The organism is Chryseobacterium sp. GW821-FHT04C04 (assembly GCF_059420365.1).
Genome location: NZ_JBWKTO010000001.1, coordinates 608,577 through 723,919, shown reverse-complemented (window position 1 = coordinate 723,919; position 115,343 = coordinate 608,577). Strand labels below are relative to the sequence as shown.

The following is a 115,343-nucleotide window of genomic DNA, read 5'->3' as shown; positions in this document are numbered from 1 at the left end:
CCATTAAGATCTGTGAAGAAGTGAAGAATAATTAAGATCTATATCTGAAGGGGAAATAAAGAAGATCACTAAAAAATAGCTTTAGCTATTCCCTTAACTATTCTGTATCAGCTTAAAAAATCTTAATGGTTTAAAATATTAGGTTATCAATTTTATCACAGATAAAATCCTTACGCCTTAGCATTTTCAAAAAATCTATTACAAAGAAGAACAGTTCTCATCCTTCGCATAAATACCATTGCTTTTCGCTTCCAGTTTTCCGGTTTTTCTATTGATTTTAACTAAAAAAGATTCTTTCACAGCCGGGCAGCCTTTAGACTGCATAAGATACATCGAAATATGACGGTCTTCAATTTTATAGGCCCCAGTAAAGCGGTTACTGGTATCTACAGAATAACCATATGTTTTTGCCTGTAAAATAGCCTCAGGAAGGTTATCTACCGTTCCGATAAAATCTCTCAACTGTTGTTCATTAGAAAAATAAACAGATCTTTCATTTTTGCACGCCAGAATATATGAGAAACAGCTGTTTCCAATACATTTCTGGAAAAAACCTCTTTCAGGAACAGGTTCATTGATCGTCATAAAGTCGGGAGCCTGACTTTCATAGATCACTGCTTTTTCATAATCAATATCATTGCTGAAAACCCGCCAGTAAGCATAGTCTTTAGCTGGTATCATAAACGGATAGAGATAATCTACGGTATCAAGAATGTCAGGAATTTTTTTATAATCATCAGGAACCTTGATCTGGCTGTAAAGCAGATTGGAGAATATCAGAGAAAATGTGATGATTACTTTCATAGAGAATGTGTTTCCAGTGCAAATTTAAGAAAGAGAATTATTTGAATACAATTTTATAATATCCTTTTTCATCAGTTACATCAATACCTATGCCTGTAAATGTTAATTTATTGATTTGATAGCCATCACAACCTCCTTTAAATTCTGATGATTGTATTGAAAAATCAAAAGATTTAACATTGGAAGAGAAATTATATTTTTTTGTACCATTATAAGCACCTACGTTTTCCAAAATAACCATATTGTCGGATGTTTTGGATAATTGTACACTGGCATTATTTTCTTCCTGAATTGAATAGCTTGTCAATGTCCCGTTGGCAATCAGATTTTCATCATTAGAATCTACAAACTTAAAAAGGATGGGTAATGGTGCATTGTAACAATCTTTTTCACATGAGATGAACAGAAGTGTTATGAGTAAAAAAGTCAATATTTTTTTCATGGATTATGGATGGTGTGAAAAGTAAAATTAGTTATTAATGTTTTGTAATCAAAATTATAAAAACTTCATCGGATATCCCACAGCAATATTCCCACAGACAATTTTTTTAAGCTTAGACTCCATCAATTTTTTTGTAAGAGGTTTCAGGCGGTCGGTATATAAAATTCCCTGCGTGTGATCATATTCATGCTGGATAATTCTGGCTGTTAAACCCGTGAAGACTTTAGTATGCTTTATAAAATCCTGATCCAGGTATTCAATAGTAATTTCCCAGGGTCTCTTTACCTTTTGAGAAAGTCCGGGAATACTCAGACATCCTTCGTAATCTTCCCAGGTTTCTTCGGAAGTGTGGAGAATTTTTGCATTGATAAAAGTTTCTTTTATGCCTTTGTCATTTTTCTCAAAGTACAGGATTCGGTCTTCCGAATCAAAATTTTCAAAAGCCACTTGACTGTCAGCAATGAAAAGCTGTAAAGGTTTTCCGATTTGAGAGGAGGAAAGACCGCAGCCATTGGCGTTTTCCATGGTATCCCACATATCGGCTATCAATGTCTGTAGGTCAGGAGTGTTTTCTTCAATCTGCAGACATTTCTGCTTTAAAATGCGGTTTCCATAGGCGAGAATAGATAAATTCATTGTCGTATTTTTCAGCAAAGTTCAGCAGAAGAGAAAGGATATACAATGAACCTATGTTAATTAATCTGTCTGCGGATTCTGCTTAAAGCCTGCGGTGTAATTCCGATGTAGGAAGCAATATATTTTAAAGGAACCCGCCTCAACATTTCCGGTTGTTCTGTAAATAACTTCAGATAGCGTTCTTTCGCAGTAAGTTTCAGTAAAGAAAGCTCTCTTTTGCTTTTGGCCAGAAACAGTTTTTCAGAAGCAAAACGTCCCAAATGATTCCCTACATTAGTCTGGCTGTAGATCTTCTGCAGATCATCATAGGAAATCTGCCATACCACAGTCTCTGTCAGAGCTTGCATTTCGTACTCAGAAGGAGTTTGGGTAAGAAAAGAATCATAGGCACAGCTGAATTCTTTTTCAAAACTAAAACTGAAGGTATAGCCATAATCATCATCAGGAATATAAAATCTTACCAATCCGGACTCTATAAAAGATAAGTAATTCTCTGTATCACCCTGCTGAGTAAAAATTTCATTCTTAGCAAAAACTTTTCTGTGAAAATGTCCTGCTATAAATGCCCATTCCGATTCCTGCAGCTTGACGATCTGTTCGTAATATTCTCTGATATAGCCCATTGAGTTGAATTATCTTACAAAGTTAACGAAATTAAACCTGCAGAAACAGTCTTTTAGAAGATTAGTTGATCATATGTTCCACAAACGGAACAATTCGGCCATTTTCAATTTTACCTTTGATATAAACCGAATCACCATTTTTAAAAACATATTCTTTCACCAGCAGATTGGTTAAACCATAGGGTTCAAGAAATGAGTTGACCCATGGGTGCTGATTTTTTAAGAGAGAGATCTTGTGATTTTCTGTTGGTCTATAATTTTTTAAATAATAAGATGTTTTGTCATTGGTGGAGTAAGTATCCTGTGTGAAATGTTCTGCACCACTTATATTATCTGCGATACATAGTTTAAAATCAATAGGATATAATTGACCATTGACTGAAAGCTGAGTCCTTTTAGGATACTTTGCAATGACGCTGTAATCAAACTTTTCATAAATTTCCGATGGACGTTTGGTCATTTTATAAGTACTATAATTAACATAACCAACACGAAGAAAATAGAAGGCAGCCTCTTTTCCTGACATAGGGGATATGATTGTTTTATCAGTATAGATTTTACATTTCAGAACCGGTAAAGCAGCAATCGAATCTAATTGTTCATTATAATCATCAACAGCCTGCTGCATGGAATGTAGAGTATTAGAAACGAAAAATAAAAAACCTATTATTGAAGAAATAACAATCAAAAAAAACAAACCAAATACCACTAAGATGACCTTCAGTCCCTTTTTATTGACCTTATTTCCATTTGTTTTGATATTCACATCGGCATTGAAGTTGAATTTGATCATGGTAAGTTTTTAAAAGGAAGCCAAAACTAATCAATTTTCCCGAACAAAAATTAATATAAATTTCATTTACATGACTATATTTTTTGTCATTTGTCAATCTAATTAATTTCAAAATCACTTACATTTGTTACTATGATACACGACCAACGCGCAGAAAAATTCAGGCAGATTGTGGAAAATAAGTTCCAGATCTACAATTCATTATTTATGAGCCTGCCTTATGATAAAATGACGAATATCGGGATGCTGCTTCCATTTCTTTATGAAGAAAGCAGAACCGGCTATGAAGCAGGAAAAACCCCTGAAGATATCGTCGAAGAATTTTTTAAAAACCATACTGATCTTCAGAATGAAGAGCAAAAGCTTGAACTGCTTTTCAAAATCATTCAGTATATAGAAAGACAGGTGGTTTTGTTTGACAGTATTGAAGATGCTGCATTTCCCAACCTTCATTCTGAAAGCGACAGCGGTACGGTGACCAATCTTTTTGAACGTTCTTTTCAGGATCATAAAATTGAAAAAGTACGTGAAAAATTGAAGGATTTTAGTATAAAGGTTGTATTTACGGCACACCCCACTCAGTTTTACCCAAGTTCAGTACAAAGAATTATTCAGGATTTGAGAGGAGCTATTACCAGTGATTCTGTCACTCAGATTGATATGCTTCTGCAGCAGCTGGGGAAAACACCTTTTGTTAATAAAGAAAAACCCACTCCTATAGATGAAGCCCTGAGTATTATTTCATACCTGAGATATGTGTATTATGATACCATTGGGGAGCTGTTTACAAAGATCAAAAAGACGTTTGGCAACGGACATTTCCACCTTCATGAAGATATTATCCAGCTTGGTTTCTGGCCTGGAGGAGATCGGGATGGAAATCCTTTTGTAACTGCCGATGTGACAAAAAGAGTAGCAGAAGAACTTCGTTCAGCCATTCTGAAGTCGTATTACAGCCATTTGAAATTCATCAGAAGAAGATTGAGTTTCAGAGGAGTTTCTGAAGTTTTAACCCAATTAAGTGAAGAGCTGTATGCTGCCATTTTTGATGGAAAAAATATTACAGCAGAAGATATTTTAAAGAAAGCTGATGAAGCAGAAAAAATATTGGTGAATGAACACAACTCTTTGTTTCTGGATCTTTTGGCTAATTTCAGAGATCGTGTGATGATCTTTGGAACTCACTTTGCAACGTTGGATATTCGTCAGGACAGCAGGATTCATCAGAAAGTCATTGATGAAGTTTATGCAAAAGTATATGGAAATGAAGAGGCAGATGATGAACAGAAATTCAATCAGCTGATTCAGGTTTCTGAGAAAATAAATACAGAAGGTTTTGAAGATATTGTAAAAGATACCTTATCAACAGTTTCACAGGTTTCGGAAATTCAGAACCTAAACGGGTTGAGAGGAATGAACCGCTATATTATTTCCAATTCTGATGCGGTGAAAGATGTGATGAACGTCTATGCATTCTTTAAGGTTTGCGGGTATAAAGACGAAGAGATCAATATGGATATTGTTCCGCTTTTTGAAACGATGGAAGGTCTTGCCAATGCTGAACATGTGATGAATGAACTGTATCAGAATCCAGTCTATAAAAAGCATCTTGAAAAAAGAGGAAATCAGCAGACCATTATGCTTGGGTTCTCAGATGGAACAAAGGATGGTGGATATTTAAAAGCTAATTGGGAGATCTATAAAGCAAAAGAGCTGCTGACAAAGCTTTCCGAACAGAATAATATTAAAGTTGTATTCTTCGATGGTAGAGGAGGTCCACCAGCCAGAGGAGGAGGAAAAACCCACGACTTTTATGCTTCCCAAGGGAAAACGATTGCCAATAATAAAATTGAACTGACCATCCAGGGACAGACAATTACCAGTATTTTCGGAAATAAAGAACAGGCAAAATACAATTTTGAGCAGTTGCTGACCGCTGGGGTGGAAAATGATGTATTCAAAAATGCAAAGAAAGACCTTACAGAAAAGGAGAGAGCTTTAATTATAGAATTAGCGGATATCAGTTACCAGAAATATTCTGACTTGAAAGCCCATCCTATGTTTGTTCCCTATCTTCAGGAGATGAGTACATTGGAATATTACGGGAAAACCAATATTGGAAGCCGTCCTTCAAAAAGAGGAAATGGAAGTGAGTTGAAATTTGAAGACTTGAGGGCTATACCATTTGTGGGGTCCTGGTCACAATTAAAGCAGAATGTTCCCGGATTCTTCGGCTTTGGATATGCGATGCAGAAGATGAAAGAACAAGGGAGATTTGAAGAAGTAAGAGAACTGTACAAAGGTTCGGATTTCTTTAAAACTTTAGTTTTGAACTCAATGATGAGTATGAACAAGTCCTATTTTCCTTTGACGTATTATATTAAAAGCAATCCTAAGTTCGGTGCTTTCTGGAATGTTCTTTTCGATGAATACGAGCTTTCAAGAGATATTATGCTGGAGCTGACTGGATTTAAGATGCTTCAGGAAGAAGATCCATTATCCAGAAAATCAGTGAAGATCCGTGAAAAGATTGTACTTCCATTGTTGAGTATCCAGCAGTATGCCTTGATGAAGATTCAGAAAGGAGAAGGCGATTTGGAAGCTTATGGGAAGCTGGTGACGCGTTCTTTATTCGGGAATATTAATGCGAGCAGAAACTCGGCTTAAATTATTTAAAAAAACAGGAATATCAATAGAAACGGGCTTTAGCCCGTTTTTTATTATAAACTATTCAGCAGCTATAGCTCATAATTATTAGAACGATAATATTTCTCGCAGATTAAGCAGATCGCGCAAATGTTATGTTATATAGAATTGAATCTGCTGAATCTGTATAATCTGCGAGAAACAAAATTTTTTATTCCTTTAAGAATTTTTCATACAAAACCTTATCCTTTGTCTGAATTTTCAGGTAATACGTTCCTTTTGCAAAATCCTCTACTTTTATAGATTTCTGGTTGTTACTTTTTCTGATTAATCTTCCCAGGTTATCATAGATTTCCAAAGACATGATGTCTTGTTCTGAAGCGATATTTAGAATGTTTTTAACCGGATTGGGGAATATGGATAATTTTTCCTTTTTTACAAGTTCAGAAGTATTCAGAACGATGTTGTACAAACTTCCGAAATTAAGAATACCATATCCTATCTGATCTGAATGAGCAGGATACAGGGAAGCTGTTTGTCTTAATCTTGTCCTTATTTGCTCCCTGTTCATCGTTGGAAATGCCTGGATAAGACACGCCACACCTCCTGCAGCAATGGGGGTAGCAATAGAAGTTCCGTTGACAATAACAGTCGCATTATCATAAACTGTTGTGGTACCGGTACCCTGAGCACTTCCATCAGGTTTCACCACTCCGAGAGAGTTAGGTCCGAAAGAAGAAAATCCCGATGCATTTCCGGCAGAATCTACCGATCCGATAGAAAATACTTTGGCATTATCGGATGGGGTCATAAGATAATGCCATGGCTGCTGTCCTGAATTTCCGGCAGCCGCAAGTACAAAAATTCCTTTTTCAGCAGCGATTTCTGCTCCGCGGGCAATGAAGGAGGTACTTCCATTCATATCTGCATATGTATAATTGTAACGGGTATCATCAAAAACATTATATCCCAGTGATGAGGTAATGATTTCCACCCCTTTTCTGTCTGCTTCTTCAGCCGCCTCAATCCAATATAATTCTTCTTCCGGAATCTCTACGGCAGCATTTTCACTACGGTAAAGATAGAAATCAGCATCAGGAGCTGCTCCTACAAAAATATTATCCAGGTAGCCGCCGATAGCCCCTAAAACAACAGAACCATGTGGACTGAGAGCTGTATTATAAATATCTCCGGTTTTGGTTACAAAATCATAGGACGCTTTTATATGATTGCCTGTCCATAGCCTTGAAAAAGCCGTTCCTGTATTCACTGTCGGAAATCCTGCATCAATTACTGCTATAGAAATTCCCGTTCCGGTATAGCCTGCCAGATGAAGAGGCCGTATATTGACCTGGTCTATTTGTCCTGCACCGGAACCATAGTTAAAATTGGTCAGCGTTTTATTGAGAATAACATCATCTTTCCATTTTACCGGTGCCGTTTTTATTATGGTAGAACTGTTTCTGGCAAAGCTTTCAACAGATGAAACAAAAGATTGGGACTGAAGTAAAGTTTTTTGTGCCGGTGTAGCATTTACCGCCGCCCCGTTGAGCCATTTGGAATAATCTGTAACCGTAAACCCTAAATTTTGAAGGTTCTGAAGGTAAGATTGTTCAATAGGAGCATCCTGATCATTAAGCGAAACACCCAATGCAGTACGTCTGTTGAGCGATTTCTGACTGAGTTCCGAAAGAGGATTAGCATAAAACGCAGCTTTGTTAGGCTTGTCTGTGAAATAAACAAAAACAAGTTCCGTCTGTGCAGATACGTTGAGGTAACCAGTTAGGAAACAAAAGAGTAAAAGTTTTTTCATAAGATTATTTTGTATAAAGATAAAAACAAAATCAATAAAATTTTTGATAGGATTTTAAATTCCTTATTTTTACACAAATATTTATTATATGAAAAAAATTCAGATGGTTGACTTGCAAAGTCAGTATTATAAAATAAAGAACGATGTAGACAATGCAGTTTTGAATGTAATGGATTCTGCAGCATTTATTAACGGTCCTGAAGTAAAGTCTTTCCAGAATGAATTGGAATCTTATTTAGAAGTAAAACATGTGATTCCATGTGCCAATGGTACAGATGCCTTACAGATTGCTCTAATGGCTTTAGATCTGAAAGAAGGAGACGAAATTATTACAGCTGATTTTACCTTTGCTGCAACAGTAGAAGTAATTCACCTGCTTAAATTAAAATCAGTATTGGTAGATGTGGATTATGATACATTCACAATTTCTACAGAACAGATTAAAAAAGCAATTACACCAAGAACAAAAGCGATTATTCCGGTACATATTTTTGGACAGTGTGCCAATATGGAAGAGATTTTAAAAATTGCTGAGGAGCACAACCTATACGTTATCGAAGATAATGCTCAGGCAATTGGTTCAGAATACACATTCTCTGATGGAAGTGTAAAACAAGCAGGAACAATGTCTACGGTAGGAACAACCTCTTTCTTTCCTTCAAAAAATCTGGGATGCTACGGAGATGGTGGTGCTATTTTCACGAACAATGACGAACTGGCTCACCGTTTAAGAGGTATTGTAAACCACGGTATGTACGAAAGATATTACCATGAAGAAGTAGGGGTGAACTCTCGTTTAGACAGTATTCAGGCGGCCGTTTTAAGAAAGAAACTTCCACACCTTGATTCTTATAATGAAGCAAGAAGAAAAGCTGCAGATTTCTATGATGAAGCTTTTGAAGGAAATCCAAATATTCTGACTCCAAAAAGAGCTGAAAATTCTACTCACGTATTCCACCAGTATACTTTAAGGATTTTGAACGGAAAACGTAACGAACTTCAAAAGTTCCTGACAGAAAAAGAAATTCCTGCGATGATCTACTATCCGGTAGCATTAAGAAAGCAGAAAGCATACTATCAGGAAAGTAATGATGCTGATTTTGTGAATACAGACAAGCTTCTGGATCAGGTAATTTCTTTACCTATGCATACCGAACTGGACGAAGAGCAGCTGAAGTATATTACGGATGCAGTGCTTGAGTTTATGAAATAAATTATGCTCCACGAAGAAAGAATATTGAAGCATAAGTTCGCATATTTTTTTGCAATTATTTTTATCCTTTGCTGGATGATATTTTTTGCATATAACATGTTTAATATCTTTTTAAGAGGCTATGGATTAAAAGAAGAGTATAATACATTTAAAATACTTATTTATGTATTATACTTTTTAATACTTCCATTATTAACTGCTACATTTATTTGTATTTTTAGAGAATCAAGAAAGATGTTTTTTTATTTGAATATTTCTCTATTCTTAATGCTTGTTTTTCATGCAGTAATTTTTAATGGTAAATATCAGAAAATAGAAAATCCTACTAATAAATATTTACTTTCTTATGTATTTTTAAATATAATATTTGTTGTTGGCCCAGTTGTATTAATAAATTATTTTAAACATAATCCAACAGGAGACGAAATAGAAAGTATAGGAAAACACAAAGATTAAAAATAAATGGCAATACTTGTTACCGGGGGACTTGGATATATTGGCTCTCACACTGTAGTAGAACTTATCAATAGCGGCTTTGAAGTGGTTATTGTAGATGATTTGTCCAATTCGGAGAGATTTATTTTAAATAATATAGAGGAAATTACAGGAACAAAACCTGCTTTTTATCCTTTTGACTTGAGAAGAAAAGAACTTCTTACTCAGGTTTTTGATGCCTACCAGATTGATGGATGTATCAATTTTGCGGCTTCTAAGGCGGTAGGAGAGAGTCAGGTAAAGCCTGTAGATTATTATGAGAACAATTTGTTTTCATTGATTAATATTCTTCAGGAATTTAAAGAAAGAGGAATCTCCAATTTTATTTTCAGCTCATCTTGTACCGTATATGGACAGGCTGAGGTGATGCCGATTGATGAAAATACTCCGCTAAAAGTGCCCGAAAGCGTGTATGGGAAAACAAAACAGATGGGAGAGCAGATTATTATCGATTTTGCAAAAGCCTATCACCGTAAAATATCGTTATTAAGATATTTTAACCCTATTGGAGCGCATCCTTCTGCTAAACTTGGAGAACTGCCGATAGGAGTTCCGAATAATTTAGTCCCTTATGTGATGCAGACGGCTGCAGGAATGCGCGAGAAACTGAATATTTGGGGTGATGATTATGCTACAGAGGACGGAACACCTGTACGTGATTATATTTATGTTGTTGACCTTGCCAAAGCACATGTTGCAGCATTGAAGAAGTTGATGGAAGACCCGGCAGCAGATGCTGTGATTGATACTTACAACTTGGGAACAGGAAAAGGTTCATCCGTGTTGGAGGTGGTAAAAGCATTTGAAAAAGCGAATCATGTAGAAGTGCCTTATCAAATCTGTGAGAGAAGAGAAGGGGACATTACTGTTGCTTATGCCAATCCTGAGAAAGCTCAGAAAGAGCTGAACTGGAAGTCTGAAACGTCTTTGGAAGAATCCCTAAGGACGGTTTGGGAATGGCAAAAATATCTAAACACCAGAAATTCATAGACCTGGATATTGAGAAATATTCTGTGTCATATGAAAGAATAATTTAAAAACGATCATAAAAACAAATTATAAAAACACCTTCGCTGAATTTTCTATTTAGAATATTGATTTCAGCGAAGCTTTAATTTAACATTAATATGAAGACACAAAGAATAGGTATTACATTTTCCTCATTTGACTTATTGCATGCCGGGCACATCAAAATGCTTGAAGAAGCTAAAACGGTATGTGACTATTTAATCGTAGGACTTCAAATCGATCCATCCCACGATCGTCCCAACAAAAATAAGCCAAGCCAGACTATCGTTGAACGATATATTCAACTGAAAGCGGTGAATGCTGTAGACGAAATTATTCCTTATTATACGGAAGAAGACTTGTTGGATATCCTGAAATCTTTTGTAATTGATGTAAGAATCATCGGAGACGATTACATGGACAGAGATTTTACAGGGAAACAGTACTGCGAAGAAAAAGGAATTGAAATCTTTTACAATAAAAGAGATCACAGATTTTCTACCAGCGACTTAAGAAGAAGAATTTATGAGGCAGAAAAAGAAAAAGATGCCAGAATAGAAACTGTAAAATAAAATAATAAAAAATCCCGAAAAGTAATTTTTCGGGATTTTTGTTGTATTACATTGGGCCGCCTTGTTCTTCGTCTCCTTTTGTATTGGAGTTAATATCTTTTTTGACTTTTGGTTTAGCATCAACCTTTTCACCCTGTTTGAATTTGTAGGTGAAAGACAAAGCAAATTGTCTAGGCTGCCACTGCATCTCCATTTCTCTGGTAAACTGTGCATTATCAGAGAAATTTTTCATCTTTCTTGTATTAAAGATATCTCGGATATTGAATCCGATAATTCCGTTTCCTTTCCAGATTGTCTGGCTTACCCCTAAATCTATACCATACATCGCTTTACGGTTGTTCATAGAAGTTTTCTCAGCAGCTCTATAGAAGCTCTGGATTTGAAAGCTTAAGTTCTTGGTAGGCTTGAAGGTATTGTTAAAACGAATTCTGTAAGAGAAACCTGAACCAGAAAAATCATTGAAGGTTTTCGGATTATCAGGGAATAAGTTGTAGCTCCCTGTATTTTTATACCCGTAAAGATCAGCAGAAAGCATGATTTTCCACCAGTTGAATGGGTCATAAGTTCCGTTAAGATCCAAACCGTAGTTGGTTTCTGTTCCTACGTTAAAAGGAATTGTATTTACAGCTCCTGTCTGATCTATATACTGATATCTGTTTTGCTCATCTTCAGACTTTCTGAAATATAAAGTCGGGTTGAAGGTGATTTTTTTATTCGAAAGGTTATATCCAAGCTCAAACGAGTTTTCATACGTTGGATTAAGGTTAGGATTTCCTCTGAAATAGTTTCTGTCATCATCAAAAGACATGAAAGGAATCAAAGAAAAAGCTCTCGGACGATTGATTCTTCTTGAATAATTTAACAAAATCTGATTGTTCTTCGCCAGATCATAGCTTAAAAATACAGAAGGGAAAAACTTGGTGTAGTTCTTATTGACTTCCGGAGTATTGGCCGGATTTCCGTTTACATCAAAATTCTGGAAGTTGACATCAATTTTTGAAGTTTCACTTCTTAATCCTAACTGATAAGCAAATTTTTCTCCTATTTTACTTTTAAACTGGGCATAAACTCCCAAAATCTTTTCAGAATATACTGTATTACTTGTAAAATCATACCTTGTATATGCAGGCTGTTCATTATTACTTTGATCTACAAAATAATTATAAGTATTTCTGTTATAATCATAACGTGCTCCAGCTTCTAATTTAGATTTTTCACCTATTGGAAGTTCATAATCTATTTTTCCGATGAATGTATCAGTTTTAGAATCTGTGCTTACATTATTAGTAACGTTGCCGTTAGGCTGTAAAATATTTTGAATAAATGTTCTCTGGACAATTTTATTCGTTCCGTCTGTTTTATTCGTCTGGTAACTTGCAGATGCAGATAATAACTGTCCGTTATCTCCAATTTTCTGATCAAGTCCAAAGTCAAACTGAGTGGCCAGGTTTTTATTGTTTCCGTAGCTGTTTCTTTCTCTTAAAACATTACTTACACCAGAGGTAGGGGTAGAATATAATCTTTCGTTATAAGCATTAAGCCCTGTTTGATCGGTATCAAAGCTTCTGATCATTCCTGAGAAGTTGATAGAAGTTTTATCACTGAAATCATGAGTAAAACCTGCTGTAACGTTGTAAGTGTCACTTTCTCTTGTTGTTTTACCATTTTGTTGAGAATACTGTGTAAAAGGGAATGCATCAGAAGCCAGGCTGTTGACATCATCCTTTCTTGTCGTTGTATTCTTCATGGTGCTTTCGTTTTTCTGATAGCCGCCACCACCATTCAGGAACCATGTCCAGTTGCCTTTTCTCCAGTTAAGGTTGGCATTAAGATTGGTTCTTGGAAGATAACCCAAAGTTCCGGTTACAGTACCATTGAATCCCATTTTCTTATCTTTTTTAAGAATGATATTCAGGATACCGGCAGTTCCGCTTGCTTCAAATTTGGAAGAAGGGTTGGTAATTACCTCAATTCTTTCAATCTGATCAGCGGGGATACTTTGCAGTGCATTAGCTCCATCATCTATTCCAAGAAGGGAAGATGGCTTTCCGTTGATCAAAAATTTTACATTGGAATTCCCTCTCATAGAAACCGTTCCATCCGTATCTACAGAGACTGAAGGAACGTTGGTCAAAACATCCTGAAGATTTCCTCCTTTGCTCACAATATCTTGTGAAGGATCATAGGTTTTTTTATCAAGTTCTACTTTATAAGCTTTGGTTGCGGAGGCGGTGATAACAACACCCTGAATTTCTTTTGTTTTCCCGTCAATGGTTGAGGTTGCTTCAGGCTCAATGGACAATGCTCCGATATTGCCTGCTGCTGTAATGTTTTTGCTGATTACACTTTTTTTGTAATCAATAGCCTCTACTGTAATGTCATAATCTCCCGGCATAAGCTGAAGCTTATACTGTCCCTTTTCATCTGTCAGTACGGCATCGCTTAATGACTTGGTCGCTTTATTGCTGAACGTCACAGAGGCATAAGGAACCGGCTGGTTTTTTTTGTTGACAATAGTCCCCGAAACGCCTGCCTTATCCTGTGCAAATGCCAGTGCTGCCGCTGAAAGTACCAGGGTTAGTCCTAAAGTTTTTTTGGTGAAAATATTGACAATTTCTGTCTTATTCTTCATAGGTTATTTTTTTGTATAAAATCGTGAAATAATAACCCTTAATGTTTTTCATATCCATATCAATTTGATATTTAAAACATTATGGTTGTTTATTGTTTTTCTAACTGTATAAATTTTTAGGTGCTTTCTAAGCTTATTTTATATTTTTTGAGTTCAGCCAGTTTTGATAGGCCTTTGCATTCACAGCATGCTCTTCAGCGCTTGCTGTAAACTTATGGTACCCAAACCTTGCCGGATCAGCACACATAAATATATAATTGTTGTTTTCCGCATTTAAAACAGCATCTATTGAATTCTTATCCACTACACAAATCGGTCCCGGAGGAATACCTGCATTAGCGTAAGTGTTATAAGCTGATGGTGTAGACAAATGCTTATATAAAACTCTTTTAATAGATTCTTTAAAATTAGTCTGCTTATTGATCGCATAGATCACCGTAGGATCAGACTGAAGTTTCATGCCTTTTCTGTAACGGTTTAAATACAATCCTGCAATTGTTTTCATTTCATCTTTCTTTCCTCCGGATTCCTTATACACAATAGAAGCCAGAGCATAGATCTGATCTCTTGTAAGACCGGATTGCTGTTCCTTATTTTTTCTTTCGCTTGTCCAGAAATCATGATACTGATTCTCAAACTTTGCGAAGAATTCTCTCGGACTTACTGTCCAGAAGAATTTATAAGTATCAATGAAAAAATATTTTTTTAAATCTTCAACATTTTTATAGCCTTTCTCCTGTGCCACAGCATCCAGATCATTAACAAAATGTAATGAATCAATTTCTGTTTTTTTGGTCACCTTGCCGATCATTTGGTACATATCTCCAAAATCTCCGATTCTGTAAGAATTTGCTGTTTGATTACCCGCTTTAATCATATTCACAAGGTTTTTGTTTCCTGTTCCGCTTTCGATGTGATAACGCCCGGCTTTAAAATTGGCATCAAGACCTTTCTCTTTAGCCACAGCTTCAAAAGATTCTCTATCTTTAATATAAGGAGCAATAGAGTCGAGGATCTGTTTAAAGCCTGCTCTATGAGGAATCAGAACGTAACCGTCCTTTTCTACGTTGTTCCCTAAATATTTATTATAAAATCTCAAACCAAAAAATCCTGCAGCTACAAAAACCAGCAGAATGATAATGAGAATAGCTTTTTTCATTCTTATTCAATGTTGATTAAAAGTTTTTTGTTTTTAAAGAAGATCTATTTTACCTCTAAAAACTTGCTTTGCAGGACCTTCCAGCCAAATATTCTGGAATGCATCACCGCTTTTTTCAGCATATACTTTAAGATTTCCACCTAAAGTTTTAACTTTTACAGAGGTTAGATTATGTTTTTGTAGAAAAGTTAAAGCAGAAGCTGTAACTCCTGTTCCACAACTGTAAGTTTCGTTCTCAACGCCTCGTTCATAGGTTCTTACAAAAATTTCATGATCAGAAATTTTTTCTACAAAGTTGACATTGATTCCTTTTTCTTTATAATTTTTAGAATTTCTGATGCCATATCCTTCGTCATAAACAGGATAATCCTTCAGGTTGTCTACATATTTTACATAATGGGGAGATCCGGTGTTCAGAACAAAGTCATTTCCATCATGTGAAACAGTATCTACGTTGATCATTTTCAATTTAATGATTCCGTTATGGATTTCCGCTTCATGTTCCCCGTCAGTAGCAATGAATTTACACTTATCTTCAAAAATGTCCAGGAAAAAAGCAAATGCCACAAGACATCTCCCGCCGTTTCCACACATGGTACTTTCTCCTCCGTCAGAATTGTAGTATACCATTTTGAAATCATAGCCAGGATCATTTTCCAACAGAATAAGACCATCAGCTCCTATTCCGAAACGTCTGTCACATAATTTTTCAATACTCTCCTTATCTTTAGTAAATTGCAGATCACGGTTGTCTACCATTACAAAATCATTCCCTGTTCCCTGATATTTATAAAATTCCATATTTTCTTGTTAAATGAAGAAGCAAAATTAATATATTTAAAATGAAAAACGAACAGTGTTAGCTGTTCGTTTCCTTATTTATAATCGTTTTATCTAAAGCCGCCTCCGCTGCTCTGTTGTCTGGTTGAACCACTGCTGCCACTGCTTTGGCTGCCTGAGCTGTTTCTGAATCCGCCACCGGAAGATTCTGATCTGGTGCTGCTTTCAGAATTTCTGAATCCACTGTTATTTTGGCTTCCCTGAGTATTCTGAGTACCGCTGCTTTGATTTCTAAATCCACCACTGTTCTGGTTTCTGAATCCGTTGTTTTGGCTATTCTGATTTCCCTGGTTGTTCTGATAACCGCTGTTTTGGTTTCTGAATCCGCCATTGTTGTTTCTGTTGCTATTATTATTGAAACCTCCGCCATTATTGTATGAACCGTTGCTATTGGTCGTACGTGTATTCTGGAATCCATTCTGAGGTCTTGAAGAAGCAGTAGATCTTCTTTCTACGTAGACTTTTCTTCTGGAGTTATTATAATTATCATAATAATAAGGCATACCGTTATCATAGTAGTAATTAACGTTGTTTCTGTAATAATAGCCATCATTACCGTAATACCCGCCAGTTCCGTAATATCCGGAAGGAGCATAGTAATATCCGTTGTTATAATAGGGATCACCATATCCATAACCACCATTATTGCTTCCGTATCCATCGGTATATGCTAAACAAGATGTTAAACTAGTAATAGCAAAAATACTGAATGCTATTTTTAATAAATTTTTCATGACTTTATTGTACTTTTTTTTCTTTAAAACTTTTTTTCCAATTAAGGTATCCTAAGATAGCCATTATAGTAAATACCAAATATTGAACCGAAGTGATCCCAAGTCCCTTAAAAATCATCATAGGGATGCAAATAAGATCTCCAATAATCCAGAAAATCCAGTTCTCAATGCGCTGTTTGGCCATAAACCACATTCCTACTAAAAATATTGAAGTGGTAAAAACATCCATCCAATTGGCCCAGTCCAGATGATACAATCCTAAACTGGCTCCCTCCATAGAAAACTGATTATCAATATAAGGTTTGTAATAATAAATAAGAGTAACCAGTGCCAGGCTCAGGATAAAAAGAAGAGTGGCATAGATCCATTCCTTTTTAGTGGCCCAGGTAACCTCCACGTGAACATTGTCTTCGGAATTTTTTGCCCATAAAATCCATCCGTAGACACTCATCACAGAATAATATACATTGATCAGGCAGTCTCCCAATAACCCGAAATTAAAAAGAATGTAAACATAGATCAGTGTAGAAATAATTCCGGTGGGATATACCCAGATATTTTTTTTAATCGAAAAATACACACTCAAGGTTCCGAAAATTGCCCCCGCAGCTTCCAGTATAATCTGTAAAGCATCGTAGTTTTCATAGGGCTTTACGAAAAGATCATAGACATTCATGTTATCAAAAATAAAGAAAATTTAAGACTTATTAAAATACTTTGAATGAGGTGCTGGTCAGGTTTTTAAAGTTTTTAATGTAAAATAAATGATGAATTTTTAACGATTAACGTGAGAGTCTCTAAATTTTTTATATTTTCGTAAATCCTTAATAAATAAAAAAACATGTCGAAAATTTGGGTTAAAAAGCCACTAAGTGCCTATGAGGCAGATATGAAGAAAAGTGAGCTGAAGAAAGTCCTTGGAAAATGGAGTTTAACAGCAATTGGAGTGGGTGCTATCATCGGTGGTGGAATCTTTGTTCTTACGGGAACGGGAGCCTATTATCATGCAGGACCTGCACTTGCAATTTCCTTTATCATAGCAGGTATTGCCTGCGTTTTTGCTGCATTATGCTATGCAGAGTTTGCATCCATTATCCCTGTAGAAGGTTCAGCTTATGCATATGCATACGGAACAGTAGGGGAAATTTTTGCATGGGCCATGGGATGGTGTCTCATCCTCGAGTATGCGATGGCGAGTATGGCTGTTTCCGTGAGTTGGTCCGGATATTTCAACAAATTTTTGAAAATTTTTAATATTCATTTACCTGCTTATCTGACGTCAGATCCTGCAAGTTATACAGGAGATGGTTTTTCTATGAACCTGCCTGCCTTTATTCTTGTTCTTTTGATTACCGCATTATTGGTAAAAGGAACTAAAGAAGCTGCGGGAGCTAATAATCTGATCGTTTTGATGAAAACTTCAGCTGTTATCTTTGTAATTATTGCAGGAGTATATATTATTTTCTCTAATACTGATCTTTATAACGCTGTAGATGGTGTTAAAAACTGGAAGCCTTTTATTCCGGATCCGGTAAAGATTAAAAACTCTGAAGGAGATCTGGTCTCTGCTTATGGTGTTAAAGGAATTATTTCCGGAGCTGCAGCTATTTTCTTTGCCTATATTGGTTTTGATGCTGTTTCTACACAGGCAGGAGAGGCTATTAATCCTAAAAAAGATGTTCCTTTTGCGATTATTGCTTCATTATTGGTGTGTACAGCTTTATATATCTGTGTTTCTCTTGTATTGACAGGGATGATGCATTATACAGACTTTAATCCGGAAGGAAAATATCCTGATGCGATAAAAGCCCCTGTAGCGTATGCTTTCGAAATTGCAGGCAAGCACTGGGCGAGTAATGTGGTAACCATCGCTGCTACTGTAGGATTAATTTCAGTAGTAATGGTAATGATGATGGGACAGTCAAGAATCTTCATTGGAATGGCGAAAGACGGATTGATTCCTAAATTCTTTGGTCAGCTTCACCCAAAAACAAAAACACCTTACAAAGGAATTATTTTGTTAGGAATTGTAGTCGCTTTGATCGCTGCATTTACACCGATTTCTACATTGGCAGATATGACAAGTTTTGGAACCCTGTTTGCATTTACACTGGTTTGTATTGCAGTTTGGGTGATGAGAAAAAAAGAACCTAACTTGATCAGACCTTTCAAAGTTCCAGCGTATAAAGTAGTAGTAGCACTGGGAGTATTTATCAATATTTATTTGATTTTTAACTTAAGTGCTCATGCATTGGAACTTTCTGCTGTATGGTTGTTTTTAGGTGGTTTGGTATACTTCCTTTATGGAAAATCAAACAGTAAGCTTAACAATCCTGAAAAATATCAGAACCAAGATTAATAATAATATAAACCGCTTCGGCGGTTTTTTTTGTCTTAAAATAGTATATGAAAAAGATTTTTTCCATTTTATTTCTGTCCGCAGGACTTACAGCATTTTCCCAACAGGTGGAAAGCCTGCAAACAATTCTTACTGAGAAAATCAGTATCAGAGCACTGGAACTGTATGATCATAAAGTCTGGTACAGTGGTACAGACTCCAAATTCGGTTTTGTAGATCTCAAAGATTATAAAAATCAAAAGCAGATAAAACTATCCGAAGACCAGCTTCAGTTCAGAACATTAGCTCAGGACAAAACTTCTTTTTATGCCATCAATATTGAAAGTCCTGCCCGTTTTTTTAAAATTGATAAAAAAGATCTGAAATCACAGGTTGTTTTTAAAGACACTGCAAAAACAGCCTTTTATGATGCTTTGCACTTTGTGAATGATAAGCTTGCTTACACTTTTAGCGATGCAGATAAAGACCATCTGCTGAAAATGGCTGTGTATAAAGAGGGAAAATGGAGCATGTTTACAAACAATGTATCATTGAATGAGGGTGAAGCAGCCTTTGCAGCCAGTAACACCAATATTACGTCAACTAAAAAATATCTGTGGATTGCAACAGGAGGAAAAGCGTCAAGAATCTTAAGAATGAATCTGAAAGATGAAAAAATTGAAGCTTTCAATACACCATTTGTACAGGGAGAATCTTCTCAGGGAATGTATTCTATTGATTTTTATGATGACAATTTCGGGATTGCAGCAGGAGGAGATTATACCAAACAGGATGCTAATGTCAATAATATGGCCACCACCCATGATGGAGGTAAAACCTGGGAGATTCAAGCTTCCGGAGAGAATGCAGGATATACAACCTGTGTGAAAATAAAACCTGGAACGAAAGGGAAAGAGATTATTGCAGTGGGAGACAAACACATCAGCTATTCCTCAGATTTTGGAAAGACCTGGAAGAAAATCTCTGATGAAAAAGGCTTCTTTGTCTGCCAATGGATAGATAGTAACCGTGTGGTTCTTGCAGGAAATGGCAAGATTGCTGTCATGAAATTAAAATTTTAAATATAAGTCATAGAATTTATCACTATTTGTCAAAAGCCTGATCATACGTATTTAGACTCATTATAAAATAGAACCTAATATAATTCATAGGTTAAAATTCATAACTAATAGTTAATTTTGTAAGATGAAATTTTTGTTATGTTAAATTTCATACCCGTATAAAATTTTAATTTTCAAAATGAACTCTTTAATAGATAAGTATAATATTCCCGGACCACGTTACACTTCTTATCCTACTGTTCCTTATTGGGAGGATTCATCATTTTCACCGGAGAAATGGAAGGAAAGCGTAATCAGGTCATTTCATGAGAGTAATGCTGAGGAGGGGATTTCTATTTATATCCATTTACCTTTCTGCGAGGCGTTGTGTACGTTTTGTGCTTGTCATAAGCGTATTACCAAGCAACATAGTGTTGAAATACCTTACCTGGAAAGTGTGTTGAAAGAATGGAAACTGTATCTTGATCTTTTCAGAGAAAGACCTAAACTGAAAGAATTACACCTGGGAGGGGGTACACCTACGTTTTTTTCTCCTGAGAATCTAAGAACATTATTGGAAGGAATCTTTTCAACTGTAGACATTGCAGAGCACCCAGAGTTTTCTTTCGAGGGTCACCCGAACAATACGACGAAGGAACATCTTCACACTTTATATGATCTTGGCTTCAGAAGAGTAAGCTTTGGCGTTCAGGATTACGATCCTAAAGTACAAAAAGCGATCAATAGAATTCAACCCTTTGAAAATGTGAAAAACGTGACAGAATGGGCGAAGGAAATTGGGTACAGAGGAATAAGTCATGATCTTGTTTTCGGATTGCCACACCAGAATTGGGAGGCAATGGAGCATACGATCAGAAAAACAATGGAGCTGAAACCCGACAGGCTGGCTTTCTATTCTTATGCACATGTGCCATGGGTGAAAGGAGTGGGACAGAGAGGTTTTGATGAAAATGACCTGCCAAGCGGGGAAGAAAAGCGCCGTTTGTATGAAGATGGCAAAAAACTGCTTCAGGATCTGGGCTATATTGAGGTAGGAATGGATCACTTCTCTCTTGAGCACGATGATCTGTATCAATCTCTGATCCATAAAAAGCTTCACAGAAACTTTATGGGATATACTTCCAGCAATACCCAGCTGATGGTGGGACTTGGGATGTCTGCTATTTCAGATTCCTGGTATGCGTTTGCTCAAAATGTAAAAACGGTGGAAGAGTATCAGAAAATGGTTGAAGAGGGTGAAATTCCTGTTGTGAAAGGACACGTTTTGAATGAAGAGGACCTGATTGTAAGAAGACATATCCTGAACCTTATGTGTCAGCTTGAAACCACCTTCGATGTTAACAATTCTTTCCCGGAGCTTGATAACGCATTAGAAATGCTGAAAGAGATGGAAAATGACGGATTGGTTGAGATCAACGGAAAAGAAATTAAAATTACAGAAGCAGGAAGAGCCTTTACAAGAAATGTTGCTATGGTTTTTGACCTGAGAATGTTGAGAAATAAACCGGAAACGAGGATTTTCTCGATGACAATATAAAACAAAAGCGGTTCAGATTTGAACCGCTTTTTTATTGGCTTTAAAATTTTAGTTGAAGTACTCATATAATGACATTTATAATGAAATTGTTGTCATGCTGAGCACAATCGAAGCATCTTCTACGAGTAGGTTGCTTTATTTAATAATTAATTTCTGGCTATAGGATTTCAGATTTCCAGATTTTAGATTGATAAAATAAACTCCGGCAGGGATTCCGGAAATATCAATACTTTTGCTATTACTGATCTGATCTTTTTCCAATACGACTCTTCCTTCAGCACTGATGATTTCCAACGTTGCTTTTTTATCTTTAATTCCATCAATGAAAAGTTGTTTTGAAGCAGGATTCGGGTACACTTTGATACTGCCTAAAGTATTTTCCTGAGTGCTTAAAGTACCTGTAGATATTTTAAAAATTTTTCCACTGGTTACTGCTGCTACATATAATTCTTTTTGATAGTCTTCTCCAAAAGTAGAAAAGTTATTTCCGGAAGAAGGAGAGGTCCATGTTATCGCATTATTGGTATCCAGAATTCCGATTTGGGTAGAACAGTAATCTGCGAAGAAATATTTCCCCTGAAGTGATGGATATTGGGTTCCTCTATAAACATAACCACCGGTGATGGAACATTTTCCTCCGGAATGATCATATACGGCAATAGGGAAGGTCATTGTAGACTGTGCGGCACATCCTGTTGTATTGTAGGCGTTATTCCCTTCATAGCAGCGCCAGCCGTAGTTTAATCCAGCCGTAGTAATAGGCATTTTGTTGATTTCTTCTATGGCTCCCTGTCCCACGTCAGCGATCATAGCATTTCCTGTGGTAAGGTCAAAAGAAAATTTCCAGCCGTTTCGTAGACCATACGCCCATATTTCGTCAGCACCGTCCACGCCGGCTCCCGCAAAAGGGTTATCTGGAGGAATGTTGTAGGGACCGGTAGCATCCACATCAATTCTTAGCATTTTCCCCAGTAGTACATTTTTATTCTGGGCATTATTATTCGGGTCTCCGCCACTTCCTCCGTCTCCGGTGATGATCCAGAGTTTTCCGTCAGGGGCAAAATGAATGCTTCCTCCATTGTGATTGTCGAATGGCTTGGGAATGTTCAGCAGGATTTTTTCGGAAGCGGGATCGGCTACGTTTGGATCTGCTGAACTTACACTGTACCTGGCAACGATAATATTTCCCGAAGGATTGTTATAATACACAAAAAAATACCCATTGGCAGAGTATTGCGGGTGAAATGCCAGCCCCAAAAGACCTCTTTCACCACCAAAAATAATTTTTGAAGCGATATTCAGAAAATTAGTTGCGTTAATTGTCCCGTTGGGTTGAATAATTTTAATGATACCATTCTGCTGTACAACAAAAAGCCGGCTGTCATTGGCGTTCGTGATCTCTACAGGACTGGTTAATCCTGTGACAAATTCATCCAAATTAATGCTTTGAGAATTAACGATTAAGGAAGAAAAAATGCTGAGGGTAAAAAGTAGTTTTTTCATAATATTTTGATATTTAGTGTGTTGAAAATATGAATGAAAATTTTATACCAATCGGATTTGAAGACTTCATTAGGATAGTCGAAAAAAATTGTTAAATCTTAAATAGAAATCAGAATACCAATATATCTGAAAATAAACCATTTCTGTTGTTAAAAATTCATAAAATACAAGAAAATCATTATATTTGCCGACTTAATTTAACGTAGTTATAACAAAATGCAAGGAAAAGGACTTATTACAATTGTCGCTATTGTACTAGGGTTGATTTGCTTAAACGAGCTATTACCAACATGGTACGCCAGCAAAATTGAAAAGCAGGCAACTGCTATTGCAGGAGACAATCCGGAAAAGTATCAGAAAGAAATTGCTAAACTTTCTAAGGATACTTTGAATCTAGGATTCACAAAACTTTATTACACTAAAGCCAAAGACAAGGAAATGAAACTTGGTCTTGACCTTAAAGGGGGGATCAACGTTCTTTTGGAAATCAACCAAAGAGATCTTGTGAATGATTTAACCAATTATTCTACAAATCCTGTCCTTATTGAGGCTTTAAACAAAACGGATGAAGTACAGAAGAATTCTACAAGATCTTACATCGATAATTTCTTCGATCAGTTTGATGCTGTTAACAAAGCTAAAGGTACCAACCTTAAGTTGGCGGATCCGGATATTTTCGGAACAACAACCCTTACTGAGGTGAAGTACAACACACCTGATGACCAGGTAAAAAGTATTGTTAAAAGAAAAATCGATGCATCTGTAGGAACAGCTTTTGAGGTAATCAGAACGAGAATTGACAAGCTTGGAGCCATCCAGCCGAACGTTCAGAGAGTACCTGGTACCGCTAGAATTTCTGTAGAGATGCCTGGTATGAAAGACATCGATAAAGTGAAGAAAATGCTTCAGACTTCCGCAAAACTTCAGTTCTGGGAAGTACAGCAAGTTCCTGAAATTGCACCTTATTTCCAGACTTTGACAACTATGGTTGCAGCAAAAGGAGATTCTATGGGAGTTGCAAAGAATGTGAACTTCATGAGCCTTTTACAGCTTGACAAATTAAGAACTAATGGTGTTGCTAACGTAAAGTTATCTGACACTGCAGTTGTAAACAAAATTTTAAATAGCAAAGTAGGTCAGTCTTTACGTCCTTCTAATATTAAATATACACAGTTTATGTGGGGTTACAAACCTGAGGCTACAGACAGCGAAAGCTTAGTATTGTATGCAATCAGAGGTAACATCAATCAAAAAGCTCCTGTAGACGGTGCTGTTGAAACTGCTAACATCAGCTATGATGAGCTGAGCAGAGTAGTGGTAGACATGCAGATGGATTCCAAAGGAGCAAAAGAATGGAAAACTTTAACAGAGAAAAACGTAGGAAAACCGGTTGCGGTAACTCTTGATAACAGAGTATATACAGCTCCGAACGTTGTAAACGCTATTCCTAACGGTAGAACTCAAATTTCTGGTAACTTCTCTCAGGAGGAAGCTAAAGAATTGGTAGACGTTTTAGGTGCGGGTAAATTACCTGCAGGAGCAAAAGTAGTTCAGGCTACAGTTGTAGGACCATCTTTAGGTCAGGAAGCTATTGACTCTGGTTTAATGTCATTCCTGATTGCATTTGGAATTATCATCGTTTATATCATTTTCTACTACGGTGGAGCTGGTGTTTATGCGGTAATTGCAATGGTGATCAACTTATTCTATATTTTCGGTATCATGGATTCTGGAGACTTTACGCTTACGCTTCCAGGTATCGCAGGTATCGTTCTTACGATGGCCGTCGCCGTAGATACGAACGTTATCATTTATGAAAGAACTAAAGAAGAATTATTCGCAGGAAAAAGTATTCTTGAAGCTTACAAAGATGGTTTCAAACATGCATTGAACGCGATTATTGACGGTCACACGACGACATTCTTAACGGCAGTTGTATTGTTCTTCTTCGGAACAGGACCTATCAAAGGTTTCGCATTGACGTTGATGATCGGTATTTTGATGACATTATTTACATCAGTATTGCTTTCAAGAGTGATGATCTTCTCAAGATTAAATAAAGGAAAAGGTCTTTCTGTTTGGACTCCGGCTACGAAGAACTTATTCAGAAATACCTGGATCGATTTCATTGGAAAGAGAAAATATGCATACATCGTTTCTGCTATCCTTACTGTTATTTGTATTGTTTCAATCGCAACTCACGGTTTCAAATACGGTATCGACTTTACTGGTGGTAGAAACTACGTGGTAAGATTTGATAAGGATGTAAAAGCTGAAGATATTGAAGATAAATTAGTAGCTTTATTCAAAACTGAAGATGGTAAAAACTCTTCTGTAGAAGCTAAAACTTTCGGGAACAGCAAACAATTGAAGATTTCTACGGATTATCTTATCGAGGATGAATCTTTAAAAGCTGACCAGATTATTGAACAAAAATTATTTGAAGGATTAAAAGGAAATTTACCGGCAGGAACAACATTGAAAGATTTCAAATCTGCTGATAAAGACCATGCAGGTATTGTTTCTTCTGAGAAAGTAGGTCCTTCTGTTGCTGATGATATCCAGATTCACGGTATCTATGCGGTATTAGCTGCGTTAGCAATGATCTTTGTTTATATCTTGATCAGATTTAGAAAGTGGCAGTTCTCTCTTGGAGCGGTTGCAGCTTTATTCCACGATGCGGTTATTATTTTAGGAACGTATTCATTACTTCACAAATATATGCCGTTCAACATGGAGATCAATCAGGATTTCATTGCTGCAATTCTTACAGTATTGGGGTATTCAATCAACGATACGGTAATTATCTTCGACAGAATTAGAGAATACCTGAGAGAGAAAAAATCTTTAACATTAGCAGGTTTATTTGATGACTCTATTTCAAGTACATTGGGTAGAACATTCAACACCTCATTCACTACAATTTTGGTTATCCTTGCGATTTTCATCTTTGGTGGTGATAACTTGAGAGGATTCATGTTTGCGATGTTAATAGGTATTGGATTCGGTACTTACTCATCCATCTTTATTGCGTCTGCAATTGCTTATGACTTCCTGAAAACAGGAAAAGAAGAAGAGGTACATGGAAGAACCACTTCTGCTAAAGAAGAACTTGCTTCAAAGTAATACATACTACAATAAATTAGTAAAGACCGTTTCGAGAGAAACGGTCTTTTTTTTATCTTCTTATCCACTTTATATTTAGAAGATCACATCTCTTGATTGGCAAATAATGCATTTCTCCACAGCTATTTTGCATGTTTGCATAGGAGATTGGGTATTTTTATTTAATTTCTAATTATTTTATTTGTTTTATGTGTGTAATTATTTATTGATATTTTTAATAATATTTTTAATATTTTTTTTTGTGAATAATTCTTTTTTAAAATTGCATTAAAGTAAAATTATGTATAATAAGTCTAATTTTATAGAGTAATTAATTTGTTTGTAATTATTGAATAATAAAGGATTTTTGTAGGTTTTTAATAAAATATTTGTTTTGATTAGGAAATGTTAGGAAATAAAAGTTTTATGTAATAAATTATTTTATATTTACATAAAACAAAACAAAAATGAAAGCCGAAAAATTATTCATTGCTGTGGCATTAAGTGCCGGCAGCTTCCTTTTTGCACAGGTTGGGATTGGAACTCCTAATCCCGATAAAAGTTCCGCATTGGATATTACCAACGCCAATAAAGGAGTATTGATTCCCAGAATCCTTGATGTGTCAACAATTCCTACTCCAGCTAACGGTTTGTTGGTCTATGATCTCAAAAGACAGGCATTAGCTCAAAATATCGGAACATCAGCCAGTCCGAACTGGATTCCGATCAGTGGTAACATTGTTAAATTCTTTTATATGCCTTCGATTAGTATTGATACTTCTACTACCGGTACAGCAAGAACAAAAGATTTATTCCAGCTTTATAAAGCCCAGTTTTCTACCCCGAAGGTCTCGAGCACCGGAGCACCGGTGGCAATTCCTTTCTTTGCCAATGCAACAGATTTGTATTATTATGTGACAGATTTTGATAATACAGTTCTTAGCAATGTAAGCATTGATGCCAATGGAATACTGCGTTATGATGTAGTGGGAACAGCTACTGCCTGCTCTTTCGTTACTATTGTATTTGTAATCAAATAATTTGAAGTGACATTCCGTCATTATAATCATCCTCACGCTGGGATGAATATCCTTTTGCGAAAATTAACTTTAAAAATTATTAATGATGAAAACAAATTCAATAGTAAGCTATTTGCTTATAGCAGTATGTCTTTTTGCAGTAAACAAAATGATGGCTCAGGAAATGGTAACTCTGCCCAATGGCGGGTGTGGAAGACTACTGGATACCAATACTTCAAGTTCAAACGATGGTGGCTTTCTTTGTTTCAGATTGGGAAAAGAAGCTGCTAATCCTAATAACATGACAGATACTGATGTCAACTCCTTTGCATCCTTGAAACCGGGAACCGGAGCCGGTCTTTTTTGCAGCATGTACATAGGGATAGGAACTACCGGAGCCGATTTTCAGGCTAATAAGCCTGTCTATATCGATTTTGCTTCAGATGGGTTTAATTTTAATCCGAGCTTTAATGGTGGAAACTTTGTTTTCTATAATAATGGGCAGGAAGTGTATCGTACGGGGATCAACGGCCATTTTTTCTTTGATTTCGGAGATAATCAGGAGCGCAGGATTATTAAAGTGATTCCTACTGCAGCCTGGGATGAAGTTCAGCTTGCTTTTGGTGAAGCTATTGGTATTGGTTTCTCATTCAGCCAGATGAGGGTGTATAATATTCTTTCCGAGTATTATCTTGCTCCTATGACCTATTTGTCTCAGCCTACTGATAAGACAGTGGCTGCAGGCGGATCTACAACAATGACTGCCGTTATCAATAATACAACCACAGATGAAACTCCGGATAATATTACGTACCAATGGCAGGTTCTTAGTGGAAGTACATGGACCAATCTCATGAATGATACCAATTACAGTAATGTTACTTCATCAACACTTACTATCAGCAATATTCCTGTAGGGTTTAATAATAATCAGTATAGAGTGGTGGCCAACTCCAGCTTTCACACCTGTTCCTTCCAGGCAATTTCTACTGTTGGGCGGCTTTTTGTAAATTCGGTAAGTAGCCCGGGGACTATTGCTGCAGACCAGACATTATGTATGGATATCAGTAATGATCCTGCTGTATTTACCCAGACTGCAACAGCGCAGATAAGCGGTTCTGCCGAATATCAGTGGCAGAGCTCTCCGGATAACGTAACATTCACGAATATTACTAATGCAACATCTGCTACGTATGATGCTCCGCCAGTTACACAGACAACTTATTACCGTAGGGGAGTAAGGTCCGTACTGAATGGAAATACAACGGCTTATCAATACAGCAATGTGGTTAAAGTAACTTTAAAACAAAGCTGTCTGATCAAATGCATCATTACCAACAGAGTCATTTATGCAAAGCTCAACAGTAATTAATAAAATGGGTTCTAATTAATAATAAAGCCTGTTTCAGCAATAAGTTTGAGGCAGGTTTTTTTTGCTGAACGGTTTAGTTTACTATTTCGTATTATACTTCTTTAATACCATACAATTTAGAATCATTATTTTCCAGATTTGATTAATTTTGCACCATCATGGAAAATTCAAAGAAAAAAGCGGCTATAGGCTTCATATTTATTACTTTACTGATCGATATTACAGGATGGGGAATCATCATTCCTGTGGTTCCTAAATTGATTGAGGAACTCATTCATGCAGATATCAGCGAGGCTGCAAAATATGGGGGCTGGCTGGGATTTGCCTATGCATTTACCCAATTTATATTCTCTCCGCTTGTTGGAAATCTGAGTGACAAATACGGAAGAAGACCTATTATTCTGATTTCTCTTTTTGGATTTGCGGTAGATTATATCTTTCTTGCATTGGCTCCCACCATCTGGTGGTTGTTTTTGGGAAGAGTGATTGCGGGGATTACGGGCGCCAGTGTCACCACGGCCAGTGCCTATATTGCAGATATTTCCACTGATGAAGACCGGGCAAAGAATTTTGGACTGATTGGAGCTGCCTTTGGACTAGGCTTTATTATAGGTCCGGTTCTGGGTGGAGTTCTTGGGCATTATGGAGCAAGAGTTCCTTTCTATGCGGCTGCTGGGCTATGTTTGCTTAATTTTCTTTATGGATATTTCATCCTTCCTGAAAGTTTGGATAAAGATAAAAGAAGAGAATTCAACTGGAAACGTGCCAACCCTATAGGTTCATTTAAATTTTTAGGTAAGCACCCTGAAATTTCCGGATTGATCGCTTCGTTGATCTTAATCTATATTGCAGGTCATGCCGTACAGAGTAACTGGAGCTTCTTTACGATGTATAAGTTCAGCTGGACGGAAAGAATGGTAGGAATTTCATTAGGAGTTGTAGGTTTATTGGTGGGCCTTGTACAGGGAGGTCTTATCAGATATACAACACCAAGGCTGGGAGAACAAAAAAGTATTTATTATGGATTGGCTTTCTATGCTGTAGGAATGCTTTTGTTTGCTTTTGCTTCTGAAGGCTGGATGATGTTCGTGTTTTTGGTACCTTACTGTTTAGGAGGGATTTGTGGTCCGGCTTTGCAGTCTGTCATTACGAAAAGCGTTCCTTCCAATGAACAAGGGGAGCTTCAAGGAGCGCTCACAAGTTTAATGAGTGCTACGTCTATTATCGGGCCTCCGATGATGACAAATCTGTTTTACTATTTCACACATGATGAAGCGCCGTTCAAGTTTTCCGGAGCACCTTTCTTTTTAGCATTTATTTTAATGGCGATCAGTGTTGTGATTACCTATTCTGCTTTTCAGAAACAGAAGAAAATATAATTCTATTTTTAGCTATTAAACAAACAAAATAAAAGGTTAAGGTGAATTTGCATCTTAACCTTATTTTTTGCGGTTCTGTTTCAAAAATTATGTAAATTGTAATTGAACTTATGTTATTATTAACGCTTATATCATGGATGAGTTAAAAATAGAAAAATATTTAGAGCGGATTCATTACTCCGGAGAGGTAGAAACAAACCTTGAAACATTAAGGAAAATTCATCAGCTGCACCCTAAGTATATTCCTTTTGAGAATATTGATTCTTATACAGGAAAGGTTCCTTCTTTAGAGGTAAATGATATTTTCAAAAAACTGGTTATAGATTCCAGAGGAGGATATTGCTATGAGCAAAACCTGCTTTTAAGCGAGGTATTACGATATTTAGGATTCAATGTAAAGCTTCAGCTGGGAAGAGTAGTATGGGGAAGACAGGAAGACAGTATTGCTGCGCAGACCCATCTATTGCTTATTGTTGATTTTGAAGGGGAAAAGTATGTAGCAGATTGCGGATTTGGTACAGCAACCCTTACGACACCTATACTTTTAAATGAAAAGGAACAGCAGCAAACACCCAATGGGATATTTAAAATTTCCCATAAAGAAGAGACCTATACACTTTGGATGTGGAAAGAGCATTGGCTTCCGGTATATCGCTTTATATTGGAACATGTAGAACTTGCTGATCTTGACATTTCCAATTGGTATCTGTCTACCCACCCCGATTCTCACTTTAAGAACAAACTTATCCTTTCAAAAGTAGATGAGAATGTTCGTTATACCTATACAGATCATGTGTTGAATATCCGTTCTGATAATGGCGCGAAAGAATCCATATCAATAGAAAACGAAATGCAATTATATGAAATACTGGTTAATACTTTTGGATTAAAAGAAAATGCAATAGAAGCCCTGAAATCAAAAGCTGATGCTTGATGAAATTCAGAAATATAAATCTGTTATAATAAAAAACGGGAAGCTCACTGAGCTTCCCGTTTCTCTTAAATTCTGATTTTATGAAAATTGTTATGGATAAAGGGATTTTGTCCCGTTACTTACAATATTGCTGCCTAATCCTGAGAATGACACCGAGAAATTGCTGGAATTAAAACTTAAAGAACCTGTAGGTGTACAAAGTCCTAAAGCATAACGGCATTGTCCGTAAGCTCCTGTTTTCTTGGTGATTTTACTCTCACTTTTTGCTTTTCCTAAACTGATATATCCCCAGTCGCTTACATCTGCATTGGAAACCGTAGAACCGGAATAATAAATAGTAATCTGATATCCTGCTTCACCTCTTTTAGAACCCCATAGCCAGTTGGCGGTCCACCACTGTTTATACCATGTAGAAACTACTTTTGCTGCCTGATTATTGTTGGAAGCTTCCGAATTTCCACGGGTATCCATCATGATAAGACCTCCAAAGATATTATCCCAGATAATTCCTGAATCATTGTAAAAACATACGGTGGTAAATTTTCCGTTTTTGCTGTTCCAGGTTACTTCCATCACATTGGTGCCAGATTTTACTTCTTCGGTGATGGCTTCTTTTAATCCCTTCTGTGCTGTTGTAAGGTCGTCACCGCTATAGAGATCACCAATTTTCCCGATTTTTACAGAAGATGGATCCATAATGTTCCCGGATGCAATGTACTGGTCTTTATCGGCAATCAGACTTTTAGAAAGTTCAATACCTTTTGGGGTTGAAATTTTTCCTAATACAGTCACTTTGGCAATCTGTAAATCATTTTTCAGATAAGTTTCAAGATTTTTTCCGGATTCATTTAGCTGAAGTTGTACTGCATCCGGGACCACCTGTGATGGAAGAGGAGTAATTTCCTTTTTCAGATCATCTGCGGTTACCCTAGCCTGAGCCGTTTCCTGCTGATTAATTTCGTTGTCTTCGTTACGGCAGCTTTGGAGTGCCAATACCGATAATACAGCGACAACTTTAAAAGTAGTCAATAGTTTTTTCATAATAAATATTTAATGGATTGTGTATCATAAATATACGGAATTGTTGCATAATTCTCATTGTTTTGAATTAAGTATTTGTTAATTAATAGGTAATGGGTAATAGGTAATAGGTAATAGGTAATAGGTAATAGGGATTAGAAAGAACTGTTTTTTAAGACTAATATTTAATTTTTTAACTTCAAACTCTAAAACTCTAAAACTCTAAAACTCTAAAACTCTAAAACTCTAAAACTCTAAAACGGCAACTCAAAACTCTGAACTTTTATAAAATCTTAAAATTTGTTTAAATTTTTTGTTTACAGTAAATAAATGTAATAATCTTTCGTAATTTTACCGAATGGAATTAAGCATTGGAGAAATGGCACTCATTGCCATTGCAATCGTTGTATTATTCGGACCGGATAAACTTCCTCAGATTGCGCGTGACTTAGGTGCAGGCGTTAGAAAAATGCGTGGAGCAGTAGAAGATATCAAAACTGAAATCATGAAAGAAACAGATAACCCTGTTTCTGAAATCAAGCGTGAAATTGAAAAAGTAAAAGATGCTGCAAAAGATTTCAACCCTATGAATGATATCAAGAAAGATATCCTTACAGAACCTGGTTCTCTTGCTTCTAATGAACCTCCGAAACCAAAGCCTGCAGATGATGATACCTACGAAGGACCTGTAAGCAGATAAGGTATGGAGGAGATTATTCAGGAAGATAAGAAGGTATTTCTTTACCTTAATAATTTGGGCGATTCATCTTTCGACCAATTTTGGATGCTGATTTCAAGTACCTGGATCTGGGTACCTCTTTATATTATATTTCTCTATTTTTTATACAAAAATCATAAACTAAGATCATTAGTTTTTATCCTTATATTTTTGGCCATTGGCGCAACGGTTTCTGACCAGTTGGCAAGTGTTTTCAAATATGGTGTGGCAAGGCTGAGACCCTGTCATGATCCCACTTTGGAACATCACATGAGAATTGTGAAATGCGGTGGACAGTTTGGGTTTTATTCTGCCCATGCTTCCAATACCTTCTTTTTGGCTGCCTTTTTAAGTATTTTATTAAAAAATAAACTTAAATGGTTTCCATATGCTATATTTGTATGGGCTATAGTGGTTTCCTACAGCCGTATATATTTAGGAGTGCATTTCCCGATAGATATTTTGGTGGGGGCGTTTGTTGGATCTTTATTGGGAGTGATATTTGGTGCACTCGCCAAAAAAGTCATCAACAAACAAACTATATCCACATGAAAAAAACTTTATTACTAGTAACTTCCCTCTGTTTATCTCTCAATTTTTATGCCCAGAATAAAAAACTGGCTGAAGAATGTTTTGCAAAGGCTGATTATAAATGTGCCGAAGAGCAGTATCTAAAACTGGCAGAGAAAGAGCAGATCCAGAAATTTCAGTCAGAATATTACGATTATCTAGGGACCGTTCAGAGAAGACTTGGAAAGACTACTCAGGCTTTTAAATCCTATGATTCTGCTTTAAAAGCAAATCCCATGTCGGTTTCTGTGTATGTAAACCTGTCATCACTTTACAGCCAGAAAGGGAATAAGGTAAAGGCATTGGAATATATAGAAAAAGGTCTTAAGGTGAATGCCGAAACGCCTGATCTATATCTTACCCGTTCCAAGATTTACGACAGTCAGGGGAAAAAGGATCTTGCCATCAAAGACCTGAATCAGATTCTCACTTTTGCTCCCGATAATATTTTTGCAAAAACAGGACTGGCCAATCTGAAAAAAAATAATGGCGACCTTGACGGAGCTTTGAAAGATTACAATACACTTCTTGCAGAGAAACCGGAATCTTTACTTTACAATGGACGTGCAGATGTATATTTTAAAATGAAAAAATATAAGGAAGCTCTTACCGATGCCAATAAAGCCATTTCGATAGACCCGAAATTTGCACAATCTTATGTGAGCAAGGCCATGATTTTGTTAGACACTTCCAAACTTAAAGAAGCCTGCGAAAATTTGAATAAAGCAGTAGCCTTGGGGTATGAAAAAGCGGTGTTGACAGATTCTTATGCTAAATGTGCAAAGAAATAAGCTGCAATTTTTCCATTCCAAATCATTTAATAATTCATACTAAGATATCAAGACCTGGTTTAACTTAAAAAAACGAATAAAGAGATAAAGATGTTGAATATTGTCCTTGTAGAGCCCGAAATACCCAATAATACGGGAAATATCGGAAGATTATGTGTAGGAACAGAAAGTAAATTACATTTGATTCACCCCTTTGGATTTATAATTAATGATAAAAACCTAAAGCGTTCCGGATTGGATTATTGGGTACATCTTGATGTTTCTGAATATGCAGATGTTGAAGAATGGATTAAAAATATTCCTGATCTGTCACGCGTTTTTTTAATGAGTTCACATGCTGAAAAATCATATTTGGAAACCGATTTTCAGGATGGAGACTGGTTGGTTTTCGGAAAAGAAAGTGTAGGGCTGAGTAAAGACGTTTTAGAGCGTTTTGAGAATCATTTGACTATTCCTATGTCAAAACTGATCCGAAGCTTTAATATTGCCAATTCTGTTGCTTTTGTCGTTGGCGAAGCAAAAAGGCAGATCAATCTGAAATAAAAGATGATCCTGTATTTTTAAATAAAAAATAGGCTGTAAAGCCCAAAGAAATAAAAACTCTTCTGAAAAAGAAGGGTTTAATCGTTATGATAAGGCTTGCCTTGCAGGATCTGATCTGCACGGTAAAGCTGTTCTACAATAAACAGGCGGATCATCTGATGGGTAAAAGTCATTTTGGATAAAGACATTTTTTCATTGGCTCTGCTGTAAACTTCTTCCGAAAAGCCATAAGCTCCTCCTATCAGGATGTGTACTTTTTTCACCGAAGAATTCATCCAGGTATCAATTTTCTGTGAAAACTCACGGCTGGTAAATTGTTTCCCCTTTTCATCAAGAATGACTACGAGATCGTTTTTATCGATATGGTTTAAAAATAATTTGGCTTCTTCTTTTTTAAGAAGGTCGGGAGATAGGTTTTTGACATTTTTAACGTCCGGAATTTCATTAATTTCAAAATTCCAGTGCTTGGGTAATCGGTTGAGATAATAATTAATTAAAGACGTGATTTCCTTATCGTCTGTTTTACCGATACAAAGTAAACTGATTCGCATTGTAAGAAGTTTCAGACGGCAAAGATAGGTCTTCAGGGTGCAAAGTTCAAAGTTTTGGGGTAAGGATGGTGATTTTTTATTGCTAGTTTATAGCCGGACAACTATTACCAGGGTATCTTAATTTAGAAGTTGAATATAAGTCATCATGACAAATATTACCTATTACCTAATCCCTGCCACCTAATATCTCCCGCCTAACCTCCCTCATCTTTTCCCTGTTTCATTTAATTCCCCTACATTTGTATTAAACAAACAAATAGATGGGTGTAAAGGTTCCTAATTTTATTTTGAAGATTCAAGAGTTTTTTGACGGCATTCATATTCCTGTTTTAGGAATATCGCTTTGGCAGATGTTTCAGATTTATATCTCCGGGATTTTCAAAGGAAAAATAGGAAGAAAAGCGGCTGCTATTTCGTGGAGCTTTACCATCAGTTTATTTCCGTTTCTTCTGTTCCTGCTTTCGGTTCTTCCTTATATGCCGCTTTATAACGAGTTGCAGTTCTATATTTTTGATGTGCTGCTGCATAATGTTTTCCCTTCAAACATGGAAGGAGACGTAAAAGGATATATCGTAAACAATATTATTCCGAACATGAAGGGAATCAGTAATCTGACCATTTTACTGGCGCTTGTTTTTGCTACGAACGGTACATTTTCCCTGATTAATGGTTTTAATGAAAATACGGATGAAAAATTAAGTGATGTAAAAGAGTTTATTCTTTCATTCTTTATTACAATAGGTTTTATTACTATCGTTTTTTTAACCCTTTTCGGAGTGTATTACGCAGAGGTTGTGATGAAGCTTTTTACACCTGCTTATGATGTTACATGGCTTGTAGATAACCTTTCCAAGATTATTGGATTCGTTTCTTTCCCACTTTTTTACTTTATACTTTTGACCTTGTTTTATTGGCTGGGAACTGTAAAAATTACAAGATTCAGACAGGCTGTCCCGGGGGCTATTCTGACAACAGTACTGTTTGTGGTTACTACTTATATTTTTGCGATTTATGTAAAGGATATAGCACGATATAATGTTCTTTACGGATCTATTGGGAGTATGATTCTGTTGATGGTTTGGGTGAACGTCAATGTATATCTGCTTCTATTCGGAAACGAATTGAATATGGCCATCAGAAAACTCAGAATTGAAAAATTGCTGTCTGATGAGATTCAGAAAGAAACCATGCACTATCACACGCAAATTACAGAACCCCGTTTTGACAGCGATGAGGAACATAAAAGAAAGCTTGAAAACCGGAAGAAAGATTAATTTTCTTCCAGTTCGGGATTTTCTTTTGAACTGATACTTAATATGATAAATCCTGCAATCGCAGCTATAAATGAAGCGATCAGAATAGCAAACTTCGCTTCGTCCTGAATTTCAATTTCACCTTTAAATGAAAGTAATGCGATGAAAATGGACATGGTAAATCCAATTCCGGCAAGCAGACCTACACCAATCATCTGAAGCCAGTTGCTGTTTTGAGGCAGGGAACTAAGCTTTAATTTGATCGCGATCAGAGAGAATAAATTGATACCAATCAGTTTTCCCAGTATCAAACCGCAAATAATTCCCAATCCTAATGTACTTGTAACTCCTGCTACCATCTCACTGGAAAAAGTGATGTTGGTATTCGTTAAAGCAAATATAGGCATGATCAGAAAACTTACAGGGATGTGAAGCTTATGCTCCAGTTTTTCCAATGGCGAAATTTCTACATTCGAAGCATTGGTAGGAATCGAAAATGCGAGTAAAACCCCAGCTATTGTGGCGTGAATTCCGGAATGATGAAGGAAATACCATAAAAATAATCCCGGAATAATGTAAAATATAGTTTTGGTTACTTTTAAAAAATTTAAAATAAATAATAGGCCCGTCACCCCAAAAGAGAGTAGAAGATAGGTCCAGTGAATCTGCTCGGTATAGAAAATTGCAATCACAAGAATGGCTCCAAGATCATCTACAATAGCCAATGCCGCTAAAAATATCTTAATAGAATTAGGGATCTTTTTACCCAGCATCGAAATGATAGCCAAAGAGAAAGCGATATCAGTAGCCATCGGAATTCCCCAGCCATTACCGTATGCTGTTCCAGTGTTGAAAATACTGTAGATTCCTGCCGGAATAAGCATTCCGCCCACCGCTGCAAAAATAGGCAGTGAAGCATTTTTAAAGGATGAAAGTTCTCCTTCTACAAGTTCCCGCTTTATTTCAAGGCCTACCAAAAGAAAGAAAACAGCCATCAATCCGTCATTGATCCAGATGCTGACAGGATATTCCAGCCCAAATAGGTGAGTGCCCACTTCTTGATCTAGAAAGTGCTGAAAATTCTCTGCAGCAGAGGAGTTGGCAATAAGCAATGAAATAAGCACACAGAAAATAAGAATAATTCCTGAGGACTGACTGTTGTTGAAAAATTTTTTAAAATAAAGAGATAAATTCATGTCTATGATTGTAGTCGTCTCACTCTTGAAACTCCATTAATACTTTTAAGTTTTTTAAAGGTCTCTTCCAGCTGACCTTTATTTTTGACTTCCAGATTGATATTTCCTATGAAAACACCATTGTTGGACTCAATAGACATACTTTTCATATCCATTCCCATACTTCCGCTGATGACAGTGGTAATGTCGTTGATCATTCCCATTCTGTCAAGTCCTTCAATTTCAATTTTCACCCTGTTTTTGAAGCTTTCAGCATTCACCCATTTGGCAGGAATGACACGATAGTCATACTGTGCTCTTAGGTTGATCGCATTCGGACAGGTGTCACTGTGAACCTTAATTCCGTCTGAAATAGTGATGAATCCGAAAATTTTGTCTCCCGGAATTACTGTACAGCATTTTGCATAGCTATAGTTTAGTTTTTCCTCATCTTTCCCAAAGACAATCATATCAAGGTTTTCCTCTTTCGGTTCCTCAAAATGGTGATTTTTATTAGGAGACTTTCTGAATCTTGAAAGTAAATTGTTGAATACATTTTTGCTTTCAATATATTTTCTTAAACTGCTTACATCCAGCTCATTGCTTTGGAATTTAAGAAATAATTCCTGAGAAGATTTTAAATTAAAGAACTTTTGAAGTTTATTAATTTCTTCATCATTAAAATTGATTTTCGCATGACGAAGTTTTCTCTGCAAGATTTCTTTTCCTTCCTCTACCAGTTGGTTTTTCTGAGAGTTCAGGTAACTTTTGATCTTGGACTTGGCTTTTGATGTTACTACAAATTCCAGCCAGTCAGATTTCGGTTTCTGATTCTGTGAAGAAAGAATATCGATCTGATCTCCGTTTTGAAGGACATAGGAAATAGGAACCAGTTTTCCATTGATTTTAGCACCCAGACATTTCATTCCCAGATCTGAATGGACCGAGAAAGCAAAATCCAGAGCAGTAGCGTTGGTAGGCAGGATTTTAATTTCTCCTTTTGGAGTAAAGACAAATACCTCTTTGGAGTATAAATTAAGCTTAATATTATCCAAAAGCTCTGAAGTGGAAAGATTCTGCTGCTGTTCCAGTACTTCACGGATCTCTGTTACCCATTTTTCAAAGTTTCTGTCATCAGAACTTTGTTTGTAACCTTCTTTGTATTTATAATGGGCAGCAACTCCTTTTTCAGCAATTTCATCCATTCGCTCCGAACGGATCTGTACTTCAATCCATTTTCTGTCAGGACCTAAAACCGTTAAGTGTAAGCTTTCATATCCTGTAGAACGAGGCTGCGTAATCCAGTCACGCATTCTTGATGGGTTACTGTGATATACATCCGTAACAATAGAATAGATCTTCCAAGCCAGGAATTTTTCATTTTTTGCATCTGATTTATAAATAATCCTGATAGCATAGTTGTCAAAAACCTCTTCAAAAGAAACTCCCTGTTTCAGCATCTTTCTGTAAATGGACGAGATGGCTTTTGCACGGCCTTTGATTTTAAAATTTAAGCCTTCTTCTCCAAGTCTTGTTGATACTTCTTTTGTAAATTCGTTAATATATCGCTCACGGTTTTCCTTGGCGAGCTCCAATTTTTCTGTGATCTCGTTATAGACTTCCGGGCTGTTATATTTTAAGGAAAGATCTTCCAGCTCAGATTTGATGTTGTACAATCCAAGACGGTGAGCCATCGGCGCATAGATATAGACTGTTTCCGAAGCAATTTTTTTCTGCTTATCCGGAGCCATGCTTTCAAGCGTCCTCATATTATGAAGACGGTCTGCAATTTTGATCAGAATAACCCTGAAATCCTCGGATAATGTCAATAACAGTTTCCTATAGTTTTCAGATTGCACAGAAATATTCTGATGATTCATAATGGATATTTTGGTCAATCCATTCACGATATTGGCTATCTTTTCTCCAAAGATTTTTTTCAGATCTTCGTAGGTATAATCGGAATCTTCAATTACATCATGCAAAAGGGCACAGGCAATAGAGGTAGCACCCAAACCAATTTCTGTCGCTACGATCTTAGCAACAGCAATAGGGTGGTAGATGTAAGGTTCGCCGGATTTTCTCCTTTGATCCTTGTGGGCGTCCAGGGCAATATCGAATGCCTTTCTGATGAGTTTATTATTTTCCTCATCCAACGTCCTGTATGTGTTAGAAATCAAGTCCTTATATCTGGCCAGGATTTCTTTATTTTCTTGTTCTAAATCGTAACTCATTTGTGTACATGCCTATAATAAGACGAAAATACGAAAATTTTTAGTCTTTTCAAACATAAAAGATCCGCAGAATGCCCTGCGGATCTTTAGCTATTGAATTTTATGTCGTTTAGAATTTCACTTCAGAATTCATACCGTCACTTGACGTTTTGATTTTAATATCAGGTCTGTTCTGAATTTCAGCTCTGTTTCGTACATCTATATACCTTTTAATCGTGTCATAATTCGTTTCATTGATATTCATGTTCTCAAATAAATACGATTTTAAGGCTGCATTTTGAATGAAGACATTCCGGGCAAGATCAATCTGATCAATATCCTTTACAGTAACACTCGCCATATATTGGGAGTTATTAGAATCATTGTTAAGGTATACAATGTAATCTTCATTTTCAAATCCTGAGTTTTCCAGATCACTTTCTAGTTTTTTGTAGTCGCTGTGATGCTCAAATAGCCCAGCTATTATATGTGACATAGTTAATTGGTTTTAAAGTTATGACTAAAGTTAGTAATTATTTTCTGATTATTATTGTGCTTAAATCAATAAAATTTGTTAATTAACATTTTGTTTTCAATATAAAATGGTAATGTTTGTAAATAATTATTGAACAGGTGTTTAATTTTAATAATTGGATAATCGTGTTTTTTAGAAATTGTTTTTTTATATATAATTGATTTTACGAAGTATAGGGAGCTTTAATCTGATATAATTCTAATTTTATCTTAAGAGTGTTCATTTGTGATAGAATAGAAAGTTTTAAAGCAAATAAAAGCCCCGAAAATAACTTCCAGGGCTCACTATTGGTTAAAAAAGTGATTAATTAAATTCTTTCGTTTTTGATTTCTTCTACAATTTCAGGGTTTAACAGAGTACTGATATCTCCAAAATTACTGAAGTCACCTTCTGCAATTTTTCTCAGGATTCTACGCATAATTTTTCCGGAACGCGTTTTTGGAAGCCCTGATACAAATTGTATCTTATCCAGTTTAGCAATAGGTCCTATCTGATCGGCAATCAGCTGATTGATTTCTTTTTTTAGATTCTCTTTATCACGGCTTTCACCGGTTTCTTTAAGGGTGACATATCCATAAAGCGCATTCCCTTTAATGTCGTGCGGGTAGCCTACAATAGCGGATTCTGCAACAGCAGGGTGCTGGTTGATACTGTCTTCAATAGGAGCAGTTCCCAGATTATGCCCTGAAACAATGATCACATCGTCTACGCGCCCCGTAATTCTGTAATAGCCGACTTCATCTCTCAAAGCTCCATCTCCCGTAAAATATTTCCCGGGGAAGGCAGTGAAATACGTTTCTTTATATCGTTGGTGATCACCCCAGATTGTTCTTGCAATTCCCGGCCATGGAAAACGGATACAAAGATTTCCGGTCACCTGGTTTCCTGTAATTTCATTTCGTTTATCATCCATCAAAACAGGCTGCACACCAGGTAAAGGAAGGGTAGCATACGTAGGTTTTGTCGGTGTAACAAATGGAAGTGGTGAAATCATAATTCCTCCCGTTTCAGTCTGCCACCAGGTGTCTACAATCGGGCATTTTTTCTTTCCAACATGATCGTTGAACCAATGCCATGCTTCATCGTTGATAGGTTCTCCCACAGAACCGATTACTTTTAGAGAACTAAGGTCATGTTTATCTACCCATTCCGCACTTTCTTTCGCTAAAGAACGAATGGCAGTAGGAGCGGTATAAAACTGAGTGATTTTATGTTTTTCAATTACTTCCCAGAAACGGTCTGGTTCAGGATAGGTAGGAACTCCTTCAAAAATTACGGTAGTTGCCCCATTTAATAAAGGTCCGTAAAGAATGTAAGAATGCCCCGTAATCCATCCGATGTCCGCAGTACACCAATAAATATCATTTTCCTTATAATTAAATACATTTTTGAATGTATAAGCGGTATACACCATATAGCCGGCACAAGTGTGGAGCATTCCTTTTGGTTTCCCTGTAGATCCGGAAGTATACAGAATGAAAAGCGGATCTTCAGAATCCATAATTACCGTAACGAAATCAGCAGAAGCTTTCTCATACAGATCGGCCATCCAGTGATCTCTTCCTTCTTTCATCTTAATTTCATTGTGGGTTCTCTTGACTACAAGAACGTTTTCAACCGTTGGTGTTTTTTCCAAAGCATCATCAACAATACTTTTTAGGTCAAGAACCTTATTTCCCCGGTAGCTTCCATCTGAGGTGATCACCATTTTTGCTTCACAGTCATTTACCCTTGAAGCTACTGCGGAAGCTGAGAATCCTGCAAAGATCACAGAATGCACCGCCCCCAGCTTTGCACAGGCAAGCATGGTAATAGCCAATTCAGGAATCATGGGAAGATAAATACAGACTCTGTCTCCCTTTTTAATACCCATGTCATGTAAAACATTAGCCGTTTTATTAACACGGGTATATAATTCTTGGTAAGAAATATGCTGTGCTTCTTCCTTGGGATCGTTAGGTTCCCAGATGATGGCTGTTTTCTCTCCTCTTATGGCAAGGTGCCTGTCGATACAGTTTTTAGTAATATTGAGTTTTGCATTTTTGAACCAGGTAATTTTAGCTTCATTCATATCATACTTAACAACCTTGCTCCATCGTTGGTACCACACGAAATTTTGATCCGCTACCTTATCCCAGAATTTTTTAGGATTTTTGATAGACTTTTTATAATCTTCAAAATATTGTGGTAAATCTTCTATTAAGTAATTTCTCATATCCCTTTCGTTTTTTTGAAATTTGAATTTATTTTATTTTAAATTTATGTTTAATTTCCTGCTTAAGCCCTATATTCCTTGATTTTTTCCTGAATTTCATCAATGATTTTTTCATCGTCAATCGTTGAGGGAACCTGGAAATCTTTTCCGTCAAGCAATGTTCGGATCAGTTTTCTTAAAATCTTTCCGGATCGTGTTTTAGGTAAGCGTTTGACAACCATTGCGTTTTTCAGAAAAGCTACTGCTCCGATTTTGTTGCGGACCATCTGAATAATATCTTTTTCAATCTTTTCTTCAGAAATAGTTGAACCGTTTTTTAAAACAACCGTGGCAAAAGGGACCTGTCCTTTTAAGTCATCATCAATGCCAACTACAGCACATTCTGCAACATCGGGATGTGAAGAAACAATTTCTTCCATCTCAGAAGTGGAAAGCCTGTGTCCTGCTACATTAATCACGTCATCCACTCTTCCTGTAATGAAAATATAGCCGTCTTCATCCTGTATGGCTCCGTCTCCGGAAAAATAATACCCTTTGTACTGAGACAGGTAGCTGTGTTCAAAACGTTCGTAATCTTTCCATATTCCAAGCATCGCGCCGGGCGGGAGAGGAAGTTTGATCACCAGATAACCTTCGTGATGCGGATCGAGTTCCAATCCGTTTTCATCAAAGATTTTAATGTCATATCCAGGAATCGTTTTTCCTGCAGAAGCTCTTTTGATTTGGTAATTTTTATCATGAGTCAGTAATCCAAGCATGGGCCACCCGGATTCTGTCTGCCACCAGTGGTCTATTGCCGGAACACCTATATGCTCTGCAAACCAGTCCAGAGTAGCAACATCGCATCTTTCACCAGCCAGAAACTGTTTTCTGAAATGTGACAAATCATATTTTTTCACCAGTTCTCCGTTCGGATCTTCTTTTTTAATCGCTCTGATGGCTGTAGGCGCTGTAAACATCACTGAAACTTTATATTCTGAAATGATTCTCCAAAATGTTCCAGCATCAGGAGTCATAATAGGTTTTCCTTCAAAAATAATAGTGGTGTTTCTGTTGATTAATGGTCCGTACACGGAAAAGCTATGGCCAACAGCCCATCCGAAGTCTGAGGCTGCCCAATAGGTTTCTCCCGGTTCAACTCCGTAAACATACGTCATAGAGAATTGTAATGCAGTGGCATACCCTCCGGTATCACGAACAATGCCCTTAGGTTTTCCGGTAGTTCCCGATGTGTAAAGCAGATAAAGCGGATGGGTAGATTCCACAGGAATACAGTCTGCAGGAGCTGATTTTTCAACCAGTTCTTCATAATCAATCAATCCATCGAACATTTCATCCTGATTATCTACTAATTTCCGGTTGTATACAATGATATTATCTACTTTGTCCTGTGCCAGTTCAATCGCTTTTTCCACCAGCGGGAGATAAGGAATTCTTTTGGCGATTTCCACTCCTGCGGTAGCGGTGATTAAAACTTTTGGTTTGCAGTCATCAATTCTCACGACAAGTTCATGAGGAGCAAAGCCTCCAAAAACCACATTATGAATAACCCCGATTCTGGCACATGCCAGCATGGCAAAAAGAGTCTGCGGAATCATAGGCATATAGATAACTGCTGTGTCTCCTTTCTGTAATCCTAAAGAAGCCAATCCGCCTGCTAATTTTGCAATTTCCTCTTTCGCCTGACTGAAAGTGTAGGTTTTCTTTTGATTGGTTACAGGAGAATCATAAACAATGGCAACCTGATCTCCGAAACCCTCTTCAATATGCCTGTCAACACATAAGTAACACATATTGAGCTTTCCATCGGAAAACCACTGTGGGTAATCGTTTTCACCGTTTGAAAGGATTTGCTGGGGGAAATCAAACCATGTTATTTTTCCGGCCTGTACTTTCCAGAAATCTTCCTTGTTTTCTATGCTTTGTTTAAATAATGTATCCATATCAATAGTCTTGTGTTTGGTTTTTTGTTTATCCTTGTCAAGGTTTTAAACCTTGACAAGGATAAACAAGGCTAAATAGAGAGCCAAAGACGAAGCAATAACCGTTTACTAGTCGTTACCTGAAGTCTTATACCTTGATTCTTGGCTCTTCATTCACCCTTAAAACATCTCCTCAATCTGCTGCATCAGTTTCTTAATCGAGTAAGGTTTTGTAACATAAGCATCAGCTCCCATTTCCAATCCTTTTTCAATATCTCTGGGATTGTTTTTGGCACTCAGAAAGAGAACTTTGGTGTCTTTCAGTTTTTCATCCTGTTTGATGAGGTCCAAAGTGCTGTACCCATCAAGATTTGGCATCATGATATCGAGAAGGATCACGTCTGGTACCATCGTTTTCAGAAAATCGAGTACTTCTGTTCCGTCCCGGGCAATATAGACGTCATAGCCATTTTTCTTAAAGCTGTATTCCAGCGACATTAATATTTTGTGTTCGTCATCCGCAATGATTATCTTTCTCATAAAAAGGTTTTAATGGTGTTCAACTTCATCTGTAATCTCTTTTTTAGTTTTCTCGGGAATGCTTATAGTGAAAGTAACGCCTAGTCCGCTGTTTTCGGCTCTTATACTTCCACTGTGTGCCTGTACTATTTTTTTGGAAATGGCCAGTCCCAGTCCGCTTCCTGTTGGCTTCAAAATATTTTGATTTTTTGACTGATAAAATTTGTCAAAAATCATTTCCAAATCTTCCTCAGGAATATGCTTCCCGGTATTGAAAATGGTAATAATCAGCTCTCCGTCTTTTTCAAATAATTTAGTCTGGATTGTTCCCTGTTCATCTGTAAACTTTAAGGCATTTCCCCAGATGTTCTGAAACAGCTGAATCATTCTCGCTTCATCATATTCAAATATAAAATGATTCAGGAGATTAACTTCACTTAAATGAATATTTTTCTGCTGTATCAGATGAAGAAGTGGATTTAATGCTTTTTTATAGGTTTCGGTAATATTATTTTCCTGAATGTGTAAAGAGATTTCACCGTGCTGTAATTTGTCCAGATAGAGAATGTCATTGATGATCTCACTTAATCTGTCAGATTCTGTGATGATGTTATTTAAAAACTCCTGTTTGATATCAAAAGGAATATCGTCGTCATCTGCCAAAATTTCCCCTGCAGAACGAATGGCCGTGATTGGAGTTCTCAATTCATGAGCAACAGAGTCGAGGAAATCATCTTTTTGATGGTCTTTGATAATAAGATTTTCGTTAGCGGTTCGCAGATCATTGGAAAGCTTCTGGAGCTCTTCAGATTGTTCCGTAAGTTTTTTATTTAAACTGATATTTTCCTGAGATTCTTCAAGAATATTTAAAACCTCCTTTAAAGATATTTTATCTTCTTTAGTAACCCCTTCAATTAATATTTTTGCTGAAGCAGTACCGATTCTTCCTGCTAAAAGGTTTTCTGAGAATTTGATAAATCTTGAGTCGGCGGTTTCCGTTTTGGAATCGATGTTATATTTTAAATTAAAAATTCTTAATGCCTGCTCTGTTTTATTTTTGCCTAAAAAACGTTCAAGAATATTCTGGATGTCTGAAATATAGGCTGTTCCACGCCAGATAAAAGCATTTTCATGATTCTGAATGTATTTGTCAATATCCACGTACAGTTCCGCAAAGTTTCTTTCACGGTAATTTCCCTTGGAACTTACAGAGATAATGGTAAATAAGCTTGTATTGACGAGCATCGACCAGAAAAAGATCTGTGGAATTCTGCCCAGATAAGGAATGGTAAAAAAACCGAAAGCGTCATACATATCCCTGATTACCCCTTTAAACTCCTGATTGTACGAAAAATAATACTGCGGAATAATCAGTCCGAAGTAGCAGATGACTAATCCAGCTAAAAGTCCGGTAACAGCGCCTTTGTAGCTTCCTCTTCTCCAGAATAAAGCTCCGAAAAATGCAGGGGCAAGTTGTGCAATCACTACAAATGAGATTAATCCTACAGAATCCAGCGAGGTTTTCAGAATGAAATATTTGTAGAAGGCAAAAGCCATGATGATCAGCGCAAAAATGCTGAATTTTCTGATATTGGTGATGCTTCTTGTATTTTTTTCTTCACTTTCAGACTTTAATTTTCCCAATAGTCCATATGGAATGATGAGGTTGTTGGAAAGCATGATGGATAAAGTAATAGCAGAAATAATAATCATTGAAATACAGGAACTCAATCCTCCAAGAAAGACAAGTACTGTGATTAAGGTATTATCAAAATGCTGCGGAATCAGAATAGAGTAGAACTCCGGGTTTACTTTTTGTCCGTCAAAAATCAACCTCCCTCCCCAGGCAATCGGGAAAATAAATATGGTAAAGATTAGAAGGTAAAGCGGGAAAAACCAAATGGCTGTTCTAATGTGCTTTTCCTGCCTGTTTTCAACAATTGCGGTGTGAAATTGTCTTGGAAGAATGCAGATTGCTGTTGCAGAAATCATGCACAGAACCATCCAGTTCATAGCGCCTTCAATCCCGTTGAATGTATTTTTTTCTTTAAAATCTTCAAACTTGCTGGCCTTCTCATAAATATCTGAGAATCCATCAAAAGCATAATAGATTACGAAAAGTCCAAGAATAATAATAAAAAATAGTTTTAAAAAGCTTTCCAGTGCAATGGCAGAGATAATTCCCAGACGTTTTTCCGAAGCATCTACGTATCTTGTTCCGTAATAAGAGGAAAATAAGGCAATTAAAACCACCACAAAAGTCGCATTATCGGTCAGGATATCTTTGGACATCGGAGTTTCTGTTACCAGATGGAAGGTTTCAGAAATAGCTTTGATCTGCAGGCCAATATAAGGGACTATGGCCAGAAGGCAGACCACTGTAATGATAGCGCTCAGGCTTCTGCTGTTCCCATACCTCAATGAAATGAAATCGGCAAGGCTGCTTATTTTATTGACTCTTGAAATCCTTACAATCCGGGTGTTGATATAGATCCATGCCGGAATAATCATGATAGGGCCAATGTAAATGGGTAGATAGTTTAATCCGCTTGTCGCCGCAACGCCAATACTTCCGTAATATGTCCATGCCGTGCAATAGACTGCAAGGGATAATGCATAAATATAGGGATTATTGATCCAGCGTTTGCTCTTTTTTTTCTCTGCCAGGTGGGCAACTAAGAAAAGAAGAGCTAGGTAAAGAAGGACTACAAAAAATAATGCAAAACTACTCATTATACCTTTTTACAATTACAAAAGAAATTATAATAGAGATCATCCAGACAACGAACAGGTAGATCAGGATCATAGGATAGCCTAAAACTTCCTTTTCACTATTGAATATCAGTGAAATTGGAATACTGAAAGCAATCATAAGACCTATGCTCAGTATGATAAGTTTTTGTTCGTGTCTTTTTTTCATAACTATTTTATTTCCTTACTGAAGCATATAGCTTCTTCACGTCCGATGTAAATTCCATAATTTTCAATAATCTTATATTCGTTTTTCAGATAAAACTTTACGGCACTGTCATTTTTTTTACGGGTTTCCAGATAGATGTATTTATAGTCAAATTGTTTTGCAGCGATTTCTAATGCTGAGAGAATCTTTCCGCCCAGTCCTCTATTTTTTTCAAAAGAAAACATGCGTTTAATTTCACATATTTCTGGTGAAAGCGGACGAAAACCTCCACAGGCTATAGCTTTTTCATCACTTACAGCAATGAGAAACAAAGCTTTCTCCTGGGTAAAGTCATCCAGGTTTGCACTTTTGCTTCCACTTTCACCGGAGACTGTTATAAGAGAGGTATTTAATCTGTGGATGAGATCAATAACTCTTTTATCTTCAGAGGGACGTGGAATTGCTTTAATTGTGATTTCCATTTTTTATAATTGATAACAGATAATTGATGAATGCTGCATTCATCAATTATCTGTTTTTTTGTTTTAAATTTTATCGTCAGAATATTCTCCTTTTAAAGCATAATAACCGAAAATAGCCATTCCGCCTGAGATAATCGGCATCAATACAAAAAGAATGATGATGCCAAAAACCAGATCTTCCTGTTTTCCGGAAGCTATTTTGGGGATTCCCAATACGGTAATTCCAAAATATCCTACAATCACCGCAATGGCGATCCAGAGAATGCCTAATATTTTTTTTAGTCCGTTCATTTTAGTAGTTTTAAAATTAATAAAAATTTGAGTGATTCACTATTTAATCGTGAAGATTATTGTTCTTATTTTTAAGATAAAACAATCCGATAATCAAACAGACTGTGGCAACTCCAATCGGATACCAGAGTCCTTCCAGATACCATGTCGCATGTCCTGCTTCTTTTCCGGTAGTTACCAGATAAGTTGCTACTGCCGGAAGAAGGCCTCCGAATACCCCGTTTCCGATGTGATAAGGCAGTGACATTGAGGTGTAACGGATTCTTACAGGGAACATTTCAACAAGGAAAGCCGCGATAGGCCCATATACCATGGTTACAAATATCACCTGAATAAATACCAGGAAGATCAGGTACCATTTGGTGTTGTCACTTAATTTTAAACTTTGAGATATTTTAGGCTCTTCAGCTTTTCCGTCTTTCATAACAACTCCCGCAGGTGACCAATGGACAACACTGTCTTTTTTAATCAAAGTGCCGTCTGTATAAAGAGTTTCTTTGTGAAAAGTAACCAGGCTGTCTGTAGTAATATTACTGTGGATTTTTGCAGTTCTTTTTTCTGTAATTCCATGATTAGCGATGGTTTTGCTTTCAAGATTTACACTCTTGAACATGCTTTCATAAATAGGTCTGTAAGCTAAAATAGCAACGAGCATTCCGGTCATCATTACAGCTTTTCTTCCGATTTTATCAGACAGCCACCCGAAGAATACAAAGAAAGGGGTTCCTAAAAATAAAGCAATAGCCATTAACGAGTCTACCTGTGAAGATTCTACATTCATCACTTTTTGAAGGAAACTCATGGCATAGAACTGTCCTGTATACCAGATGACCCCTTGTCCCATTGCAGCTCCGAATAAAGCCAATAATACAAACTTGAAGTTATATTTATTCCCGAAGCTTTCTTTTAAAGGATTTTTAGAGGTCTTTCCTTCGCTTTTGGCTTTAGCAAAAAGCGGAGATTCTTTCATGTTTTTTCTGATCACATAAGAAACAGCAACCATTAAAATCGAGATCCAGAAAGGAACTCTCCATCCCCAGGTGTCAAATTCTTCTGCGGAAAGGGTAGTTTTCGTAATTAAAATAACAATTAGTGAAATGAAAAGCCCTGCTGTTGCGGTGGTTTGAATCCATGAAGTCCAGTAACCTCTTCGATGAGGCTGGGCATATTCTGCTACATACGTGGCTGCGCCTCCATATTCACCTCCAAGGGCTAGTCCCTGAAGCAGTCTTAAAATTAAAACTAAAACGGGTGCCATGAATCCAATGGTTTCGTAGCTTGGGATACATCCGATCAGGAAAGTGGAAAATCCCATAATCAGCAAAGTAACAAGGAAAGTATATTTTCTTCCGATAATATCTCCCAGTCTTCCGAAAAATAAAGCTCCGAAAGGTCTTACAACAAATCCAGCTGCAAAAGTAGCCAAGGTAGATAAAAAGGCTGCAGTAGGATTATCTGCAGGGAAAAATTTGGTGGCTAAAACGACGGCCAAACTTCCGAAGATATAGAAGTCATACCATTCTATCAATGTACCGAGTGATGAGGCGGTAATAACGCTCCAAATGGTGCGGTTTTTCTGCCTGTCGGTCATATTTTCGTAGCTTTCGTGATGGTTTTCGCTCATATTGATTAATTTTTGATATTAATGGAATAGGATAATAATTTGAAATTGCTTTTGAACCATTAAGGAATTGTAAGTGCTTAAGAAAATTAAGATTATAGCTAAAGCTTTTTCATTCTGTGGTATTCTTCCTGTCTACCTTTAATGGAACTTAACTCATCTTAATTACTTTACTTTTCTTAATGGTTCAAATTTTATAAGTAGATCTGAAACTGCACAACAAACTCCCCTTTAGAAGAAGGACTTTCTGTAGGACTTGTATAAACAGGTCTTGTTGAATATTGTGTCGTTATTTTTGCATGATGACCGTCTATGAACCAATTGGCTCCGACATCAAACTGTGATGATGATTTATCGAAAGCCTCAAAACTTTTGTGAGTATAGGCTGCGAAAGGCTGTATTCTTATTTTTGGTTTTTCTGCCTGGCTGGGTAATAGTAAACCCGCCTGCGCGTAGATAATATTACCTGTTCCGATAGTGGGTTGTAGGTTTCCTGGTCCTGCGATGGCTTTATTTCCGATGAAATTAGGATCAGAAGCTGCAATATTCATGGTTCCAAGGTTTCTTACGTAGTTTGGACCGAAATTGTAGTTATAATATCCTGCATATGCTGAAATAGCCATTTTGTTTTTTGCTTCTCCTAAAGGAATATCTGCGAATGCATCTACGGCAAAAAGAGTAATATCATGCTTTCCAATAGTTGAATTTACGGAAGTTCTTGTTCCGTCTGCCTGATGATAGAAACCGGCTCCCACATTGAAGACTTTTTTTGTTCCGAGATAAGATCCTACTTTGTAGGGAAGGGTATTTGATTCCTCATCAAGAAACTGGTATTCAACATATCCTGCTTTTGAAAAACTTGGATTTCCGTTGTTGTCTACTGCTACAGCTTTCGAAGGATCTGTTACATTCGAGGGAGTAAGATCGGTTGCAAAAGGTTTGTTTAAGCTGAAACGGTATTCCAGTTTTCCATATTTACCTTTTGCAAACATTCCAAGTTGTCTTGCAAACTGGTCGGAGTTATCAATCAGCGGCCAGGAAAAAACAGGAGAGTCTAATGTCAGGAAATTAAGCGTAGAAGCCATGGTCATACGGGAAAGTCCCATGTAGTAATGAAGCCCCGCACCTAAAGATAAACTGAATTTTCCCGCTTCTCCAGGTAAAATAACTGCATATTCGTTCCATGCATCATGAAAAAATAACTGTGTTTTTTTTCCATTTCCATAACCTCCTGTGCCAGAAGTGCCTGTTGCACCTCCATTGATAAAAGTTTGGTTGTTAATCCCAAAATGAAGGAGAATCATATATCTTTTAGAGATTTGTGCGTAGGCTAAGGCTCGTAATCTCCTGTTTCCTACGCTCCAGGAATTGTCAGTGGGTTCACTGCCTACCATGCTTCCGGGGTTCATGGAAGTGTTTCTTATCCAAAACTGGTCCCATAAGATAAATCTGACGAATTTATCACCATTCGGATTGAGGTTGAGTTTTAAGCCATTGCCGTAATCAGGAGAACCTTGGGAATATGCAGAACTACTGATTAAGGCTATCCCAATAAATGTAAGTAATTTCTTCATAAATTATCAATTTTTGGCGTTGTTTTTTGTGAATACCAAATTGTAATTAATAATTTGTTTATGAAAATTTAATATATATTATTGGTAATACTATATTTATGATTTGCTGTGTAGTGAGATTTTCGGGTTTTGTGATCTGGATTTTTGAAATTGAAATACGTTTAAGTATTTGATAATTAGTGTTTTTATTTAATGTTGTATCACTTATCTTTCGCATCCAGTACCTCGAAACCCGCACTATTTCTTAAATCTTTCCCACTTGATCAACATGTATTTATCGGCAAACTGAGTAATGATAATCCCTGAGTTTTTAATGTTTTCTTCCTTTGCAATATAGTCAATCAATTCATTTTGTTTTAAAATCTTATAAACAGGATGGAACTCAGAGTGAGGAGGTCTTGTGATATTGTACTTTTTAATCCATGAACTTATAGTGACATGTGAAACACCGATAATTCTTTCAATTTCACGGTAGCTTAACCCCTCCAGATAAAGCTGAAGAGCTTTGGTTACATAATAATCATCAATCTGTTTTCCCAGTTTTTTAACGGTAAAATAATACTTGCAGTCTTTGCAGTGGAAGCGCTGTTTCTCATTGATGATACCGCTTTTGACTACTTTGGTACTGTTGCATTTAGGACAGGTGTTTTCCATAACTATAGTATTTTAGCAAATATATAATAAATTAGCGAATGTATATTTTCGATTAAAGATAATTTTACCTGTTAAAAATTTTAAAACAAAAAAAATATCTTTTTTATTTGGATTTAAAAGAAAATATATTTTAAATTTGCCAAAAAAATTAGATAAATAAATGGAAATAGAAATTTCCTCATGCGAACATCTAATGTATGTGAGTGAAATACAGCAGGAAATGTACGATTCTGCACAGCGTAGAGGAACGGGGATCGCAAAACGTTCTATAGAATATTTGAGTAAAAAGATTTCAGAAGGCAATGCTGTGGTAGCCACTGAGAACGGTGAGTGGGTAGGTTTTTGTTATATAGAGACCTGGTCACATGGGAAGTTTGTAGCCAATTCGGGACTGATTGTGTCTCCGAAATTCAGGAACGGAGGAATAGCGACTCAGATCAAGCAGAAAGTTTTCCAATTATCTAGAGATAAATATCCGGAAGCAAAAGTATTCGGATTGACAACAGGGTTAGCAGTAATGAAAATCAATAGCGATTTAGGCTATAAACCAGTAATCTATTCTGAACTGACTCAGGATGAAGAATTCTGGAACGGTTGCAAGAACTGTGTGAACTATGAAATTTTAATGATGAAGGAACGCAAAAATTGCCTATGTACAGCGATGTTATTTGTTCCCGAAAACGATAAAAAAAAAGAGACGATAAGCAATCGTCCTGAAAATAAATATGATGAAATGAGCCAAGCCGATTTTGGGCATTCTGCACAAAATTCCGTTGGGGAGTTCCATTTGACTAGTAATAAAAATAAAAAAAGTCCAGATGAAAAAGAAAGTCATCTTAGCGTTTAGCGGAGGTTTAGATACTTCCTACTGTGCAAAATATCTTAGTGAAACACTAGGGTATGAGGTGTATGCCGTTACTGTAAATACCGGAGGTTTTTCTAAAGAAGAGGAAAAAGAATTGGAAAAAAGAGCCTTCAATCTTGGAGTAAAAGAATACAGGTGCGTAGACGCTCAGGAAGATTATTATAATTCATGTGTGAAATATTTGATTTTCGGGAATGTATTGAAAAATAATACGTATCCTCTTTCAGTAAGTGCTGAGCGTACTATTCAGGCACAGGAAATTGCAAAATATGCTATTGAAGTACAGGCAGATGCTATTGCACACGGAAGTACAGGAGCTGGAAACGATCAGGTTCGTTTTGATTTGATCTTCCAGGTAATGTGTCCGAATATAGAGATCATTACGCCAATCCGTGATATGGCTTTGTCCCGTGAAGAAGAAATTGAGTTTTTGAAAGATCACGGGTATGAAATGGAATTTCAGAAAGCACAATATTCAGTGAACAAAGGACTTTGGGGAACTTCAGTAGGAGGAAAAGAAACCTTGACTTCAAGAAATTACCTTCCGGAAGAAGCTTTTCCGTCTCAAATCAAAGAAACTCAGCCCTCAGAATTAGAGATCGAGTTTAAAAACGGAGAAGTGGTAGGAGTGAACGGAGAAAGCTTTGAACATTCTGTGTATGCTATTCAAAAAATAGAAACTTTGGCTTCAGTATATGGAATCGGTCGTGATATTCACGTAGGAGATACCATTGTTGGGATTAAAGGACGAGTAGGATTTGAAGCGGCGGCAGCCTCAGTGATTCTCAAAGCACATCATTTATTAGAGAAGCATACCCTTTCAAAATATCAGCAAATGATGAAGTCTCAGTTGTCCGATTGGTATGGAAACTGGCTTCATGAAGCGCTTTTCTTAGATCCTGTCATGAGAAATATAGAGTCTTTCCTGACAGATTCTCAGAAAACTGTAAGTGGGAAAGTATTTGTAACGCTTCATCCATACAGATTTATTCTTAACGGAATTGAATCTGATCATGATCTGATGTCTGATAAATTCGGAAGTTATGGAGAAGCCAACAGAGCATGGACCGGTGATGATGTGAAAGGATATACAAAAATTGTAAGTAATTCTTTAAATATATACCACCAGATTAACCAGAATATCAACTAGTTCCGAAGGGACGATTTAATGTAAGGCAGGATGTATTTCTGTCAGAATCAAAATGAAGAAAACAGTAGGAATAATTGGTGCCAACGGTTATACAGGAAGTGAGCTGATACGCTTACTGGCTTTTCATCCCCATGTGACATTGAGTTTTTTATATAGTCGTTCGAATTCGGGAACAAAAATTTCGGATTTGTACCCGGATTTAACGACAGTTTGTGAAATGGTTTTGACTGATAAGCCTGAAGAGGTAGACATTCTTTTTTTATGTCTTCCGCATAAGGAAAGTCGGAACTGGTTAACTAAAAACTCAGTTAAGGATGAAACACTGGTTATCGATCTTGGAAATGATTTCCGTTTAGAAGGGAAGTTCGAAAACAGGAATTTTATCTACGGATTACCGGAGATCAATAAAAAACAACTGGCAGGTGCAAAAAGTATTGCCAATCCAGGATGTTTTGCAACAGCTATTCAATTGGCTTTGCTGCCATTAGCAGAAAAAGGAATGTTGCATGAAGTCTTTACTACAGGGATTACAGGTTCTACGGGAGCTGGACAGTCTTTGCAGGCAACGACTCATTTTACCTGGAGAAATGATAATGTTTCAGCGTATAAAACTTTAACTCATCAGCATGTAGATGAGATTTTACAACAGCTGATTTCATATAATAATAAAGAAGTAAACCTGAACTTTGTTCCATGGAGAGGAGATTTTGCAAGAGGAATTTTTACAAGTTCCACCATGAAGACGGATCTGGAGCTGAAGGAGATAGAACAATTGTATCAGGATTTTTATGCAGAGGAGCCTTTCGTTACGGTAAGTAGCAGGGCAGTTGATTTAAAGCAGGTTGTCAATACCAATCGCTGTGTGATTCAGATCGAAAAGAGTGGAAATGTTGTCGTTATTCACTCAGCGATTGACAATTTGTTAAAAGGTGCTTCAGGACAGGCAGTACAGAATATGAATCTGGCCATGAACTGGGAAGAAAATGCAGGCCTGAATTTGAAGCCAATAGCCTTCTAAATTGACAATAAGTAATTGAGAATTTTAAACAAGAAGTAAATCCGACTTAGGAAAATGAAGCGTTAAGAAAATTAATTCTATGAACGTTAAGAAAATTCTACTGTTCGAAGTGCGAGGAAAATAAAGAACCGAAGAACCAATTTGGATTTCGCACAAGTTTTAGAATTTTTAGAGAATATAACTAATTTTTAGCGGAAGTTTCCAGGTCTTGAACTTTTGTTTCTTTTGTTTCAAGACAAAAGAAAGATAAAAAAACAAAAAATGAATTTATTCAACGTATATCCATTATTCAACATAAATCCAGTTAAAGCTCAGGGATCGTTTCTTTGGGATGATAAAGGAGAACAGTATCTTGATTTTTACGGAGGTCATGCTGTCATTTCCATTGGACATAACCATCCGCATTATCAGAAGAAGCTGAAGGATCAGCTGGAAAAAATTTCTTTTTATTCCAATTCGGTACAGAATGAACTGCAGACTGAGCTGGCGGAAAAGCTGGGAAAACTTTCCGGATATGAGGATTACAACCTTTTCTTATGCAACTCAGGAGCAGAAGCCAATGAAAATGCATTGAAACTGGCTTCATTTCATAACGGAAAAAACAAAGTGCTGTATTTTTCAGGTTCATTCCATGGAAGAACTTCTGCGGCAGTTTCAGTGACGGATAATCCTAAAATTGTAGCTCCGGTTAACTTTTCAGAAAGATTTATCAAATCAGAATGGAATGATGTACAGCAGCTTGAAGAAACTTTTGAGAAGTATGGAAATGAAATTTCTTCCGTCATCATCGAAGGAATCCAGGGGGTAGGAGGAATCATGATTCCAACACCGGAATTTCTATCCAAAATTAAAGAGCTGTGTGACAAATATGATACTGTTCTTATTTTGGATGAAGTGCAGTCCGGATATGGAAGAAGTGGTTATTTCTTTGCGCATCAGGAGTTTGGTGTAGAAGCAGATATCATTACTACAGCGAAAGGAATGGGGAATGGTTTCCCGGTTGGCGGAGTTTTGATCCATCCTAAATTCCAGGCAAGCAATGGTTTGCTGGGAACTACATTCGGGGGAAATCACCTGGCTTGTGCGGCTTCAATTGCTGTACTGGATGTCATGAAAGATGAAAATCTTATCGAAAATGCTCAGCAGATGGGCGCGTATATTGAAAATGAAATTAAAGATTTACCACATATTAAATCCATCCGAAGGAAAGGATTGATGATCGGAATAGAACTCGATAGAGACTGTTCAGAAATAAGGAAAAGCTTATTGTTCGATCATCATATTTTCACAGGAAACTCTAATGATAAAACAGTGTTGAGGATTCTTCCGGCACTGAACATCAAAAAAGAGGAAACGGATCTTTTCATCAATGCTCTGAAAACAGTATTGGAGAAAATTTAAATTATAAAAGTCACAAAAGATTTTAAACACTTAAGTTTTTGAAAATCTTTGATTTTTATCTCATGTGATCTTACCTATTTTCAAAATAATAAATTTTTAAAACTTAAGAAACTTAAGTGTTTAAATAAAAACTTTTGTGCCTTTTGTGGTTAGATCAACAATTAATGTGTAAACAAAATCTTTAAAATCAATTCAAAATGAAAAAATTCACCTCTGTAAGTGATGTAGAAAACTTACAGGAAATCATAAAAAAAGCTTTAGAAATAAAAGCAGACCCCCTTACCGAAACAGAAAAAGGAAAAGGGAAAACAATAGGACTTGTATTTTTAAACTCAAGCCTTAGAACCCGTCTGAGCAGTCAAATTGCAGCACAAAACCTAGGTTTAAATGTGTTGACATTAAACGCTGCACAGGAAGCCTGGAATCTAGAATTTGCTGACGGAGCTGTCATGAACGGAGATACAGTAGAGCATATTAAAGATGCTATAGAAGTTCTGAATCAGTATTGTGACATCATTGCAGTGCGTTGTTTTGCAGGGATGAAGAGCAAAGAAGATGATGTGAATGAAAGCATCCTAAGTCAGTTTGAAAAACATGCAAAAGTTCCTGTCATTTCATTGGAATCCGCAACCCGTCACCCGCTACAAAGTCTGGCAGACTGTATTACTATTACTGAAAACTGGGAAAAAGAGCATAAACCAAAAGTGGTTTTAACTTGGGCACCACACATCAAACCTATTGCACATGCTGTAGGAAACTCTTTCGCAGAATGGATGCAGGAAATGGATGTAGAGCTGGTAATTGCCAATCCCGAAGGGTATGATTTGGATAAAAACTTTACAAAAAATATAAAAGTGGTTCATGATCAGGATGAAGCGTTGAAAGATGCAGACTTTATCTATGTAAAAAACTGGTCTTCTTTTGATGACTATGCAGCAATGCCTGAAGTGAAGGGAGATTGGATGCTGACGAATGAAAAATTAGCCAATACCAACAATGCAAAAGTAATGCACTGTCTTCCGGTTCGCCGTAATGTAGAATTGAGTGATGAGGTGATGGATGGAGAGAACTCTATCATTTATCAGCAGGCAAAAAACCGTATTTTCTCTGCACAGGCTGTGTTCAGTGAAATTTTAGATGAATTAAAAGCCAAATAATTCTTTTGCTTTTTATCCCTGTCAAGGTTCAAAACCTTGACAGGGATAAAAGAGGTAAGGATCTCAAAAAGTTTACAATGAAAAAAAAATTATACATCATAAAAATTGGGGGAGCTCTAATTGATGATGAGGAATTATTAAACCAATTCTTAGAACAGTTTTCTGAAATCCAGGAAAAGAAGATCCTTGTTCATGGCGGTGGAAAGTTGGCGACAACGCTGGCTGATAAACTGGGTATCGAGCAGAAAATGATCAACGGAAGGAGGATTACGGACAAAGAGACATTGGACATTGTAACAATGGTATATGCAGGAGGAATCAATAAAAATATTGTTGAGAAATTACAGCAGAAAAAATGCAATGCCATAGGCTTCTCCGGTGCAGACGGAAATCTCATCAAGGCTAAAAAAAGAGAAGATCCTGAGATAGACTTCGGATTTGTGGGAGATATCAATAAGAAAAGCGTGAATAAAAAATTGGTTTCTAAATTAATGAAACTGGATCTTGTACCTGTATTTTCTGCAATTACCCACGATAAAAAAGGAAACCTTTTTAATACCAATGCAGATACAATTGCTTCTGTAATGGCGCAGGCTCTTTCGGAGAAATATGAAGTTGAACTCTTGTATTGCTTTGATAAAGCAGGAGTTTTGGAAGATGTAAATGACCCTGAATCATTGATCAAAAGTGTAACGGAAGGAGAGTTTGCAGTATTAAAAGAAGAAGGAAAGCTTCACAAGGGGATTTTACCCAAACTTGAAAATGCGCTGGGAGCGATAAAAAATAATGTAAATAAGGTGTTTCTGATCAAAGAAACAGAACTTAAAAACCATATAGAAAATCATCATGCAGGAACTGAAATCTGTTTATAATAAAGAAGAATTGTTGAATAATGCAGTCGGATTGCTTAAAAATTTGATTGAGATTCCTTCATTCAGTAAAGATGAATTCAATACGTCAGTGGAAATTGAGAATTTTTTCAAGAAACATCAGATTCCTACCAAACGTTTTAAAAACAATATCTGGGCAGTGAATAAACACTTTGATGTGTTTAAACCTTCCGTTTTGCTGAATACACATCATGATACCGTAAAACCTAATAAGGCTTATACATTGGATCCATTTGTTCCTATTGAAAAAGACGGGAAACTGTTTGGATTGGGAAGTAATGATGCCGGAGCTTCTTTGGTTTCTATGGCACAGGTTTTTTTACACTTTTATGATAAAGAAGATTTAAAATATAATTTAGTTATTGCTTTGACGGCCGAGGAGGAGATTTCAGGATTTGATGGAATTGAAGCTTTATTTTCGCAGCTGCCTAATGTAGAACTCGCCATTGTAGGAGAACCCACGCAGATGAATCTGGCGATTGCAGAAAAAGGCCTTCTTGTGATTGATGGAGAAATGAAAGGAACTCCTTCTCATGCCGCTCATCCTAATGATGATAACTCAATTGTAAAATGTATGCTGGATCTGCAGAATATTTTAGCCTTTAAATTTCCAAAGGTTTCAGAATATCTGGGAGAAGTGAAAGTTACCTTATCCGGAATTCATGCAGGAGTACAACATAACGTTGTTCCGGAGTCGTGCCATTTTACGCTGGATGTGAGGGTTACAGACGAATATTCCAATCAGGAAACATTTGAAATCATTCAGTCTCAGATGAAATCTACGCTTACTGCCAGATCTTTCAGACTGAATTCTTCAAAGATCGAAATGGACCATCCGTTTGTAAAAGCAGGGATTGAAATCGGAAGGACAACTTACGGTTCGCCAACCTCTTCAGATCAGGCGATTATTCCATGTACATCCGTGAAAATGGGCCCTGGAGACAGTAGGCGCTCTCATACGGCAGATGAATTTATCTATATCCAGGAAATAGAAGAGGGGATAGAAATCTACATCAGAATTTTAGAAAAAGTGTTATAAAAGAGAGAAGTTAGAAGCTAGAGACCAGAAGTTAGTAAGAAAAGGCCACACAAAGGTTATAACTAAGTTCTAACATCTAATTTCTAATCTCTAAAATATATGTTTTGACTCCGCCCGGCAGGCATTGAAGTTTAGTTTTTAATAAGATTTATGCAAAAAGAAAATTAGAAATGAAGACTTTACATAAGGAAATGTTTTTTTATAGTTAATAGTAATAAGGATTGCCTTGCTGGGCATGTCAAAACCAACAAATATTTTAAATCAAATATTATGAAATCACTACCCATGAATTTTTCTGGTAATACAACAGATAGAAGTGGTGATTGCATATGAGTTTAAAAAAATAGACAATTACATATGAAAAAGATATGGCAGAAGGATGACCTGGCCACCAATATATTAGTCACTCAATTTACAGTCGGGAAAGATCTTGACTTTGACGAACGTTTAGCAAAATATGATGTCAAAGGTTCTATGGCACATTGCAAAATGTTGGCAGAAACCGGCATTATCACTCAGGAAGAATCAGAGCAGATGCTATATGTTTTGGAGACTATTTTAAATGAAATTGAGAATGGGAGTTTTGAAATTGATAAAGATGCTGAGGATATCCATTCTCAGGTAGAAGCAATCTTAATTGAAAAATTAGGAGATACGGGAAAGAAAATCCACACAGCGAGATCAAGAAATGATCAGGTTTTACTGGATATTAAATTGTATTTATTGGATGAAATCCGTGAGATCACAGCCCTTACCGATGAGTTTTTCCAGATTTTAATTCAATTGGCAGACCAGCACAAGAATGTTTTGCTGCCGGGATATACTCACTTGCAGATTGCAATGCCTTCATCATTCGGTTTATGGTTTGGAGCTTATGCGGAGGCGCTTTTGGATGATGTGGAAATGCTGTTTTCAGTAAAGAATATCATTAATAAAAATCCACTGGGATCAGCGGCAGGCTATGGTTCGTCATTTCCTATCAATCGTGAAAGTACAACCTATAACTTAGGTTTTCAGTCGATGAATTATAATTCAGTGTATGCTCAGATGACCCGTGGGAAGTCAGAGAAAATGCTGGCCATGTCTATGGCGACTTTGGCGGGAACGCTTGGTAAATTCGCTTATGATGTTTGCCTGTATCTGAGTCAGAATTTTGATTTTATCAGCTTTCCAAAGGAATTTACAACAGGAAGCAGCATTATGCCTCATAAGAAAAATCCGGACATCTTTGAGCTGGTTCGTGCACGATGCAACAGAATCCAGTCCCTTCCGAATGAACTGATTCTTTTGACAAATAACCTTCCTTCAGGATATCACAGAGATGTACAGCTGACCAAAGAAATCCTTTTCCCAGCCATAGATTCTTTAAAAGAGTGCTTAGAGATCCTAAGCTATACTTTGCCTAATATTCAGGTAAAAGATGGGATTCTGGAAGATGAAAAGTATAAATACCTTTTCAGTGTAGAAAAGATCAATGAAGAAGTGAAAAATGGAAGCTCATTCCGTGATGCTTATGTGAAGGTAGGACAGGAGATTGAAAATAATGAATTTGAATTTAAGCAAGGAAATCTTGAACATACCCACCAGGGAAGTATCGGAAATCTTTGCCTGGATAAAATAGAATACCAGTTCAATAAACTGAAAAATAAATTATTGGGTTAAAATCTAAGCCATTAAGGTCATCAAAAACTTAGGCAGAATCAGTGGAATTTCTAAAATTTATTTAGCCTGCTGTCTTTTCGTTTGTAAACCTTAATCTTAATAAATCTTAGCTGCTTAAGTGATCTTAATGGTTTGATTTTACTCTGCTCTTTGAATTTGATGATTGATTGTATTGAACCATTAAGGTAGACTAAGACTTTAAGGTGATTTAAGAAAATCTGCGATTTTTTAGCTGCATAGTTTTAAAATTCACTTGCGAATTCTTTAATTATCCTTCATTCTTTAAAAAATCTTAATGGTATAAAATAAAAAGATTTATTCTATATCAATTTTAAACTTGGTAGATTCTGTTGGCCCGTGAAATATTACTTATAGTTGAAAATTGAGAGTAAATATGCTGCCCAAAATTTTATCGAAGATAAAATCTTTGCGCCTTATAGCATAAAGTTGATAAATTTCTTTGCGTCTTTGCGTTTTTCTAACAAAATAAAATATTCGAAATACAATATGTTGGTAAGCGCAAAAGTGCAAGGAATAAAACAAATATGTATAAGGATTTCAAGGCGCAAGAAAATCAAAGATTTTCAGCAAGTGAAATCGAAATTAATATTGAGTTTAATAATAGAAGAATTTATTCCAGATCAATTTTGAATTTGGTAGATTTTTTTACTTCGTGAAGTACAATAGAGCTGTGGTACTGCCCGATATTAGGAATATTTGAGATAACATTTACAGCAAATTCGTTATAAGAATTGATATCTTTGGCAATGATCTTCAGCATATAGTCATACTCTCCGGAAAGACTGATGATTTCCTGTACTTCATCATATTTTCCGATATGCTCCTCAAAGGTTTCCAATACTTTCTTGGATTGTTCCTTGAGACGGACATTACAGTAGACTACAATATTTAAACCCAGTTTTTCACGGTTTAAAAGCCCGACATATTTCTGAATGATCCCCTGTTTCTCCAATTGTTTGATTCGTTCATACGTAGGAGTAAAAGTAAGACCAATCTTTTCGGAAATTTCTTTAACCGATAGAGTAGAGTCTTCCTGAATAATGCTGAGAATCATTTTGTCTTTTAAATCCATAGAATAAATTTGAGTTTTAACAAAAATATTAATTTTAAATGAGAATAAGGAAATACTGATATTTTTAATTTATTTTAAACTTAATTTTTGTAGGTTCATAAAATTGTTATATCTTTGCACCTAATGAATAAAAAAGCATTTATATCATTAGATTTACCGGGCGAAAGCGCCCTTTACGATATTTATTGTTATTAGCGAAGATTGTTGTCTTCGCTTTTTTTATGCCCAAAAATAAGAATTATGTTTACGATTACAGAACTAAGCACCGAGAGAATCAACAGTATACTGACAGAAGCAATGGCTTTTGCAAACGGTAAAACTGCTAAAATTGAAGGAGAAGTTTTTTGCTCAAACCTTTTCTTCGAAGACAGTACAAGAACCAAAACAAGTTTTGATCTTGCAGAAAGAAAACTGGGACTTCAGGTAGTTCCTTTTGATGCATCACACAGTTCGGTAAACAAAGGCGAAAGTCTTTATGATACAGTAAAGACTATTGAAAGTATAGGAGTAGATCTTGTCGTGATCCGCGATAAGAAAGACAGATACTTCGAGGAACTGAAAAATATTAACATTCCTGTGATCAATGGAGGTGATGGAACAGGAAATCACCCTTCACAATGTATGCTGGACTTGTTGACGATCTATCAGGAATTCGGAAAGTTTGAAGGATTAAAAGTAGGAATTGTTGGAGATGTAAAACACAGCCGTGTTGCCAACTCAAGTGCAGAAGCATTAAGAAGATTAGGCGCTAAAGTATACTTCTCAGGACCTGAACAATGGTTTGACGAAGGAGCTTTGATCAACGGAACCTATCTTTCAGTAGATGAACTGATCGTTGAAGTAGATGTGCTGATGTTATTAAGGATCCAACACGAAAGACATGATGCGGCAATGAGTTTCACTGCCTCAGAATACCATAAGAGATATGGTCTGACCAAAGAAAGAGAGCGGGTAATGAAAAAAGAAGCAATCATCATGCACCCGGCACCGATCAACAGAGGAGTGGAAATAGATTCAGACCTTGTAGAATGTGAGAGATCAAGAATCTTCAAACAAATGCAAAACGGAGTATTCGCCAGAATGGCCATTTTGAAAGAAGCGTTGGAAAGCAAAGGGTATACCTTTAAGTAAGAACAAAGGTAAAAGAACCAGGTTAAAAGTTAAAGAGCGGTCTGCTAATAAAAAAGAGAAAAGCTATAAAGCAAAAAGGATATAGATAATCCGAGCCCCGGAGGGGCGACCTGTTAATAATATAAAATAATAAGAGATAAAAGTTTAAAATGAAGAAAAAATTAATACTGGAGTCCGGTGAAGTGTTTCATGGAGAAGGTTTCGGAGCAGAATTGGAAACTGCAGGAGAAGTAGTTTTCAATACCGGAATGACAGGGTATCAGGAATTGATTTCTGACCCATCGTATTGCGGTCAGATAGTTTGTATGACCTATCCGCTTATCGGGAATTATGGTATTAACCGTGATGATTATGAAAGTATAGAGCCGGCAATCAAAGGGCTTATCGTAAAAGAACTTTGCGATCTTCCTTCCAACTTCCGTACTCAGATTACTTTAGATGAATTATTTAAAAAGAAAAACCTTTCAGGAATTTCAGGAATTGATACGAGAAGACTGACAAGAATTCTTCGTAATTATGGAGTGGTGAAAGGAAAAATCGTCAACGCTGATGCTGATGAAGCTGCAGTAGCTGCAGAATTGAAAGCAACGAATTTCCCAACCAATCAGGTAGAGGAAGTTTCAACAAAAACACCTTATGCTAACCCTAACAGAGGTTTCAAAGTAGTGTTAGTAGATTTCGGTGCAAAACTGGGAATCATCAGAGAATTATCTCAAAGAAACTGCGATATCATCGTTGTTTCACAGGATACCACAGCAGAAGAGATTTTATTGATGGATCCGGACGGAATCATGCTGTCAAACGGTCCTGGTGACCCGGAAGATGTGCCGCATGCTTTGGATATGATCAGAGGATTATTAGGGAAAGTTCCCATCTTCGGAATCTGTTTAGGACACCAGTTGATTGGTCTTGCTTGTGGAGCGAAAACTTTCAAACTGAAATTCGGACACAGAGGTGGAAATCACCCGGTATTGGATCTTGAGAAAAATACAGTGGCTATTACTTCTCAGAACCATGGGTATGCAGTAGATCAGGAAAGTTTAAAAGGAACAGACCTTATCGAAACACATATCGCATTGAACGACAGGACAAACGAAGGTCTGAAACACAAGATCCACCCTTGTTTCTCCGTTCAGTATCACCCTGAAGCAAGCCCAGGCCCTGAAGATGCAAACTACCTGTTTGATGAGTTTATTCAAATGATGGAAGACTTTAAAAAGTAAGAAAGACTTCAGATATTAGACATCAGATAACAGACTCTATCATGCATAATTTTGAAAAGTTAGTTTTTTGGCAAAAACCGATTGAACTTGCAAAACAGGTTTATACCATTTGTTCAGAATTACCTAAAGATGAAAAGTTTGGTTTGATTTCTCAAATTAAAAGATCTGCAATCTCCATTCCTTCAAATATAGCAGAAGGTGCAGGAAGAAATATTGCAAATGCTTCTTCTTTTGAGTTACAGACACAGTTAATTTTAACTAGAGAATTAAATTTACTTGATGTAGAAAAAGTTAACAGTTTAATATCAAATCTGAATGAAATTCAAAGAATGATTTATACATTCAAATCTAATTTAAAAAAGTAAAACATCCTGTTGGATGTCTGAAATCTGACATCTAACATCTTGTATCTAAAAAAAGAAAAATGGCAAAACGTACAGATATAAAAACAATTTTAGTAATCGGTTCAGGACCTATCATCATTGGTCAGGCAGCTGAGTTTGATTACGCAGGAACGCAGGCTTGTCTGTCTTTAAAGGAAGAAGGCTACAAGGTAATTTTGATCAACTCAAACCCTGCAACAATTATGACAGATGTGGAAATCGCTGATAAAGTATATATCGAGCCGATTTCATTACAGTTTGTAAGCCACATCATCAGAAAAGAACGTCCTGATGCATTATTACCAACGCTTGGAGGACAAACAGGACTGAATATGGCTGTTGAGTTGGAAAAATCAGGAATTCTTGAAGAATGTAAAGTGGAAGTATTGGGTACTACACTTTCTGCCATCAACAGAGCAGAAGACAGAGACCTTTTCCGTGAATTGATGAGAGAATTGAACGAACCGGTTCCAGACTCTGATATTGTCAATACTGTAGAAGGAGCCCTTGCTTTTGCTGAAAACATCGGGTATCCGGTAATTGTTCGTCCTGCCTTTACAATGGGAGGTACAGGAGGTGGTATCGCTTCCAATGAAGTAGAATTGAAAGAAATTGCTGAACTTGGATTGAAGCACAGCCCGGTTACACAGTGTCTTATTGAAAAATCAATTGCAGGTTTCAAAGAAATTGAATACGAAGTAATGCGTGATGCAAACGACAATGCCATTGTGGTTTGTAACATGGAAAATATAGATCCGGTAGGAGTTCACACAGGTGACTCTATCGTAGTAGCACCTTCTCAGACACTTTCAGACAGAGAGTATCAGTTACTGAGAAACGCTTCTTTAAAAATCATCAGAGCCCTAGGAATCGAAGGAGGATGTAACGTACAGCTGGCTTTAGATCCAAACTCATTCGACTACTATATCATCGAGGTAAACCCTAGAGTTTCCCGTTCATCAGCTTTAGCAAGTAAGGCAACAGGATATCCGATTGCAAAAATTGCTGCAAAAATTGCTGTAGGATTAACGCTGGATGAAATCATGAACCCGGTTACAGGAAAAACATATGCATGTTTCGAGCCTGCTCTTGACTATGTAGTAACAAAATTCCCAAGATTCCCATTCGATAAATTCGAAACAGCAGACAGAAGACTTTCTACTCAGATGAAAGCGACTGGTGAGGTAATGGCAATCGGAAGAAATCTTGAAGAATCCCTACAGAAAGCAATCCGTTCATTAGAAACAGGAATCAAACATTTAGGATTAAAAACGAAGCAGGCTGAGGCTCTTACTGCTGAAGAAATCGAAAGAAGAATCAGAGTGTGTGATGATGAGAGATTATTCATCATCGGTGACGCTTTAAGAAGAGGATATGATTGGGAACAGATTGTAGAATGGAGTAAAATCGACAAGTTCTTCATCTGGAAACTGAAAAAATTAGTTGACTTCGAAAAAGTAATCGCTGAGAACAAATTTAATAAAGAAACATTAATTGAAGCCAAAAAATTAGGTTTTGCAGATGTTAATATTGCCGTTCTTTGGGATGTAGCAGAACGTGAGGTTTTCAACTTCAGAAAAGAAAACGGAGTAATGCCGGTTTACAAAATGGTAGACACTTGCGCTGCTGAGTTTGAAAGTGAAACTCCATATTTCTACGGAACTTACGAAGAAGAGAACGAAAGTGTTGTTTCAGACAAAGAAAAAATCATTGTACTGGGTTCAGGACCTATCAGAATTGGACAGGGAGTTGAGTTCGACTACGCTACCGTTCACTCAGTATGGGCAATCAAAGAAATGGGTTACGAGGCGATTATCATCAACAACAACCCTGAAACTGTTTCTACAGACTTCTCGATCTCGGACAAATTATACTTCGAGCCGCTTACGGAAGAAGATGTAATGAACATCATCGACCTTGAAAAGCCTAAAGGAGTAGTCGTACAGTTCGGAGGGCAGACGGCGATCAACCTTGCCGATAAATTGGCATCTCACGGAGTACAGATCTTAGGAACTTCACTAGAAGACCTTGACAGAGCTGAAAACAGAGACAAATTTGAAAAAGCACTTCAGGAAATGGGTATTCCTCAGCCAAAAGGAAGAACATCTACATCAAAAGAAGAAGCTATAAAAATTGCTAACGAAATCGGTTACCCGGTATTGGTACGTCCAAGCTACGTTCTTGGAGGTAGAGCAATGGAGATTGTATACGCAGAAGCAGAATTGGCTCATTATATGGAGAACGCTGTAGAGGCTAGCCCAGAGCACCCTGTTTTGGTGGACAAATACATGGTAGGAAAGGAAATTGAAGTAGACGCCATCTGTGACGGTGAAACAGTAGTAATTCCGGGAATTATGGAGCATATCGAAAGAGCAGGAGTTCACTCCGGAGACTCTATCGCGGTATATCCACCACAGAATATCTCTCAGAGCGAAATTGATACCCTGGTAGACTATACGGAAAGGCTGGCAAAAGGATTAAAGGTGATTGGATTAATGAATATTCAATACGTTCTTTTTGAAGGAAATGTTTACGTAATCGAGGTGAACCCACGTTCTTCAAGAACAGTTCCTTTCTTATCTAAAATTACAGAGGTTCCAATGGCTAACCTTGCAACAAAGGCAATTTTAGGACAAAAACTGAAAGATTTAGGATACAAAAACGGATTGGTTCCAAACAAAGAAGGCGTATTTGTAAAAGTACCGGTGTTCTCTTTCTCAAAATTAACGAAAGTTGATATCTCTTTAGGCCCTGAAATGAAGTCTACAGGAGAAGTAATGGGGAAAGATACTACCCTTGAAAAAGCACTTTATAAAGGATTGGTAGCAGCTGGAAGAAAAGTTCCTATGCACGGTTCTATCCTGTTTACGGTAGCAGATAAGCACAAAGAAGAAGCGGCAGCTCTTGCAGCAAGATTCCATGAAGTAGGATTCAGAATCTGGGCTACAGAAGGTACTGCGAAGTTCTTCGGAGAAAAAGGAATCCCTTGCAAAATAGGATACAAGATAGGAGAGGAAAGCGTAAACCTTATCGACCTGATTCAGAAAGGAAAAGTTCAGTATGTTGTGAATACCACTACAAAAGGTAAACAGGCTGAAAGAGACGGATTCCAGATCAGAAGAATGAGCGTAGAAAACGGTGTTCCTTGTTTAACGTCAATGGATACAGTAGAAGCGATCTTAAAAGTAATCGAAAGCATGAGCTTCAAAATGGAGACGATGTAATTTCGACCAAAAATAAATATTCTAAACCTCATAGATTTCTGAAATCTATGAGGTTTTTTTATGCCCAATTTCTTGAAACAGATGCCCACAATAAATACTACAAAAGGGTAATTGTCCTGTAGTGTTGTACAGCGTAATTTTGATAAGGTAATAAGTAATATAGAAAATAAAGAGATGTTTTTTAACTGTACAATGCTGTTAAAAATATAAATATTATTAATCCTAAAAAACAATACAATGGAACCTAATCAATGTACAAAACTTCTGGAAGGTGGAATTTATACCACTTTGAATGTCGTAAAAACGGGTGATTTTCTTTACGACTTGAAGAAATACTATGAATCTGAAAAATTCAAAGATGATTTTAAAGCTCAAAAATTTTCATTTGGTTTTGAAGCAATTGACCCTACATCTATGGTTAATAATGTCTTAAATTTTGGTGCTTCCGATGATGAAGTTAATAGTTTCCAGGAGAAAATTAAATCCCTAGAAAAAATTACGGTCTCACAATCATTTTTCGATTCATTTAGTCTACATACTCCAAATAAAGATGTGATTGAAGGATATGTGAAATGTTTAGAAGTTCAAAATAATAAAAAAGGATTATCAACAGTGGTGCAGGAAGGAGATGAAGGGGTAACCATTTATATTTTTTATAACAAAATATCAAGTACAGATCCAAGTCCTGTTGTTGAAGATTATAAGATAACCAACGGGATAGAAATAAGTAAAAGCTTTATTAAAGGAGGTATCCTTGATGATGATAATTCAATTACTTTTAAAAGAAGCGATCCGTCAAAAGATATTTTCTTTTTCTTAGATACAGATAAAGGACCTGTAAACTGTTTATTAAATGGACTTCCTAGTGGCTTTAACAAAGATTTTCCTGTAGGTACAGTACTTTCCTCATATCTAAATTGGGAAGAATTTCAGGAAGTAACCAAAAATAATTTGACAAATCCTGATAAGAACTGGAATAGCAAATATTCAAAATGGGCACCTTGTGACGGAAGAAGAATTGATAATACTTGTGGCTTGGCACGTGCTACACAAAATTTGGGTAATGTTCCGGATTTAAGAGGTGTTTTTTTACGCGGAAATAATATCTTTGATTCAAATGAAGCTGGGAATGGCATTCCAGGAGTTTCTCAACATCAAAAAGATCCTTCCGATAATAGATTACGTGGTAGTATCCAGGAGGATCAATTTAAGGAACATAATCATCAAATTGTACAACAAAGTTTCGGGGGCATAGTCGCAACACCTCTAGCCGTTTCCGGAAATACATCCTGGGCTGATGGAGATCTTGATGGCTCACAAATAATTAGTGGTTATGACAAGACTACAGTTCCTTTAATTATTGCTAATGCAGGAGGAGCAGAAACTCGTCCAAAAAATATGGCTATCAATTATTATATAAGAATAAATTAAGAACATGAGTGATCAAAGTTGGTAATGAGTACAATTCATATTGAGTTTTCTAAAGTAATAGAAAACATGAACTTCAAAATGGAGACGATGTAATTTCGACCAAGAATAGATATTGTAAACCTCATAGATTTCAAAAATCTGTGAGGTTTTTTAGTTTGAGATAAGATATGTATTAATTTCTTTATCATATCTAGTGATTGTTTAAATAAAAGAATGTGTAAATTGGGATTATTCATAGTCTGTCAAATAATTTATTTATGAAGATATTCCTTCAAACTTTTATAATGCTTTTATTTTTCAATTGTCAGCAAAAGGGGCATTTGAAAGAAACAAGGCTTGAAACCACAATCATTGAATATAAGCAACCTAAGCTTTCTGATATTCAAAATATTGAAAAGATGAATGGTGGAATTAAGTACTTCAATAATATTGATATAAGATTATCAAAAGAATATTTTCCAGAAATAGAAAAATACGAATTTGAACAACCCATAATTTATCATAGAGATACTGCCAACTTAGATACACAAGTTTCTTATTTTTTTACAAAAAAAGACAGTGTTATACGTTTAATTGAATATAGCTGGAACCAAGATCAGAATAAAGAACCATTTATAGATAAACTATATCAATTGAATAAAAAAAACATAGCTAGTGCGCTAGAAATAGAAGGGCTTGAAAAGAATGAAGGCGTTGATTATTGGTGGCAAAAAATTATACGATGGGATAACAATATTGTTCATGTTTATAGCTTTATTTTTGGTATTAATGAAGGCCAGAGGACAAGAGTTATTGTTAGATTCAAATAGTATAAAAAGAACAATACTTAGTGTATAAAATATGGAAAATAAAAATATTGATTTTAGAGCACAACAGCTTCATCAGGAAGCGAGAGTGTTGGGACAAACCGGAAAATATGATTTGTCAATATCAAAACTTCAGGAAGCAATGGAGATTCAACCAACCTGGGCATACCCGGTATATGATCTGGCATTTACTTATTTATTGAAAGGAGAAGATGATAAAGCATTAAAATTTTATAAAAAAACAGATGAATTGGAACCAAAAGGATTTTTTACTACAAAGACCGCAATATACTCTTTGGAAGGAGAAAAACTTGGAATATTCCCTAAAGGTTTATATTTGACATATATGCAAATTGAGTGGACAGGTGATATTAATAAAAAACGCGAAATCATTAGCTTGCTGACACAAAATGTTCCTGATTTTGCACCAGTGTGGAAAGAACTTGCAGATATATCAGAAGATGAAACAGTACGACTTTATGCAATCAATCAAGGACTTTCAAAAAAACCGGATATTCAGACAGAAGGAATTTTGCTGATTAATAAGGCTATAATATTGAATAATAGCCAAGATAAAGAAGGTGCGAAACAAATATTGAATACTCTTGTTTTATCAGAAAATGTAACAAAAAGCAATGCTGAATTAGCTGAACTTGTTTTAAACTCTTTATCCTAGAATAAAAACTTTACTAGAATTGTTGATAATCCTTTGTCGCAAAATAATAAAAAAACAGATTTTAAAATCTGTTTAATTTTTTTGCCGAATTATTTATAAATTAGTGCGTTACAAAATAAAAGCTATAACGATATTTAAAAACAGATAAAAATTCCATCAAATCTAAGAATAACCATGGCAGAATATCAAGCAAAATCAAGCAATTCTTTATCTTTTGAAGTTACAAAAGACAGTCAGTTCATAGGAAGACTTATCTATACAAGCTGGTTTAAATTTAATGCAGAAATTGAGATTGGTAACCGTTTTTATCTGGTTGAACCCAAAGGTTTCTGGGGTACCACTATTGAGTTGAAAGATAATGAAAGGGTTCTTCTGAAGTTTCGCATGAACTGGAATGGAGAAATTGTCATTCAGACCTATTTCGATGGAGTGAAAGACGGTTTTCTTTTTAAGCATAGAGGAATATTTAAAGAATCATTTGTATTGGCTGATCAGGAGGGAACAGAACTTTTTGTGATGAAGCCGAATCTGAAGTGGAGCTCTCTGAACTATGAATATCATATCACGACCTCTGAAAAATTCGAAACGCTTCCGAATAAAGAAATTGTTTTAATTAATGCATTGCATTGTGCCAACTATTATATGTCCATGATGATGGCTATGTAATGAGATAAGCTTTTTTAAGGTCTTAATAAGTTTCTATGGTATCAGGATTTGATCATATTATTGCTCATTTCAGCCATTATATTAAAGTGAGTGAAGCTTTGAGAAATGAGCTTGAAAGCAGATTGTCTTTTCACACTTTTGAAAAAGGTGAGCTGGTACAGGATGCGGATAAGGTTTGTACCAAAAGCTATTTTATCCTCAAAGGGTTGGTGAGAACCTATTATCTGAAAGATGGAGTTGAGATCAGTGAATATTTTTCCTGTGAAAATGAATGGATCAATTCTCCTAAAAGTTTTATAGAAAGAACGAAAGACATCTACTATATTGACTGTCTTGAAAAAACAGAAACCTTTGGTCTGAAGGTGAATGATCTCGGTTATCTTTTCGACCATTTTCCGGAAATGGAACGGTATGCAAGACTCTCTATGGGAAGCGTATTCGGCCACCTTATGGAAAGAATTACTTCACAGAGATTCACGACTGCAAAAGAAAAGTATGAACATTTTCTAAAAGTGTATAAAGGGGTTTACCACCGGATTCCACTGGGAATGGCTGCTTCCTATCTTGGAATTACACAATCTACTCTGAGCAGGTTACGTACAGAAAAGTAGTTTTTGATCTAGAGCAAAAATAAATCCATTTTACAGGTCTATTTTTGAAAAAAAAATCATGAAACTATTATTTAAAATTTTCTTTTTTCTGTTAATAAGCGTTACCCTGAATGCGCAGGATACAATTCATTCAGAAAATACAGATGCTGTCTTATATACTCCTTCAAAAAAAATAAAAGGGTTGATAGTAGGCTTGGGAGGCTCAGAGGGAGGTAATGCCTGGGCGTCCAGACATTGGAAATCAGTACGGGATCAGTTCCTTGACAAAGACTATGCTTTTTTGGCATTAGCCTATTTTGGTTCAAAAAATTCCCCAAAGTTTCTTGACAAAATTGAGATTCAGGATGTGTATAATGCAATATCGGTTGCTAAGCAGAAAACTCATACAGATAAAATAGCGATAGTAGGAGGTTCCAGAGGTGCTGATCTTGCCTTGCTTCTTGGAAGTTATTACCCTGATATTTCTTGTATTATTGCTCTTTCAGCCAGCCATGTTGTTTTTCCCGGAAATACCAGTCATTTTTCAACTTCCAGCTGGACATTTGGAGGTGAAGAACTTCCTTTCGTTCCTGTAAATGAAGCTGCAGTTCCTTTTATGATTCAGCACAATATAAGAAAAGCGTTCGAAGCAATGCTGCAGGATAAAACGGCGGAAAGTAAATCTCTTATAAAAATAGAAAATTCCAAAGCTTCTATTTTACTGATGTCCGGTACTCAGGATGAAATATGTCCATCGGAAGAGATGTCAGATAAAATAATTCAGAGGCTTAAAGACAAGCATTATCAATACCATTTTGAACATCGTAAATGGAAAGGTACCCATACTGAACCTTATCAGCATTTTGACCAGGTTTTTATCTTTCTTCAAAAATATTTTTAAAATAAAAATGTAAACACAGATAAAAATTGGGTTCTTGAATTTTCAGGAACCCTTTATTTATGGGTAATTCAAGAAGAGAGATTTCATGATTTGTATCATATTTTTATTTAGAATTAATAAAAATAAGTAATTTTGCTCCACTAAGCTTAATTATAAAAATGAAAAAAATTACTATTTCTGCATCTTTGTTAGCAGTGGCTATGCTGAGTGCACAGGAAACGGATACCATTAAAGTGGCTGAGATCCAGTCCGTATCACTCCAGGGAACACACAATTACAGAACCAAAAAATCTGAGTCCATAGCAAGACTTCCTTTGGAAAACCTGGAAAATCCTACTGTTTATAATCTTGTTCCTAAAGAAATCATCAGTGAAATGGGAGCTGTTGATTTCAATACCGCAATGGCTTCTGCTCCGGGAGTTGTTGTAAGCAACAGTGTGAATGACAGTGGTAATGATATTTTTCTGAGAGGATTCAGCTCGAATGCTAGTTTCAGAAACGGATTGACGCAAAACCCAAGAGTACAGTCCGAGATCGCTAATATTGAAAGAGTAGAAGTAATAAAAGGACCTTCAGGAACCTTATTCGGAGGAACGTTGGCCAATTACGGTGGAGTGGTGAATGTGGTAACCAAAAAACCACAGGAGAAATTCGGGGGAATTATCAATTACACGACTGGAAGCTGGGGAATGAACAGAATTACAGCGGATGTGAATACGCCTTTAAATAAAGAGAAAACAGCTTTGGCCAGATTCAATGTGGCTGCTTATTCACAGGACTCTTTCCAGGATGCCGGTTATAACAAAGGATTATTTTTCTCAGGAAGTGTTTTGTACAAAGTAAGTGACAAAACAACCGTAACACTCGATACCGAATTTCATGCACCGGATAAAACATTGAATGCTTATGTAAGAAACTCAGAAAAACTGACCTTACATTCGATGAAAGACCTTGAAGTAGCCTATAAAAGAGCATTTACAAGCAATGATATCGGTTCCAAAAGAACCAATTTTGTAACAATGGCTGAGGTTACTCATAAATTCAACGATCAATGGACTTCACGAACATCTTACCAAAGAGGTGAAGCCAATGAAAATGAATCTATCTTTTTAGTCCTCAGGTATTTGAATAACAATCAGGTAGAAAGAATGATCCGCCCTTTTGATAGTTTTAAAATTACGACAGATAATATTCAGCAGAATTTTACCGGAGATTTTAAAATAGGAGGCTTAAGGAACCGCCTTGTTGTTGGAATAGATTATTTCCAGCAAAAAACCATATATCAATATCCATATTATGAAGCCAACGGATACAGCAATGTCTTCCTGCCTTATGATAAAGTGAATCTTGACAGTTCTTCAGCATGGGACCCGATCTCAAGAAATAAATTCATGAATAAGGATAGAAAATCTACAGAATCTGATATTACAACATTCAGAACAATAAGCGGTTATATCTCTGATGTATTGAATGTCACAGATAACCTTTTGATAATGGCAAGTTTGAGAGTAGACAGCTATAAAAATGACGATACCATTGTGAATGGGGTAGAGATTTCTACTAAAAACGGATATCCTGAAAATAAAGTCTCGGGGTACAGCCAGACCCAGTTTTCACCAAAGTTTGGGTTGGTGTATGAAATTGTTAAGGAGCAGATTTCATTCTTTGCCAATTATGTAAATGGGTTTAAAAACTATGCTCCGTCCCTTAATGAAGCCGGAGTTTTAACAAAATGGGATCCCGAACAAGGAAATCAGATTGAAACGGGTTTCAAATTGGATCTGTTCAATAAAAAATTACTGACAACGGTAAGTTATTATAATATCAATGTCAAAAACAGGCTTGTTGCTGATCCAGGCGGAATAGGAAGCATTCAGGATGGTAATATTAAAAGTCAGGGACTGGAAATAGGAATTATCGCCAACCCCTTTAAAGGATGGAATATCGTAGCTGGATACGGTTATAATGATAACAAATATGATGACCGAAGCAAAGACAAAGGGAAAAGAATGGCCTGGACCCCTAAACATGTAGCCAATCTATGGACCAGTTACAAGATTATGGATGGCGCTTACGAAGGAATTGGTTTCGGGGCAGGATTCAATTTTGTAGACCAGACATACATCAACATCACAAATCATTTCCTGGCACCGTCTTATACAACGGTAGGTGCTACGATTTTCTATGACAAGAAAAAATACAGGATTGGGCTGAAAATGAATAATGCCCTGAATGAAATGTATTGGAACTTCTATGGACAGCCACAGAAGCCAAGAGAGATTCTTGCCAACTTCGCATTCAAATTTTAATCCTTAAAAAAACAAAAACAATCTCAAAGAAAATATAAGGGTGAAAACCGCAAAGGCGCAAATAGTAGATTTATAACGTGTAAGTTTTCCTGGAGCTTCAAATATGCTAAAGTAAACAGTAACAGGAATACTCCTTTCACTTTACAACATGCACAATGATAAATTCTTTTGCGCCCTTGCATTTTCAACACATATAATTTGGAGATACAAAAAGATATGGAAAACAAAAAAACTAATCCCAGGAAAAAGCAAGGAAAATCCCTTACCAAAAGGATTTCCGGATGGCTGCATCTCTGGCTCGGATTGGTATCCGGAATCATTGTGCTGACTGTTACCCTTTCAGGAACGGTATTCGTCTTTTGTGACGAAATTATTGATCTGTGCGGTGGAAATGCCAAATATGTTCAGGCTCCGGCCAATGCCAGAAAAATGACACCCGAGGAATTGCTTGCCCAGTTTCATCAACAAGTTCCGGACAGAAAAGCATTTTATTTCGATACCTATAAAGAAGCAGACAGAAGCTTCAGAGTAGCTTCAGCCACCCAGCCATCTAAAGATAAAAATGCGGGTAAAGTAGAGAAACCTAAAAAGAAAGAACGCGGTCCTCGAGGGGTATTTGCTTATCATTATCTTGACCCTTACACCGGAAAAGTGATCGGTTCTACAAAAAGCTATGAATTTTTCTATGTAGTAGCTCATATTCATGCTCAATTGCTGGCAGGAAAGTTCGGTAAAACGGTGGTCGGAATTGCCTCCATCATATTTTTTATTCAGCTAATCGGCGGACTGATTCTTTGGTGGCCAAAAAAATGGAATAAAACCACAAGAACTGCTGCATTTAAAATTAAATCAGGAACAAAATGGCGTAGAAAAAACTACGATTTTCATAATGTCTTTGGTTTCTATTCATTGCTTCCGGCGGTATTTATTACCATCACGGGACTGATTATGGCTTACAAGGTTTTGACAGATCTTACGCAACAGGCTTTCGGGGGAGCAGCAGACGCCCATATCATTGCTGAAAAATACGAACCCAAGTTTGATCCTCAGAAAAAAGCATTGTCCTTTTCTGCTTTTGTAGATAAAAATTTCAAAGAATTTCCTACAGCCAAGCAGTTCAGAATGAGCATTCCCAGAAATGACTCTACAGCTGTTTACCATGTGGCTGCTGCCAAATTCATTGGTTTAAAAAGTCTTGTGAACGGAAAAACAATGGAAGCCAACAAATACACTGGAAATGAAGTCAATTATCCAAAGGAAGTTCAGATGCATGAAGTGATAGAGCATATGAATTTTGATCTTCATGTAGGCTATTGGGGCGGTATGTTTGGGAAAATATTCACCTTCATTATCGGAATTATCTGTACAAGCCTTCCTATTACAGGATTTTTGATCTGGTGGGGCAGAAGAAAAAAATCACCAAAAAAGAATAAAGAAATTACAAACATTCATCAACACAGAAAAGATTCACATCATGAACAATTGGTTTAAAATTATATGCCTTCCACTATTTTTATTGTGTACATGGGGTAAAGCTCAGGAGAAACTGACAATAGGAGAGAAGCAGAACTTATTTTCAAAAGTTTTAAATGAAAACAGGGAAATCTGGGTTCACCTGCCCAAAACATATAACGACAGCACCATCAACCCTGCAAAGTATCCGGTAATTTATCTTTTAGACGGAGAAATCAATTTTGAATATTATACAGGATTGACAGATTTTATTGCCAGAACACCTTATGCAGATATTCCGGAATGTATTGTCGTAGGAATAAAAAATACAGAAAGAACAAGAGATCTTACTCCCACAAAATCTCAAAAGAAAAGCCCGGTAAATCCTACTCTTACTCTTTTTGCTGACAGTGGCGGAAGTGAAAATTTTGTAAAATTCCTGCAGGAAGAACTGAAGCCATTCATCCAAAAAAATTACAGAACACAGGGATATTCTGTTTTGGTTGGACATTCTTTTGGAGGATTATTTGCCATCAATACATTTCTTACTCATCCTGACTATTTCAATGCCTATGTTGCAAATGATCCGAGTTTATGGTGGGATCATAATGTGATGATTACAAAGACAAAAGAATATCTGGAGAAGAATAAAAAATTCCCGGCAAAAAAAACGTTGTATGTTTCCCAGGCAGACAATGAAGAGCAGCAGAAAAACTGGAATTCTGATATGACCCAGGCCATTGAAGAATTTAAAGGAATCATAGAAAAGAACGGATCCCTGAACTATAAACACCGCTTTTTTGAAGGAGAAACCCATGGAACCGTTTCTTATCCCGGAAATTATGAAGCGTTGAAATTTATATTTAAAGGTTTCAGAACCAATATAAAACAATTCGCCAAAAATCCGAAACTGCTTGAAGAAGATTATAAAAAGCTTTCAGAGAAAATAGGAACCGAATTTACCCCTTCAGAAGCCTACCTGAATGTAGTCATCAAGTTCATGAAGAGCAACGGTTTTAAAGAGTCCGAAACTTATTTTATCAACCTCAAAAATAGATATTACCCCATTAAATAATTGACTGAAACCATAAAAGCAAATTTGCAAACGAGCAGATTTGCTTTTTTTTATGCTTGTAGTTGAAAATAAAATCACCCTAAAAGGGGATGGTAATGTTAAGGTTTTGTATCTAAATTTGTTAAATGAACAGTTAGAAACTTATTGAAAGACACATTATATATGTAGATTGAAACAGATGAATCTTACTAAAAGAATACTAACTTAAAGAAGTGAAAAACTGACAAAACTGATATCATGAAAAAACAAATTTTGATAATTTGGGCACTATTTTTTATTCCCGGTTGGATATTGTCGCAAATGAACATTAATCAGGCAGATCTTCCCAGGAATATTCAGGTGGGTGTAGCTGCAAAAGCCATTATAGAGCTTCAATATGGAACCCCCAATATAAGGTTCGGAATCAGTACAGGAGTAGGATATCTTGCTTTTAATTCATTGCTGCCAGCTGTAAATATTGAGTATATTATCAATTATGGCGGCCTGAGTACGTATCAGGGTCCAGATAAAAAGCGGTTTTCGAACCAATTTGTAGGTTCATTATCTTTAACTTCGGGTTTGAATAATGAATTTAGAAACAACTCTTTAGAGTATATCAGGAACAGAAATAAACCTCTTTATTACTTTACAGATTTAACGCAGCCATCATTACAAAACCCATTTAATTCTTCATTTACCTTTGGAACCAACTGGATCTATCATCTTTCTGCCAATATTTCTAAACCGAACCGTTTACAAAGAGTTGGTTTTCTGGGTCTTAAAATAGAAAATTTTCAATTTGGATATCTTAATGATGGGGGAACACCAATTAAGAAAATTGGCTTAGGAGACAAAGAAGATCGATATTATACCGGGGGTGGATTTGTCAATATCAATTTACCAATGGACCGTAAAATCAATACTATTAATGCCAGTTTTTATAGGTTTACAGGATATTCGGAACTTGCTTTTGATACTGCAGATGAATTTCTTTTTGGTTATGTGGATTATGCTGACCCGAAGCAAAAATACTTCAATCATGGCTTCTGGAATTTTGGGATAGGAAATACAGAGCATTGGAACGGATTTATAAGGCTCAATAATGTTTATGATTTGTCTGAAGTTCAGAATATTATCCATTATTTGACCAAAAGCTCTTATCATCAGAATCAGAAACCCTTTTATATTTCTGCAGGAGGTTCTTATAATATGTCTAATCTTAATCTTTCCAATCATGAAAAATAAAGTGCTTATATTTTTATTATTACTTTCTCTTTTCAGTTGTAAAAGTTTTTTCAATCAGACTGAAAAAGAGGTAGATAGGTTAAGAGGTGATGAAGAAATCAGATTCTCTGAAATTAAACTCTCTGATTTTACCGCTTTCACCCGTCAGGTAAACAGAGATTACCCTTCTAAGCATTTCTATGGAACTAATAATCCTAATAGGCTTTCAGAAGCTAATACATATAATGAATTAAATCTGAATCCCGAGAAGGTTGAAAAATTGGAACAGCAGTATGTTTTGATTGATAAGGTTAAAAATGCTAAAGGACAGAAGAGAGTGATCTTTATTAGTACCATTCAACCTTTTAAAAGTGGAAAAAAATTAAGCTATGATTATCCTGTTTTTGATAAAGATGAATATATTAATATTAATTTTTTCAATTTTTTTAAGCTAGGGTATTTGGATGAAAGTAAGTCTGTCATTACTTTTTATAAGGATTGTTGTCACAAAGATTATTGGCATTTTAAGTGGAAAGAAGATGGTTCTATCTACATAAGAGGTTTAGAATTTGATTATAAAACAAGATTTGGGGAAGCTAATGAATTTTATTGTTTGGATAAAAAAACTTGGATGCCAATAGAATATCATCCGATAAATAATTTTAAATTTATTATTAATAGTGATCTGGGAAGCTCTCCGGAAGGCGAGTGTAGCACTGAAATTGCAGAAGAAAATAAAATTTACTTTGATGAAATAAATAAGAGAATGTATTTTCACTTCAATACTTATTTTGATTATGGAAATAAGTATAAATGGCTGTATTTTAAAGGAGATAGGGTGATTAATCATTGGATAGATTAATAAAAAGGTTTTCTTGTAGAGAAAACCTTTTTACCATTTTACTTTTTCATCCCATTAATGTCTGTTATCACAATTTATCGGGAAATCCTTCTCTTTTTTATCTAAAAAGCTAATGGAAGGACAGCCAAAAGACTGTGCAATAAATCCAAAAACAACAGGAGGTTTTCCTTTAAAAAGATAGCCTGTATATTGGAATCTGTTGGCTTCGTCGGCATCTATTCCATAAAGCGGTAAGAACTCACCCCCATCACTTCCGGCGAGAGAAAATGTCTTTTCAGCAATCTTCTCATTATGATCATTGATGATTACAAGTTTACGTTCCACAGTGTTTCCTTCTTCAAGATAATCCTGCAGATAATAGGTCATATTTTCATATTGTGACTGGTAGGTTTTTCCCTGAATCAATTTTGAAGGGCTGAAATATTTTTTTGAGATATCCGTATTGGCTTTTTGCCATTTCACAGCCTTCATTTTATTTTCCACGAAAGGATTTTTATTCCCAAAATAAGCGATGGCATTATTGAACCGGTCGTAGTCCGCTATCTTTTGGTGAGTGGCTACCTGAAAGCCCATCATATAAGACTCCGGATCCAGTTCTTCACTATCTGAATAAGGACTTAAATAAGCTACAGCTTTTAATTGGCTGATCGGCATTCTTTGAAGTTTATTAGAGCCATATTCATAAATATACAATGAGTCATTCTCAGTAAGATGAATACCGCTAAGCAGTTTTTTTCTGCTGGGAGCATCCAGCTCAAAATGCTGGCGTTCTTCAAAAGTCATCTGCTTCTGATTTTTCATGATATCAGCCGGAATGGGCGGAGTATCCTTAAAGATATCTGAAACAGAAATAAAAATATCCATATCGGAATCTTTTTCAGCTGATGAAATTGTAGACAAGCTGAAAATATTAAAATTCTGATAATCTATTTTCTCTTCCGTTTTTATTGTTTTTACAGAGTCATTAGCTGCTTTTGTGGTTGTGACACTTGTTTTTTTGTCATCTTTTTTACAGTTTACCATAACTAATGGAAAAGATAAAAGCGCTATGGCTGTGTTGATCTTCATAATTCTTCTTAACATGAGTATTGTGTTTAATTATAATTTATAATAAGGTTCTGAAAAGTACTTGCTCGGTTTGATGTAAGCTACTTGTCTCTCCATATCGAAAATCCAGATAAACCTGCGGAGCATATCTGCCCCGAAATAATTTACATGCTGGGTTTTCAGATCACCTGAGAAAAAGCCTGCTGAAACATCTTTGAATACGATATTTCCCAACTTGAAAAAAGGCAGAATTCCCTGTTTCGTAATCATACTTTGTCCTGCTGAGTTTTTCAGTGTTTTTTGGCCCGTCACTTGTAGTTTTGTATCAAGTTCCTGTTCTTCAGCAAAATCATTGCTGTATAGAATACCTCCTGAATAACCGGATTGAAGCACAAAATAAGCCTCTTTCTGATGCTTTCCATCCACAACGTTATCTGCTGATATATAAAAGGCTTCATGGTCTAAAATGATTTTTATGGGTTGAAAGCCGCTTAGATCAGGTTGATGCTTCTGATCATACATGACAAATTGGTTATTGTCATAATCGATCTTAAAAGATTTACCATCAAAAATCCCGGTTCCCATTTTCCCGTCAGCTTCATGTCCTGCTAATTGATTATCAAAAAAACGAACATCGTTTTGAGTTATTTTTCCTATTTCTATGGTATTATCGTCGCTTATTTCCTCTTTGTTGAAAATAATATGATCTGCTTTCCGCTGGCGTTCGGGTGAAATAGCACAATCTTTCATGGCAATCTGGAACATAAGATCCAGCGAATCCTTTTTATTGACAAGGGTTTTGACAATGATATTGTTATGCTTTGTAATCCGGAAGGGGATGGTTTGCTGTGCTTTCATACCAGACAGTCCGGCAGAAAACAGTATCAATAGGACTGTTCTTTTGAGCATTTTAGGTGATTAGTGTTTTAAAAATTTAAAATTACCCATTATCTTTGGAATAACAAATAGTAAAATGAAATGGTTGAAAAATTGCTTCAAAGCGGAATCCATTGGGAAAAGAAAGAATTCAGGAGAAATGAGTTCCTTAAGATTTCAGGCAGTACGGATACCGACATTTATTATATTGAAAGCGGAAGTGTCCGGATCTTTATGATGGATGAAAATGAGGAAAGAATCATTCGTTTCGGATACACCGGAAATATCATTGTCAGCCTGGATTCCTTTTTATCAGGAAAACCATCGGATCTTTATATTCAGGCGATTAAAAAAACAACGGTGAAAGTCGCTTCAAAAAAGGATTTTTATGAGTGGATACATTCCAATGAAGGACACATGAAGTTCTGGATGAATATTTTGGAAGATCTGGTACTCCAACAGTTGGAAAGAGAAAAAGATTTGCTGATCAATGCTCCTGGAGAACGTTTTGAGAGGGTTTTGAGGCGAAGCCCGAAGTTGTTTCAGGAAGTCCCCAATAAATATATCGCCAATTACCTGAGAATGTCGCCGGAAACTTTGTCAAGGCTTAAAAAATCTTGAGTTCAGTCAAGATTTAAGTAGGATAAGATCAGGATATTTGCATAAAAAGTATAATGAAAATTTCAGCCTCAGAATTATTAGATGAACTCAAAGAACGAACTCACCAGCATTTACAATATGCAGAAAAGCTATTACAAAAAACAGAAGAAGAGCTCAACTTTAGAGCCTCACAGGATAGTTGGAGCACATTAGAATGTCTGGAGCACCTTAACCGCTACGGAGGGTTTTATATCCCGGAAATTGCAAACAGAATATCGGTCTCTAAAACCTCAGCAAAACCTCATTTCAAGCCAGGACTCCTTGGAAATTATTTTGCAAACACAATGCTTCCGAAGGAAAAATCAAATACAATGAAAACCCTTAAAGCAATGAATCCTATCCACAGCAGGTTGAATAAAAGTGTTGTGGACGTATTTATCAGCCAACAAAAGCAGTTACTCGAATTATTAGAAAAAGCACAGCATATTGATCTGGAAAAAACAAAAACGAGTATCAGCATTTCGAAGCTGATCAAACTGAAGATGGGAGATACTTTTCGTTTTGTTATTTATCATAATACAAGGCATATTGAACAGATAAAAAGAATAGTAATTCATAAAAAAGAACATAGGGTTTTCAAAAAGGCTTAATTTTAACCTAATGGAAATCATACACCAAAAAAACATATCCACTCCTCTGGGAGAAATGATTGCCTGTGCTGTTGATCAGGGAATTTGTCTGCTTGAATTTACAGACCGGAAAAATATTGAAAAACAACTGAAGGCCTTATCAAAAGCTTTGAATGCAGAAATTGTACAAGAAGAGCATCTTCATTTCCGACAATTGGAAGATGAGCTGAAAGAATATTTTGAAGGAAAGAGAAGCCACTTTGAAGTTCCATTGTTTATTACGGGAACAGCGTTTCAGGAAAAAGTATGGCAGCTTCTCCGTGAAATTCCAATGGGAGAAATAAGAACTTATAAGCAGCAATCAGAATTTCTTGGAAACCCGAAAGCGATACGTGCAGTAGGAACAGCCAACGGAATTAATAAAATTGCCATAATAATTCCCTGCCATCGTGTAATAGGCTCAAATGGTGAATTGGTAGGTTATGCCGGTGGTATCTGGAGAAAACAAAAATTATTGGAACTGGAAAAAGCAATCTTGTTTTAGAAATAGTAAAAGACATTTTTATTCCTATCTTTCACCACTTAAAATAAGTTTTTCCCATCGTTTTATGAAATCGAAAATCCCGGCTATTTTAATTTTTTCAAGACTGATTATTGGGTTCGTCATCATTTCTTTAAGTCTTCTCAAAATAGAAAACTATCAGATAATTGCTGTCATTCTTCTATCCATAGGATTATTGACTGATATTTTTGATGGAATTATAGCAAGACATCTTCATGTTTCAACTCAGAAACTCAGACGTCTGGATTCTACTGTTGATCAGATCTTTTTCGTCTCGGTAGGAGTGGCCACTTATATCCAATGCCCAATGTTTTTCGAAACAAATGCTTACAAAATAGCTATTCTTGCCGGATCTGAAGTTCTTATTTATCTGGTAAGCTTTTTAAGATTCCGAAAAGAAGTAGCAACACATTCTATCGGTGCTAAAATCTGGACTTTACTACTTTTTGGAACATTAATTCAGGTTATTTTACAATGCCAGTCAGTTGTTTTATTTAACCTTTGTTTTTGGATTGGCCTGCTTACGAGAGCAGAGATTATAGCGATTCTTTTAATACTCAAAACCTGGACTAATGATGTTCCTTCCGTTTTTCATTCAATCCAGCTCAGAAAAGGAAAAGAGATTAAAAGAAGTAAAATTTTCAATGGCTAATATTGATTTTAAAAAGGATTTAGTCGGAATAATATGTTAATAGAAAAATATCGGTAAAACTAAAATTATTGAAATTTGAGAAAGCTATTTTGTTTTGATTTTTGTAATTTTAAGCAAAAATTTACACGTGAAAAATTTAATAGCAGCAGTTTGCATTTCAATTTCAGCATTCAGTTTTGCACAAGATTATTCTGTACCGGCAGCAAGTCCGCGTCAAAAGGTTGAGCAGCAGTTTTCAATGTCCAAGATCTCCATCGACTATGGAAGACCGGGGGTGAAAGGACGTAAGATCTTCGGAGAATTGGTTCCTTATGGTCAGGTTTGGAGAGCAGGAGCTAACTCGTCTACGAAAATTACTTTCGGGCAGTCCGTTAATTTCGGTGGAAAAACTGTACCGGCAGGAACATACGGATTATTTATTGTTCCTACAGAAAAAGAATGGAAAGTGATCCTGAATAAGGACTTCCAACAATGGGGTGCTTATACTTATGATCCTAAGCAGGATGTAGTAGATGTTACCGTACCGGTAAATCAACTGGCAGACAAGCAGGAATGGTTTGAAATTACTTTGAATCCTACAGACGAAAACTCAGGAAATCTGGTAATCAAATGGGATATGGCTCAGGCTGAAGTTCCTTTAAAACCATCAAAATTAGATACCGTAATCAAGATTTCCGACAAGTTGAAAGAAATCAAGAAAATAGAATCAGATTCTACTAAAAAGAGCTAAATAATGAATTTTTCTATTCAGCCTGTTTTAGAGAATGAAGAATTTCAATTAATCCCCTTACAGCAAGGGGATTTTGAATCTTTATATGAAGTAGCTTCCGATCCTAAAGTTTGGGAACAACACCCTAATAAAGATCGTTATAAGAGAGAGGTTTTTGAAAACTTTTTTACAGGAGCTATGGAGAGTGGGGGTGCTTTTAAAATTATTGAGAAAGCTACCGGAAGTGTATTGGGAAGCAGCCGTTATTATGATTTTGATGAAGAAGATAATCATATTTTTATAGGGTATACTTTCTATGGGACAAAATCCTGGGGTAAAGGGATCAATCCACAGGTTAAAAAGCTGATGCTGGATTATATCTTCCAGTTTGTAGATAAGGCTCATTTCCATATCGGAAAAGAGAATTTTCGTTCTCAAAAAGCTTTGGAAAGGCTTGGAGGGCAAAAAATAGCGGAAGAAGAAGTCGCTTATTTTGCAGAGCCTACAAGAACCAATTTTGTATATGAAATCAAAAAAGGAGACTGGGTATGAAAAAATATAAAATCCAGCAATCTCCATTTGTCGTTCCTACTACAGATGGAAAACTGATTGAAGAACATTGGGGAAACTCCACTGGTAATTCTAATGTTTCGATCGCTCACATGGTAGCCCCTCCGGACTGGAGTGAACCTCATCAGACCCCTGAATTTGATGAATTTACTTATATTATTTCAGGGAAAAAGCAATTTGAAATCGATGGTGAGATGGTGATCCTGGAAAAAGGGCAAAGCATTCTTATTGAAAAAGGAGCGAGAATTCGGTATAGTAATCCGTTTTCGGAACCTTGCGAATATCTTGCGATCTGTCTTCCTGCATTCTCTATGGAACTCGTGCACAGAGAAGAATAAGGAGATTAAGAAAGTTTATAAAAATAGAAAGGCAAATTTGCAAAACAGCGGATTTGCCTTTTTTCTTGCTGAAAATTACTATTTCATTCTTTTAATAATCCGGAGAAACTCATCTTTTTTCCTTTGTGATACCTGCAAAGAGGTTTCGTCACTCATAATGATATAACCGCCCCGCCCACGGATATATTTTTCAACATGCTGGAGATTAATCAGGTGTTGATGATGAATGCGGACAAAACCTTGTTCTTTCAGTGTTTCTTCAAAATAGGCGAGGGTGTGGGATACCATCATTTTTTTTCCTCCTTTGAAAAAGATTAAAGTATAATTGTCATCAGCCTGAAGACGTACAATATCCATGGTATGAACGTAGACCAGACCTTCCATGGTTGGCAGTGCTATTTTGCTCTGCTCCATAGGGCTTTTAATATGATGGAGCAGGGCAGATAGCTGCTGGATTTTATTTTTATCTTCCAAAAGCTTAGCCACCTTATTTACGGTGAGGATCAATTCATGAATCACAATGGGCTTCAGAAGATAGTCTACCGCATGATGTTTGAATGCCTGTACAGCATACTGATCATAAGCAGTAACAAATACGGTGTAAAAATTACTATCGGATACCTTTTCAAATAGTTTAAAACCGTTTTCAACAAGCATATTGACATCCAGAAATACCAGCTCCGGGGATGTTTCTCTGATGACCTCAGCGGCTTCACTTACAGAGGCGGCTTCCCCTGCTATTTCAATATCCGGGCAATATTTGGATAAGAAGCGAAGAAGGGTTTCTCGTGATTCCTGTTCATCGTCTACTACAATAGATTTTATTCTGCTCATAGAAAAGGAGTGTTTTTGATGGTTATTTTGACAATTGTGCCCTGTGTGGAGGGGCTTATGGTATTTTTATCAGTGATCTCAGTAGAAATAGATGTTCCATAGAGTTCATTGATGGCGGAAATTCTGCCTGCGGTAATTTTCAAGCCCATAGATTTATAATCGTCCGGTCTGCTGTCGAATTCACGGGCTTTTTCAAACCCTACACCATTGTCTTCTACAATACATATGATAGAATCTTCGCTCCGGGTACAGGAAATCCGAAGAATTCCTCCTGTTTTCAGATGCCTCAATCCATGGCTGATAGAGTTTTCAGTATAGGTTTGAAGCAGCATTGTAGGGATTTTTAATTGTTCCAGTCCGGTTTCTACTGAAATCTCATACGTAAAGTGATTTTTAAAACGCATCTGCTCGAGTTCAATGTAAGTTTTCAGCATAGCCATTTCTTTATCAATCGTATTCCAGTGCTCTTTGGAGTGGGTGAGAGTCTTTCGGATCAGGTCTGAAAAGGCTGCCATATAATAATTGGCATTCAATTCATCTTCTTTACCATAATAATTCTGGATAGCATTCAGGACGTTGAAGATAAAATGAGGGTTGATCTGTGCGCGGAGAGCCTGCATTTCCAGTTCAGCGATCATTTTTTTTCTTTCCGTTTTTTCCGCTTCTTTTTTACGGATAATATTGACACGGTGTCTGTATATAATGATCATAAAAACAAGCAGCAACAGAAATATTCCTCCCATAAACCAAAGGTCTTCCCAAAAGGGAGGTTTTACGGCAATAGCCAGTACAGCGGGTGTTTTATTCCATATATTATTTTTTCCGGATGCCCAGATGCTGAGATGATAATTACCGGGCTTTAGAGCCCCCAGATTTAATGTGCTTTCTTCTGTAATGACCGTATCATTCTCTGCTCCGGACAGAAGATATTTATACTTAATATCCTTTTCATCAAGATAAGAAATAGCGGTATAGGAGATCTGTGCGTTATTCTGATTGTATTTCAGACTGATCTTTTTAGGATAATAAACGATGCTGTCTTTGAAGGAGGCTTTCAGAAAATATACTTTATAAGGCTGGCTTTTGCTGACCTGATCCTGATTGATGGCAATAATCCCATTGGATGTAGCAAGAAAGGCTTTTCCTTCTCCAAATGTAATCGTATTGATCATGTGACTCGGAACTCCATCAGCTGCTGAAAAGTGATAAATAGAGTAGTGCATGCGGTCGTCAAAAGTGACTCTGGATAATCCTTTGTCTGTATTGATCCACAGCCTTTCTTTCTCATCTATATAAGCTTTTTCGCAGATATTACTGATGAGTCCATTGGTTTTATTCAACTTCATTACTTTCTGGCCATCACGAATGAAAATACCATCAGAATGAGTGCTGATCACAAGTCTGCCTTTCAGGAAATTCAGCGACGTTATCCGGTTTCTGCCTAAAGCCGGATCCTTTATGAATTTTTTTAAAAGCGGATTATAATAGAATAATCCCTGTATTGTTCCGAGCCAGTAGATGCCCTTTGCATCAATGGCTGTTGCCGGGGCAGCTATGTTGGTGCTCAGTGCTGGCAGTGGGCTAAATTTTCCTTCTTTAAGATCATAAATAAGATGATTCTTTTTTTCATTACTGGTATAGCTTACCAGTGCGGTATTATTTCTAATGAACGCTGATTTTTGAGAAAATTCCAGAAGTCTTGTGTATTGATTTCCGGTCAGACTGCATTTGTATAAACCACTGTCTGTTCCGACAAAAAACGATTCATTGTCAATAGGTAAAAAATACCTTAGTCTGTTCCATTGCCCGTCACCCAGTGTATATAAAGGTCTAAAGCTGTTTTTATCCCTGATCATAATAGCACTGTTGCTATATCCTGCAAGAAGTTTTCCTCCCGGCAGATATTTTATAGTGGGAACATTATTATCTATAAGCCCGTCAGCTGTGGTATATACAAAAGTTGTATTGGCCGGCTGCATATAGACCCCTTCATTGGTAGGGTACCAGCAATTACCTTGTTGATCTATAAAACTGCTGTAGCTTACAATGTCTTTCATTGCAATGTAATATAGATTTTGACCTGCCAGCTGATCAGGATCATATTCCAGAATTCCACTTGTGGTACAGAACCATATCTTATCATTTTTACCTATCGTAAGGTCGATAATATTGCTGGGCAATTCAATTTTTTTAACAAGAGGTGTAGTTCCTTTAAATACAATATCATATACTGTTTTTAAATTTCTTACATACAGATGGCCGTTCAGATAAAAACTGGCTCTTACAGCTTTTTCTTTAAATGTATAAACTGTTGTTGATTTTTGATTATCCTTCCTTATGATCTTTTTCAAAGTCATGTAATAATGATTGCCCTGATCTGAAAAATGCAGGTGGGGAGATTGTGATGTACTGTCTTTTGGATTGGAAATACTGCTTTTACCTATAACATATTTCCTGTGCTGATCAGAATACGGATGCCATCTTGGAGCAATATCGTAGAAACCAATTCCCTTTTTTTCCATGAGACGGCAGAGCTTATCATTCTGTACAGAATATACTTTTCCATTATAAATGTAAGTAGGGCTTCCGTTATAGGTGCTTACCCATAATCGCTGCCAGGAATCTTCCCATGCCTGAAAAGTTTCATTGTCCGGAAGTCCATGATTACTGGTGATGGTTTCAAAATGATGCCCATCAAACCTGGAAATTCCCCAGCTGGTACAGAACCAGATAAACCCCTTGCTATCCTGATACACAGAGTATACCGTATTGCTGGGTAACCCATCACTTAAACTATAATGACGAAGTTGGGGCTTCTGACTGTATATCAGCAGGCTATGAAGCAACAGGAATAATATGAGACGGTAATGATACATAGTTTTCAGGCTAATATAGAGAAATCTCCAGAATGAGAAATACTTCAATAGGTCATATTTACCGTTCTTCTTCTCATTGAATCCATCAAAATACTCGCTTAGGTTTTTATCCTGCTCACTTGCTCATTAGTTCTTTTTTTTTTTCTAAAAAAGAGACAACTTGTACCTGTTTATCGGTAACGGCATCCCGTGATAATCAAAGAATGCCATCACAAAAATATTATCTTATGAAAACAACTTTAACTAAGATCTTTCGATCATCAGATTCATTTTTAAAAAGAAGAAAAATAAACCTTCTTATTTTTACGGCTTTATTTTGTAGTACGGCTTTAAGTGCCCAGATAATAATAACTGATCCTGGTGTTCCATCCGTTCCTGCCAATACAAAAGTAAAAATAACCAGACAAATTGTTGGTTCTGGTATACCTGGAGATGTTTCTTCACCTGTATCATTGGAAATTAAGTCAGGTTCAGCATCAGAAACTCATTCATTCTCTCAATATCTGGTTCAAGGCCAAAACCCAATAAATACCTATACGTTTCCATTACTTCTTACTCTTCCAGGATATCCACCGTCAGTACGGACTTTTAAAGTTTATTTTCCTAATCCCGGGTTGACAAGTAAATACTATCCGGTTCCCACGGCGATTGGAGGTTCTACTACGATTATTCCTGGATGCTGGACACCTGATATGGATCGCGGATTATACTATGATATTGGTCCCACTAACAGCTATGGATACGGAGTAACTCTTACCCGTAAGGCTTCTGCAGAATATCTTCTTCAATGTAGTAAATTCCTCTGCTATGTATGTGATCCATGTCCTCCTGTAATTTCAACGATGAGTAAATCAAATACATCCGAACAGAACAAACCTAAACTTTATCCCAACCCAAGCAGTGGATTATCAGAATTTGCATATACTGCTTCAGGAAAAGAGACTATTACGGTAATGGTTGCAGATATTGCAGGCAGAACAGTATATGGGTATAAGACAGATATGGAATCAGGGGTTAATAAACTACCCATAGATATTCAAACTTCGGTATCAGGAACTTATTATGTGAACTGGCGTTCCAGTAACGGAAACTCAGGCTCATTACAATTGATAAAGAAATAAATAGATACCGGTAAAAACTAATATTGATGAAAAAGGCGCACTAAGGTGCGCTTTTGTGATTTATGATCTTGAAACCCTGATGTATACTGTGTTCTGGGAAATAATTAGCTCAATTGATAGCATTTGTTTTTGAATTATTTTGTAAGTTCGCGGACTTAAAAAAATGAACTAATTAAAATCTATGAAAAACAAATTATCAATAGTATTCATGCTGGGAATCGTGCTTTCTACTACTTCATGTGCAACCATTTTTACAGGAACTCAGGATTCAATAGCTTTTTCTTCAAGCCCTGAAGGCGCAAAAGTATTTCACAAAGGAATCGAAAAATGTACAACACCTTGTACGACTAAAATCCCAAGAGCTTTGGGTAAGCAGATGATTACATTTGAAAAAGAAGGATTTGAGAAGAAAGAAGTAAAATTGACAAAAAACTTTAATGCTGTCACCTTACTGAATATTATTCTGGGAGGTGCTATTGGAGTTGGAATTGATGCGGCTACAGGATCTCTGACCAAATATTCTCCAAAAAAATATGATGTTGAGCTGCAAGCAAAACCATAACTGGATAAAATATAAAAGAGCAAAAGAAAAAAGGCAAATTCGGAATGAGCGGATTTGCCTTTTTTATTCTTATTTCAGTATTTCTTTCAGGAACATCAAGGTATGATTCCAGGCTCTTTTAGCCATTACGGCATTATAATCCGGTGATTTTGGATCGGTGAACGTATGTTTTGAATGAGCATAGGTGATAATCTGCCAGTCGGCGTTTCCTTCGTTCATCTCTTTGATGAGGTTATTATAATCATCAGGTGTTACGCTTTTATCATCAGCTGGATTTTCAACCAGGATTTTAGCGCTCAAAGCTTCGTTTTTTCGACTCTGATCTCTCGTAAGACTGCCATGGATGGAAACAACGCCTGCAACAGGCAGATGTCCTCTCGCGGATTCTAAGGCACCCGTGCCTCCAAAGCAATAGCCAATAACGGCTACTTTGTCAGAAATTGCTCCGTTTTTCTTCAGCTGCTCCAAAGCCAGCGAAATTCTTTTCTGATATTCCTGGTAGTTCTGCTTATAATATCCTGAAGTTTTAGAAGCTGCTTCATTGTCAGCAGGAATTTTTCCTTCACCATAAATGTCAGCGATAAAGGCAATATAACCTTGCTTTTCAAGTTCAATAGCTGCTGTTTTAGCTTCTTCATCAATCCCTTTCCAGGCGGGTAGAATCAATACTCCCGGAAGTTTTTTTCCTGCATTGGAGGTGATCAGACCATTCAGTTTCTGAGAACCGTCCTGATAAGAAACTGTTTTAAGTTTCTGACTGAAAAAGGTACCTGAAGCCATAATCATTGTGGTTAATAAGATTGAACGTATCATATATGTATAGTTTAATTTTTTTTGGAGCTATTTCCCGCTCTGCGCACTCGCTATTTTCTTTTACAAAAGAAAATGAGCTCAAACAAATGCTACGATCGGGGCTAAGATTATAGTCATTAATTTCAATTTTCATCCACCGAGAGGAGCAAAGCAACGAAGCAATGACAAAAAAATCCTCATCTAAATTAATAAAAATAACTTAGAATGAGGATGAATAAAATGTTAAATGAAGGTTCTAAACAAGGCTAATTGTAATAACTTTATAGTAGAGCATCAACTGCTATCGGTTATTTGTTAAAAAATTGCACAAGTCTGTTTGTGTACCACACCGGATTATCTTCACCCAGAGCGTGCCCGCTGTTCGGAACAATACCGTATTCAACGTTGGAAGCTACTTTGGCTACACAGTCAAATGTTTGCTTAGACGGAATTCCTTTTTCCCCGTTAAGGACTAACACAGGAATTGTTAATTGGGTTTTGAAATTGGATCTGTTGTCCTTTCCATCCTGTATCAGCGTAGCATAATGCTGGAAACCTCCTTTCATCGCACCAGGCTTACTGTATTGACGAATGTATTCTGCTCTTACTGCTTGGTCGATATGCTTGTCCGGCGACATTAGATCATACATTGGGTTCAGATATGCGGCTTCTTTACCTGCTGTAAGCATTGCTGCCAGATCTGCCTGTGCATGAAACCCAAAATGCCAGTAGCCTCCTGTAGCCGGATTCATTAATTCTTCTAAACCGAACCCGGGGATCAAAGATTCACCCAAAACAAGTTGCTTAACTTCATCCTGATGCTTCACAGTATAGGCATAAGCCACCATCATCCCAATATCAATACCCACAAGGCGAATATCTTTCAGGTTCAGCTGCTGTACAAGCTGATGAATGTCTTCTGCGATATTGATCTTGCTATAGCCGCTATCACTAATTTCAGAATCACCCATTCCACGGAGATCGGGAGCAATAGCAGTATATCCGGCTTTTGCCAATTGGATCATTACCGGCTTCCATTCCAGCCACGTAAACGGCCAGCCGTGTAAAAGAATTACTGCAGGTCCGTTCCCACAGGTTACATAATGAAGCTTAATACCGTTAACGTTGGTGAAATGGCTTGTAGGAACTGGATCCGCTGATTTATTTGTTGGAGATGAGACTGGCTTTACTGTTTGGCCAGAGGAAAACTGAAAAAATAGAAAACAGATCAGTGAAATTATTATTCTTTTCATTGTAAAAAATGATTGATTAGAGAGTTATAGTTAGTTGAATTAAATTTGATGTAGAAATGGATAATCGGTGTATCCCTTCTCATCACCGCCACCATACATTGTGGCTCGGTCAGGTGCATTAAGCTCAGTGTTTAAATGAAACCGTTCCGGAAGATCCGGGTTTGCAAGGAAAAGTGCCCCAAACGAAACCAGTTGAGCTTTTTCTGCTTTGATAACTTCTTCAGCGGTTTCTCTGGTATATCCAGCATTAATGATCAGCGGCTTTTGAATGGTCTTACCATATCCTTCGATGACATCCTTTGGGTATTGAGGATATTCATCTATTGGAAACATCGGTTGCATAAGATGAATGTAAGCAATGTCCAATTTATTGAGTTCTGTGATTAAATAGGTGTACAGACTTACCGGATCCGAATCTAATATACCATGATAGATAATGCTTGGTGATAGTTTTATACCCACTTTTCCGGGTCCGATAGCTTCTATTAAAGCTTTCATAACATCCAATGTGAAACGGCTGCGATTCTCTATGCTTCCTCCGAATTCGTCTGTTCTGGTATTGGATGATTCCGATAAAAACTGATTGGGTAAATACCCAAAGGCGCCATGAAGTTCAACACCATCAAAACCTGCTTCTATGGCATTGATTGCAGCTTGTTTGTAATCCTGTATCGTTTGTTTGATTTCTTGATTGCTCAGTTCTCTGGGGGTCTCAAAAGGTCTCTGTCCTATTTCGGTAAAAACAGTTTGTGTAGGGATCGCAATAGCAGAGGGTGCAACGGGGATTTCTCCATTTTTATTTTGAGAATGTGCAGCGCGGCCCATGTGCCATAATTGTGCGAATATTTTACCACCGGCCTGATGAACGGCATCGGTTACATTTTTCCATGATGCGATGTGATCCGGAGTATAAATACCTGGTATAAAAGGCATGCCAATAGCCTGCTTAGAAATAGTAAGTCCTTCCGATATGATCAACCCTGCGCTTGCCCGTTGTTGATAATACAGAGTAGTGAGTGGGCCGACAAGTCCGTTTGCATCAGCACGGCTTCTGGTCATGGGAGCCATGACCATATGATTTGTCAATTGAATGCTGCCAAGATAGGTAGGTTGTAAAAGGTTCATGTGTAATATTTTTATTGTTAAATGTTGTTTTCAAATAAAGTAGCGGATTATTTTTACCCTGTATTTATTTGATTTCTTACAAAAGATTTGCAAAATTATATCAATTGCTTTATATTTGCAAGTAGGTACACTTATGTACATCAATGACAAAATATAAAGTATTACCGTAAAACCTAGATATAAGTGAGTGAAATTGATAAAAAAATAACGTGCGACATGCAAAGTGCGTTGGAGGTATTGGGAGGAAAATGGACTTTTCTTATTATTTACACTTTGCTGGATGGCAAGAAAAGATTTAAAGAGTTAGAAAGGGCAGTGATTGGAATAAATACCAGAATGTTGGTCAAAGATTTAAAAACACTGGAAGAGCATCGAATTGTAAAGAGGGAAGCTTTTGCAACGATTCCGCCAACAGTTGAATATTCCTTAACTGAAAAAGGAAGAGAGTTGGAGGCGACGATGAGGGCACTCAATAATTGGACTATTGAATGGTTTTATAAAAAAGACTAATAATGTATGTAATTATCCAATTTTTATCCCCAGTTTGATGAGTTCCTGCTCCAAATTTGTTTCAGGATCTACCTGAATGGTATGAAAATTTAATGATTTTGCCATTTCAATATTCTTCGTATTATCATCAATGAAAACCGATTCCTCAGCCTTGATATTGTATCTTTCCAGCAGCACATGCCAGATTTTAGGATCAGGTTTGATCAGTTTTTCTGTTCCGGAAACTACAATTTTACCCTCAAATATCTGGAAGAAATCATAGTTTTCCAATGCATAAGGAAAGGTTTCTTCCGACCAGTTGGTCAGTCCGAATAGGTTATAGTCTGTATTTTTAAGCTTTCTGAGAACTTCTACATTTTGTGGAATATCGCTTTTCAGCATGACCGTCCAGTTGTCGTAGAAAGCGTGGATCTCTTTTTCCCATTCAGGGAATTTTTTCACCTGAATTTCTGTTCCTTCAGCAAGACTTCGTCCTCTGTCCTGTTCTATATTCCATTCATCCTGGGCGATATTTTTCAGGAAATATTCCATTCTTTCGTTATCGTTAAAATAATTTTTGAAGAAATATCTTGGATCCCAGTCCATGAGTACACCTCCGAAATCGAATATGATGTTTTTTATTTTCATAATGTTTAATATTATTGTGAAATCCTCCTGTTTTTGTGAACCATCCCGTCAGAAAAGAGGAATTTTTACCGCTCTACTCAATATTGGTACAACGGGATGATTTTGTGCTATTCCGGTCTGTAAAACTGATACTGTCCTTCTTTATAATACGCGTTGATATGCTGAAGCCCATTGGTCAGTATGATTTCTTTAGCTCCAATAATGGAATTATATCTGGCTGTTTGTTCAAATGTTTTTTCCGTTAATTTGATCTGTGGAGCCTTGCATTCGATCAAAATTACAGGTTCCGTTTTTTCAGTAACCAGAAGGTCAATACGTTTGGTAAGACCATTCAAAACAATCTTCTTTTCGGTAATCAGGGCCGATGCAGAATAGGATTTTACAGTAAGGTAATAATGTATCCAGTGCTGTCTTACCCATTCCTCAGGAGTGAGCAGAAGATAAGTTTTACGAACCAAATCATAAATAAAAAACTTATCTTTGTCTTTCTTGAATTTAAAATCAAAAGTTTCCTGAAAATTCAGTTTTGGAAGTTCCATTAATAAGATGAAAGAATTAGATTTAATCCTCAAAAATATTAAAAATAAAGAAGTTTTACCTATTTATTTTTTCCACGGAGAAGAAGCTTACTTTATTGATGTCGCTGTAAGAGCTCTTGAACACGGCTTTTTGGAAGAAGATGAAAAAGCTTTCAACCAAACGGTTACCTACGGAAAAGATACTTCTTATCAGGAGGTGCTTTCTCTGGCAAGACAGTTTCCAATGATGGGGGACAAACAGGTGATCATTGTGAAAGAAGCTCAGGATTTAAGACTGAATGAAGAGGAAAACAGAATGCTGGAATCCTATGTAGAAAATCCAATTCCTTCTACGGTTTTGGTTTTTGCACACAAACATAAGAAACTGGACAGCCGAAAAAAGGCCGCTAAAGCATTAGACAAATCCAAAGCGCTTTTCCTGAGTGAGTCCGTAAAGGAAAATAACCTTCCGAAATGGATCTCAGATGAATGCATAAAGCTTGGCATCAAGACGGCTCCCAATATTTCTCATCTTCTGGCAGAGTATCTTGGAAACGACCTGTCAAGAATTGCCAATGAACTGAACAAACTGAAGATGATCCTTAAAGAAGGAGAAATCCTTGATGGAGCGATCATTGAAAACCATATCGGAATCAGTAAAGAATACAATATTTTTGAACTTCAAAAGGCTTTGGGAACAAAAAATGCCAATGCAGCCTTTAAGATTGCCCATTTTATGGGGAAGAATCCGAAGAACAATCCTTTTGTAATGATGCTGGCAAGCCTTTACAATTATTTTTCAAACGTCATTATCTACCAGACCATGGCAGGGCAGTCTCCGCAGACGATTGCATCACAGATGGGCGTAAACCCTTATTTTGTCAAAGACTACGCAGAAAGCGCAAGACTTTACCCTTTAAAACATGCTACAAGAGTCATTTCTATTTTACGTGAATTCGATATGAAAGGAAAAGGCCTTGGAGCAGTGAATATGGGCGATGCAGAACTGATCAGAGAACTGGTATACAAGATTATCAATGTAGATAAGATTAAGATGAAGGTATAATGTGTGTTGCAGGGTAGCGAGATAAGTGATTCGAGACATACCGGTACGAGATATGAAAATAGGAGTGTTAGATTTTGCAATCCGAATCCCAACCCTCCCAACAATTACCATCGAAATTCAACATATCAGATATTGACAAGTATCATTAAAATAACTTTAAAAAGACGGTAAAAATTACGAAATTAGCGGTCTTAATTAAATCTTTTCGAACAAGTAAATTATGGAGCAAAATATTTTAGATTGTGTGATCGTTGGATCCGGGCCTTCTGGCTTTACCGCTGCTATCTATGCAGCAAGAGCAGACTTGAAACCTGAATTGTATACAGGTTTGGAGCCAGGCGGACAATTAACAACCACTACTGAAGTTGATAACTTTCCAGGGTATCCAGCAGGGATTACAGGTCCTGAAATGATGATGGATCTGCAAAAACAGGCAGAAAGATTTGATACCAAAGTTCATTATGAAATGATCACCAGAGCTGAGTTTTCTAAGGAAGTAGGCGGTGTTCACAAATTATATGCAGGAAACAAAGAAATCCTTGCCAAAACTGTCATTATCTCTACAGGAGCTACAGCAAAATATCTAGGTCTTGATGATGAGAAAAAGTATGCAGGAGGAGGGGTTTCAGCTTGTGCTACATGCGATGGATTCTTCTACAGAGGAAAAGATGTAGTGGTAGTAGGAGCAGGAGATACTGCAGCAGAAGAGGCTACTTACCTTGCAAAACTATGTAAGAAAGTAACTTTATTGGTAAGAAAAGACGTGTTCAGAGCTTCAAAAGCAATGATTCACAGAGTAGAAAGCACTCCGAATATCGAAGTGAAATTCCACCACGAGCTAATCGGAATTGAAGGGGAAAACAGCCTTGTAGAAAGAGCGGTGATCATCAATAACCAAACTCAGGAAAAGTCTACAGTGGATGTTGAAGGGATCTTTATCGCCATTGGCCACAAACCGAATACTGATATCTTCGCAGGTCAGGTAGATCTTGATGAAAACGGATATATCGTTACTGAAAAAGGTTCTTCAAGAACGAATCTTCCGGGCGTATTTGCTGCTGGAGATGTTCAGGATCATATCTACAGACAGGCTATTACAGCTGCCGGAAGCGGATGTATGTCTGCAATGGATGCAGAGAAATATTTAGCTGAATTACACTAGTCGTATTTAGTTTATAGAATACAAAGCGTACCCAATGGGTGCGCTTTTTTTGTTGTGTTATTGTGTTGAGAAAACACAAGAGTGTAAGATTTTTTTTAATTTTTTGAACCATTAAGGAATTTGAAGCTGTGAAGGGAAGTTAAGGAAAACATCAAAGATGTTGTTAGAAAGCATTGTATTTCATCTTAATATTCTTAATCATTTAATTTTTCTTAATGGTTTTTAAAATATGTGGTTATCAATTGTATCGCAGATAAAATCCTTGCGCCTTATAGCAGATTACTTTACTATAATTAGCGCCTTTGCGATTTTCCAATATCCTCCATTAAAAAATCAATTAAAATCGTGAAATAGGTAACAAAAACATTGATATATTTGTGAAAATGCAAAACGATCCAAACTTGGATCTAAAGAAACTATCAACTGAACAAAAACGAATAAAAAATGAAAAGAGTAACCGCTATCGGAGGCATCTTCTTTAAGTGTAAAGAACCTGAACAAGTAAACGAATGGTATAAAACCCACCTGGGACTGGAAACCAGCCCATACGGAACTAAATTCGACTGGAGAGAAGCAGATTCTGATAAGAAAGGATATACACTATGGAGCCCTTTTAAGGAGTCTACCCAGTATTTTGAGCCTTCCACAAAAGAATTTATGATCAATTACCATGTAGAGAATATTGAAGCTTTGGTAGAAGAACTGAAAAAAGAAGGAGTAACGATTCTGGACGAGATTGCTGCGTATGAGTATGGAAAATTCGTTCACATTCTGGATCCGGAGGGCAATAAGATCGAATTGTTCGAGCCGGCAGGAGAATAGTACTGATTGGTCATTTCGAAGAAATACAGCCTGTTATTCTTATTAAATGGTCAAAAGAATTGTTGAGATTCCTGCGGAATGATATTATAGAAATCCAGTTATGATCATTCTGAAAAGGAAGTATTGGAAAATTACCATTCTGGGAAATACCACCATTGAATATGACGGGAAAATTCCCATCCTTTGGAGGGGTGGCGAAAATTCAAAGAATTTTTGACGGGGTGGTTTTATCCGCAATTTATATAAAAAACAGCTTTCATTAGAAAGCTGTTTTTTGCATTTGTTATTTTGTTTAATCCAAAATATAGATTTTCTTCTCTTTAAGATTGAAACCTAGCTTTTTACCCAGCCAGTTGATACTCGTTTTACCTTCATAAATAAGACCTTCTACAAAAAATACATCAGGTTTTTCTACGGTTGCAAAAGAGGTTGAAATAGAGCCAATACTACCTTTATAAAACTTAGTCGTCAAACCGGGATTGAATTCACTTTTCTTCTCCACTACCTGCAGACCTTCTTTTTTGATATCCAGGGTATTCATCAGGCGTTCACTCAGCCAAAAAGAATCTTTGCCGGCACCGGAATCCAGAAGAACGTTGATCTTATATTTATTGTTCAAAAGTACATAGGCCGTAATATCCAGAGACTGATCTGCATTGGTAGACAGCTGGATATCCATTACTTTTTTGCTGCTCAGTTTTTCTTTTGGAAAAATAAGTTCTTTGGTCGTATAATCGATAATAAATTCTGTATCATAAAGCATGGGAAGGGAAATCAAACCATCAATTCCTTTAATTTCCATCTCATGCGTGGCATACCAGGTATCTTTAAATTTTTTACCATTAAAAATAATCTCTTTTGATTTGAAAAGAGGAATGGTCATTTTTTCGCCCGTTGCCCGGAAAGCTGTCAGGTAGTTGTATGTTTCTTTGGGGGCAAGGTCTTTGGAAAAATTGTTCAGAAAAAGATTGATCCCTCCTCCGGTATCCAATATAAAATTTCCCTTCTTACCGTCTACTTCAGCCCCTACAATCAGGTGGCCGGATGGAAGTATTGACATGGGCATCTTCTGCGCAAAAGCCATAGAAGAGAAAACTAAGGAAGCGGCAATAACCGTGTTTTTGATAAAAGATTGAGTAAACATTTGAAAATAGTATTATTAGTTTTTAGTTCTGTTATAGGGTGATATGAATCTTTACAAATATACTCTATTCTGATCACTGGTAAGGTATACAGGTCTTTCAAAAGTGGCTCTAGGAGTTTAAGGAAAGGGGGAAACAAATTTTGATGGCTATAAAATAAAAAATGACTTCCATTGGAAGTCGTTTTTTATTCTTATATAGAAGAGATTATCCCTTTTTTAATTTTGCATTTTCTATATTTAAAGCTTTAATTTCCTCGTTCAGAAGATTAATGTGTTCCTGCTGGTTTTCTAATAAGTAATTTGGAATGGTATGAATTGATTGTAATCGTAATGCTTTATCCAAAAACTGATTTGATCAATAAGATTTTTAATGAAAATAATTCCCCTGATTCCTAGTCTATTATTAAGTTTTGTTAAAATTTGTGTGGGAAAAGTTTTGCAGAAAATAAAAATCGTTCTATATTTGCACCACTGAAAACAACGGTATAGCCGGAGTTTAGGGAGAGATGGCAGAGTGGTCGATTGCGATAGTCTTGAAAACTATTGACTGTAACAGGTCCGGGGGTTCGAATCCCTCTCTCTCCGCTAGTTGAGAAACTAAAATAAGCTAAAACGCTGTAAACATTAATGTTTACAGCGTTTTTTGTTTTTGCGCTAGTATCAAAAAAAATCAATATAGGTCACAATTTATATGACCTATTCCGTGACCCATCCTGAAAATTTGAAAATAGGTCACGAAAAATTCAGGGAAACCCGACCAATAGGCAGTCTAATGATTGTACATCTTGCAAAAAGAGGTAACAAAAAGTAAATTATTAACAATTAAAGTTACCACACAATGAACAAAACATTTAACCTGTTATTCTTTATAAAAAAGAATAAGATCCGAACAAACAGAACCCCATCTACTTGCGGATAACAATAGATGGCAAGGCAGCGGATATTGCTGCTAAGAGGTATATCGATCCAAAGAAATGGGATAATAAAAAACACAAGACAGTAGGTAATAGCCAAGAAGCCAAAACACTGAACCTCTATCTTAAAACTTTAGAACAACAAGTTTACGATTACCATTACCAGATGGTGAAAGAGGAGAATAATCTAACAGTAGTGAGTTTAAAATCTAAACTGCTTGGAACCGACATTGAGCAAAGAATGCTGATTCCTATTTTTCAGGATCATAATGATAAGGTCGAAGCACTGGTAGGTCAGGATTTTGCACCCGGAACTTTGGAACGGTATAAAACCTCTTTAAAACACACACAGGAATTCCTAAACTGGAAATATAAAATTTCTGATATAGACATTACAAAGATTGATCACGCTTTCATTATGGATTATGATTTCTGGCTACGAAGTGTACGTAAATGTGCTAACAATACCGCAGTAAAATACATCAAGAATTTCAAAAAGATTATTCGGTTATGTATTGCGAATGGCTGGCTCTCCAAAGATCCTTTTCTAGGATACAAAGCAAAACTTAAGGTAGTTGAACGTACATATCTTATCAAGGAAGAAATTCAGAAGATTTATGAAAAGGAATTTGCGTCAGACAGATTAAACCAAGTTCGTGACATTTTTCTTTTCTGTTGCTAAACCAATCGATGGAAGCAGATATATTTTGTCAACTATAAACTTCATAGCAAGATTTTTATCATTTTAATAATACTTTTTGGATAAGTAGGGATTATTGTGTTTGTAATTCAAACTTTTATAAAAAATTATTTATATAAATATTATAATGATATTTATTAATTTTTAAATAATTTAGCGACTAATATTATGAAAAATATCATTCCTGATAATGAGTTAGGAAGATTGAAAAAATTAGAATTTTTTGATCTGCTGAACTTAGGCAAAGACCCTCAATTTGATGTTTTTGCAGAGACTGCATGTCTCATTGCCGATTGTCCTGCTTCTTTAATTGCAATTATGGAAAGTGAAACTCAGACCATTCAAAGCTGTATAGGTCTTGAGATCGACTCTGTACATCGCGAGAATACGGTTTGCCAGTATTCGATAGCAAGCGGAGAAGTGGTGATTATCAATGATACGCTTTTGGATGACAGATCCCGGAACAACCCACTGATTTTGGAAGGAGGGATACGATTTTATGTAGGCATACCATTTATTGATGACGAAGGTTTTGCATTAGGAACAATTTGTGTGATTGATTATAAACCCCGAACTATAACAGACAGACAGATTGCAGCACTCAAAAAACTTTCAGATGTTATTTCTAACCTTCTAATGGTAAAGAGAAAGACAATTTATGCAGAATATTTTCAACAACTCTTCAATATATCCAATAATCTGATCTGTGTTTTAGATGACGAATTAAAGTTTAAAGATTTCAATCCGGCAGTAGAAAAAGTCTTTTCATTAAAGAAAACAGAAATGATTGGGGTTCATTTCAATCAGGTTTTCGATGAAGGCAATAAGGAACTTTCAAAGCTTAAAAATCTTACGAAGAGTTACCAGGAAGTATCTTTTACTACTTCTACCATAGTTAAAGATGGAAGTTCTGTGATTGTAGAATGGGTTTTGAAACCCAATCAGGAACTTTCTGAAATTTTTTGCTTCGGAATCAACATTACTGCGCAGACTGAAGAAAAACGTCAGTTGGAAAGCTCAGAGAGACGTTTCAGGAGTTTCTTTGAAAATGCCATCGGTTTGATGAGTATGCATGACATGGAGGGCAACATTATCGCTGTTAACGAAAAAGGTAGAGAAACGCTTCATTATTCTATAGATGAGGTAAAAAAATTAAACCTTAGGGACCTTGTTCCTGAGCATAATTGGCCTTCTTTGTACCAGTATCTTGATAGGATTAATAAAAACAAGGAGGATTTCGGAACCATGATTCTCAAGGCGAAGAATGGGGTAGAGCAGATTTGGATGTACCACAATCTTGTTGAGATAGATAAAGAAGGGAAACCTTATATAATAAGCACAGCATTGAACGTCACCGAAAGAATGACTTTAGAGAAAGATCTGATTCATACCAAAAAAATGCTGGAGCAGACAAGTTCTGTAGCTCAAGTTGGGGGTTGGGAAGTAAATTTGAAAAAAGACACTGTATTTTGGTCTCAAAGTACCAAAGAAATTCATAAGATAAGTAATGATTTTCAGCCTAATTTAGAAAATGCTATCGGTTTTTACAAAGAGGATAGTAGAGAAAGAGTTAAATTTTTATTCAACAGAGCGGTGACAGAAGGAGTTCCGTATGATGATGAATTTCAGCTAGTGCGTAATGATGGTGTTACGATCTGGGTAAGGGTAAAAGGAATTCCGGAATTTGAAAATGGCGTTTGCAACAGGGTTTATGGGATAATTCAGGATATTGATGTATTCAAAAATATGTTCCTTGATGTTGCTAAAAAAGAAGCAATGATGCAATCGTTTGTAACTTATGTTCCAGTTGCCGTGGCGATGTTTGATATAGATCTTAATTATATTTCTGTAAGCAGTAGATGGAAAGATGAATTCAAAATGAATGAGACTGATATAATCGGAAAGAATCTTTTTGTTATATCACCAAACATTCCTGAAGAACGAAAAGAAATTTATCGTGCTGCTTTGCAAGGTAAAACTTATATAAATGAAGATTTTGCGATGAGTATTGAGGGCAAAGAAGAAATTCAGCATTTCGACCTTAAAGTTGGTCCATGGTATCTGTCAGATAATGAAATTGGAGGGGTGATTGTTTCTGTTCAAAATATAACTAATTCTGTGCAGACCAATGAAGAACTTAAAAATGCAAAAAAAATGGCTGATATCGCAAGCAAGGCAAAATCAGAGTTTCTTGCTAATATGAGTCATGAGATACGAACACCTTTAAATGGAGTGATCGGTTTCTCTGATCTTCTTTTGCGGACTCCTCTCAACGATATTCAGACTCAATATCTTAATTATATTAACGAATCCGGGGAAAACCTCTTGAATATTATTAATGATATTTTGGATTTTTCTAAAATAGAATCCGGTAAAATGGAGCTTCTGATAGAGAAAAGTAATGTTTATGACATGGTAAGTCAGGTTATTAATGTGATTCTATATCAGTCTCAGAAAAAAGATATTGAACTTCTTCTTAATATTGAACAAGGACTTCCAAAAACTTTATTACTTGATGAATCCAGATTAAAGCAAATACTTATTAACCTCTTGGGTAATGCAGTAAAGTTCACGGGGCAAGGTGAAATTGAGCTGAAAGTAGAAAAACTCCGCATGGATGATAGCAACATTGTTCTACGATTTTCTGTAAGAGATACAGGGATTGGCATACCTATCGAAAAGCAGAAACATATTTTTGATGCTTTCACACAGGAAAACAGCTCTATCAGTAAGCGTTACGGAGGAACCGGTCTCGGCCTTACCATTTCAAACAATATTCTTGGATATATGGGAAGTCATTTATCGCTGATCAGTACACCTGAGAAAGGTTCAGTTTTTTACTTCGATATTGAAATTCCTTACGAAATATCCGAATTGAGAGAAGAAGAAGATCTTACTATAAAAAAAGTGCTAGTGGTGGATGATAATGAAGCAAACAGGATCATTCTTCAACACATGCTTACCTATAAAAATATAGAATCTACACTGGCAGCCAACGGAATGGAAGCTTTACAGTTATTGCTTAGAGGTGAACATTTCGATGTGATACTGATGGATTATCATATGCCGGTAATTTCTGGTTTGGAAACAATTGATAAGATCAAAAAGTTATTTATTGAACGGAATGAGACCTCACCATTGGTAATTCTTCATACTTCTTCGGAGGAACATGATGTCATTAATTCTTTCCGTAAGGAAGACAATTCTTATTTTCTCTTAAAGCCCATTAAGTCTGATGATCTTTATAAAACACTTAGACGTGTGGCACAAAATACCGTGACAGAAGTTACTGCTCCGAAACATTTTGAAAAAGACCAGTTTTCTTTTATGAAAGAGCTAGAAGTTCTTTTAGTAGACGATAACCCGGTGAATATGGTTCTGAATAATAAAATGATGAAATTACTTATTCCCGGCGCACACCTTACAGAAGCGGTAAACGGTCTCGAAGCTTTGGAAGAATGCAAGAAAAAAGAATTCTCTATTATTCTTATGGATGTACAGATGCCGGTAATGAACGGTATTGAAGCTACACAACAGGTTCGCCTCTTACCCGGATACAAAAACATACCTATTATTGGTGTAACAGCAGGAAACGTTTTGGGAGAGAAAGAAAAATGTATAGAGTCTGGGATGACCGATTTTCTGCCTAAACCTTTGCGACAGGCAGATCTTTTGGAAATGCTCAAAAAGTATATTGCCATTCAAAAAGATAAAGATGTTGAAACAGAAGCTAAAATATTAACCAAGAAATATATCAACATGGATATGCTGAATGAGCAGATTGGTGGTGATGAAGAATTCAAAGATATTTTTTTAAACCTTGTGATTAACGAGCTTATACAGACAGAGAATAATATTGTTGACACAGCAGCAGTAAAAAATGCGGACGATATCAAAATGATTCTTCATAAGCTTAAAGGCACTGCCGGAACTGCCGGTCTTTTCAGGCTTTCAGATTGTGCATTGAAATGGGAGAAAAAAGTTGATGAAAATATAGATTTTTCAGCGATGGAGAAAGAAATAAAAGAAGAAATAACAATAGCATTAGACCTAATAAAAAGTTTACTAAAATAAAATCAAAAGCTAAGTTAATTTTGATTGCCGAAGATAATAATCTGATTTTCAAAACAAGTGAGCTTACATATTTTCTTATCAATAATCTGGTCCGGTATTATTGATAAGAAAATATGTAAGATTATCATTTATGCGGATGAAAAAGCACTGGTGATTCACAATTAAATATTTTGGTATTAAAAGATATTTTAGAACCCTTTTTTCTTCAAAGGTTGGACGATTCAGAAAAAAAGTATTTCTGATAGCATTGGGAATTTGTGAGCTTGGCTTCTGTCGATCTGCCGATCTCCTGTTCTGTAAGTTCAAAATGATTTCACGGAACATTCCCTGAAGGCAGCGAGTGAAGAATCTTGTTCTGATGTACAAGATCCCACAATTTCTAGGGATGACAAATTGGGAAATAATAGAATGTTTACTGATTATACAGCCTAAGAATCTCCACTAATTCGGGTACGGATCGTATTTTCAGCTTCTCAAACAGCCTGTTTTTGTAAGTACTGATCGTTGATGAATGGAGATTCAGCTGATTAGAAATTTGTTTGAGGGGAAGACCTTCTGCAATCTTACTGGCAATTTGCAATTCGCGGTCTGATAGCGCTTCAAAGGGAGAATTTTTTGTCACACCATTTAATGATTCTAAGAAAATCGCTTCTTTTATATTCTCACTAACATATCGGCCCTTACTGAGCATCGCCGTTAAAGCAGTCTCAATGACTTCAGTCGAACTTAGCTTGCTGAGATAGCCACCAGCACCCATTTTCAGATAACGCATTCCATACAACTCTTCATCCTGAGAAGAAAATATCAGAGTTTTTAATGCAGGTTGGTGAATTTTTATGTAATCTATTGCTTCCTGAACAGTACCATTAGGCATATTAACGTCCATAATGGCCAGATCAAATTCTTCTTTCAGAATTAATTTGTAAAGCGATTTATAATCCTCTACTTCTGAAATGATGGCATCGGGTCTGAATCGTTTAATTGCTTGTATCAAACCCATCCGGACGATACCATGATCGTCTGCTACAACAATGCGAATGTTTACTTTTAAACCCATTACTCTATAAATTTACGTAAAAAAAGGGAAACCGTGGTGCCTTTATTTTCAGTGGAAATGATTTGGAGGTTTCCATTAAGCAAGGATATAAAATTTTTTACAATTTTCAAACTTAATCCCACTCCTTTCTCGCCTGCAGTTCCCAGAAATATGGGATTGCCATGATTATAGATCCCAGGTAAATACTTTTCATGTATTCCCGTTCCGAAATCAATCACAGAAAGCATAATCTGATCACCTTCTGTAATCTCCTGTAAATAAATATCTTGACCCGGTAAGGAATATTTTACCGCATTGTTAAAAATTTTATCTAAAATATATTCGAGCAACATACGATCGCTTGTAAGAAATGCGTTGTGATCTCCTTTAAAATAAAATTTAATATTTTTTTCTTTTAATTGAGCAGCGTATTTTTCTTCTAAATAGTGAAAGAGATCCATCACCATGATTTTAACGGGTTTAATCTTAAATTCCCCGTATTGTGTTTTTAGCCAGGCAATGCTGTCCTGGGTAGTTTGCAGATTCTTTTGGGCATCGCGTTTTACCTGCGGCAACAACTTAAAAAAATCTTCCTCACTTAAAGTTTTTTGCTCTAACTCTTCTATAAGCCACAGAAAAGTTCCAAACAGTTCTTTTGAGTCATGAGACAATATCGAGATCAGTCCGTTCTTGAAATTGATTTCGTTTTCCAGTCTTTCGATTTTTAATTGGAGTTCATTGACAAAATCATTCATAAATTCAGTATCATGGTTTTAGAAGCTGTTTGAATTATTATTTTTGAAAAAAGGCGGAAAGCGTTATATTCTTTAAATACGAATAAAAACATATAGTTCAGGCCTTTCTTCCAGGTGCTGGCAAGTTATAAAAAATATCATATTAGTAAAAAGAAAAATTGAATAGGATTTACCTGAAATAATAAATCTACTATTTTATTTAACTAAAAACGGCTTTATGTGGCATAATATTTCGACAGGCTTCCACTTTGTAAATTGTTTACTGGCATTACCGACAATGGGCAAAAGATGGAAAATGGACAATATCAAGAGATAACTGATCAAATGATGCAAGATAAAAAATGACAGCTTGAAGCGTCAATAATTGATAGCCAGACTCCAAAAATGTATCTACGAGTGATGAAAAATAAAGGGTTTGATGGAGGAGAACTCATCAAAGGAAAAAAGGTTTCTGGATAGAGATCCTTTAGGAAATCTTTTGGACAGTTTTGTGTTTTCGGCCAATTGTGGAAATGAAACCATAAAATATTGGTTAAAATGTACTCACAAAACAAAATGCTGGAAGCGTGAACACAGACTTCTCTTCCAATTAAGTACTCATGGTACAAAGCTCCATAATCTATCAATACCGTGCTGATACGGCGATTGATTATTGCTATTAAAATGCTCCATAGGGAAGAGCTATTTCAGAAAGTGTTGTTAAATAGCCGTAAAACTATAATAAACATTGATAGAGTATGTGGTATTTTCCTTCCCTACCAAACTTTGGGCACCCGCAGGTGGTATGGTGTATCTTACGTTCAGTGCACGGTCCAAAACCGGTGCTCCGTTAAAGAGTATTTTTTGAGGAGTTTTGGATAAGGAAACATTTACAGAACTCCCATCGATACCAATTTGTAAAATGTTGGAATTGATGCTGGTCTGCAGACCGCCTTTCTTGAAATAATTTTCGTCCGATTTTACATAGAGCTCAAAACTTTCATTATTGGACAACATAATTTGGTTGGGTATCATTTGTGACTGACCATCAGTGTAATGAGCAGCAGTATTAAAATTGAAGTTTACACTGCGCCCGGAACTGGGAATGGTGATCTCCGACAGAGGAAGTACCTTCAACTGAACAGCCGTATTTTGCAAACTGTTAATGGAGTTATCTGTACTGCTGGCATTGAAGTTCAAATCAAACGTATACGTTCCGGCTTCAAAAAAAAAGTTTTTAAAATCTTCCGCAGACACATAAAGCTGCGGAATTAAGCTGTTTCTGTTTCCTGCTACAACACTGAAATTAGAAGCAGAAAAATTCTGAAAATCGGAAGATAAGGCTTTGGTAGTGAGTGCCGCTCCATTACTGCCCAATTTAATGCTTGCTATATTTCTGGTTCCCGGAACACCTTTAGAGGACGTGAACTGAACTGTTGTTGCTGCAGCTTTCGCCCAAAAATTAAAATCAACCGTATTTGCGATTTCCGTATTCCCCAAATCCCACACCCGCGTGCTTGTACTACGGTAGTCATTCAAAGAAGATATTTCTATGTATTTTGTTAAGGAGTTTGCTACCCATCGTATAGCTGAAGGGATGACTAAAATTGTTTTAAAATTACGGGGTGTGAAGTCATTATAATTCTGAGTTATATCCATGGAGTAATTCCCGGCCCGGAAAGCATTGGTACTAAATTGCGAGGCAGGAATTTTAAATGTAAAATTGATATTTCCCCGGTTGAATCCGCCCCCGATACTGATGGATGGCGGTTCAAACCATTTTACAGCGCTTGTACTGAACGATTGAAAACCTGGTAAGTAACCTGAAAGTCCGGTAGATGGCATCTGTCCACCCATACTTTCCAACTGCCACAGAAGCACGGAACCGGGTAAAGTAAGTGAGGAAGAAGAGTGAGTAAAATTTGGCCCGGAAACAGAGGTAAATGTAGGAGCTGTTGGGAGTAATCCCAAAAAGGCATAATCCCAGTTGGTTCTGTTGGCGTTCGTCATTACCCTTGTAGGTACTGAGGTAAATTCGCTCCTGTTAAAAATAGTATTATCAGGGACCGACAGGTAAACATCCTGAGCTTTCGTAGCTGTAGACCCGAACAATATGGTAAATATTCCTATTAGAAAAGACCTCATCTTTTTCATACTTTTAAATTTAAAACTTTTTCACCTTAATGGTGGTGTCTTTCTTTTTATACTCAAAAACCACGGCTTTTGAATAACCTTCTTTTGTCACCTGAATAGTTTGGCTGGGTTGTGTATAGCTGTATTTGTCATTTTCAATATAGAGATTGTATTTTCCATCTTTCAGGAAAAACTCAAACTCATTTTTTTGGTTAACCACGGCTGTATAGATCGTACCATCTTCACTTTTTGCATATACTACTATTCCTGTTACATCCGTTTCCACAGTATCGTAGGCTTGTTTGATCTCTGTTAATTTCCCACTTACCTTAATGTTTTTTACCAAGCCTACTTTACGGTTAATATTGGCATGCACCATAATGACAGGATCCATCATCAACCGGGCACCTGCACTTTCGTTCATTTTCAGAGTGTAAGTACCTTCAGGCACATTCTGAAAAACTACTTTTCCATTCTTATCTGTTATCGCTACATAATTGTCCAGTTTTACAATTTCATTAGCAAGTACCGATTCACCGGATTCCAGAAGCCCATTAAAATTTTTATCTTCAAAGAACTGGAGAGCCACTTTATAATTTCCGAGAGCAGTTGCTGTGGTAAAATATTTTTTAATTCCCACTCTGAACTGGTAATAACTTCCACTGGTTGCATATTCAGCCGTAGATTTATAACCGGACAGATTAAAATACCCTGTGGTGGACCAGGAAGGCGAAATCTTATACTCCAGATTACCGGTGATATTACTGTTTAAATTTTTATAAAGTTCCGAATAGAAGGTCCCGGCTGAAAAAGATCCAGTCAGATTATGATTAAACATCTGGAAATTATAGGAGGCATACACATTATAATTGGCGAAATTACGGTTTCCATCATAATAAGAATTTAAATCAAAGACACTGATTGCGTTCCATTGGGCTGTTCCGTTGAGGGAGAATGACTTATATCTGTAAGATAAAGTTGTTCTCAAACTATTGAACCAGTCTGGTTGATCATTCTCTTTTGAATAAGAATATTCAGCCGTCAGGTTCAATCCGTGGGCACCTAATGTAGTACTGATGTTGGCTTCCAACCGGTAAGAAAAAAGTTCCTGTGATGTATAAAAATTAGCTGTTTTTTGTTTTTCAACCTTTGGATAAAGTAGGAAATTCCACTTCTTTAAAGAAAACTGATACCCTAGTCCCAAAGCTTCTGTACTGTTGAAATAATAACGCAAATTAGAAGTATTCCCAGGTTGGATGGGTTCACTCTGGAAACTCAGGAACTCGGGTTCTACCTGCGAATTCTGATATTGTATAAAAGCACGCTGAGCAGCAGAAAATTGGCGGCCGATCCGCTGATTTGAAAAAAAAGATCCTCGTTTGATCCCTGCATAACTTTTGGTGGCAAAGGAATTGAAAGATTGTACATCCCATTTCCCTATTTTTCCCTCGTAATTGGCTCCCATTGAAGCTCCTGTGTTTTCGTCTTTGTTCGAAAGACCTTTTTCGTTACTCACTCCAACCTCCGTACGGATGATGTGTTTTTCGTTAATTAACAATGATGTTACCGCATTCGCTACCTGCGTATCTACGTTAAAGCGCGGATCATGGTCGAAAATATAGGACACTTTTCCATTGAAAGATTTAGTATTTCCAAAAGCATATTTTGCACCCACCATGGTAGATCCTTCTGTTTGCTGGAAATAAGTACCGTACAGATTATAATTACTTTCCAGCGCAAGAACTTCAATCTGATTATTGTTACCAAATTTGGTAGAAACTTTCCCACCTCTTCCGAAAACAGGGTAGTCGTAATCGCTGCTGTTAACATTTCCCAAGCGTAAAACCGTATTTTTTCTCTCCAGTTCCAGCCAGGTATCATACACGTTATAAAGACCGTCTTCAAAATAGTAATCTGCACCGATATTGAAGCGCGATTTTAAATTCTCAGTCACCCGGAATGCTGTGTTTCCCCTCAACTGAAGAAAATTGAAACCTGAACTGTTTTCATTATAGCTCATTTCCGCAAAGTTACTTCCGCTCACCGCTTCGTTTCCACGGGCAATTTGTCTGTTGTGCGATAAAATAACTAAGTAGAGCGTATTGCTTCCCACAATTTTATTATCAAGCAGATCTGTGACGATTGCATTAATATTAAATTCCGGATAAAGTGTATTCTGTTTTCTGACTGCAATTTTGATCTCAACCGTTTGTTTTTCTAACCCTTCCAGAGATAAGGTTTGCTGTTTGGGTAAAATTTCCAGACCATCAGGAATTGATTGCAAATCAATCTTAACGGTTCGTTTACTATAGCCCTGGTTTTCTACAGTCAGCATAATTGAAGATTGGGGCAAAGCAGGGTTAATGAAATTTTCGTAGGTAGCCGTATAAATTGCGATGTTTTTGTTCTCGCCTTTAGCGACAAAGAACGAGGCGCTTTCAGTTCTGGTAACCGTTGGAGTGGCATATGAAACCTGGAATTGGATCTTATTGGATCTCAGTTTCATAAAATCTACGTTGGCGATCAGTTTCACAGGAAGATTTTTAGACTGACCAGCGCCTAAGGTAAAGTCATTTTTGGGATAGAAAAGCAATCCCGGATATTGTTCCTGAGGGATGATATTCTGAATCATAATCTCTTCAGAACTTTTATTCTCAATGACCAGGAAATTAGTAAAAGTAGAACCCTTCTCAACAGTTACACTGTCATTTTCAAAATGGATTTGTATATCCTTTTTTTCCTGTGCAAAGGCCCACGAAAAGTGCAGAAGAACAAATACAAAAAATAAGATTGTTCTTCTTAGTACTGATATTGATATTCCATTCTGTGGTTTCAAGGCTTAATTTTAAAATTTAAAGTTTTTTTCTCCTACACGTAAATCATTGGATTCTGCCATTTTAACGATAACCACGCCAAGGAAGTTCCCTGAAATGTTCTCTGGTAAAGAAAACTGAACAACCTGATTGGTATCCGGAAACATGGAGATGGAAATTGCGGGTAATTTTATTTCTTTACCACTGTCTGTATTGGTGAGTTCAAATTCAACGGTGGCATCATTGATGGTGTTTCCGTCATTATGAATGCTTACAGCGACTTTTCTATTCGTAGTACTCTCATTGCTCACTTCTGAAATATTGGTAATATCCAAACTTTTCACATGGTTTCCCGGTGGAGTGTAAAAGATGTGAAGTCCCACCTCAAATAAAGTGATAATACCAATACCATTCTGAATACGCGCCTTATCTGCCTGCTGAGGAAGTTGGGTAAAAAACAACATACTGTTTGTAACAGTAGACTGTGATGCGTTTGCCGGAATCTGCATGGTTACTACAATCTCCTTTGTACTTTTGGCAGGAACTGTTACAGCATTTTCTAAGGTAGACACCCAGGAGGCATTGGAAGTTTTTGAACTGCCTGCTTCAAGATAAACTTTATTTCCGTCTTCTTCTCTAACCCAATCTTTATAGTTGAGATTAAAAACATAATCTTTATCCGAGTTGTTTTGAAGCGTGACTGTCTTTGTTACTTTTTCTCCTGGATTACCTGTGAAAAACAAGCGTGTAGGTGACATAGAGATGCTTTGTGCCAGAAGTGAAGAAGACCCTGTAAGGATAAAGAAAATGAAAAGGTAAATAAACTTGTGCATGGTGTAAATAGTTTAATAATAAAAGATTCTCAAAACTACTGAAAAACGCAGCAAAATGAGCCTTTACAAACTAAAAATTTTATTATAAAGCAGTCGCAGTATAAGTAACTGTTTGCGTATAAGTTCCAGCTGGTTTACCTAAAATATCAGAAGAAGATGATTTTGCCGCTGGAATAGTATAGTCCAGATTCAGTGTTAATGCACTTCCAAGAGGAGCATTGGTAACTAAGTTCTGATCCGTTGCCGATAAAACTACAGCATTTTTTGTTCCGCCCATTGTTCCGGCAGCTGTAGCTGCTTTAATTGTCAAAACATTTACAGGGATTAAGTTCGTTCCATTCATGAAATTAGTGCCTCCTGCTTTTACTTTAACATTAAAGTTCTTCGTGGAAGTAACTTTTAAAGAGTTGGCTTTAGTAATGGTCTGATCAGAATTATAGTCTGCTGCAGTAACATAGTTAAAATCAACCGTATTACCAATGGCTGTACTTCCTGCGTCGATAGAGATTACATCATTCAGAGTAATGTTTACCGTTGTGGTTGCTGTTGTATTTTGAGCTTGAACATTATTAGTTCCTAATATGATTGCTCCAAAAGTTAAGGCTGTGATTACGATTTGTTTTGTCATGGTAGTATTATTTAATTGTTATTCTTGTTTACTTGTTCTCTTTTGAATACTACAAATCTACAGCGGTGATAAAAGTTTCTTTGTAATGGAAAACGGAAGTGCATGTAGTAAAATAACTACACGGTTTATTCATATGATAAATAGAAAAACCCTCAGCACTTTCCAGGTACTGAGGGCATGTATATTGATGTGTTTTTTTTATTATAAAATTGATGTGTTTTTATATTATAAAGCAGTCGCAGTATAAGTAACTGTTTGTGTATAAGTTCCCGCTGGTTTACCTAAAATATCAGAAGATGATGATTTTGCTGCTGGAATAGTGTAGTCCAGATTCAGTGTTAATGCACTTCCTAATGGAGCATTGGTAACTAAATTCTGATCCGTTGCAGATAAAACTACAGCATTTTTTGTTCCGCCCATTGTTCCGGCAGCTGTAGCTGCTTTAATTGTCAAAACATTTACAGGGATTAAGTTCGTTCCATTCATAAAATTAGCACCTCCTGCTTTTACTTTAACATTAAAGTTCTTTGTGGAAGTAACCTTCAAAGAGTTAGCTTTAGTAATGGTCTGATCAGAGTTATAGTCTGCTGCAGTGGCATAGTTAAAATCAACCGTATTACCAATGGCAGTACTTCCTGCGTCGATAGAGAT

General features: G+C 36.5%; 101 protein-coding genes and 1 tRNA gene. 57 read left to right on the top strand and 45 right to left on the bottom strand.

The genetic code is table 11. From position 1 onward, the window contains the following. Window positions 1–198 precede the first annotated feature (198 nt). The 5 genes from AC07UM_RS03320 to AC07UM_RS03300 all read right to left on the bottom strand — a co-directional run bounded on the left by AC07UM_RS03320 (window position 199) and on the right by AC07UM_RS03300 (window position 3,298). On the bottom strand, window positions 199–804 hold the full coding sequence (locus tag AC07UM_RS03320) for a hypothetical protein (protein WP_494682490.1): 606 nt from the start codon (window positions 802–804) through the stop codon (window positions 199–201). A gap of 37 nt (window positions 805–841) precedes the next feature. Beyond that, window positions 842–1,246 (bottom strand): hypothetical protein, encoded by a 405-nt coding sequence (locus tag AC07UM_RS03315; protein ID WP_494682491.1) that lies wholly within the window; start codon window positions 1,244–1,246, stop codon window positions 842–844. A gap of 54 nt (window positions 1,247–1,300) precedes the next feature. Then, window positions 1,301–1,882, bottom strand: a complete 582-nt coding sequence (gene def, locus AC07UM_RS03310; protein WP_494682492.1) for a peptide deformylase — start codon at window positions 1,880–1,882, stop codon at window positions 1,301–1,303. 56 nt (window positions 1,883–1,938) lie between these two features. Next, window positions 1,939–2,505: a Crp/Fnr family transcriptional regulator gene (locus AC07UM_RS03305; protein ID WP_494682493.1), complete on the bottom strand. Its 567-nt coding sequence runs from the start codon at window positions 2,503–2,505 to the stop codon at window positions 1,939–1,941. 61 nt (window positions 2,506–2,566) lie between these two features. After that, window positions 2,567–3,298 (bottom strand): hypothetical protein, encoded by a 732-nt coding sequence (locus AC07UM_RS03300; protein ID WP_494682494.1) that lies wholly within the window; start codon window positions 3,296–3,298, stop codon window positions 2,567–2,569. 132 nt (window positions 3,299–3,430) lie between these two features. Between AC07UM_RS03300 and AC07UM_RS03295 the strand changes: the two genes are divergently transcribed. Continuing rightward, on the top strand, window positions 3,431–5,965 hold the full coding sequence (locus AC07UM_RS03295) for a phosphoenolpyruvate carboxylase (RefSeq protein ID WP_494682495.1): 2,535 nt from the start codon (window positions 3,431–3,433) through the stop codon (window positions 5,963–5,965). A 190-nt stretch (window positions 5,966–6,155) separates the two neighbouring features. Here the strand turns inward: AC07UM_RS03295 and AC07UM_RS03290 are convergent, their stop codons facing one another. Beyond that, the gene (locus tag AC07UM_RS03290) at window positions 6,156–7,757 is read right to left on the bottom strand and encodes a S8/S53 family peptidase (protein WP_494682496.1); all 1,602 of its coding nucleotides are present in this window, start codon (window positions 7,755–7,757) and stop codon (window positions 6,156–6,158) included. A gap of 88 nt (window positions 7,758–7,845) precedes the next feature. Between AC07UM_RS03290 and AC07UM_RS03285 the strand changes: the two genes are divergently transcribed. The 4 genes from AC07UM_RS03285 to AC07UM_RS03270 all read left to right on the top strand — a co-directional run bounded on the left by AC07UM_RS03285 (window position 7,846) and on the right by AC07UM_RS03270 (window position 11,045). Next, window positions 7,846–8,970, top strand: coding sequence for a DegT/DnrJ/EryC1/StrS family aminotransferase (locus AC07UM_RS03285; protein ID WP_494682497.1), 1,125 nt, complete (start codon window positions 7,846–7,848; stop codon window positions 8,968–8,970). A gap of 3 nt (window positions 8,971–8,973) precedes the next feature. Continuing rightward, window positions 8,974–9,426, top strand: a complete 453-nt coding sequence (locus AC07UM_RS03280; protein WP_494682498.1) for a hypothetical protein — start codon at window positions 8,974–8,976, stop codon at window positions 9,424–9,426. A gap of 6 nt (window positions 9,427–9,432) precedes the next feature. Continuing rightward, entirely contained in the window at window positions 9,433–10,455 is a 1,023-nt protein-coding gene (gene galE / locus AC07UM_RS03275; protein WP_494682499.1) for a UDP-glucose 4-epimerase GalE, read from the top strand. A gap of 137 nt (window positions 10,456–10,592) precedes the next feature. After that, the gene (locus AC07UM_RS03270) at window positions 10,593–11,045 is read left to right on the top strand and encodes an adenylyltransferase/cytidyltransferase family protein (protein ID WP_124536150.1); all 453 of its coding nucleotides are present in this window, start codon (window positions 10,593–10,595) and stop codon (window positions 11,043–11,045) included. A 46-nt stretch (window positions 11,046–11,091) separates the two neighbouring features. Here the strand turns inward: AC07UM_RS03270 and AC07UM_RS03265 are convergent, their stop codons facing one another. The 5 genes from AC07UM_RS03265 to pnuC form a co-directional block, all read right to left on the bottom strand. Then, complete coding sequence (locus AC07UM_RS03265; protein ID WP_494682500.1) at window positions 11,092–13,677, bottom strand: TonB-dependent receptor domain-containing protein; 2,586 nt, start codon at window positions 13,675–13,677, stop codon at window positions 11,092–11,094. A gap of 133 nt (window positions 13,678–13,810) precedes the next feature. Continuing rightward, window positions 13,811–14,836: an endolytic transglycosylase MltG gene (mltG, locus tag AC07UM_RS03260; protein WP_494682501.1), complete on the bottom strand. Its 1,026-nt coding sequence runs from the start codon at window positions 14,834–14,836 to the stop codon at window positions 13,811–13,813. Between the two features lie 33 nt (window positions 14,837–14,869). Next, complete coding sequence (dapF, locus tag AC07UM_RS03255; RefSeq protein ID WP_124536144.1) at window positions 14,870–15,637, bottom strand: diaminopimelate epimerase; 768 nt, start codon at window positions 15,635–15,637, stop codon at window positions 14,870–14,872. A gap of 89 nt (window positions 15,638–15,726) precedes the next feature. Further along, window positions 15,727–16,410, bottom strand: a complete 684-nt coding sequence (locus AC07UM_RS03250; protein WP_494682502.1) for a hypothetical protein — start codon at window positions 16,408–16,410, stop codon at window positions 15,727–15,729. 4 nt (window positions 16,411–16,414) lie between these two features. Beyond that, window positions 16,415–17,086, bottom strand: a complete 672-nt coding sequence (gene pnuC, locus AC07UM_RS03245) for a nicotinamide riboside transporter PnuC (RefSeq protein ID WP_494682503.1) — start codon at window positions 17,084–17,086, stop codon at window positions 16,415–16,417. Between the two features lie 165 nt (window positions 17,087–17,251). On the opposite strand from pnuC, the gene AC07UM_RS03240 reads away from it, so the two are divergent. The 3 genes from AC07UM_RS03240 to hemN all read left to right on the top strand — a co-directional run bounded on the left by AC07UM_RS03240 (window position 17,252) and on the right by hemN (window position 21,367). Next, on the top strand, window positions 17,252–18,769 hold the full coding sequence (locus AC07UM_RS03240; protein WP_494682504.1) for an amino acid permease: 1,518 nt from the start codon (window positions 17,252–17,254) through the stop codon (window positions 18,767–18,769). Window positions 18,770–18,816: 47 nt separating this feature from the next. Then, on the top strand, window positions 18,817–19,830 hold the full coding sequence (locus AC07UM_RS03235) for a WD40/YVTN/BNR-like repeat-containing protein (RefSeq protein ID WP_494682505.1): 1,014 nt from the start codon (window positions 18,817–18,819) through the stop codon (window positions 19,828–19,830). 178 nt (window positions 19,831–20,008) lie between these two features. Beyond that, complete coding sequence (hemN, locus tag AC07UM_RS03230) at window positions 20,009–21,367, top strand: oxygen-independent coproporphyrinogen III oxidase (RefSeq protein WP_494682506.1); 1,359 nt, start codon at window positions 20,009–20,011, stop codon at window positions 21,365–21,367. Between the two features lie 135 nt (window positions 21,368–21,502). Here the strand turns inward: hemN and AC07UM_RS03225 are convergent, their stop codons facing one another. Continuing rightward, window positions 21,503–22,870, bottom strand: coding sequence for a PQQ-dependent sugar dehydrogenase (locus AC07UM_RS03225; protein WP_494682507.1), 1,368 nt, complete (start codon window positions 22,868–22,870; stop codon window positions 21,503–21,505). A gap of 216 nt (window positions 22,871–23,086) precedes the next feature. Between AC07UM_RS03225 and secD the strand changes: the two genes are divergently transcribed. From secD to AC07UM_RS03200, 5 genes are all read left to right on the top strand, one after another. Further along, window positions 23,087–25,996: a protein translocase subunit SecD gene (gene secD, locus AC07UM_RS03220; protein WP_494682508.1), complete on the top strand. Its 2,910-nt coding sequence runs from the start codon at window positions 23,087–23,089 to the stop codon at window positions 25,994–25,996. 446 nt (window positions 25,997–26,442) lie between these two features. Next, complete coding sequence (locus AC07UM_RS03215; RefSeq protein ID WP_494682509.1) at window positions 26,443–27,015, top strand: phage tail-like protein; 573 nt, start codon at window positions 26,443–26,445, stop codon at window positions 27,013–27,015. A gap of 82 nt (window positions 27,016–27,097) precedes the next feature. Beyond that, window positions 27,098–28,366: a DUF8696 domain-containing protein gene (locus AC07UM_RS03210; protein WP_494682510.1), complete on the top strand. Its 1,269-nt coding sequence runs from the start codon at window positions 27,098–27,100 to the stop codon at window positions 28,364–28,366. A 158-nt stretch (window positions 28,367–28,524) separates the two neighbouring features. Continuing rightward, complete coding sequence (locus AC07UM_RS03205; protein ID WP_494682511.1) at window positions 28,525–29,745, top strand: TCR/Tet family MFS transporter; 1,221 nt, start codon at window positions 28,525–28,527, stop codon at window positions 29,743–29,745. A 133-nt stretch (window positions 29,746–29,878) separates the two neighbouring features. Further along, window positions 29,879–30,679: an arylamine N-acetyltransferase family protein gene (locus tag AC07UM_RS03200; protein ID WP_494682512.1), complete on the top strand. Its 801-nt coding sequence runs from the start codon at window positions 29,879–29,881 to the stop codon at window positions 30,677–30,679. A 90-nt stretch (window positions 30,680–30,769) separates the two neighbouring features. Here AC07UM_RS03200 and AC07UM_RS03195 read toward each other — a convergent pair whose 3' ends face one another. Then, window positions 30,770–31,720 carry a hypothetical protein gene (locus AC07UM_RS03195; RefSeq protein WP_494682513.1) on the bottom strand — a complete coding sequence of 317 codons (951 nt, stop codon included), beginning with the start codon at window positions 31,718–31,720 and terminating at the stop codon, window positions 30,770–30,772. Window positions 31,721–32,057: 337 nt separating this feature from the next. Here AC07UM_RS03195 and AC07UM_RS03190 point away from each other — a divergent pair, with 337 nt between their 5' ends. The 4 genes from AC07UM_RS03190 (at window position 32,058) to AC07UM_RS03175 (ending at window position 34,321) form a co-directional block, all read left to right on the top strand. Beyond that, complete coding sequence (locus AC07UM_RS03190) at window positions 32,058–32,399, top strand: Sec-independent protein translocase subunit TatA/TatB (protein WP_124536124.1); 342 nt, start codon at window positions 32,058–32,060, stop codon at window positions 32,397–32,399. Between the two features lie 3 nt (window positions 32,400–32,402). Beyond that, on the top strand, window positions 32,403–32,969 hold the full coding sequence (locus AC07UM_RS03185) for a phosphatase PAP2 family protein (protein WP_494682514.1): 567 nt from the start codon (window positions 32,403–32,405) through the stop codon (window positions 32,967–32,969). Further along, window positions 32,966–33,778 carry a tetratricopeptide repeat protein gene (locus AC07UM_RS03180; protein ID WP_494682515.1) on the top strand — a complete coding sequence of 271 codons (813 nt, stop codon included), beginning with the start codon at window positions 32,966–32,968 and terminating at the stop codon, window positions 33,776–33,778. The genes AC07UM_RS03185 and AC07UM_RS03180 overlap by 4 nt, the downstream gene beginning before the upstream one ends. Window positions 33,779–33,868: 90 nt before the next feature. Beyond that, complete coding sequence (locus AC07UM_RS03175) at window positions 33,869–34,321, top strand: tRNA (cytidine(34)-2'-O)-methyltransferase (protein WP_494682516.1); 453 nt, start codon at window positions 33,869–33,871, stop codon at window positions 34,319–34,321. Window positions 34,322–34,398: 77 nt separating this feature from the next. Here AC07UM_RS03175 and rlmH read toward each other — a convergent pair whose 3' ends face one another. Then, on the bottom strand, window positions 34,399–34,872 hold the full coding sequence (gene rlmH / locus AC07UM_RS03170) for a 23S rRNA (pseudouridine(1915)-N(3))-methyltransferase RlmH (protein WP_494682517.1): 474 nt from the start codon (window positions 34,870–34,872) through the stop codon (window positions 34,399–34,401). Window positions 34,873–35,132: 260 nt separating this feature from the next. Between rlmH and AC07UM_RS03165 the strand changes: the two genes are divergently transcribed. Further along, window positions 35,133–36,146 carry a YihY/virulence factor BrkB family protein gene (locus AC07UM_RS03165; protein WP_494682518.1) on the top strand — a complete coding sequence of 338 codons (1,014 nt, stop codon included), beginning with the start codon at window positions 35,133–35,135 and terminating at the stop codon, window positions 36,144–36,146. Here the strand turns inward: AC07UM_RS03165 and nhaA are convergent. The 13 genes from nhaA to AC07UM_RS03100 all read right to left on the bottom strand — a co-directional run bounded on the left by nhaA (window position 36,143) and on the right by AC07UM_RS03100 (window position 52,225). After that, a complete protein-coding gene (gene nhaA / locus AC07UM_RS03160) occupies window positions 36,143–37,321 on the bottom strand; it encodes a Na+/H+ antiporter NhaA (protein WP_494682519.1) in 1,179 nt (392 codons plus the stop codon). The genes AC07UM_RS03165 and nhaA overlap by 4 nt on opposite strands. A 2-nt stretch (window positions 37,322–37,323) precedes the next feature. Then, entirely contained in the window at window positions 37,324–39,534 is a 2,211-nt protein-coding gene (locus AC07UM_RS03155) for a RelA/SpoT family protein (RefSeq protein WP_494682520.1), read from the bottom strand. Between the two features lie 109 nt (window positions 39,535–39,643). Next, complete coding sequence (locus tag AC07UM_RS03150) at window positions 39,644–40,009, bottom strand: hypothetical protein (RefSeq protein ID WP_494682521.1); 366 nt, start codon at window positions 40,007–40,009, stop codon at window positions 39,644–39,646. A gap of 346 nt (window positions 40,010–40,355) precedes the next feature. After that, a complete protein-coding gene (acs, locus tag AC07UM_RS03145; RefSeq protein ID WP_494682522.1) occupies window positions 40,356–42,263 on the bottom strand; it encodes an acetate--CoA ligase in 1,908 nt (635 codons plus the stop codon). A gap of 62 nt (window positions 42,264–42,325) precedes the next feature. Continuing rightward, window positions 42,326–44,212: an AMP-binding protein gene (locus AC07UM_RS03140; RefSeq protein WP_494683060.1), complete on the bottom strand. Its 1,887-nt coding sequence runs from the start codon at window positions 44,210–44,212 to the stop codon at window positions 42,326–42,328. Window positions 44,213–44,365: 153 nt separating this feature from the next. After that, on the bottom strand, window positions 44,366–44,725 hold the full coding sequence (locus tag AC07UM_RS03135) for a response regulator transcription factor (RefSeq protein ID WP_124536105.1): 360 nt from the start codon (window positions 44,723–44,725) through the stop codon (window positions 44,366–44,368). A gap of 9 nt (window positions 44,726–44,734) precedes the next feature. Continuing rightward, entirely contained in the window at window positions 44,735–47,437 is a 2,703-nt protein-coding gene (locus AC07UM_RS03130) for an ATP-binding protein (protein ID WP_494682523.1), read from the bottom strand. Next, window positions 47,430–47,624, bottom strand: a complete 195-nt coding sequence (locus AC07UM_RS03125; protein WP_103232332.1) for a hypothetical protein — start codon at window positions 47,622–47,624, stop codon at window positions 47,430–47,432. The genes AC07UM_RS03130 and AC07UM_RS03125 overlap by 8 nt, the downstream gene beginning before the upstream one ends. 2 nt (window positions 47,625–47,626) lie before the next feature. Continuing rightward, window positions 47,627–48,085, bottom strand: a complete 459-nt coding sequence (locus AC07UM_RS03120) for a GNAT family N-acetyltransferase (protein WP_494682524.1) — start codon at window positions 48,083–48,085, stop codon at window positions 47,627–47,629. Between the two features lie 63 nt (window positions 48,086–48,148). Further along, entirely contained in the window at window positions 48,149–48,376 is a 228-nt protein-coding gene (locus AC07UM_RS03115) for a DUF6814 family protein (protein ID WP_034696261.1), read from the bottom strand. Between the two features lie 43 nt (window positions 48,377–48,419). Then, entirely contained in the window at window positions 48,420–50,000 is a 1,581-nt protein-coding gene (locus tag AC07UM_RS03110) for an MFS transporter (RefSeq protein ID WP_494682525.1), read from the bottom strand. Between the two features lie 191 nt (window positions 50,001–50,191). Further along, entirely contained in the window at window positions 50,192–51,571 is a 1,380-nt protein-coding gene (locus AC07UM_RS03105) for a porin (protein WP_494682526.1), read from the bottom strand. Window positions 51,572–51,808: 237 nt separating this feature from the next. Continuing rightward, complete coding sequence (locus AC07UM_RS03100; protein WP_103232335.1) at window positions 51,809–52,225, bottom strand: IS1/IS1595 family N-terminal zinc-binding domain-containing protein; 417 nt, start codon at window positions 52,223–52,225, stop codon at window positions 51,809–51,811. Between the two features lie 160 nt (window positions 52,226–52,385). Here AC07UM_RS03100 and AC07UM_RS03095 point away from each other — a divergent pair, with 160 nt between their 5' ends. From AC07UM_RS03095 to argH, 8 genes are all read left to right on the top strand, one after another. Continuing rightward, window positions 52,386–53,072, top strand: coding sequence for a GNAT family N-acetyltransferase (locus AC07UM_RS03095; RefSeq protein WP_494682527.1), 687 nt, complete (start codon window positions 52,386–52,388; stop codon window positions 53,070–53,072). After that, entirely contained in the window at window positions 53,044–54,240 is a 1,197-nt protein-coding gene (locus AC07UM_RS03090; protein WP_494682528.1) for an argininosuccinate synthase, read from the top strand. The genes AC07UM_RS03095 and AC07UM_RS03090 overlap by 29 nt, the downstream gene beginning before the upstream one ends. 52 nt (window positions 54,241–54,292) lie before the next feature. Next, a complete protein-coding gene (gene argC, locus AC07UM_RS03085; protein WP_494682529.1) occupies window positions 54,293–55,258 on the top strand; it encodes an N-acetyl-gamma-glutamyl-phosphate reductase in 966 nt (321 codons plus the stop codon). Between the two features lie 261 nt (window positions 55,259–55,519). Then, the gene (locus AC07UM_RS03080; protein WP_494682530.1) at window positions 55,520–56,659 is read left to right on the top strand and encodes an aspartate aminotransferase family protein; all 1,140 of its coding nucleotides are present in this window, start codon (window positions 55,520–55,522) and stop codon (window positions 56,657–56,659) included. A gap of 197 nt (window positions 56,660–56,856) precedes the next feature. After that, complete coding sequence (locus tag AC07UM_RS03075; protein WP_494682531.1) at window positions 56,857–57,816, top strand: N-acetylornithine carbamoyltransferase; 960 nt, start codon at window positions 56,857–56,859, stop codon at window positions 57,814–57,816. Between the two features lie 77 nt (window positions 57,817–57,893). Then, entirely contained in the window at window positions 57,894–58,688 is a 795-nt protein-coding gene (gene argB, locus AC07UM_RS03070) for an acetylglutamate kinase (protein WP_236850514.1), read from the top strand. Beyond that, complete coding sequence (locus AC07UM_RS03065) at window positions 58,663–59,745, top strand: M20 family metallo-hydrolase (RefSeq protein WP_494682532.1); 1,083 nt, start codon at window positions 58,663–58,665, stop codon at window positions 59,743–59,745. The genes argB and AC07UM_RS03065 overlap by 26 nt, the downstream gene beginning before the upstream one ends. A 357-nt stretch (window positions 59,746–60,102) precedes the next feature. Beyond that, entirely contained in the window at window positions 60,103–61,407 is a 1,305-nt protein-coding gene (gene argH / locus AC07UM_RS03060) for an argininosuccinate lyase (RefSeq protein ID WP_494682533.1), read from the top strand. Window positions 61,408–62,038: 631 nt separating this feature from the next. Here argH and AC07UM_RS03055 read toward each other — a convergent pair. Further along, the gene (locus AC07UM_RS03055) at window positions 62,039–62,500 is read right to left on the bottom strand and encodes an Lrp/AsnC family transcriptional regulator (RefSeq protein ID WP_077414878.1); all 462 of its coding nucleotides are present in this window, start codon (window positions 62,498–62,500) and stop codon (window positions 62,039–62,041) included. Window positions 62,501–62,740: 240 nt separating this feature from the next. Between AC07UM_RS03055 and AC07UM_RS03050 the strand changes: the two genes are divergently transcribed. The 15 genes from AC07UM_RS03050 (at window position 62,741) to AC07UM_RS02980 (ending at window position 80,432) form a co-directional block, all read left to right on the top strand. Then, window positions 62,741–63,631, top strand: a complete 891-nt coding sequence (locus AC07UM_RS03050) for an aspartate carbamoyltransferase catalytic subunit (protein WP_494682534.1) — start codon at window positions 62,741–62,743, stop codon at window positions 63,629–63,631. Window positions 63,632–63,780: 149 nt separating this feature from the next. Next, window positions 63,781–64,854 carry a carbamoyl phosphate synthase small subunit gene (locus tag AC07UM_RS03045; protein WP_103234758.1) on the top strand — a complete coding sequence of 358 codons (1,074 nt, stop codon included), beginning with the start codon at window positions 63,781–63,783 and terminating at the stop codon, window positions 64,852–64,854. Between the two features lie 41 nt (window positions 64,855–64,895). Further along, a complete protein-coding gene (locus AC07UM_RS03040) occupies window positions 64,896–65,219 on the top strand; it encodes a four helix bundle protein (RefSeq protein ID WP_494682535.1) in 324 nt (107 codons plus the stop codon). Between the two features lie 59 nt (window positions 65,220–65,278). Then, a complete protein-coding gene (gene carB / locus AC07UM_RS03035) occupies window positions 65,279–68,461 on the top strand; it encodes a carbamoyl-phosphate synthase large subunit (RefSeq protein WP_494682536.1) in 3,183 nt (1,060 codons plus the stop codon). 237 nt (window positions 68,462–68,698) lie between these two features. Beyond that, window positions 68,699–69,892 carry a hypothetical protein gene (locus tag AC07UM_RS03030; RefSeq protein WP_494682537.1) on the top strand — a complete coding sequence of 398 codons (1,194 nt, stop codon included), beginning with the start codon at window positions 68,699–68,701 and terminating at the stop codon, window positions 69,890–69,892. A 257-nt stretch (window positions 69,893–70,149) separates the two neighbouring features. Further along, window positions 70,150–70,701, top strand: a complete 552-nt coding sequence (locus tag AC07UM_RS03025; RefSeq protein ID WP_494682538.1) for a hypothetical protein — start codon at window positions 70,150–70,152, stop codon at window positions 70,699–70,701. Between the two features lie 31 nt (window positions 70,702–70,732). Next, window positions 70,733–71,374, top strand: a complete 642-nt coding sequence (locus AC07UM_RS03020) for a tetratricopeptide repeat protein (protein WP_494682539.1) — start codon at window positions 70,733–70,735, stop codon at window positions 71,372–71,374. A 174-nt stretch (window positions 71,375–71,548) separates the two neighbouring features. Beyond that, window positions 71,549–72,040, top strand: a complete 492-nt coding sequence (locus AC07UM_RS03015) for a hypothetical protein (protein WP_494682540.1) — start codon at window positions 71,549–71,551, stop codon at window positions 72,038–72,040. 35 nt (window positions 72,041–72,075) lie between these two features. Beyond that, window positions 72,076–72,651, top strand: coding sequence for a Crp/Fnr family transcriptional regulator (locus AC07UM_RS03010; protein ID WP_494682541.1), 576 nt, complete (start codon window positions 72,076–72,078; stop codon window positions 72,649–72,651). A gap of 58 nt (window positions 72,652–72,709) precedes the next feature. Further along, a complete protein-coding gene (locus AC07UM_RS03005; RefSeq protein WP_494682542.1) occupies window positions 72,710–73,531 on the top strand; it encodes an acyl-CoA thioester hydrolase/BAAT C-terminal domain-containing protein in 822 nt (273 codons plus the stop codon). A gap of 158 nt (window positions 73,532–73,689) precedes the next feature. Then, the gene (locus tag AC07UM_RS03000; protein ID WP_494682543.1) at window positions 73,690–75,840 is read left to right on the top strand and encodes a TonB-dependent siderophore receptor; all 2,151 of its coding nucleotides are present in this window, start codon (window positions 73,690–73,692) and stop codon (window positions 75,838–75,840) included. Window positions 75,841–76,056: 216 nt separating this feature from the next. After that, window positions 76,057–77,331: a PepSY-associated TM helix domain-containing protein gene (locus AC07UM_RS02995; RefSeq protein WP_494682544.1), complete on the top strand. Its 1,275-nt coding sequence runs from the start codon at window positions 76,057–76,059 to the stop codon at window positions 77,329–77,331. Continuing rightward, complete coding sequence (locus AC07UM_RS02990) at window positions 77,315–78,367, top strand: alpha/beta hydrolase (protein WP_494682545.1); 1,053 nt, start codon at window positions 77,315–77,317, stop codon at window positions 78,365–78,367. The genes AC07UM_RS02995 and AC07UM_RS02990 overlap by 17 nt, the downstream gene beginning before the upstream one ends. A 237-nt stretch (window positions 78,368–78,604) precedes the next feature. After that, entirely contained in the window at window positions 78,605–79,591 is a 987-nt protein-coding gene (locus AC07UM_RS02985) for a polymorphic toxin type 23 domain-containing protein (RefSeq protein ID WP_494682546.1), read from the top strand. After that, the gene (locus AC07UM_RS02980; protein ID WP_494682547.1) at window positions 79,581–80,432 is read left to right on the top strand and encodes a hypothetical protein; all 852 of its coding nucleotides are present in this window, start codon (window positions 79,581–79,583) and stop codon (window positions 80,430–80,432) included. Before AC07UM_RS02985 ends, AC07UM_RS02980 begins: the two co-directional genes overlap by 11 nt. 54 nt (window positions 80,433–80,486) lie before the next feature. Here the strand turns inward: AC07UM_RS02980 and AC07UM_RS02975 are convergent, their stop codons facing one another. Next, window positions 80,487–81,515 (bottom strand): hypothetical protein, encoded by a 1,029-nt coding sequence (locus AC07UM_RS02975; protein ID WP_494682548.1) that lies wholly within the window; start codon window positions 81,513–81,515, stop codon window positions 80,487–80,489. Window positions 81,516–81,530: 15 nt separating this feature from the next. Then, window positions 81,531–82,388, bottom strand: coding sequence for a hypothetical protein (locus AC07UM_RS02970; protein ID WP_494682549.1), 858 nt, complete (start codon window positions 82,386–82,388; stop codon window positions 81,531–81,533). 69 nt (window positions 82,389–82,457) lie between these two features. Here AC07UM_RS02970 and AC07UM_RS02965 point away from each other — a divergent pair, with 69 nt between their 5' ends. The 7 genes from AC07UM_RS02965 (at window position 82,458) to AC07UM_RS02935 (ending at window position 86,415) form a co-directional block, all read left to right on the top strand. After that, window positions 82,458–82,976, top strand: a complete 519-nt coding sequence (locus AC07UM_RS02965) for a Crp/Fnr family transcriptional regulator (protein WP_494682550.1) — start codon at window positions 82,458–82,460, stop codon at window positions 82,974–82,976. Window positions 82,977–83,029: 53 nt separating this feature from the next. After that, a complete protein-coding gene (locus AC07UM_RS02960; RefSeq protein WP_494682551.1) occupies window positions 83,030–83,605 on the top strand; it encodes a DinB family protein in 576 nt (191 codons plus the stop codon). 10 nt (window positions 83,606–83,615) lie between these two features. Next, complete coding sequence (locus AC07UM_RS02955) at window positions 83,616–84,128, top strand: methylated-DNA--[protein]-cysteine S-methyltransferase (protein ID WP_494682552.1); 513 nt, start codon at window positions 83,616–83,618, stop codon at window positions 84,126–84,128. A 64-nt stretch (window positions 84,129–84,192) separates the two neighbouring features. Next, window positions 84,193–84,798 (top strand): CDP-alcohol phosphatidyltransferase family protein, encoded by a 606-nt coding sequence (locus tag AC07UM_RS02950; RefSeq protein ID WP_494682553.1) that lies wholly within the window; start codon window positions 84,193–84,195, stop codon window positions 84,796–84,798. Between the two features lie 127 nt (window positions 84,799–84,925). Then, window positions 84,926–85,528, top strand: coding sequence for a DUF2911 domain-containing protein (locus tag AC07UM_RS02945; protein WP_494682554.1), 603 nt, complete (start codon window positions 84,926–84,928; stop codon window positions 85,526–85,528). Window positions 85,529–85,531: 3 nt separating this feature from the next. Beyond that, the gene (locus AC07UM_RS02940; RefSeq protein ID WP_494682555.1) at window positions 85,532–86,059 is read left to right on the top strand and encodes a GNAT family N-acetyltransferase; all 528 of its coding nucleotides are present in this window, start codon (window positions 85,532–85,534) and stop codon (window positions 86,057–86,059) included. After that, a complete protein-coding gene (locus tag AC07UM_RS02935; protein WP_494682556.1) occupies window positions 86,056–86,415 on the top strand; it encodes a cupin domain-containing protein in 360 nt (119 codons plus the stop codon). The genes AC07UM_RS02940 and AC07UM_RS02935 overlap by 4 nt, the downstream gene beginning before the upstream one ends. Before the next feature lie 78 nt (window positions 86,416–86,493). Here AC07UM_RS02935 and AC07UM_RS02930 read toward each other — a convergent pair whose 3' ends face one another. Beyond that, on the bottom strand, window positions 86,494–87,249 hold the full coding sequence (locus tag AC07UM_RS02930; RefSeq protein WP_494682557.1) for a LytR/AlgR family response regulator transcription factor: 756 nt from the start codon (window positions 87,247–87,249) through the stop codon (window positions 86,494–86,496). Then, on the bottom strand, window positions 87,246–90,125 hold the full coding sequence (locus AC07UM_RS02925; protein WP_494682558.1) for a sensor histidine kinase: 2,880 nt from the start codon (window positions 90,123–90,125) through the stop codon (window positions 87,246–87,248). Before AC07UM_RS02925 ends, AC07UM_RS02930 begins: the two co-directional genes overlap by 4 nt. A 227-nt stretch (window positions 90,126–90,352) precedes the next feature. Between AC07UM_RS02925 and AC07UM_RS02920 the strand changes: the two genes are divergently transcribed. Together AC07UM_RS02920 and AC07UM_RS02915 are read left to right on the top strand one after the other, a co-directional pair. Beyond that, a complete protein-coding gene (locus AC07UM_RS02920) occupies window positions 90,353–91,246 on the top strand; it encodes a T9SS type A sorting domain-containing protein (protein ID WP_494682559.1) in 894 nt (297 codons plus the stop codon). A 181-nt stretch (window positions 91,247–91,427) separates the two neighbouring features. Beyond that, complete coding sequence (locus AC07UM_RS02915) at window positions 91,428–91,808, top strand: PEGA domain-containing protein (RefSeq protein WP_494682560.1); 381 nt, start codon at window positions 91,428–91,430, stop codon at window positions 91,806–91,808. 69 nt (window positions 91,809–91,877) lie between these two features. On the opposite strand, the gene AC07UM_RS02910 is transcribed toward AC07UM_RS02915, so the two are convergent. From AC07UM_RS02910 to AC07UM_RS02900, 3 genes are all read right to left on the bottom strand, one after another. After that, window positions 91,878–92,621: a dienelactone hydrolase family protein gene (locus AC07UM_RS02910; protein WP_494682561.1), complete on the bottom strand. Its 744-nt coding sequence runs from the start codon at window positions 92,619–92,621 to the stop codon at window positions 91,878–91,880. 287 nt (window positions 92,622–92,908) lie between these two features. Continuing rightward, window positions 92,909–93,853: an alpha/beta fold hydrolase gene (locus tag AC07UM_RS02905; protein WP_494682562.1), complete on the bottom strand. Its 945-nt coding sequence runs from the start codon at window positions 93,851–93,853 to the stop codon at window positions 92,909–92,911. A 39-nt stretch (window positions 93,854–93,892) separates the two neighbouring features. Continuing rightward, a complete protein-coding gene (locus AC07UM_RS02900) occupies window positions 93,893–94,978 on the bottom strand; it encodes an alkene reductase (RefSeq protein WP_494682563.1) in 1,086 nt (361 codons plus the stop codon). A 216-nt stretch (window positions 94,979–95,194) separates the two neighbouring features. On the opposite strand from AC07UM_RS02900, the gene AC07UM_RS02895 reads away from it, so the two are divergent. Next, window positions 95,195–95,488, top strand: a complete 294-nt coding sequence (locus AC07UM_RS02895; protein ID WP_051890105.1) for a winged helix-turn-helix transcriptional regulator — start codon at window positions 95,195–95,197, stop codon at window positions 95,486–95,488. A gap of 12 nt (window positions 95,489–95,500) precedes the next feature. Here the strand turns inward: AC07UM_RS02895 and AC07UM_RS02890 are convergent, their stop codons facing one another. After that, on the bottom strand, window positions 95,501–96,115 hold the full coding sequence (locus AC07UM_RS02890; protein WP_494682564.1) for an HAD family hydrolase: 615 nt from the start codon (window positions 96,113–96,115) through the stop codon (window positions 95,501–95,503). 107 nt (window positions 96,116–96,222) lie between these two features. After that, window positions 96,223–96,654 (bottom strand): type I restriction enzyme HsdR N-terminal domain-containing protein, encoded by a 432-nt coding sequence (locus AC07UM_RS02885; protein WP_494682565.1) that lies wholly within the window; start codon window positions 96,652–96,654, stop codon window positions 96,223–96,225. A 7-nt stretch (window positions 96,655–96,661) separates the two neighbouring features. Here AC07UM_RS02885 and holA point away from each other — a divergent pair, with 7 nt between their 5' ends. From holA to AC07UM_RS02870, 3 genes are all read left to right on the top strand, one after another. Next, a complete protein-coding gene (gene holA, locus AC07UM_RS02880; RefSeq protein ID WP_494682566.1) occupies window positions 96,662–97,699 on the top strand; it encodes a DNA polymerase III subunit delta in 1,038 nt (345 codons plus the stop codon). Between the two features lie 220 nt (window positions 97,700–97,919). Beyond that, complete coding sequence (trxB, locus tag AC07UM_RS02875) at window positions 97,920–98,861, top strand: thioredoxin-disulfide reductase (protein ID WP_494682567.1); 942 nt, start codon at window positions 97,920–97,922, stop codon at window positions 98,859–98,861. 444 nt (window positions 98,862–99,305) lie between these two features. Next, on the top strand, window positions 99,306–99,683 hold the full coding sequence (locus AC07UM_RS02870) for a VOC family protein (protein WP_494682568.1): 378 nt from the start codon (window positions 99,306–99,308) through the stop codon (window positions 99,681–99,683). Window positions 99,684–99,975: 292 nt separating this feature from the next. On the opposite strand, the gene AC07UM_RS02865 is transcribed toward AC07UM_RS02870, so the two are convergent. Then, window positions 99,976–100,827 carry a hypothetical protein gene (locus tag AC07UM_RS02865; RefSeq protein WP_494682569.1) on the bottom strand — a complete coding sequence of 284 codons (852 nt, stop codon included), beginning with the start codon at window positions 100,825–100,827 and terminating at the stop codon, window positions 99,976–99,978. 500 nt (window positions 100,828–101,327) lie between these two features. Between AC07UM_RS02865 and AC07UM_RS02860 the strand changes: the two genes are divergently transcribed. The 3 genes from AC07UM_RS02860 (at window position 101,328) to AC07UM_RS02850 (ending at window position 106,515) form a co-directional block, all read left to right on the top strand. Next, window positions 101,328–101,412 (top strand) — tRNA-Ser (locus AC07UM_RS02860). A 324-nt stretch (window positions 101,413–101,736) separates the two neighbouring features. Next, window positions 101,737–102,423: a phage integrase SAM-like domain and Arm DNA-binding domain-containing protein gene (locus AC07UM_RS02855; RefSeq protein WP_494682570.1), complete on the top strand. Its 687-nt coding sequence runs from the start codon at window positions 101,737–101,739 to the stop codon at window positions 102,421–102,423. 186 nt (window positions 102,424–102,609) lie between these two features. Continuing rightward, a complete protein-coding gene (locus AC07UM_RS02850) occupies window positions 102,610–106,515 on the top strand; it encodes a PAS domain S-box protein (RefSeq protein ID WP_494682571.1) in 3,906 nt (1,301 codons plus the stop codon). Between the two features lie 412 nt (window positions 106,516–106,927). Here AC07UM_RS02850 and AC07UM_RS02845 read toward each other — a convergent pair whose 3' ends face one another. The 7 genes from AC07UM_RS02845 to AC07UM_RS02815 all read right to left on the bottom strand — a co-directional run. Then, window positions 106,928–107,572, bottom strand: coding sequence for a response regulator (locus AC07UM_RS02845; protein ID WP_494682572.1), 645 nt, complete (start codon window positions 107,570–107,572; stop codon window positions 106,928–106,930). Next, the gene (locus AC07UM_RS02840; RefSeq protein WP_494682573.1) at window positions 107,572–108,306 is read right to left on the bottom strand and encodes a sensor histidine kinase; all 735 of its coding nucleotides are present in this window, start codon (window positions 108,304–108,306) and stop codon (window positions 107,572–107,574) included. Before AC07UM_RS02840 ends, AC07UM_RS02845 begins: the two co-directional genes overlap by 1 nt. A gap of 699 nt (window positions 108,307–109,005) precedes the next feature. Further along, on the bottom strand, window positions 109,006–110,439 hold the full coding sequence (locus AC07UM_RS02835) for a hypothetical protein (RefSeq protein ID WP_494682574.1): 1,434 nt from the start codon (window positions 110,437–110,439) through the stop codon (window positions 109,006–109,008). Between the two features lie 10 nt (window positions 110,440–110,449). After that, window positions 110,450–113,254 (bottom strand): COG1470 family protein, encoded by a 2,805-nt coding sequence (locus tag AC07UM_RS02830; protein WP_494682575.1) that lies wholly within the window; start codon window positions 113,252–113,254, stop codon window positions 110,450–110,452. Between the two features lie 9 nt (window positions 113,255–113,263). Beyond that, window positions 113,264–114,064 carry a fimbrial biogenesis chaperone gene (locus AC07UM_RS02825; protein WP_494682576.1) on the bottom strand — a complete coding sequence of 267 codons (801 nt, stop codon included), beginning with the start codon at window positions 114,062–114,064 and terminating at the stop codon, window positions 113,264–113,266. A gap of 82 nt (window positions 114,065–114,146) precedes the next feature. Continuing rightward, window positions 114,147–114,692: a peptidoglycan-binding protein LysM gene (locus AC07UM_RS02820; RefSeq protein ID WP_494682577.1), complete on the bottom strand. Its 546-nt coding sequence runs from the start codon at window positions 114,690–114,692 to the stop codon at window positions 114,147–114,149. A gap of 225 nt (window positions 114,693–114,917) precedes the next feature. Continuing rightward, window positions 114,918–115,343, bottom strand: a 426-nt coding sequence (locus AC07UM_RS02815; protein ID WP_494724340.1) for a peptidoglycan-binding protein LysM, incomplete at its 5' end; no start/stop codon positions are given.

Coding starts and splice junctions, on each gene's coding strand:
- AC07UM_RS03320 (WP_494682490.1), bottom strand. CDS start 804: ATGAAAGTAATCATCACATTTTCTCTGATATTCTCCAATCTGCTTTAC.
- AC07UM_RS03315 (WP_494682491.1), bottom strand. CDS start 1,246: ATGAAAAAAATATTGACTTTTTTACTCATAACACTTCTGTTCATCTCA.
- def (WP_494682492.1), bottom strand. CDS start 1,882: ATGAATTTATCTATTCTCGCCTATGGAAACCGCATTTTAAAGCAGAAA.
- AC07UM_RS03305 (WP_494682493.1), bottom strand. CDS start 2,505: ATGGGCTATATCAGAGAATATTACGAACAGATCGTCAAGCTGCAGGAA.
- AC07UM_RS03300 (WP_494682494.1), bottom strand. CDS start 3,298: ATGATCAAATTCAACTTCAATGCCGATGTGAATATCAAAACAAATGGA.
- AC07UM_RS03295 (WP_494682495.1), top strand. CDS start 3,431: ATGATACACGACCAACGCGCAGAAAAATTCAGGCAGATTGTGGAAAAT.
- AC07UM_RS03290 (WP_494682496.1), bottom strand. CDS start 7,757: ATGAAAAAACTTTTACTCTTTTGTTTCCTAACTGGTTACCTCAACGTA.
- AC07UM_RS03285 (WP_494682497.1), top strand. CDS start 7,846: ATGAAAAAAATTCAGATGGTTGACTTGCAAAGTCAGTATTATAAAATA.
- AC07UM_RS03280 (WP_494682498.1), top strand. CDS start 8,974: ATGCTCCACGAAGAAAGAATATTGAAGCATAAGTTCGCATATTTTTTT.
- galE (WP_494682499.1), top strand. CDS start 9,433: ATGGCAATACTTGTTACCGGGGGACTTGGATATATTGGCTCTCACACT.
- AC07UM_RS03270 (WP_124536150.1), top strand. CDS start 10,593: ATGAAGACACAAAGAATAGGTATTACATTTTCCTCATTTGACTTATTG.
- AC07UM_RS03265 (WP_494682500.1), bottom strand. CDS start 13,677: ATGAAGAATAAGACAGAAATTGTCAATATTTTCACCAAAAAAACTTTA.
- mltG (WP_494682501.1), bottom strand. CDS start 14,836: ATGAAAAAAGCTATTCTCATTATCATTCTGCTGGTTTTTGTAGCTGCA.
- dapF (WP_124536144.1), bottom strand. CDS start 15,637: ATGGAATTTTATAAATATCAGGGAACAGGGAATGATTTTGTAATGGTA.
- AC07UM_RS03250 (WP_494682502.1), bottom strand. CDS start 16,410: ATGAAAAATTTATTAAAAATAGCATTCAGTATTTTTGCTATTACTAGT.
- pnuC (WP_494682503.1), bottom strand. CDS start 17,086: ATGAATGTCTATGATCTTTTCGTAAAGCCCTATGAAAACTACGATGCT.
- AC07UM_RS03240 (WP_494682504.1), top strand. CDS start 17,252: ATGTCGAAAATTTGGGTTAAAAAGCCACTAAGTGCCTATGAGGCAGAT.
- AC07UM_RS03235 (WP_494682505.1), top strand. CDS start 18,817: ATGAAAAAGATTTTTTCCATTTTATTTCTGTCCGCAGGACTTACAGCA.
- hemN (WP_494682506.1), top strand. CDS start 20,009: ATGAACTCTTTAATAGATAAGTATAATATTCCCGGACCACGTTACACT.
- AC07UM_RS03225 (WP_494682507.1), bottom strand. CDS start 22,870: ATGAAAAAACTACTTTTTACCCTCAGCATTTTTTCTTCCTTAATCGTT.
- secD (WP_494682508.1), top strand. CDS start 23,087: ATGCAAGGAAAAGGACTTATTACAATTGTCGCTATTGTACTAGGGTTG.
- AC07UM_RS03215 (WP_494682509.1), top strand. CDS start 26,443: ATGAAAGCCGAAAAATTATTCATTGCTGTGGCATTAAGTGCCGGCAGC.
- AC07UM_RS03210 (WP_494682510.1), top strand. CDS start 27,098: ATGATGAAAACAAATTCAATAGTAAGCTATTTGCTTATAGCAGTATGT.
- AC07UM_RS03205 (WP_494682511.1), top strand. CDS start 28,525: ATGGAAAATTCAAAGAAAAAAGCGGCTATAGGCTTCATATTTATTACT.
- AC07UM_RS03200 (WP_494682512.1), top strand. CDS start 29,879: ATGGATGAGTTAAAAATAGAAAAATATTTAGAGCGGATTCATTACTCC.
- AC07UM_RS03195 (WP_494682513.1), bottom strand. CDS start 31,720: ATGAAAAAACTATTGACTACTTTTAAAGTTGTCGCTGTATTATCGGTA.
- AC07UM_RS03190 (WP_124536124.1), top strand. CDS start 32,058: ATGGAATTAAGCATTGGAGAAATGGCACTCATTGCCATTGCAATCGTT.
- AC07UM_RS03185 (WP_494682514.1), top strand. CDS start 32,403: ATGGAGGAGATTATTCAGGAAGATAAGAAGGTATTTCTTTACCTTAAT.
- AC07UM_RS03180 (WP_494682515.1), top strand. CDS start 32,966: ATGAAAAAAACTTTATTACTAGTAACTTCCCTCTGTTTATCTCTCAAT.
- AC07UM_RS03175 (WP_494682516.1), top strand. CDS start 33,869: ATGTTGAATATTGTCCTTGTAGAGCCCGAAATACCCAATAATACGGGA.
- rlmH (WP_494682517.1), bottom strand. CDS start 34,872: ATGCGAATCAGTTTACTTTGTATCGGTAAAACAGACGATAAGGAAATC.
- AC07UM_RS03165 (WP_494682518.1), top strand. CDS start 35,133: ATGGGTGTAAAGGTTCCTAATTTTATTTTGAAGATTCAAGAGTTTTTT.
- nhaA (WP_494682519.1), bottom strand. CDS start 37,321: ATGAATTTATCTCTTTATTTTAAAAAATTTTTCAACAACAGTCAGTCC.
- AC07UM_RS03155 (WP_494682520.1), bottom strand. CDS start 39,534: ATGAGTTACGATTTAGAACAAGAAAATAAAGAAATCCTGGCCAGATAT.
- AC07UM_RS03150 (WP_494682521.1), bottom strand. CDS start 40,009: ATGTCACATATAATAGCTGGGCTATTTGAGCATCACAGCGACTACAAA.
- acs (WP_494682522.1), bottom strand. CDS start 42,263: ATGAGAAATTACTTAATAGAAGATTTACCACAATATTTTGAAGATTAT.
- AC07UM_RS03135 (WP_124536105.1), bottom strand. CDS start 44,725: ATGAGAAAGATAATCATTGCGGATGACGAACACAAAATATTAATGTCG.
- AC07UM_RS03130 (WP_494682523.1), bottom strand. CDS start 47,437: ATGAGTAGTTTTGCATTATTTTTTGTAGTCCTTCTTTACCTAGCTCTT.
- AC07UM_RS03125 (WP_103232332.1), bottom strand. CDS start 47,624: ATGAAAAAAAGACACGAACAAAAACTTATCATACTGAGCATAGGTCTT.
- AC07UM_RS03120 (WP_494682524.1), bottom strand. CDS start 48,085: ATGGAAATCACAATTAAAGCAATTCCACGTCCCTCTGAAGATAAAAGA.
- AC07UM_RS03115 (WP_034696261.1), bottom strand. CDS start 48,376: ATGAACGGACTAAAAAAAATATTAGGCATTCTCTGGATCGCCATTGCG.
- AC07UM_RS03110 (WP_494682525.1), bottom strand. CDS start 50,000: ATGAGCGAAAACCATCACGAAAGCTACGAAAATATGACCGACAGGCAG.
- AC07UM_RS03105 (WP_494682526.1), bottom strand. CDS start 51,571: ATGAAGAAATTACTTACATTTATTGGGATAGCCTTAATCAGTAGTTCT.
- AC07UM_RS03100 (WP_103232335.1), bottom strand. CDS start 52,225: ATGGAAAACACCTGTCCTAAATGCAACAGTACCAAAGTAGTCAAAAGC.
- AC07UM_RS03095 (WP_494682527.1), top strand. CDS start 52,386: ATGGAAATAGAAATTTCCTCATGCGAACATCTAATGTATGTGAGTGAA.
- AC07UM_RS03090 (WP_494682528.1), top strand. CDS start 53,044: ATGAAAAAGAAAGTCATCTTAGCGTTTAGCGGAGGTTTAGATACTTCC.
- argC (WP_494682529.1), top strand. CDS start 54,293: ATGAAGAAAACAGTAGGAATAATTGGTGCCAACGGTTATACAGGAAGT.
- AC07UM_RS03080 (WP_494682530.1), top strand. CDS start 55,520: ATGAATTTATTCAACGTATATCCATTATTCAACATAAATCCAGTTAAA.
- AC07UM_RS03075 (WP_494682531.1), top strand. CDS start 56,857: ATGAAAAAATTCACCTCTGTAAGTGATGTAGAAAACTTACAGGAAATC.
- argB (WP_236850514.1), top strand. CDS start 57,894: ATGAAAAAAAAATTATACATCATAAAAATTGGGGGAGCTCTAATTGAT.
- AC07UM_RS03065 (WP_494682532.1), top strand. CDS start 58,663: ATGCAGGAACTGAAATCTGTTTATAATAAAGAAGAATTGTTGAATAAT.
- argH (WP_494682533.1), top strand. CDS start 60,103: ATGAAAAAGATATGGCAGAAGGATGACCTGGCCACCAATATATTAGTC.
- AC07UM_RS03055 (WP_077414878.1), bottom strand. CDS start 62,500: ATGGATTTAAAAGACAAAATGATTCTCAGCATTATTCAGGAAGACTCT.
- AC07UM_RS03050 (WP_494682534.1), top strand. CDS start 62,741: ATGTTTACGATTACAGAACTAAGCACCGAGAGAATCAACAGTATACTG.
- AC07UM_RS03045 (WP_103234758.1), top strand. CDS start 63,781: ATGAAGAAAAAATTAATACTGGAGTCCGGTGAAGTGTTTCATGGAGAA.
- AC07UM_RS03040 (WP_494682535.1), top strand. CDS start 64,896: ATGCATAATTTTGAAAAGTTAGTTTTTTGGCAAAAACCGATTGAACTT.
- carB (WP_494682536.1), top strand. CDS start 65,279: ATGGCAAAACGTACAGATATAAAAACAATTTTAGTAATCGGTTCAGGA.
- AC07UM_RS03030 (WP_494682537.1), top strand. CDS start 68,699: ATGGAACCTAATCAATGTACAAAACTTCTGGAAGGTGGAATTTATACC.
- AC07UM_RS03025 (WP_494682538.1), top strand. CDS start 70,150: ATGAAGATATTCCTTCAAACTTTTATAATGCTTTTATTTTTCAATTGT.
- AC07UM_RS03020 (WP_494682539.1), top strand. CDS start 70,733: ATGGAAAATAAAAATATTGATTTTAGAGCACAACAGCTTCATCAGGAA.
- AC07UM_RS03015 (WP_494682540.1), top strand. CDS start 71,549: ATGGCAGAATATCAAGCAAAATCAAGCAATTCTTTATCTTTTGAAGTT.
- AC07UM_RS03010 (WP_494682541.1), top strand. CDS start 72,076: ATGGTATCAGGATTTGATCATATTATTGCTCATTTCAGCCATTATATT.
- AC07UM_RS03005 (WP_494682542.1), top strand. CDS start 72,710: ATGAAACTATTATTTAAAATTTTCTTTTTTCTGTTAATAAGCGTTACC.
- AC07UM_RS03000 (WP_494682543.1), top strand. CDS start 73,690: ATGAAAAAAATTACTATTTCTGCATCTTTGTTAGCAGTGGCTATGCTG.
- AC07UM_RS02995 (WP_494682544.1), top strand. CDS start 76,057: ATGGAAAACAAAAAAACTAATCCCAGGAAAAAGCAAGGAAAATCCCTT.
- AC07UM_RS02990 (WP_494682545.1), top strand. CDS start 77,315: ATGAACAATTGGTTTAAAATTATATGCCTTCCACTATTTTTATTGTGT.
- AC07UM_RS02985 (WP_494682546.1), top strand. CDS start 78,605: ATGAAAAAACAAATTTTGATAATTTGGGCACTATTTTTTATTCCCGGT.
- AC07UM_RS02980 (WP_494682547.1), top strand. CDS start 79,581: ATGAAAAATAAAGTGCTTATATTTTTATTATTACTTTCTCTTTTCAGT.
- AC07UM_RS02975 (WP_494682548.1), bottom strand. CDS start 81,515: ATGTTAAGAAGAATTATGAAGATCAACACAGCCATAGCGCTTTTATCT.
- AC07UM_RS02970 (WP_494682549.1), bottom strand. CDS start 82,388: ATGCTCAAAAGAACAGTCCTATTGATACTGTTTTCTGCCGGACTGTCT.
- AC07UM_RS02965 (WP_494682550.1), top strand. CDS start 82,458: ATGGTTGAAAAATTGCTTCAAAGCGGAATCCATTGGGAAAAGAAAGAA.
- AC07UM_RS02960 (WP_494682551.1), top strand. CDS start 83,030: ATGAAAATTTCAGCCTCAGAATTATTAGATGAACTCAAAGAACGAACT.
- AC07UM_RS02955 (WP_494682552.1), top strand. CDS start 83,616: ATGGAAATCATACACCAAAAAAACATATCCACTCCTCTGGGAGAAATG.
- AC07UM_RS02950 (WP_494682553.1), top strand. CDS start 84,193: ATGAAATCGAAAATCCCGGCTATTTTAATTTTTTCAAGACTGATTATT.
- AC07UM_RS02940 (WP_494682555.1), top strand. CDS start 85,532: ATGAATTTTTCTATTCAGCCTGTTTTAGAGAATGAAGAATTTCAATTA.
- AC07UM_RS02935 (WP_494682556.1), top strand. CDS start 86,056: ATGAAAAAATATAAAATCCAGCAATCTCCATTTGTCGTTCCTACTACA.
- AC07UM_RS02930 (WP_494682557.1), bottom strand. CDS start 87,249: ATGAGCAGAATAAAATCTATTGTAGTAGACGATGAACAGGAATCACGA.
- AC07UM_RS02925 (WP_494682558.1), bottom strand. CDS start 90,125: ATGTATCATTACCGTCTCATATTATTCCTGTTGCTTCATAGCCTGCTG.
- AC07UM_RS02920 (WP_494682559.1), top strand. CDS start 90,353: ATGAAAACAACTTTAACTAAGATCTTTCGATCATCAGATTCATTTTTA.
- AC07UM_RS02915 (WP_494682560.1), top strand. CDS start 91,428: ATGAAAAACAAATTATCAATAGTATTCATGCTGGGAATCGTGCTTTCT.
- AC07UM_RS02910 (WP_494682561.1), bottom strand. CDS start 92,621: ATGATACGTTCAATCTTATTAACCACAATGATTATGGCTTCAGGTACC.
- AC07UM_RS02905 (WP_494682562.1), bottom strand. CDS start 93,853: ATGAAAAGAATAATAATTTCACTGATCTGTTTTCTATTTTTTCAGTTT.
- AC07UM_RS02900 (WP_494682563.1), bottom strand. CDS start 94,978: ATGAACCTTTTACAACCTACCTATCTTGGCAGCATTCAATTGACAAAT.
- AC07UM_RS02895 (WP_051890105.1), top strand. CDS start 95,195: ATGCAAAGTGCGTTGGAGGTATTGGGAGGAAAATGGACTTTTCTTATT.
- AC07UM_RS02890 (WP_494682564.1), bottom strand. CDS start 96,115: ATGAAAATAAAAAACATCATATTCGATTTCGGAGGTGTACTCATGGAC.
- AC07UM_RS02885 (WP_494682565.1), bottom strand. CDS start 96,654: ATGGAACTTCCAAAACTGAATTTTCAGGAAACTTTTGATTTTAAATTC.
- holA (WP_494682566.1), top strand. CDS start 96,662: ATGAAAGAATTAGATTTAATCCTCAAAAATATTAAAAATAAAGAAGTT.
- trxB (WP_494682567.1), top strand. CDS start 97,920: ATGGAGCAAAATATTTTAGATTGTGTGATCGTTGGATCCGGGCCTTCT.
- AC07UM_RS02870 (WP_494682568.1), top strand. CDS start 99,306: ATGAAAAGAGTAACCGCTATCGGAGGCATCTTCTTTAAGTGTAAAGAA.
- AC07UM_RS02865 (WP_494682569.1), bottom strand. CDS start 100,827: ATGTTTACTCAATCTTTTATCAAAAACACGGTTATTGCCGCTTCCTTA.
- AC07UM_RS02850 (WP_494682571.1), top strand. CDS start 102,610: ATGAAAAATATCATTCCTGATAATGAGTTAGGAAGATTGAAAAAATTA.
- AC07UM_RS02845 (WP_494682572.1), bottom strand. CDS start 107,572: ATGGGTTTAAAAGTAAACATTCGCATTGTTGTAGCAGACGATCATGGT.
- AC07UM_RS02840 (WP_494682573.1), bottom strand. CDS start 108,306: ATGAATGATTTTGTCAATGAACTCCAATTAAAAATCGAAAGACTGGAA.
- AC07UM_RS02835 (WP_494682574.1), bottom strand. CDS start 110,439: ATGAAAAAGATGAGGTCTTTTCTAATAGGAATATTTACCATATTGTTC.
- AC07UM_RS02825 (WP_494682576.1), bottom strand. CDS start 114,064: ATGCACAAGTTTATTTACCTTTTCATTTTCTTTATCCTTACAGGGTCT.
- AC07UM_RS02820 (WP_494682577.1), bottom strand. CDS start 114,692: ATGACAAAACAAATCGTAATCACAGCCTTAACTTTTGGAGCAATCATA.